Origin of the sequence: Pseudomonas sp. fls2-241-R2A-110, from assembly GCF_030209165.1 — a bacterium.
GTDB lineage: Bacteria > Pseudomonadota > Gammaproteobacteria > Pseudomonadales > Pseudomonadaceae > Aquipseudomonas.
This window is the reverse complement of the sequence record NZ_JARVSN010000021.1, coordinates 227,002-342,015: the sequence shown is the minus strand read 5'-3', so window position 1 is coordinate 342,015 and position 115,014 is coordinate 227,002. Positions and strand designations below refer to the sequence as shown.

The window sequence follows — 115,014 nt, the reverse complement described above, 5'->3', positions numbered from 1 at the left end:
GCCGCGCGCCGTTGAGGTCGATGGCGGTCAGTGCGCCGCCCTTGGCATGGTGGTAGTCGAGTTTGCTGCCGTCCGGCAGGCGCAGATGATTGAGCTGGCCGCAGGCGTCGTAGGCATAGCGCAGCGTGCCCCAGCCCTGATGTTCGGTGATCAACCGATCTTGTCGGTCGTACTCGAACTCGAGCGGATGGTCGTGGCCATCGTCGACGCTGACCAACCGGCCGAGGCTGTCATGGCGGTATTGGACCTTGACGCCATCGGGCAGATTTTTGACCAGCAAGCGACCGGCCGAATCCCGCTCGTACCCGGTGATCAGCGGCGAGCCGTCATCGCCAAACTCGGTTTTCTCCAGCAAATGGCCATTGAGGTCGTAGGCATATGCCGTGCGTCGACCATCGAAGCCAGTTTCCTGTCGGATCAAGCCGCCGGGGGTGTAGTCCAGCCGATACGTTTCGCCGGATTCGTTCTCGATTTCCGTGAGCAACAGCTGCGCGTTGTCGTAGCGATAACGCAGTTCCGTACCGTCAGGGTTAATCCGGCGGCTGACCAGGTGCAGATCGTCGAGGTATTCGTAGCGCGTGACGCGACCGAGTTCGTCGCGTTCGGCGGTGATCTTGCCGTAGGCGTTGTAGCTGTAGGCACGACTTGCGCCGGTAGGAAGAATCGTCTGGATCAGTCGGCCAACAGCATCCCATTGCGACTGGGTGACTGCGCCATGTTCGTCCTGACGCGTAATCTGCCGACCCAGTGCATCGTAGGAAAACCGCCGTACGCCACCATCGGGCAGTGTTTCCTCAACCAGTTGCCCCAAACCGTTCCAGACGAACACATGCCGGCTGGTATCCGGGTAGCGGATCGACAGCAACTGACCTTTTTCGTCGAAGTGGTAATGGGTGATCTGGCCGTCAGGATCGGTGGCCTCGGTGACGTCGCCCTGAGCGTTGCGCTGATATTTCCATACCGCTTCACCGCGATAACGGGCGTGCAGGAATCCGTTGCGGTACTCGTAGGACGTTGGCTGGTCTTCCGGTGGAATCAGCGCCACCAGCCGTCCGACTTCGTCGTAGCGGTATTCGTTCACCGCCCCGAGCGGGCCCTGCTCGGCAATCAACCGGCCCTGATCGTCGTAGGCCTTGAGGTGTTCGCCGCCGTCCAGGTCGATCCGACGCACCAGGCGCGCTCGGTCGTCGTGGACGTAAACCTCTTCGCTGCCATCGATGTTTTTAACCAACACCGCGCCGTCGTCATCCCAGACATAACGCGTATCCATCTGTGCAAACGAGGCCCAGTGGCGGACACATCGAGCCGCCTTGCCGGACCGTTCCCACTCCCAGAAGAAACTCGCCCCACCGGCCAGTTGCCGTTGCAAAATCACGTGGTGATCGTCGTAGTCGTAACGTTCGCTTTCGCCGGCGGCGTTGGTGGCTTCGATGAGTTGATCGCGCTCGTCGTAGCGATAACTGACCAGCGTCTGCTCGGTCTTCCAGGGGCCATCGAGCGTCTGGGCCGGGACAAACACCTGGTAGTCGACGGCGATCAGATGGCTGCGCTCATAGCGCAACAGCAAGGCGCGGCCGGCGCCGTTGTCGAGGCGTTTGATACGGCCCTGTCTGTCGCGGGTGAGGCGCAGACGGTTGTCGTATCCGTCGCTGATCGCTGTCAGAAAACCATTCTGAAAGTGGTAGAAACGGACTTCGTCACCGGCCTGGGTAAGGATCAGTTCTTCAGGCTGGTCACCCAGGAAAATCGCGGCGCGCGAGAGGCTGTTGTGAATTTCCGGGCGTGCAGCGTTCGGCAACGGAAAGGTGGTGCGACGGTTTTCGTGGTCGACCCAGATGACCGTGTCGCCGTCGATTTCCAGTCGATGGGATAACGAATGGCTCCAGCCGAAACCGAGGCCGCAGTCGATGTCGGCGGCGCTGGTGCGGTAGAGCCGGGTGAAGTCGAACGGCAGGATGCCGTCGAGCGAACCATCGGTGAGGGTCAGCAACTCTTCGCCGGTGACCATCGACACCGGGCATTTGTTGGTGGCGGTTTTGTCGGCGAAATCGGCGGGGGCGCCGTTGGGGTTTTTCGCTTGAACCGGGACGTTGTCGTGATGCTCGGTTTGCTTGAGTGTGGTGTTGCGCTTGGCATCCCAGCGTAGGAGCAGACGACCTTTATTTAGTCCCGCAGCAACACCGCGTACAGCGACTGTTTTGTAGCGGTCTACATACTCCATGAAGTTGTTGATGATCGTGACCATCGACTTCACGAAGCCCATTGCTGCCTGAAAGATCTGCGCGCTGTACTTGGCCAGTCGCACTGTCAGCCAGGCAATACCGACGCCGACCACGCTCAACACCAAGCCAATCAACAAGTCGATAACCAAGCCAACCACGACTTTGGAAATGGCCTCAGCCGAGGTCCCGGCCAATTGCGATGGCGGCAATGCTTCGAGCCATAGCATTGCGGTGCGCATCAGCAAACACAGCGCCGCCTCGTCGCTGGCCAGCAGCATGGCTTTTTCCATCATGTCTGGAGCGCTGGCTGCGAGCCCTGCGAGTTCTCCTGCACTTTCACCCAACTTCTCGGCAAAGGCGCCGGGGTCTTTCAGGATTTCGGAAATTTCACCAATGCCATCCCAAACCTCCTGAATCGCCGCCCAACCTCCTGCAAGCATTCCATTGCCCACGGCGGCCAACGATGCCGACGCCGATTGCTGCGACCACTGTGGTTTAAATCCCTCCCATTCCTTGCGCAGCCAGCTCTCCAGCTCCGTGGTCAGACCGTTGTAAGAAGTGAAAAGATCATCAATTTGAGCCGGCGTAACTTCACTCTGGACATGAACGCGATAGAACTTGCCGGGCGTGCCTTTGAACTGTCCTTTACCGTTTTCATCGAGCTTGACCGGTGTGCTCTCTCCGCCATCGCTGGCAACCACATCAACCGAAATATTCCCCAACGGAATGTCATAAACCGATTCGAACTTGCTCTCGATCTCCAGGATTCCACTTGCAGGACACCGCGCCAAACCCGAGAAAAAATCATCGTCGCGACTGCTCACCGCTGTCGTCGTATCGCCAAGCTTTATCAGCCGCTCCATGTCCAACAGCGAAGGCATGTCCATCGCGCGGCTGGCCTTGTCCGCATTCCGGCTCAAGAAGCTGCCAAGTTGCTGCCGATACAAAACCAAGGTGTCTTTAAAACCGTCGAGCTCCTGCTCGATCCATACGATCTGATCCATCAGTCCAGCTCCGTTATCAGGTAATCCACCAAGGCTGATTTCGGTGCTTGAGGCAGGTCCGGCGTATCTAGAAAAGTCGCGACTTTGTGGCGCAATACGCTCGGCGAAAACGCCTCAAAAAGATCAGGTCGGTCCTCGCTCAACCACATCAACAAGTTGTTAATACGGGTTGTTACGGACTCGTTGGCGAGGTGTTTGAGCAGCGATGCAGAAACTTCCCACCACGGAAAAACCCTGGAAGTTTTAAGCGCACTACCGCCGATATCGAGCGGCTGACCATTGATCAAACAACGGTCGATCACAGGCATTAACTGCGCGGCCTTAACCTCAGCAGACTGAAGAATCGGCAGCAAATAACGCCCATCCCAGAACCGAAAAAACACCGCATTACCGTTTGGTAAAAGCACTTGAGTGAGGCTGCGCAGATGCTCGACCAGCACGTCTTGAGATGCAGAAGAGACCGCCAGCCAACCCCAATCCCGAGACTCGGTGCTGGCAACCCACTCCAGAAACTCACCGCCCGCAGCGACGATTCCGACATAGGGCATGACCGGTTCCCACTCGGCGTAGGCGGTGTCGGCCCAGATCGGGCTCGGTGCCTCAGCAGAAATCGCGTACCGCCACGCTTTGAATGGCTCCGCTGCGCTGGCATTACTGAAGATCGCGAAGAGTTGTTCCGACGGTTTTAGCGGATGTCGTTCCAGCCATTCATGAGGCGACAGGCAATCAGGCTGCACAGACACCGTCCTTGCAGCGCTCGCATTCCTCACAGAACGGCGCGTCACTTTTCAGGCTCAGGATCTGCGCGGCGCTCAGCAATGCGGCCGGGGCGGCGGCGAGTTTCAATGGCATGTCGGGCGAGGCAGGTGCCGCCGCCATGGCCGGCATCAATGCGCCGCCCACCTGAATCGGTACGCTGCTGAAAATCCCGCCGGGGCCAATGTTGATCCACTGCCCGCCGGCCTGAATCGTCGCGCTCGCGCCGCCGTCGATGACCACTTGCTGGCCGGCGCTGACATGGAATCGCTGACTCGCATTCAGCGCCTGACTGGTCACACGAATGTGCCGGTCACCGACCACCACCAAGTGATCATCGAGCTTCACTTCGATCTGGCGCTGGCCATGAGTGATGCGCTGCTCGTCAGCCTTCAATTCATGGCGAGCCATGCCGGTGACGACGATGCTGCGGGCGTTATCGACCTGCACTTGTTGATCGTTCAACACGTGTTCAGTCCAGTTTCGCTGGGCGCGCAGGTAGATTTCTTCGGCGCCTTTGCGATCCTCGATGCGCAATTCGTTGTAACCGCCGCCACCGGGACTGCTCTGGCTGCGGAAAATGCTGCGGGTCTTGTCGGCGGGCAGGTCGAGTGGCACCGGCGTCGCCGCATTCGGCAGGCAACTCATCACCAGCGGTTTGTCGGCATCGGCGTCGATAAACCCGACCAGCACTTCCATGCCGACCCGTGGAATCAGCACACTGCCGTAACGGTCGTGGGCCCAGCCAGTGGCTACCCGCAGCCAGCAACTGGAATGCTCATTGAGTTGTCCGTCGCGGTCCCAGGCGAGCTGAACCTTGACCCGGCCGAACTCGTCGCAATGGATTTCGCTGTCGACCGGCCCGGTGACCACGGCCGGTTGATAGCCGAGCATGCGTGGTTTGTCCGGGCCCAGTGGCGGGCGAAAGGAAACGTCCCACGGCGTAGCCAGAAACGTATTGCGATAGCCCTGGAAATCATCCGGGTCGTCGCTGGTGGCTGACTCTTCCAGCACCTGCGGCTGTCGGCCACGGTGTTCGATTGCGGTGATCAGCCACAAGTCATTCCATGCCTGGTGCGGATGCTCGGCGAGGCGCAGGAAATGTCCGCAAACCAGCGCCGAATCGTCGCCTTTACCTTCAGCCTGACGGAAGTCTACGTTGTGGCGTTCGAGTGTGCGTTGGGTCAGTTGCTTGCCATGTTCGCGATCAATGAATTGGCCGGGGAAGTGGTAGTCCTCCAGCACCGGACGCTGTTCGCTGTCGAGACGGGATTCGAGTTGCAGACGTGGTTTTTGAAAGTCGTAATCGCGACGGGCGACTGCGGTGGTGCGGGTTTCCAAACGAACGTTGAAGCGTTTAATGGCCGGTGCCTGCGCCGCCATGCCGCTGCCCGGCAAGTACAGCGTCGGCTCGGGCAGACGAGGGAACACCGTCTGGTCATCGCCGAACACCAGCAGGTGCCCGTCAGGACTGTGCTGGAAGTGGTAGTGAATACCGATCTCGGCACACAGGCGCTGAATGAACGCGAGATCGCTTTCGGCGTATTGCACACAGTATTCGCGAGGCGAGTAGTCGCTGCCGAGACGAAACTCGAACGCATCGCGCTGGATGCCGTGGTCCTTGAAAACCTGCGCGATGATCGTTGGCACACTTTTGTGCTGGAAGATTCGCTGGTTGATGCGCTGACCCAGGTAAGCCAGTCGTGGTACGAGGCTGACCTGATAGCCCGTCAGACGCTTCCCGGAATCGCTTTGCCCGACCCGAAAAATCTGACCGTGAATGCCGGAACCTTCTGCATCAAAACTTAGAAACGCCTGACGATGCAGCAGGCTTTCAAGCTCGATGTCCGGTCGTTCGCTGACCAGCTCGAGGTCAAAACGGTAGGGTTGGCTAATGGCTTCCGTGCCCGTGAACTCAAGTACCTTGAGCTCATTCTGGACGCCGTCGATGGTCAACGTGAAACGCGGTTGATTGGCAGGAGCGAACATCCGATGTGTCTCTGCAGAATGAAGGCGGGCGATTCTGCATGAGCAACAAAGGGTGTTGAGGGAGGGACAGGAAAATCAGATTTGCCCTACTTTTTTAGAGATTTTTCCTTCAGAAATGAGTGTGTTTTGCTACAGACATCTCCCTCAATACCACCACCAACCCTGTGGGAGCGAGCTTGCTCGCGATGGCGTCAGGTCAGGCGACATTGATGTTGAATGATCTGCCGCTATCGCGAGCAAGCTCGCTCCCACAGGGGTATGCACAGAGATTCAAGATTTGTGCAGGCCAAAAAAAACGGCCCGCCTCCAAAAGGAAGCGGGCCGTTTTTATGCTCGGTGAATGGTCAGAGCTTCAGCTCATCGCGATCACTTGTTCAGGCGGTAATCAGCCTCGGCAGCAGCGAAGCGCTGCAGCATACCGGTCGTCGGCGTGCCCAGTTTGCTGACGATGTAGATCGCCAGGCTGGCGAAGATGAAGCCAGGGATAATTTCGTACAGACCCAAAAGCTCGAAGTGTTTCCACACGATCACGGTGATCGCGCCGACCAGGATGCCGGCCAGTGCGCCGTTGCGGGTCATGTCTTTCCAGATCACGGAGATCAGCACAACCGGACCAAACGCAGCACCGAAACCTGCCCATGCGTAGCTGACCAGACCCAGTACCCGGTTGCTCGGGTTAGCCGCCAGCGCGATAGCGATCAGGGCAACCAGCAGCACCATGGCGCGACCGACCCAGACCAGTTCAACCTGGGAAGCGCTCTTACGCAGGAAGGTTTTGTAGAAGTCTTCGGTCAGGGCACTCGAGCACACCAGCAACTGGCAGCTCAGGGTGCTCATGACGGCAGCCAGGATGGCCGACAGCAACACACCGGCAATCCAGGGATTGAACAGGATCTTGGCCAGTTCGATGAACACACGCTCGTGGTTTTCGCTCACAGGCATGGCCACGGCAGGGTTTGCCGAGAAGTAGGCAATACCGAAGAAGCCTACAGCGACGGTGCCGCCCAGGCACAGGATCATCCAGGTCATGGAAATGCGACGGGCATTAGCAATCGACTTGACCGAATCCGCCGCCATGAAACGCGCCAGGATATGCGGCTGACCGAAGTAGCCCAGCCCCCAGCCCATCAACGAAATGATGCCGATGAAGGTGGTGTTTTTCAGCATGTCGAAGTTGCTTGGGTCTTGCGCTTCGATGGCCAGGAAGGTGGTGTCGATACCACCGGTGGCCAGCAGCACGATGATCGGCGTCAGCAGCAGGGCGAAGATCATCAGCGTGGCTTGCACGGTATCTGTCCAGCTCACTGCCAGGAAACCACCGACGAAGGTGTAGGCAATCGTTGCAGCAGCACCGGCCCACAGCGCGGTCTCGTAGGACATGCCGAAGGTGCTTTCGAACAGACGGGCACCGGCGACGATGCCGGAGGCGCAGTAGATGGTGAAGAACACCAGGATCACGACCGCAGAGATGATCCGCAGCAGACCGCTTTTGTCTTCGAAACGGCTGGAAAAGTAATCCGGCAAGGTCAGCGCATCGCCGTTGTGCTCGGTCTGCACACGCAGACGGCCGGCGACGAACAGCCAGTTCAGGTAAGCACCGATGATCAGACCGATGGCGATCCAGCTTTCGGACAGACCGGACATGTAGATAGCGCCCGGCAGGCCCATCAACAACCAGCCGCTCATGTCGGAAGCACCGGCAGACAACGCGGTAACGACGCTGCCCAGGCTGCGACCACCCAGAATGTAGTCAGAAAGGTTGTTGGTGGAGCGATAGGCCATCAAGCCGATCAGCACCATTGCTGCGATGTAGATCACGAACGTGATCAGGGTTGGATTGCTTACGCTCATTCGAGTGATGCCCTGGCTTTGTTTTTATGTACGGCGAAGCGTGAAACGCCGACAGACGACAACGTCTGTTGAACCGATTTCCAGCCCCGCGCATTTATGACTGATGTTTCCCCAGGAAAGCCATCAGCCGGTGCACCTGTCTTTTTTGACCGGTTGCACCTTGGGCGCGAATGCTATTCAACAAAGCAAATAAGGTGCAACCAGTTTTATGAGAATAAGTTGCACCTAATACGATTTACCTGAAAAAGCCCTGTTTTTGCTCCCTTTTAGGGCAGTCCTGACGGTTTACTAGAAGTAAAAGCACCAAGCAGAAGCAGGACGTTCGTACCGGAATTTATTTCCTGACGAGCTGCTTATTATTCCGACAAAAAAAGGGTTGCACCCGGTTGCACCTCGACGGTTGCACGGCTAATCTTGCCGCCAGCTGATGCCACGCGGTCGTGGCAAACATGAGGATAAAAATATGGCTACCACCACCCTTGGGGTCAAACTAGATGACCCGACCCGCGAGCGCCTCAAAGCTGCCGCGACTTCGATTGATCGCACGCCGCATTGGCTGATCAAGCAGGCAATTTTCAATTACCTGGAAAAACTCGAGGGTGGTGCAACCCTGACCGAGCTGAGTGGTTTGACCAAGGATTCCGACGAATCCGTCGATGCGCCTCTGGATCACGCCCACCAGTGCTTCCTCGAATTCGCTGAAAGCATCCTTCCGCAATCGGTCCTGCGCGCCTCGATCACCGCTGCTTACCGTCGCCCTGAGCCGGAAGTGGTGCCGATGCTGATCGAACAGGCTCGCCTGCCGGTCGCCATGGCAGAAGCCACCAACAAACTCGCTGCTTCGATTGCCGAAAAACTGCGCAATCAGAAGAGCGCCGGCGGCCGTGCCGGGATTGTTCAGGGTTTGCTGCAGGAATTTTCCTTGTCGTCCCAGGAAGGCGTGGCACTGATGTGCCTGGCCGAAGCGCTGCTGCGTATCCCGGACAAAGGCACTCGTGACGCGCTGATTCGCGACAAAATCAGCACCGGCAATTGGCAGCCGCACTTGGGCAACAGCCCGTCGCTGTTCGTCAACGCCGCCACCTGGGGCTTGCTGCTGACCGGCAAACTGGTCGCCACCCATAACGAAACCGGCCTGACCTCATCCCTGAGCCGCATCATCGGCAAGAGTGGCGAGCCGATGATTCGCAAGGGCGTCGACATGGCCATGCGCCTTATGGGCGAGCAGTTCGTGACCGGCGAAACCATCGCTGAAGCCCTGGCCAATGCGAGCAAGTTCGAAGCCAAGGGTTTCCGCTATTCCTACGACATGCTCGGCGAAGCGGCACTCACCGAACACGACGCCCAGAAGTACCTGGCCTCGTACGAACAAGCCATCCACTCGATCGGCAAAGCGTCCCACGGTCGTGGGATTTATGAAGGCCCGGGCATTTCGATCAAGCTGTCCGCTTTGCACCCGCGTTACAGCCGCGCCCAATACGAGCGCGTGATGGACGAGCTGTACCCGCGCCTTCTGTCGCTGACCTTGCTGGCCAAGCAATACGACATCGGCTTGAACATCGACGCCGAAGAAGCCGACCGCCTCGAGCTGTCGCTGGATCTGCTGGAGCGCCTGTGCTTCGAGCCGCAACTGACCGGCTGGAACGGCATCGGTTTCGTGATCCAGGCTTATCAGAAGCGTTGCCCGTACGTCATCGACTACGTGATCGACCTTGCTCGCCGCAGCCGTCATCGCCTGATGATTCGCCTGGTGAAAGGCGCGTACTGGGACAGCGAAATCAAGCGCGCCCAGGTCGAAGGCCTGGAAGGCTATCCGGTCTACACCCGCAAGGTGTACACCGACGTTTCCTACATCGCCTGCGCGCGCAAACTGCTGTCGGTGCCGGAAGTCATCTACCCGCAATTCGCCACGCACAATGCCCACACCCTGTCGGCCATTTACCACATCGCCGGTCAGAACTATTACCCCGGCCAGTACGAGTTCCAGTGCCTGCACGGCATGGGTGAACCGCTGTACGAACAGGTTGTAGGCAAGGTTTCCGAAGGCAAGCTGAACCGTCCGTGCCGCGTGTACGCACCGGTCGGCACTCACGAAACACTGCTGGCGTACCTGGTACGTCGCCTGCTGGAAAACGGCGCGAACACCTCGTTCGTCAACCGCATCGCCGACCAGTCGATTTCGATTCAGGAGCTTGTGGCCGATCCAGTGGCCAGCATCGAGCAGATGGCGACGCTGGAAGGCGGCTTCGGCCTGCCGCACCCGCGTATCCCGCTGCCGCGTGATCTTTATGGTGCCGAGCGCGCCAACTCCAGCGGCATCGACATGGCCAACGAACATCGTCTGGCTTCGTTGTCCTGCGCCCTGCTGGCCACTGCTCACAACCACTGGAAAGCCGCGCCGATGCTCGGTTGCGCCTCCAGCACTGAAACCCCTGCGCCAGTCCTGAACCCGTCCGATCTGCGTGACGTGGTCGGCCACGTGCAGGAAGCCACCATTGAAGACGTCGACAACGCGATCCAGTGCGCCCTGAAGGCTGCACCGATCTGGCAGGCCACCCCGCCCGCCGAACGTGCCGCGATTCTTGAACGTGCCGCTGATTTGATGGAAGGCGAAATCCAGCCGCTGATGGGCCTGCTGGCTCGCGAAGCCGGCAAGACGTTCGCCAACGCCATCGCCGAAGTGCGTGAAGCCGTGGACTTCCTGCGTTATTACGCGGTGCAGGCACGTAACGATTTCACCAACGACGCCCACCGCCCGCTGGGTCCGGTGGTGTGCATCAGCCCGTGGAACTTCCCGCTCGCAATCTTCAGCGGCCAAGTAGCTGCTGCATTGGCTGCCGGCAACCCGGTATTGGCCAAGCCTGCGGAACAAACCCCGCTGGTAGCGGCTCAGGCCGTGCGCTTGCTGCTCGAAGCCGGGATTCCGGAAGGCGTGCTGCAACTGCTGCCGGGCCGTGGCGAAACCGTGGGGGCTCGCCTGGTCGGTGACGATCGGGTCAAAGGCGTGATGTTCACCGGTTCGACCGAAGTCGCTCGCTTGCTGCAACGTAACGTCGCCGGTCGTCTGGATGCACAAGGTCGCCCGATTCCACTGATCGCCGAAACCGGCGGCCAGAACGCAATGATCGTCGACTCCTCGGCATTGACCGAACAGGTTGTGATCGACGTGGTGTCGTCAGCTTTCGACAGCGCCGGCCAACGTTGCTCGGCTCTGCGTGTCTTGTGTCTGCAGGAAGATTCCGCTGATCGCGTCATCGAAATGCTCAAGGGCGCGATGGCTGAATGCCGTCTCGGCAACCCGGAACGCCTGTCCGTGGACATCGGCCCGGTGATCGACGCCGAAGCCAAGGCTGGCATCGAGAAGCACATCCAGGCCATGCGCGACAAAGGTCGCAACGTGTACCAGGTGGCCATCGCCAACAGCGAAGAAGTCAAACGCGGCACCTTCGTGATGCCGACCTTGATCGAACTGGAAAGCTTCGATGAGCTGCAACGGGAGATTTTCGGTCCGGTGCTGCACGTGGTTCGCTACAAGCGCAAAGACATCGATCAGCTGATCGGTCAGATCAACGCTTCGGGTTACGGCCTGACGCTGGGTGTTCACACCCGGATCGACGAAACCATCGCCAAGGTGATCGACAACGTCAACGCCGGTAACGTCTACGTGAACCGCAACATCGTCGGTGCCGTGGTGGGCGTGCAACCGTTCGGCGGCGAAGGTTTGTCGGGCACCGGTCCGAAGGCCGGCGGTCCGTTGTACCTGTACCGTCTGCTGTCGACGCGTCCTACCGATGCGATTGAACAGTCCTTCGCTCGCGGCGACGCCATCGCAGCACCGGATGTACGTCTGCGCGATGCCATGAGCAAACCGCTGACTTCACTGAAAGCCTGGGCCGACAGCAACAAGTTCAGCGACCTGAGCACCCTGTGCGGGCAGTTCGCGGCACAATCGCAGAGCGGCATCACCCGCGTTCTGGCAGGCCCGACCGGCGAGCGCAACAGCTACGCCATCCTGCCGCGCGAACACGTGCTGTGCCTGGCGGAAGTCGAAGGCGACCTGCTGACGCAACTGGCGGCGGTATTGGCGGTGGGCGGTTCGGCGGTTTGGCCGGACGCTGACTTGACCAAGGCTTTGTTCGCACGTCTGCCGAAGGACATTCAGGCGAAGATCAAGCTGGTGTCCGACTGGAACAAGGACGAAGTGGTGTTTGATGCGGTTCTGCATCATGGCCATTCCGATCAGCTGCGTGCGGTGTGCCAGCAAGTGGCCAAGCGTGCCGGGGCGATTGTCGGGGTTCATGGCTTGTCCCAAGGCGAGACCAACATTGCGCTGGAGCGCCTGGTGATCGAGCGGGCGTTGAGCGTTAACACGGCTGCTGCCGGTGGTAATGCGAGCTTGATGACGATCGGTTAAACCCTCCTTGTGATCGTTCCCACGCTCTGCGTGGGAATGCCTCCTGTGACGCTCTGCGTCACGCCGTTTTGGGGACGCAGAGCGTCCCGGGCTGCATTCCCACGCGGAGCGTGGGAACGATCATTTCAGCCCTCCTCTGCTTTATCCTTCCCTCTCGTTCTGTCTCTCCATCACGCTCATCAATCATCCTGTTCAGCCTTTATTCCCACGCCTAGACTCGGCCCATTCCAAAAAAAGGTAGGCCGCCATGTCCGAGACGTTGCTCAGTTCCCGCAATCTGGCTTTCGAGCTGTATGAAGTCCTCGATGCCGAGGGCCTGACTCAGCGTGAGCGTTTTGCCGAACACAATCGCGAAACCTTCGATGCGGCTATCGGCACCGCTCGCAACATTGCCGAGAAATTCTTCGCGCCGCATAACCGCAAGAACGACGAGAACGAGCCGCGCTACGAAAACGGTCAGGCGATTCTGATTCCGGAAGTGAAGCCGGCGGTGGATGCCTTCCTCGAAGCCGGTTTCCTCAACGCGGCGCGCAGCTTCGACGCCGGCGGCATGCAACTTCCTACGCTGCTGTCGCAGGCTTGCTTTGCGCATTTTCAATCAGCGAACGCGGCATCGACTTCCTATCCCTTCCTGACCATGGGCGCGGCCAACCTGATCGAAAGCTTCGGCACCGATGAACAGAAGCAGCGCTTCCTGCAACCGATGATCGACGGTCGCTTCTTCGGCACCATGGCGCTGACCGAGCCGCACGCCGGTTCTTCGCTGTCGGATATTCGTACACGCGCCGAGCCTGCGTCTGACGGCACCTATCGCCTCAAGGGCAACAAGATTTTCATCTCGGGCGGCGACCATCCGCTGTCGGAAAACATCGTGCACATGGTGCTGGCCAAATTGCCGGACGCCCCGGCCGGGGTGAAGGGTATTTCGCTGTTTATCGTGCCCAAGTTTCTGGTCAACGACGACGGCAGCCTCGGCAAGCGCAATGACGTGCTGCTGGCCGGGCTGTTCCACAAGATGGGCTGGCGCGGCACCACCTCCACCGCGCTGAACTTTGGCGATAACGGGGAGTGCGTCGGCTATCTGGTGGGCAAGCCGCACCACGGTTTGAGCTACATGTTCCAGATGATGAACGAGGCGCGGATCGGCGTCGGCATGGGCGCGGTGATGCTCGGTTACGCCGGTTATCTGTATTCGCTGGAGTACGCCCGTGAGCGTCCGCAGGGCCGGGTGCCGGACAGCAAGGACCCGAACACCGCCCCGGTGGCGATCATTCAGCACGCTGACGTCAAACGCATGTTGCTGACTCAGAAGGCCTACGTCGAAGGTTCGTTCGACCTTGGGTTGTATGCGGCGCGACTGTTTGATGACACCACGACGCTGGAGACTGAAGACCAGCGCAAGCAGGCCCACGAGCTATTGGATTTGCTGACGCCGATCGTCAAATCCTGGCCGTCGGAGTTTTGCCTGAAGGCCAACGAACTGGCGATCCAGATTCTGGGCGGCCACGGCTATACCCGCGAATACCCGGTTGAGCAGTATTACCGCGACAACCGCCTGAACCCGATTCATGAAGGCACCCACGGGATTCAGTCACTGGATTTGCTCGGGCGAAAACTGGCGCAGAACGGTGGTGCCGGGCTCAAGCAATTGATCCGGCTGATCGCCGACACCGCCGAGCGCGCTCAGGCATACGAATCGCTGACGGCAATGCGTGAACCGCTGGAAAAATTGGTGGCTCGCCTGCAAACGGTGACCATCGGTTTACTCACCGACCTTGCTCAGGGCAAGGTCAACAGCAGCCTGGCGAATTCGGCGTTGTACCTGAAAGTGTTTGGCCACACGGTGATTGGCTGGCGCTGGCTGGAGCAGGCGATTCGTGCCGAGGAAGGGTTGGCCAAAGGCAATGCGGCGGATGTGAGCTTCTATAAGGGCAAGCTGCAGGCGGCGCGGTATTTCCTGACGTGGGAAGTACCGGGTTGCCACCATGAGCTGGCGATTCTTGAGGCGCGCGATGATGTGTGCCTGACAATGCAAGATGAATGGTTCTGACACCGATCGTTCCCACGCTCTGCGTGGGAATGCCTCAACGGACGCTCCGCGTTCGGCTCTGGAAGGGAAGCGGAGCGTCCCGGGCTGCATTCCCACGCAGAGCGTGGGAACGATCGCTCAGCTCAACTTGAAACTGCTCATCTGCCGCGCCAGATCATCGGCCAACCGTTGCAACGTCTGGCAGTCCTCGCGGCAAGCCCTGACTTCGCCTGCCGTCGCCCGGGCCAGATCGGAAATCCCCTGGACGTTGCGGTTGATCTCTTCGGTCACCGCCGATTGCTCTTCCGTCGCCGTTGCCACCTGATGGTTCATGTCGCTGATGCGCTCGACCTGACCGGTGATTGCCGTCAATGAAGCGCCGGTGCGCTGGCTCGACTCAACGCCTGTGCCTGTCGCCGCTTGCCCGGAATGCATTGATGACACCGCATTCTCCGCGCCCTGCTTGAGACTGCCGATCATCTGTTGAATCTCATCGGTGGACGCCTGCGTCCGCCGCGCCAGCGTGCGTACTTCATCGGCCACCACCGCAAAACCACGCCCCATGTCCCCGGCTCGCGCGGCTTCGATGGCCGCATTCAGCGCCAGCAAATTGGTCTGCTCGGAAATCCCGCGAATCACCGCCAGCACCTGATCGATGGACGCCACCTGATTGGCCAACTCACCCACGGCGCCCGCCGCAATACCGATTTCATCCGACATGCTTTCAATATGCCGGATCGACCCGCCCACCACTTCCCGCGCCTGCATCGCTTCATCGCGAGCATTTTGCGAAGCTACGGCGGCATTACCCGCGTTCTGGGCGATTTCCTGCACGGTCAGGCCCATCTCGTGAACGGCGGTGGCGACCATGTCGGTCATTTCCTGCTGGCGACCAGAGCGCTCGGCAGTGTTGTCCACCACTCGCGCCACTTGGCCGACGGCCGTGCGCAAACGCTCACTGGTGGTCAGCACTTCGCCAATCATCTGGCGCTGACTGTCCAGGAACCGGTTGAAGCCTCGAGCCAGGTCGCCCAGTTCATCGGCGCGACTGGAATCTAACCGGTGAGTCAAATCTCCACCACCGCTACCGATGGCCACCAGCGCCGCTGTTACCTGACGAATCGGCCGCACCAACCCACGGGCCAGCAATACCACCAACAGCAGACACACCAGCGCCACCGCCAGACCGATACCGCTGCTCATCCACATGGCGCGACGGGCTTCGGCGTAGATCTGCGACTGCGGCACTTCGGCCACCAGGGTCCAGCCCAAGTCCCGCAACGGCAGGCTCAACGCCAGATAATCTTCGCCGTCGCGCACGAAGCTGCTGTTGGTGGCAACTGCTTTTGAGCCAGAGAGGTGACCCATCACCGCTTGTGCGGCAGGCGCGCCGATTTGCTCGGCCAGTGTGCGTTTACCGCTGAATTGCGCTTCGGGATGAACCTGGATCAAACCGTCGGAACGCACGAGATAGACCTTGCCGCGCGCGCCAAAACTGAAGTTGTGGATCAGCTCCGACAGCTCTTTCATGCTCAGGCCAAGTCCGGCAACGCCCACGGTTTTACCGGCCTGTTCGACTTTGAGGTCGATGAACAGCGCCAATTCTCCGGTCGCGGTGTCATTGTCGATATTGAGGGTGCGCGGCTGGTTGCTGTCCAGGAATGTGTAGAACCAGGCGTCTTTGGGGTTGGAACGGCTGAGGGTCCGGTCCAGGCCTTTTTCAGTGAAGTAGTGGTTTGAAGCGGTGCCGACGATCAGCGCGGTGAACGCCCTGTGCTCGGCGCGGAGGCCTTCCAGGTACTGGACGAATGCGTTTGTCTGGGCGCTGCTTTCACCCCCGGCCAACCAGTCGCGCACCATGCTGTTGCTGGCGATGTCCTTGGCGGCAGTGAGGGGTTGAACGAGGATACGCTCGATGTCGTTGCGCATCGCCTCGATGCTCGACGGCAGCGCTTGTTCGACCAGGTAGCTTTGGGCGAGACGATTGACCACCAGGGTATAAATGCCAACCACAATCAGAATGCTGACCAGCAGGGCGGTGCCCATACTCAGGATCAACTGCCATTGAATACTGCGTCGCCAAAACTGCATGGAGCACCCCCAAAGAATAAGAGGCTGAAACACTGCAACAGCCGTGCCGATTGTATACAACGCAACCGACAATTTATTCTTTGGTTGTGCGCAAAGCCGATCAGGCCTGATTGATCGTCTTGGAGATCACTTCAACCGTGGCGCTGACTTGCTCTTGGTAACGGTCGAGTTCCTGCTTGTGCTGCTTTTTCATTTCGATCTGCTGGGAACACAGATTCATCGCGGCTAGCACCAGCAGGCGGTCACCGATCAGCGTCGGGTACTTTCTTTTAGTGTCGGCCAGGGCAGCCTTCAACATCATCACGGCGTCCAGCAGGGTTTGCTCTTCCCCGGCCGGCGCCTTGATCGAATAGTCCTCCCCCAGGATCGAGACGACTTTTACCCCTGCGGCGCCGTGGTTCATGCGCTGACCGGGCCGGCGCTGACGCGCTCAACCAGGGCCTGGATGCGTGCGGCGGTGGCACCTTGTTTCTCTTCCTGTTCCATCAGGTTCAGTTGCAGGCTTTCGTTTTCATCCTTGGCCTGGGCCAGTTCTGCACTCAGGATTTGGTTGGTGGCGAGCAGGCTCTGGTTCTGTTGCACCAGGTCGCTGACCAGCTGTTCCAATTGGCTTAGGGATGCTTCCAACATTTTGATTTTCCAAGCATTTTCAAAGGGCGCGTACGATAAAGAAAAGTCACCACGGATGCCAGGGTTATTGCGGCGCAAGGCCTTGATTTTCCTGGCGGATGAGCTTCCTCGCGAACTTTAAAGACTGTGATTGGCGGATCTGGTTCCTGCACTTCGTCGCCGGGCGTCCCGTGCGACAAAACCGCACAGCCGCTCAAGACTTTAGTCGCATGACCGATAAGTCCCCCATACGTCAGTCTCAGCACCGCACGGGTGCGCTCATTTCGGTAAACACCATGTCCCTTCGTAATATGAACATCGCACCGCGAGCGTTCCTCGGTTTCGCCCTGATTGGGGGTTTGATGCTGGTTCTGGGGGTATTTGCCTTGAACCAGATGAGCAAGATTCGCGCAGCGGGCGTAGACATCGCCTCCTCAAGTGTCCCGAGCATCAAGAGCCTGGACGAATTTACCCAACTGACCCTGCGTCTGCGGGTGTTGTCCTACCGCTTGCTGGTCAACCGCGAACCTGAAGTGCAGCAGAAAACCTTCGAGCTGTTTGATTTGCGCAATCAGCAGATTCGTGATGCTCAGAAGATCTACGAACCGCTGATCGACGGCCCGCAAGAACGCGCGGCTTATGACCAATACGTGCAGTTGCTGGCGCAGTATCGCCAACTCGAAGACCGCATGAAGACGCTCTCGCGCAATAACCAGATCGATGAACTGCGCAAGATGCTCAACACCGAATTGCTCTCCAACTCCGAGGCTGTCAACTCGGCCCTCGCCAAGTTGCTTGAAATCAATACGCAACAGCTTGAGACCACCAACACCCACGCAGGTGACCAGTACTCGACGTCCTTTAACCTGGTCATCACGTTGCTGGTGATCGCCGGCGGCCTGACCTTGCTGTTCGCCTGGTTACTGACCAACAGCATCACCAAGCCCATCGCCAATGCCCTGAGCGCCGCCGAAGAAATTGCTGAAGGCAATCTGACTCGCCCGATCACCGTTGACGGCGAAGACGAAGCCGGTCGTTTGCTGTTGGCCATGTCGAAGATGCAGGACAAATTGCGCGACACCCTGCAACGGATTTCCGGCTCGGCCACACAGTTGGCATCCGCCGCAGAAGAGTTGAACAGCGTCACCGACGAAAGCGCCCGTGGCCTGACTCAGCAGAACAACGAAATCGAACAGGCTGCCACCGCAGTCAACGAAATGACCAGCGCCGTGGAAGAAGTCGCCCGAAACGCGGTGAGCACCTCCGAAGCCTCGAAAAACGCCACCACATCGGCCGGTGACGGGCGTGACCTGGTGCAGGAAACCGTCAGCGCCATCGAACGTATGAGCGCTGATGTGCAGAGCACGGCGACTTTGATCGGTGATCTGGCCAATGAGTCCCGCGACATCGGCAAGGTGCTGGACGTGATTCGCGGCCTGGCAGATCAAACCAACCTGCTGGCGTTGAACGCGGCGATTGAAGCGGCCCGTGCCGGTGAGGCCGGTCGTGGATTTGCGGTGGTGGCGGACGAGGTTCGTGCACTGGCCCACCGCACCCAGCAGTCGACCAGCGAAATCGAACGCATGATCGGCAGCATTCAGAGCGGCACCGAGCACGCGGTGAATTCGATGCGCAACAGCACCGAACGCGCCGAATCGACCTTGAACATTGCCCGTGGTGCCGGTTTGTCGCTGGACACGATCAACAGCGCCATCGTCGAGATCAATGAACGCAACCTGGTGATCGCCAGCGCGGCTGAAGAACAGGCACAAGTCGCCCGGGAAGTGGATCGTAACCTGGTGAACATCCGGGATCTGTCGGTGCAGTCGGCAACCGGGGCGAATCAAACGAGCGCGGCGAGTAACGAACTGTCGCGGTTGGCGCTGGACCTGAACAATATGGTTGGGCGGTTTAGCCTTTAACCCGTACAGGATCGTTCCCACGTCGAGGCGTCGAACCGTCTGCGTGGGACTCCGCGTCCCAAAATCGGACGCAGAGCATCGATTGAGGCATTCCCACGCAGAGCGTGGGAACGATCACGCCTCCTGATCTGCGATGCTGCAAAAGCTTTTTGACAGCATCACATTTCAACAGGTTAGAATCGCTGGCACGCAGACTGCATGGTCAGTTTGCGCCCGTCTTTCAGCTTTCTGGAGTACTGCCTTTGAATGCGACGACCATCAACAGCCTGTTCTTGATCGGCGCGTTGCTGGTAGGTGCAAGCATTCTGGTGAGCTCACTTTCGTCCCGCCTCGGCATCCCGATTCTGGTGATCATCCTGGCCGTGGGCATGGCGGCCGGCGTCGACGGCGGCGGCATTATCTTTGATAACTATCCAACGGCTTATCTGGTCGGCAACCTCGCATTGGCGGTGATCCTGCTCGACGGCGGATTACGCACCCGGGTCGCGAGTTTCCGCGTCGCACTGTGGCCTGCGCTGTCGCTGGCCACCGTCGGGGTGTTGATTACAACCGCACTGACCGGCCTGGTCGCAGCGTGGCTGTTCAACCTGAACATCATTCAGGGCTTGCTGATCGGCGCGATTGTCGGCTCCACGGACGCTGCGGCGGTGTTCTCGCTGCTGGGTGGCAAAGGCTTGAATGAACGGGTCACCGCCAGCCTCGAAATCGAGTCCGGCAGCAACGACCCGATGGCGGTGTTTCTCACCGTCACCCTGATTGACATGCTCGCCAGCGGCCAGACCGGCCTGCACTGGAGCCTGTTGGGGCATTTCGTGCGTGAGTTCGGCATAGGCGCCATCATCGGCCTGGGCGGCGGCTGGGTGATGCTGCAATTGGTCAACCGGATCAACCTGGCCAACGGCCTCTACCCGATTCTGGTGATTGCCGGCGGCCTGGCGGTGTTCGCCCTGACCAACGCCCTGCACGGCAGCGGCTTCCTTGCCGTCTATCTCTGTGGCCTGGTCATCGGCAACCGTCCGGTACGCAGCCGCCACGGCATCCTGCACATGCTCGACGGCATGGCCTGGCTGGCGCAGATCGGCATGTTCCTCGTGCTGGGTCTGCTGGTGACGCCGCATGACCTGTTGCCCATCGCCCTGCCCGCGCTCGGGCTGGCGCTGTGGATGATCCTGTTTGCGCGGCCATTGTCGGTGCTGGTCGGCCTGCTGCCGTTCAAAGCCTTCCACGGACGCGAGAAAGCATTCATCTCCTGGGTCGGATTGCGCGGCGCGGTCCCGATCATTCTGGCAGTGTTCCCGCTGATGGCCGGGCTGCCCCATGCACAGCTCTACTTCAACCTCGCCTTCTTTATTGTGCTGGTGTCCCTGCTGGTGCAAGGCACGAGCCTGCCGTGGGTGGCGAAACTGTTGAAAGTCACCGTCCCACCAGAGCCGGCGCCGATCTCCCGTTCCGCGCTGGAAGTGCATGTCACCAGCGAGTGGGAGCTGTTCGTTTATCGCCTCGGTGCCGAAAAATGGTGCATCGGTTCGCCCCTTCGCGAGCTGAAAATGCCGGAAGGCACTCGCATCGCTGCGCTATTTCGTGGCCAGCAACTGCTCCATCCGTCGGGTAGTACGGTACTTGAAGTCGATGATTTGCTCTGCGTTATCGGCCATGAACATAACCTTCCGGCCCTGGGAAAACTCTTCAGCCAGGCACCGCAGCGCGGGCTGGATTTGCGTTTCTTCGGCGACTTCGTGCTCGAAGGAGACGCCCAGCTGGCTGCGGTTGCGGCCCTGTACGGGTTGAAAGTCGAAGGCATCGATCCGGACATGTCCCTGGGCCGTTTCATCGCGCAGAAAGTCGGCGGCGCTCCCGTCGTCGGCGACCAGGTGGAGTGGAACAACACCATCTGGACCGTCGCGGTCATGGACGGGAACAAGATCGGCAAAGTGGGCGTCAGATTCCCCGAAGGAAGTCGCCCGGGTCCCGGCTTGTTCCTCTAAACTCCACTCTTCGTCTCGTTTTCGATCGGTCTCTATGTCAACCCTGCGCACCTTTTTCATCATGGCCCTGCTGGGCTTGAGTCTGTCTGTCGGAACCCTGCAAGCGGCCGAACCGCCGTCCAGCGAAGCCGTGCAGGCGAACCTGGACAAGATCGCCGACCGTAAACTGCCGGAAGCCGATCAGAAAGCCTTGCAATCGATCCTGCAAAACACGCTGACCCAGCTCAACAATCAGCGCGATTACGAGCAGAAGCTGGCGGCCCTCAAGCAACAGTTGGCCACCGCGCCCAAGCAGAACATCGAGAACCAGCGTGAGCTGGTCCGGCTCAAAGCCTCCAAAGTGCTGCCGGTGGCGCAACGCTACGCCAATCAGTCAATCCAGCAGCTTGAGCAAATGCTCACCGAGCGCTCGACCCAGCAAAGCGATTTGCAAAAAGCACTGGCCGAGGCCAACAGTCTGGTGATTACCGCCCAGACCCGTCCCGAGCGCGCCCAGGCTGAAATTTCCAGCAGCCAGACACGCATTCAACAGATCAACAACATTCTCAAGACCGGTAAAGACGCCGGCAAGACTTTGACCGGCGAACAGCGAGACCTGCTCAATGCCGAGCTCGCGGCCCTCAATGCACTGATTCCGCTACGTCGCCAGGAACTGGCCGGCAACAACCAGCTGCAAGATTTGGGTAACAGCCAGCACGACCTGCTGACAGAAAAGTCTGACCGCCTCGATCAGGAAATCCAGGAGCTGCAAACCCTGATCAACCAGAAGCGCCTGGCTCAGTCCCAAGAGACAGTGACGCAGCAGTCCATCGAAGCGCAGAAGTCCGGCGGCAGCAGCCTGCTGGCCACCGAAAGCGCAGCCAACCTGAAACTCTCGGACTACCTGCTCAAAAGTACCGACCGCCTCAATGAAGTCACCCAGCAAAACCTGCAGACCAAGCAACAGCTGGACAACGTGACACAGAGCGATTCGGCGCTGGACGAGCAAATCAACGTGCTCAAGGGCAGCCTGCTGCTCTCCAAGATTCTCTACAAACAGAAACAATCGCTGCCGCACCTCAAGCTTGATCGAGATTTGGCCGACCAGATTGCCGACATTCGCCTCTACCAGTTTGAAGTCAGCCAGCAACGGGAATTGCTTAGCAACCCGGCGACCTATGTCGACAACCTGCTGGCGTCCCAACCGCCGGAACAAGTCACTCCGCAACTGCGCAAGAGCCTGCTGGACTTGGCCACGACCCGGGCGGACCTGCTGGAGCGGCTGAACCGCGAACTGAGCGCGGTGCTCAACGAATCCATCACCCTGCAACTCAATCAGAAACAATTGCTCAGCACCGCGCAAAGCCTGCGGGCAACGCTCGATGAGCAGATGTTCTGGATTCCCAGCAACAAGCCACTGGATCTGGAATGGATGCGCGCCGTGCCGGAACGCCTGCAACGCCAGGTGACGACATTGCCGTGGGCCTCCAGCCTCAGTGAGCTGACCGATGGCCTGATTCAGCGACCGCTGCTGTTTCTGCCGCTGGTGCTGCTGATTGGCGCGTTGCTGTGGCGGCGCAAAAGCCTGTATGCCCGACTGAACAAGGTTCACCAGGACATCGGCCACTTCAAGCGCGACAGCCAGTGGCATACACCCCAGGCCATCCTGATCAATATTCTGCTGGCGATGCCGGTTTCCCTGGGCCTGGCCTTGTGCGGCCTGGCGTTGCAGATCGATGCCCGCGGACAGAATGCCAACATGGGCGCGGCACTGCTGCAAATGGCCCAGGCCTGGCTGGTGTTCTACACCGCTTACCGAATCCTTGCGCCGGGTGGCGTGGCCGAACTGCATTTCCGCTGGGAAAAACCCCAGGTCGAATTCCTGCAAGGCTGGGTCCGCAGGCTCGGGCTTGTGGTGATGGCATTGGTCGCGGTGGTGGCTGTCGCCGAACTGCAACCCGCGACACTGGCCGATGACGTGCTCGGTATGCCGGTGGTGTTGACGTGCTACGCCTTGATGGCCTGGCTGCTCAGCCGCCTGCTGGTCAGCAGCCCGACTCACCAGAACGCATCGCTGTTTCGCAAAGCAGTGGGGATCATGTTCACCGTCCTGCCCGTCGCGTTGTTCGTCGCGGTGTGCTTCGGCTACTACTACACGGCGCTGAAGCTGAGTGACCGGTTGATCAACACGCTCTATCTGCTGATGTTCTGGCTGGTGATCGAAGCCACTTTCGTTCGCGGCCTCAGCGTTGCGGCCCGGCGCCTGGCTTATCAGCGAGCGCTGGCCAAACGGCAGGCCGCAAAAGAAGCCGGCGAAGGCGAAGCGGTGATCGAAGAGCCGACGCTGGACATCGAAAAGGTCAACGAACAATCGCTGCGACTGATCCGTCTGGCCTTGCTGGGTGGTTTCATCGCCGCGCTGTATTGGGTCTGGTCCGATCTGATCTCGGTGTTCTCGTACCTGGACAACATCACCCTTTACGAATACACCAGCGGCACCGGCGCCAACTTGAGCATGGTGCCCCTCAGTATTGGCGACTTGCTCGGCGCCCTGATCATCATCGGCATCACCTTCGCCCTCGCGCGCAACTTGCCGGGACTGCTGGAAGTGCTCGTGCTGTCGAAGTTGAACCTGGCGCAAGGCAGCGCCTACGCCACGACCACGCTGCTCTCTTACGCGATTGCCGGCATCGGTTTCGTATCGACCCTGTCCACCCTCGGTGTGAGCTGGGACAAGTTGCAATGGCTGGTGGCAGCGCTATCGCTGGGTATAGGTTTCGGGATGCAGGAGATTTTCGCGAACTTCATCTCCGGCATCATGATTCTGTTCGAGCGCCCGGTGCGCATCGGCGACACAATCACCATCGGCAACCTGTCGGGCACGGTCAGCAAGATCCGTATCCGCGCAACCACCATCACCGACTTCGACCGCAAGGACATCATTGTCCCGAACAAGACGTTCATCACCGGGCAACTGATCAACTGGTCCCTGACCGACACCATTACCCGCGTGACTCTCAAGCTCGGCGTCGATTACGGCTCCGACCTGGATCTGGTGAAAGAACTGCTGCTCAAAGCTGCCCGGGATAACCCGCGTGTACTGAAGGATCCAGAACCGCATGTGTACTTCCTGAACTTCGGCGAAAGCACCCTCGACCACGAGTTGCGCATGCACGTGCGCGACCTCGGCGACCGTAACCCGGTGCTCGACGAGGTCAACCGCTTCATCAATCGCGAGTTCAAGAAGCAGCACATCAACATCTCGTTCCGCCAGATGGAGGTTTACCTCAAGAACCTCCAGGGTCAGGAATACAAAATGGTGCCGATCGAGCCGGAATCCAAAACCATCGTCCCCAAGCGAGATGACGAACCACAAGAGCCGCCGGCCGCCAAGCTCGACTAACCGGCTTATCCCTAGCAGAATGCTCGGACATTCTGCTGGAGATGGCCGTTGAAAGTCCTCGACGAACTGACCTTCGATAATCGCTTTGCCCGCTTGGGCGATACGTTTTCCGTTCATGTGTTGCCCGAGCCTATCGACAACCCGCGCCTTGTCGTTGCGAGTCCTGCCGCCATGGCGTTGCTCGATCTCGACCCGGCCGTGGCCGACACCCCGGAGTTCGCCGAGCTGTTCAGCGGCCATAAGCTCTGGGCCGATGCGGTCCCGCGGGCGATGGTCTATTCCGGCCATCAGTTCGGTTCCTACAACCCGCAGCTTGGCGATGGTCGCGGTTTGTTACTAGGCGAGGTCTACAACGAAGCCGGCGAGCACTGGGACTTGCACCTGAAGGGGGCGGGCCAGACACCTTTCTCAAGAATGGGCGATGGACGTGCCGTGCTGCGGTCTTCGATCCGCGAGTTTCTCGCCTCCGAAGCGCTGCATGCCCTGAACATCCCGACCACTCGCGCACTCTGCGTGATCGGCTCCGACACGCCGGTATGGCGCGAGAAACAGGAACGCGCGGCCATGGTCCTGCGCCTGGCACCGAGCCATGTGCGCTTCGGCCATTTCGAGTATTTCTACTACACCAAACGCCCCGAGAAACAGAAAGAACTCGGTGAGCATGTGCTGGCCATGCACTTTCCAGAATGCCTGGAACAGCCGGAACCGTATCTGGCGATGTTTCGCGAGATCGTCGAGCGCAATGCCGAGCTGATCGCCAAATGGCAGGCTTACGGTTTCTGCCACGGCGTAATGAACACCGACAACATGTCGATCCTGGGCATCACGTTCGACTTCGGCCCCTTCGCCTTCCTCGATGATTTCGACGCCCACTTCATCTGCAACCACTCGGATGATCAGGGTCGTTACTCCTTCAGCAATCAAGTGCCGATCGGGCAATGGAACCTCAGCGCCCTCGCCCAGGCCCTGACACCGTTCATCAGCGTCGAAGCCCTGCGCGAAACCCTCGGTTTGTACTTTCCGCTCTACCAGGCCCATTACCTGGACCTGATGCGCCGCCGACTTGGTTTGACCACCGCTGAAGAGGACGACCAGAAATTGCTGGAGCATCTGCTGCAGCTGATGCAGAACAGCGGCGTCGATTACAGCCTGTTCTTCCGCCGACTTGGCGATGAATCACCCGAGCTGGCTGTAGCCCGATTGCGCGATGACTTTGTCGACATCAAGGGTTTCGATGCCTGGGGCGAGCTTTACATCGCCCGGGTCTCCCGAGACGGCGCGCCGGATCAACAACAGCGCCGCGCACGGATGCACGCGGTCAATCCGTTGTACATCTTGCGCAACTACCTGGCGCAGAAAGCCATCGATGCGGCAGAGGGTGGTGACTATTCAGAGGTTCGCCGTTTGCACGCGGTGCTGAGCAATCCGTTCGAAGAACAACCGGGGATGGAGAGTTACGCCGAGCGGCCGCCGGAATGGGGCAAGCATCTGGAGATCAGTTGTTCGTCGTGAAACTGTTCATTCCAGGGGATCGATGGCACTGACGACTCGAGCGATGATGTCTGCCATCGTGATGTCATCCAGTCGCTCAATGAATTTGGCTGAGCCGTCGCGAACACGCTGCTCAATATCAAAACTGCGCACCTGATTACAAACCGCAACGCCATTCGTTTCGTGGCCAGAGACGATGACTGCCAAACCGGAGCTTCGACTGAAGCTCCCACCGCTGGTCACCGGCACCGTCATGCTGACACCCAAAGAGTTGATCTCCCTTGGGGTGATCACGACGAATCGATGCCGATCCATCATCTCCCGCCCAGCAACCGGGTTCGGATCAATCCAATAGACATCACCCCGCTGCGGGGCTTGCCGACGCACCATCAACCCAACTCCCGGCCAACTGGATCGCCTTCACGCGCAAACGCCGTCTGGGCATTCAGTTCTGCTATTTCTTCGGACCCTTCCAGCAACTCGGCAAGGCTGTAGCGCTTGCGAGAAGACTGGACAACCGGGCGGGCAATCAACTCACCGTCGACTACATTCAGTTCAAGCTGCGCCCCCACGTCCAAATGCAGGAGCTTCAGTAATGTGGGGGGGAGAGTAATCACCGCAGCGCCACCTTGACGGCGAATTTTGGAAGTCACGGACATGGGATAACTCCTATCCGACAATTGAGAGATATCGATTTCTCGATAAGTGCAACAAAAGTAGCACGACGCTAAAGGCAAAAGCGAACTCCTTATTAAGGTATCTAAACAGGTAAAGTTGCCACCAGCGTAGCCATCGATTGCAATCCGAAACTCTGGAATATGTGAGCATTTGCGACAGTCTGCGTCCTCGATCTAAAAATCTGTCTTGATAAACGCAGGTTGCGACTCCAGATCAGCTTTGGATTGCCCAACCTTTCAGAGCCCGCCCGATCATGACCGACCCACTCCTCATCCCCTGCCCCCACTGCAACGGCCTCAACCGCATCCCCGCCGAACGCCTCAATGACCATCCAAAATGCGGCCGCTGCAAAGCCGAGGTCTTGCTGAACAAACCATTCGAGTTGAAGCAAGGTGATTACGCCAGTCAGATCAAGGGCGATCTGCCGTTGCTGGTGGACGTCTGGGCAGACTGGTGCGGGCCATGCAAGTCGTTTGCGCCGGTGTTCGAGCAAGCGGCGGGGCAATTGGCGGGCAAGTGCAGGTTGGCCAAGCTGGACAGTGAGGCGAATCAGCAGTTGTCGGCGCAGCTGGGGATTCGTTCGATTCCCAGTTTGATTCTGTTCAAGAACGGCCGGGAAGTGGCGCGCCAGAGTGGGGCCTTCCCGTTACCGCAGTTGATGAGCTGGTTGCGTAGCCAGGGCATCTGAAACCACCACGAACCCAATTGTGGGAGCGAGCCTGCTCGCTACCACATGAGCCCCGTTCCACATCAACGAATCAGGCGTTTTCCAGCAAGTTGTGCAGTTCGACGAACTGCTGGGTCAGCTTGTGCCGTGGGTCAAGGTGGATCAGCGGCGTGTTGGCCTGGTGGGATTCCCGCATGCGCACCGAACTGCCCAGATAGACCGGGAGCACCGGCAACCCTTCGGCAATCAACTCGTCGAGAATCTGCTGAGGCAGACTTGCGCGAGCCTGGAACTGATTGACAACGATCCCCTCGACCTCCAGGCCTTCGTTGTGGTCTTCCTTCAACTCTTCGATTTCCGCCAAAAGGCCATACAGCGCCTGGCGCGAAAAACTATCGCAATCGAAAGGAATCAGCACGCGGTCAGCGGCGATCAGCGCCGATACCGCGTAGAAGTTCAGCGCCGGGGGCGTATCGAGGTAGATACGGTCGTATTCGCCGTCCAGTTCATCAAGCAACTTACGCAGCTTGTTGATCTTGTGCTTGGCCTCGAGCTTGGGCTGTAGATCAGCCAATTCAGCCGTGGCGGTGATGACGTGGAGGTTATCGAACGGTGTCTCGTAGATATCGACTTGGTTTTTCTTCGAAAACGGCCCGGATGACAGGGTCTGTTTGAAGAAGTCGGCGATGCCCATCGGAATGGCATCACCTGTGAGGCCTGTCAGGTATTGAGTGGAGTTAGCTTGGGAGTCGAGGTCCACCAACAACGTTCGATACCCCTCGCTGGCACTGACCGCTGCCAAGTTGCAGGCAATGCTTGACTTGCCCACACCACCTTTTTGATTGAACACCACGCGCCGCATGTCAAAACCTCCGTGTATCAAAGAATGACCGAGTGTAGTAGTCCACGGCGCTGCTTAGCTACCTCGTCGGCACAGGGACTACACAGTCAGCGGCAAACTCTTAATCAAAAATCCGCTATCTCTGCCACTGATCTCTGACTGAGCCGACAGACTTGATCACCACGATGTGGATAATGGCCAAACGATAGCGATGCGCGGACTAACCGGTACATTTCGTTGAGCAAAATGTAACCATCATTTGCTACGCGCCCGCCGCAACGGGATAATGTCCGACACTCGGCGCCCAGCGCCACGTAAGGTAGCTCACGCTTTTTTGCGACTCTCCGTGTCAAGAAAGCCCGCAGGGGCGGGAAGAATGTCTGTGATCAACTTCAACATCGCCCAATGGCGCGCGTGGGCCCCAGGGCTCGAAAGCGTGGACGATTGGCAGGCCTGGAGCCGACAACCGGTCGCGCTTCAGAACAGCGATGCCGCCCCCGACGTCTCTTTTCTCCCGGCGATGCAGCGTCGGCGACTCAGTCGTCTGGCGCGGATGGCATTCAGTGTCGGCTGGCCGTTGGCCGAGGGTCGCGATGAACTACCGTTGGTCTTTATTTCCCGTCACGGCGAAACCCCACGCACCTTTGAGATTCTCAGCGATCTGGCCGCCGATCAGCCGTTGTCGCCCACTCAATTCAGTTTGTCGGTTCACAATGCGGTGATTGGCCTGTGGTCGATCCTGCGGGGTGAAACCAGCGAAATGACCGCGCTCGCCGCTGCCGGTGACGGCCTTGAAAACGGCATGCTAGAGGCCGCGGCACTGCTCGCCGAAGGCGCGCCAGCCGTTTTGCTGATCGTCACCGAAGAACAACCACCCCAAGCCTACTCGGCCTGGATTGATGACGTACCGTTCCCTTATGCGGTCGGTCTGTTACTGACGCCGGGCACTGAGTGGCAGCTGTCCATGAACAGCCCTGCGGATCCGTTGTCAAAAGCCCAATGGCCACATGCCTTGAATCTATTGCGTACCCTGCTTGGCCAGCAGACCACCTGCCAACATGCCTGGAAAAATCGCGTATGGACCTGGCAACGCAACCTGTAACCGAAAAAAACCGCGACGCTTATTACTGGCGTCTGCTGGCCACTGCCGCGAGCTTCACCCTCTTCGGGCTGGGTGGACTGTGCCTGCGTCTGGTGGTTTTCCCGCTGTTGAGCTGTCTGCCCGGCGATGCCCAGGCACATCGACTGCGGGCGCGCATAACCGTGAGCCGCTGCTTCTGGTTTTTCGTGCGGTTCATGGCTCGCACCGGCGTGCTGACCTACGATATCCAGGGCGCGGAAAAACTCGGTCGTCCGGGTCAGATGATCATTGCCAATCACCCATCGCTGATCGATGTGGTGTTCCTGATCGGCCTGGTCAGCCACGCCAATTGCGTGGTCAAGCAAAGCCTCTGGACCAACCCCTTCACCCGTGGCCCTCTGCGCCGCACCGAATACATCAGCAACGACGGCAGCATGGACATGCTGGACACGGCAGCTGACGCACTGAAAAACGGCCAGACCCTGATCATTTTTCCCGAAGGCACCCGTACCCAGCCAGGCAAACCGCCGGCCTTTCATCGGGGGGGCGCGGCAATCGCCATGCGCGGTGCGAAAATCCTCACCCCGGTGATCATCAAGGTCAATCCGAGCACATTGACCAAGGCAGAACCCTGGTATCGCATCCCAAAACGCCGTGTGCACTTCAGTTTCCGTGTCGGGGCCGATATAGACCCACAAGCCTTCGCCGCGTGTGGCCCTGCGCCTCAGGCCTCGCGCAAGCTCAACGATTATTTGCATCACTACTTTATCAAGGAGCTCGCCGAAGATGAGCGATCTACAACGTGACATCAAACTGCTGATTATCGAAGCCCTGGGCCTGGAAGACATCAGCGTCGACGACATCGGCGACGACCAGACGCTATTTGGCGAAGGCCTGGGACTGGACTCGGTGGATGCCCTGGAACTGGGCCTGGCGATCCAGAAAAAGTACGGCATCAAAATCGATGCCGACGCCAAGGACACTCGTAATCATTTCAGCAACGTGGCGAGCCTTGCGGCGTTCGTCACCGCAAAACAGGCAGCTTGAGACCGGACCATGCAAACTCGAGACGACATTTTCAACACCCTGCGCGATGCCTTGGTCGAACTCTTCGAGCTGGATCCTGGCCGCGTCAGCCTCGAATCCAATTTGTATCAGGACCTGGAAATCGACAGCATCGACGCCGTCGACCTGATTGATCACATCAAGCGCCAGACCGGCAAGAAAATCGCCGCCGAAGAATTCAAATCGGTGCGCACCGTCGGCGACGTGGTCGAGGCGGTCTACCGTCTGGTTCAACCCGCCGCATGAGCCGACTGATCGGCCTGGGCCTGCTGCTGGCAGGCCTGTTGTACCCCTTTGCGGTGTATTTCGGCATGGAGCATTTTGCGCCGTGGCAGTTCGGCCTGTTGCTGGGCAGCTTGTGGCTGGCGCGTGCCGTGCTCGGTGCGCGTCGTCCCGGCAGCCTGTGGATGGCATTGACCGCTATCGGTTTCTGCCTGTTGCTGGCGCTGTTCGACAGTCCGTTGTTATTGCGCTGGTATCCCGTGCTGATCAACGCCTTCCTGCTTGGGCTTTTTGGCCTGAGCCTGAAAATCGGGCCGCCGATGGTCGAACGGCTGGCAAGGCTGCGTGAACCGCACTTGCCGGCCAGAGCCATTGTTTATACCCGTCAGGTGACGATCGTCTGGTGTGTATTTTTTCTCTTTAACGGTTTGCTCGCCGCCGCCCTGACGCTTTGGGCGCCGCTGAGTTGGTGGATGTTGTACACCGGCCTGATTTCCTACGGATTGATGGGCTTGCTGTTTGCCATTGAATGGCTCATACGACAACGGGTACGAGGCCACCCATGAATTGGATAAAACTTGAGCAGTTGCTGCTCAAGGCTCAACCGGAACGCGCCGTGACGGCCGAGCCGGCATTGAATCACGCACAGCTGTGCGAACAGGCGCTGAGCCTGGCGGCTGGCCTGCAATCCCAAGGCGTGCAACGCATCGCCGTGCACCTGGAAGATGCCGCCGACCTGGCGATTGCCCTGCTCGGTGCCTGGCGTGCCGGGGTCAGCGTGCTGCTGCCCGCCGATCTGCAACACCAGACTCGCCAGCGCTGGTCGACCGAAGTCGATCTGTGGCTGACCGATCAGGCAGATGACGCGCACCTGACCGATTACCGGCACGCACCACTGAGCGCCGCTGCGCTGGATCTGGATCGCTGCCAGTTAAGCCTGTGCACCTCAGGTTCCAGTGGCGAGCCCAAGCGCATCGACAAGAACCTGCGCCAATTGGCCAACGAAGTTCAGGCACTGGAGCAGTTGTGGGGAGCGGATCTGGGGCAGGCGTGCATCATCGGCAGCGTTGCTACCCAGCACATCTACGGACTGTTGTTTCGGGTGCTGTGGCCGCTGTGTGCCGGGCGCTCGTTCCTGCGAAAACAACTGGCCTTCCCGGAAGACCTGCAACGCGCCAGCCGCGAACACCCGGCGTTTGCCTGGGTCGCCAGCCCGGCGTTGCTCAAGCGCATGGGCGACAACCTCGACTGGCCGGCGCTGAGTGCCGTTCGCCGAGTGTTTTCATCCGGTGGCGCGCTACCGGCCGAGGCTGCGCAAAGCCTTTTCGAGCGGCTGCACCAATGGCCGACAGAAATCTTTGGCAGCTCGGAAACCGGCGGCATCGCCTGGCGCCGGGGTCACGAGCTCTGGCAACCCTTCGCTGATATCGAGTTGAGCCAGGACAGCGACGGCGCCCTCTTGATCGCGTCTCCCTACTTGCCCGCCGGCCACATCGAGCACACCGCCGATGCGGCCAGAATCGATGCCGACGGCCGCTTCGAACTGCTTGGACGGCTGGACCGGATCGTCAAGCTGGAAGAAAAGCGTATCTCGCTGCCGATGCTGGAAAAGGCGCTGACTGACCATGACTGGGTGGCCGAAGCGCGCCTCGGCGTGGTCCGGGAAAATCGCGCCTCACTGGGTGCGCTGCTGGTGCTGACAGACGCCGGCCTGCATGCGTTGCGCAATCAAGGTCGACGCACCCTCACCCAAGCGTTGCGTCAGCATCTGAGCCAGCATTGCGAAGCCCTGGCGCTGCCGCGGCGCTGGCGAATGTTGCGCCAGTTGCCGCTGAACGCTCAGGGAAAACTGCCCCAGGCCGACGTCGAAGCCTTGCTGCTGGCGCCTCGTCCCAAGGCGCCGCAAGTGTTGGAGCAAGTCGAACTCGAAGGTGAATGGAGTCTGCAACTGGCCGTGCCGCCGGACCTGGCCTATTTCAGCGGACACTTCCCGAAGACACCGGTGCTGCCTGGCGTGGTGCAGGTGGACTGGGCCTTGAGCCTGGGCCAGCAATTGATGAAGCTGCCAGCAAAATTTGCCGGCATGGAAGTGCTGAAATTCCAGCAACTGGTGCGCCCGGGCGATGAAGTCCAATTGCACCTGCGCTTTGACCCTGAACGCGGCAAGCTGTACTTCGCCTATCGCAATGAAACCGCGACCTGCTCCAGCGGGCGCATCTTGCTGGAGGCTGAGGGTGATGCATAACCCCTGCGCCGTGGTCCCGGTCTACAACCATGAAACCGCCATCACCACGGTGGTCGACGCGCTGATTGCCAGCGGCCTGCCGTGCATTCTGGTGGACGATGCCAGCGATCAGGCCTGCGCCAGAGTGCTCGACCAGCTCGCGCAGCGCGAAATGGTCAACCTGATCCGCCTCGCCGCCAATCAGGGCAAGGGCGGTGCAGTCATGACCGGTTTTCGCGAAGCCTCGCGCCTGGGTTTCAGCCACGCCTTGCAAGTGGACGCCGACGGCCAACACGACCTGCAGGATGTGGCGATCTTCATCGAAGAATCGCGCCGGCATCCCGACGCAGTGATCTGTGGTTATCCGCAATACGATGCCAGCGTGCCCAAAGGTCGTTTGTACGCCCGCTACCTGACCCACGTCATGGTCTGGATCAACACGCTTTCATTGCAGATTCGCGATTCCATGTGCGGTTTCCGCATCTATCCATTGCCAGCAACGCTGGCACTGATCGACTCGGCAAAAATCGGCAAACGCATGGATTTTGACTCGGACATTCTCGTGCGGCTGGCCTGGCGCAATCTGCCGATGCAGTGGTTGCCGGTGCGGGTTCATTACCCGCTGGACGGGGTCTCACATTTCCGCCTGTTCCACGACAACGTGCTGATTTCGAGCATGCACACACGGCTGTTCTTCGGCATGTTGCTGCGGGCGCCGCTGATACTCTGGCGACGGTGGCGGACATGAACATCAACGCAGACAAACAGCACTGGGCAGACCGTCAGGAACGCGGCAGTTTCTGGCTGATGAAGCTCACCGCGTTCGGCGCCAAGGTCCTCGGTCGTCGTCTGCTGAGCCCGCTGCTGTACGGCATCGTCCTGTACTTTTTCCTGTTCGGTCGCAGCGCCCGTCAAAGCGCCTGGCAATACCAACAGCGGCTCGCCGACTGGAGTGGTCGCCCCGAATTGCGCCCGACACACTGGCGAGTGTTCAGCCAGTTCATGGCCTTTGCCGATTCAATGCTCGACAAACTCGACGTGTGGAACGGCAAGCTGAGCATCGAGCAAATCGAAATCATCGACCCGGCACTGTTACGCAATCAGTTGCGCGGCACGCGCGGGCAGATGCTGGTGGGTGCGCACCTGGGCAACCTCGAAGTCTGCCGCGCGCTGGCGGAGATCGGCGAGAAAGTCACGATGAACGTGCTGGTGCACACCAAGCATGCCGAGCAATTCAACCGTCTGCTGGGTGAAGCCGGGGCGACCAACTTGCGGCTGATTCAGGTCAGCGAGCTGGACCCTTTGATCATGCTGCAACTGCATGAACGCCTGGAGCGCGGCGAGTGGCTGGCGATTGCCGGCGACCGTGTGCCGTTGCATGGCGGGCGTAGCGTGACGGTGGACTTCCTCGGTCATCAGGCCGCGTTCCCTCAGGGACCGTGGCTACTGGCCGGTCTGCTCAAGTGCCCAATCAATCTGCTGATGTGCCTGAAGAAACCGTCAGGCCAATACCGCGTGACCCTCGAGCCGTTTACCCATGCCGTGGTGTGGAAACGCAGCGACCGCGAACAGGTCATCCATCAGTGGGCGACCCGCTACGCCGAACGCCTGAGTCACTATTGCCTCGAAGCACCTCAACAATGGTTCAACTTTTACCCTTTCTGGAAGACCGATGACGACGCCAACGCTTGAGCCGGTAACCTTCGGCGAACTCCCTTTGCGCATTGAAGACGTACTGGCCCTGGCCAACCGTCAGGTACCGACGCAGTTGCAAAGTGATCCCGCGTACCGTGAGCGCATCGCCAAGGGCGCGCGATTCCTCGATTCCCTGCTGGACAAGGAAGGCGTGATCTACGGCGTGACCACCGGCTACGGCGACTCTTGCGTGGTCGCCGTGCCACTGCATCATGTCGAGGCCCTGCCCCGTCATCTGTACACCTTCCATGGCTGCGGACTGGGCAAACTGCTCGACGCCCAAGCCACGCGCGCGGTGCTCGCCGCGCGTTTGCAGTCGCTGTGCCACGGCGTGTCGGGTGTGCGCGTGGAACTGCTGGAGCGCCTGCACGCGTTCCTCGAACACGACATCCTGCCGCTGATCCCGGAAGAAGGTTCGGTGGGCGCCAGCGGCGATCTGACACCGTTGTCCTACGTCGCGGCGACCTTGTCCGGCGAGCGTGAGGTGATGTTCCGTGGCGAGCGCCGCCAAGCGGCCGACGTGCACCGCGAACTCGGCTGGCAGCCGCTGGTGCTGCGCCCGAAAGAAGCCCTGGCATTGATGAACGGCACTGCCGTGATGACCGGCCTCGCCTGCCTGGCCTATGCCCGAGCCGATTACCTGCTGCAATTGGCCACGCGCATTACCGCGCTGAACGTGGTCGCGCTGCAAGGCAACCCGGAACACTTCGACGAACGCCTGTTCGCCACCAAACCGCATCCGGGGCAGATGCAAGTGGCCGCGTGGCTGCGTAAAGACCTGGCGATCGACGCGCCGACCGCGCCGCTGCATCGCCTGCAAGACCGCTATTCCCTGCGCTGCGCGCCGCATGTCCTCGGCGTCCTGGCCGACAGCCTGAACTGGCTGCGCTCGTTCATCGAGATCGAGCTCAACAGCGCCAACGACAACCCGATCATCGACGCCGAAGCCGAACGCGTGCTGCACGGCGGGCATTTCTACGGCGGCCACATCGCGTTCGCCATGGACAGCCTGAAAAACCTGGTGGCCAACGTCGCCGACCTGCTCGACCGTCAACTCGCGCTGTTGGTGGACGAGCGTTACAACCATGGCTTGCCGAGCAATTTGTCAGGCGCCAGCGCTGACCGGGCGATGCTCAATCACGGCTTCAAGGCCGTGCAGATCGGCACCAGCGCCTGGACCGCCGAAGCCCTGAAAAACACCATGCCGGCCAGCGTCTTCTCGCGCTCCACCGAATGCCACAACCAGGACAAGGTGAGCATGGGCACCATCGCCGCCCGTGATGCGATCCGCGTGCTGGAGCTGACCGAACAGGTCGCCGCCGCCACCTTGCTCGCCGCCAACCAAGGCGTGTGGCTGCGCAGCAAGGCTGAAGATGCGCGGCCATTGCCGCCAGCCCTGGCCGCCATGCACGAAGAATTGGGCAAGGACTTCCCGCCGGTAATCGAAGACCGTGCACTGGAAGGTGAACTGCGTCTGTGCCTCAAACGGATTGCCGAGCAACACTGGAGGCTGCATGCGTAGCAAGGGAGTGCTTCATACCGATACGGAAATCCTTGTGCCGTTCTTTGACGTCGACACCATGAACGTCGTCTGGCACGGCCATTACGTCAAATACCTGGAAGTGGCCCGCTGTGCGCTGCTGGACAAGATCGGCCACAACTACACCGCGATGGTCGAATCGGGTTACGCCTGGCCGGTGATCGACCTGCAATTACGCTATGTGCGTGGCGCCGTGTTCGGCCAGAAGCTGAACGTGCGCGCCAATCTGGTCGAATGGGAGAACCGCCTGAAGATCAATTACCTGATCAGCGACCTGGACTCCGGCGAGCGCTTGACCCGCGCCAGCTCGGTACAGGTTGCCGTCGACATGACCAGCCGCGAGATGCAGCTGGCTTCACCGAAGATCTTCACTGACGCCGTTGAAAGGATGCTGGCATGAACCCGTTTTTTAAATGCCTCGGCGCGTTAGCACTGCTCGGTTTGTCATCGATCGCTCACGCCTTCGATCTGCAACAACTGAGCGATCAACTGGCCAAACCCGATGTGATCCACGGCAACTTCATCCAGGAAAAACACCTGCGTGCCCTGCCCCAGCCACTGACCAGCAAGGGCACTTTCGTCCTCGCCAAAAACCACGGTTTGCTCTGGCTGCTGAAAACGCCGCTGCAACAGGATTACCGCATCACCGACAAAGGCATTGCCCGACGCGACGCCAGCGGTTGGCAGATGCTGCCAGGCAAGAGTGCCGGCACCGAGCAGAACCGGTTGTTCCTCGCCGTGCTGCAAGGCGACAGCAGCGGCCTGCAACGGGATTTCGAGCTGTCGCTGAGCGGCGAGGCGCAAAACTGGAATCTGACGCTGACCCCGCGCTCAATGCTGCTCAAGCAAGTGTTCAACCAGATCAACATCACCGGCGGTGAGTTGGTGCACAGCATCGAGCTGCTGGAAACCCAGGGTGACAGCACCCTGTTGCGCATGCAGGACAGCACCAGCGCGCAACCGCTGAGCGACGCGGAGCAACATGACTTTGCCGAGTGAACGCAGGCTCCCGTGGCTGTTTCTGATCCTGCTGTTGGCGGTGCTCGCGCTCGCCGGCTGGCAATGGCGTAACGGCGCGCCGCTGTCGGCCAACCTGATGGAACTGGTGCCGGGCACGGCGCCGGACGCGCTGGAACTGCGCGCTGAACAACGCATGCAAGAACCGCTGAACCGCGAAATGCTGGTGCTGGTCGGCCATAAAGATCGCCCGCAAGCCATCGCCATGGCGCAGAAACTGGGTGAGCAGTGGCAAGCAAGCGGCTTGTTCGAGAAGGTCCAGTGGACCCTGCAAGCCGACTTGCCAGCGCTGCGCGCTCAATTGCTGCAAGGCCGATTGGCAATGTTGTCTCCCTCGGATCGTCAGCAACTGATCGAACACCCTGACGCCTTTATCCAACAGCGCGTGCAAGCGCTGTTCGACCCCTTCACCGGTTTCAGTCTGGTGCCGAGCCAGGAAGACTGGCTGGGGCTAACCGGACGCATCCAGAACAGCCAGCCACAACACGGCGCCGTGCAACTGGACATCGGCAGCGGCGCACTGGTGGCCGATGCCGACGGTAAAAGCTGGGTGATGCTGCGGGCAAAAACCACCGGCAACGCCTTTGACATGAGCCTGCCGCTGCAAGTGGCCGCCCTGCTCAAACACAGCCGCGAAGAAGCGGCACAGAGCGATGTTCAACTGCTCGCCGCCAGCGGCTTGCTCTACGCGGCCAATGGTCAACAACAAGCCACCCGCGAAATGACCTGGGTCGGAGGCGGCGCTACCGTCGGCATTTTGTTGCTGCTGTTGCTGGCCTTCCGGCGCTGGCGGGTCTTGCTGGCGTTCGTGCCGGTGCTGGTGGGCATGCTGTTTGGCGCCGTGGCCTGCGTGGCGCTGTTCGGTCACATGCATGTGATGACGCTGGTGCTGGGGTCGAGCCTGATTGGCGTTGCCGTCGATTACCCGCTGCATTACCTGTCGAAAAGCTGGAGCATGAGACCCTGGCACAGCTGGCCGGCGTTACGCCTGACCTTGCCAGGCCTGACGCTGAGCCTGATCACCAGTTGCATCGGCTACCTGGCGCTGGCGTGGACGCCATTCCCGGCGCTGACCCAGATCGCCGTATTCTCCGCCGCCGGTCTGCTGGGCGCCTACCTGTCAGCGGTGTGCCTGCTGCCGGCGCTGCTCAAGGGCGCGGACCTGCGACCGGCGCAATGGCCGCTACGCGTCAGTGAGTTTTTGCTGGAGCTACGCGAATCGTTGCTCAAAATTGCGCGTACGCCGGTGCTGCTGGCATTGCTGATTGCCTTTTGCGTCGGCGGCTTGTTGCAACTCGAGAGCAAGAACGACATCCGCCAGTGGATCGGCACGCCGCAGCAACTGACGGACGAGGCCAGAACCATCGCGCGCATTACCGGCTATCAACCCACCAGCCAGTTCTTCCTGGTGCGTGCGGCCAACCAGCAGGAACTGCTCGAGCGCCAAACCGCACTGAGCGAACGTCTCGATCAACTGGTCAAGATGGACAAACTCCAGGGTTATCTGTCGCTCAACCAACTCGTGAGCCAACCGAGCGAACAGCGCAAGGTACGCGAAGCGCTAAACAAATTGCCGCAATTCTGGCAACCGCTGCTCGACCTCGGCGTGCCGGCGCAAGCGCTGCAAGCGGAGCTTGTGCAGTTGCAGGCGTTGCCCACCGAAGACATCGACGCGGCGCTGACCGGTCCGTTGGCCGAGCCTTATCGCACCTTGTGGCTGGGGCCGACCGATGATGGTGTGGCGGCGATGGTCAGTCTGCAAGGCCTGAACAATCCTTCGCTGCTGCGCGCTCAGGCGCTGGACTTGCCGGGTGTCCAACTGGTCGACCGCCTCGGTGAACTGAACACTGTATTCGCGGCGACCCAGATCAGTGCCGCGGAGCTCAAACTCGCCTCCTGCGCGCTGATCGTGCTGGTGCTGATCGTGCCATTCGGCCTCGGTGGCGCGCTGCGCATCGTCTCGCTGCCCTTGTTGGCCGCGTTGTGCAGCCTGGCCAGTCTTGGCTGGCTGGGTCAGCCGCTGACACTTTTCAGCCTGTTCGGCCTGTTGCTGGTGACGGCGATCAGCGTCGATTACGCGATCCTCATGCGCGAACAGGTCGGCGGCGCCGCCGTGAGCCTGCTGGGCACCTTGCTGGCGGCGGTCACCACCTGGCTGTCGTTCGGTCTGCTGGCGGTGTCCAGCACGCCGGCGGTGAGCAACTTCGGCCTGTCGGTCAGCCTGGGCCTGGCTTTCAGCTTCATCCTTGCGCCGTGGGCCGGACGCCATGTCCACACCGCTGCCGTTACGGAGTCGGCCGCATGATGATCGCCGTGTTTTGGCTCATGGCCCTGGCAATGTTCGCCACGGCCACCCGAGTCGGTCGGCATTTTGGCCTGATCCCGATCGTCAGCCAGTTGCTGCTGGCGACCTTCGGCCTGCCGCTGCTGATGTACTTCTGGATCGAGCCGGGCTGGCAACTCAGCGGCACCGAACTCATCTCGCCGACGTGGCTGAAAAACCTCTACAGCCTGAGTTTTGCCTTGCTGCTCGGGCACATCCTCAGTGACGTGATCGACCTGCGACTGGATCGCCAGAGCCTGAAAATCGCCCTGCCAAGTTTCTGCATTCCGTTCGTCTGCGGACTCGCCACCGCCATTTGGTTGCTGCCGGCGCAATCCTGGATCAGCTCACTGGCCGTTGGCCTGGTGTTCGCCATCACCGCCATTCCGGTGTTGTATTTGTACCTGCGACACATCCATTACCCGCCCGAAGCCACCCGACGCCTGGTACAAACGGCGATTCTCATCGACCTGACGTGCTGGACGCTGTTCGGCTTCGCACAAGGCAGTTTGCACCTGAGCAGCCTCTTGCTACCGCTGGCCGGCGCTTGCCTGCCGCTACTGCTGCGCCTGCTCGGTGCGCGCCAACCGATACTGTACAGCGGCGGCTTCTTCGCGCTGCTGGTGGTCGCCGAACACTTCAAGCTCAACGCGCTGATTTTCGGCATCGGTTACTTGTTGTGCATGGCCGCGCTGAAAGTGCCACTGGTGCTGCCGTTGCCGGCGATCTGGATGAGCCGCTTGCAAACCTGGATCGCCATTCCGCTGATCCTGACGTTCGGTATCGTGCAGATCAACGTTCATGCTGCGATGGCCAGCCTCAGCTGGATCCAGCTGGCGGCGCTGCTGCTGTTGCCTATTGCCAGCAAACTGCTGGGCAACTGGCTGGGCCTCGGCTGGGCCGGCGCCTCGTTCGAGGGCGCCAGTCGCTGGCGCGAAAGCCTGCTGCTGAATATTCGCGGCTTGAGTGAGATCGTCTTTCTCAACCTGCTGCTGCAACAACAGCTCATCAGTCCGGCGCTGTATTTCGCGCTGATGCTGATGGGCCTGATCGCGACATTGCTGCCGGCACTCGCCGGCATGCACAGCCCCCCTTTGAATATCGCCGCCCCGGCAAGGAGCCCCCGTGCCAACAGTTGAAATGGAACATCGCCAGGTCGTCGTTATCGGTGCGGGCCCCTCGGGCGCCATCGCCGCCGCGCTGCTCAAGCGCAAAGGTCATGACGTGCTGATGATCGAACGCCAGCATTTCCCACGATTTTCCATCGGCGAAAGCCTGTTGTCGCACTGCCTGGACTTCGTCGAAGAGGCCGGCATGCTCGATGCAGTGAACGCCGCCGGATTCCAGATGAAAAATGGTGCGGCGTTTGCCTGGGGCGACCAATACAGCGCCTTTGATTTCGGCGACACGTTCAGCCACGGCAAGCCGACCACCTTCCAGGTTCAACGCGCCGATTTCGACAAGTTGCTGGCCGACCAGGCCGCGTTGCAAGGCGTGGAGATTCGCTACGGCGAGGCCATCGTCAGCGCCGATTTCACCCTGGCAAAACCGCAGCTCGATGTGCTGCGAGAAGATGGCAGCCGATACCGCGTCGAAGCTGATTTCGTGCTCGACGCCAGCGGTTACGGCCGGGTGCTGCCGCGCTTGCTGGACCTTGAAGCGCCGTCGAACTTCCCGGTGCGCCAGGCCGTGTTCACCCACATCGAAGACAAGATCGACAGCCCGACCTTCGAGCGGGAAAAAATCCTCATCACCACCCATCCGACCCATCGCGACATCTGGTTCTGGACCATCCCGTTCAGCAACGGCCGATGCTCGGTGGGCGTAGTAGCGGCAGCCGAGCACTTCGAAGGCCGCATGGACAACCTGGACGAGTGCCTGCGCGGTTTTATCGCTGAAACCCCAAGCCTGGCCGGCGTCCTGAACAACGCTGTGTGGGACACCCCCGCGCGCACCATCGGTGGCTACTCGGCCAACGTCAAAACCTTGCACGGCCCGGGCTTTGCGCTGCTGGGCAACGCCGCGGAATTCCTCGACCCGGTGTTCTCCTCCGGCGTGACCATCGCCATGCGCTCGGCGAGCATGGCCGCCGGCGTTCTGCACCGCCAACTGCAAGGTGAAAGCGTTGACTGGCAAACCGAGTTCGCCGCACCGCTCAAGCGCGGCGTCGACACATTCCGCTGCTACGTCGAAGGCTGGTACGCCGGGACCTTCCAGGATGTGATTTTCCATCCAGACGGTTCACCGGACATCCGCCGCATGATCAGCGCGATCCTCGCCGGTTATGCCTGGGACGAGCGCAATCCGTTCGTCAGTGAACCCAAACGTCGGCTGCGCATGCTGTCAGAACTCTGCGCCAGAGATGTCACATGAATAACGTGAACGCCTTTTTGTGGCGAACTTCTCTTGAAGGTGAGGTCTGATGATTCGTTTCCTGCTCCTGGCTTGCTGTCTGTTGCTGAGCGCTTGTGCCAGCCAGCCGCCGCTGCCCGAGCAAACCCCGAACCTGTCGTTGCCGCTGCAGTTGCACATCCAGCGCCTGGTCGCTGAGCAACGTCAGGACTGGGTGCTGGTGATCCAGCGTGAAGGCCCTGGCATCCGCTGGTCGATGATGGATTTGCTGGGCATTCCACAGGCTCGCCAGAAACTGATCGATGGCCAATGGAAAGCCGACGGCCTGTTGCCGCCGAACCCGGAAGCCCGGGAGCTGTTCGCGGCGTTGCTGTTTGCGCTGACCCCCAAGGATGAACTGTCGGGCAACTACCCCACGGCTTGGCAACATGGCAGTCAACGCTCCTTGCCCACGCACTGGGACGTCCGTTATTCACAACCGATGAGCTTCGAATTGAACCTGCCCAAAGGTCCCAAGTATCAAGTCACGCCCCTGAGCGGAGACGCGCCATGACCGCCTATCTGAACGCCCTTGGGGTTATCTGCGCCTTGGGGCGTGACAAAGCGCAAGTCGCGCGCAATCTGTTTGCCGGTGATTGCTCCGGCATGCGCAGCGAGGCTGGCTGGGTCCCGGAGCGCTCATTGCCGGTGGCGGCGGTGCGTGGCGAATTGGCCCCGATTCCACCGGAACTGGCTCAGCAAAGCAGCCGCAACAACCAGTTGCTGCTGGAAGCCGCGTTGCAAATCCGCGACGACATCGATCGTGCGATCCAGACCTACGGCCGTGACCGTATCGGTGTGGTGCTGGGCACCAGCACGTCGGGCATCCATGAGGCCAGCCGTGGCCTGGCCCATTACATTCGCGAGCATCATTTCCCTGCCGATTACGACTATCAGCAGCAGGAGCTCGGCGCACCGGCCAATTTCCTCGCCGACTGGCTGCAATTGAGCGGCCCGGCTTATGTGATCTCGACCGCCTGCACCTCCAGCGCCCGGGCGCTGATGAGCGCCCAACGCCTGCTGGATCTGGGCGTGTGCGACGCGGTGCTGTGCGGCGGCGTCGACAGTTTGTGCAAACTGACCCTCAACGGCTTCTCGGCGTTGGAAGCGGTGTCCGAGCAACGTTGCAATCCGTTTTCGGTCAACCGCAACGGCATCAATATCGGTGAAGCCGCCGCGCTGTTTCTGATGAGCAAAAGCGCCGGCGACGGCCAACCGATTGCGCTACTGGGCAGCGGCGCCAGTTCCGATGCGCACCACATTTCTGCGCCGGAACCGACAGGCCGTGGCGCCTTGCAAGCCATGCGCAAAGCCTTGAGCCGAGCAAATCTGCAACCCGCTCAAATCGGTTACCTGAACCTGCATGGCACCGCGACCCAACACAACGACGCCATGGAAAGCCTGGCCGTGGCGACCCTGTTCCCGCAAGGCGTACCGTGTTCTTCAACCAAGCCAATGACCGGCCACACCCTTGGCGCCGCCGGCGCCCTGGAAGCGGCGTTCTGCTGGTTGAGCCTGAGCACGAACAACCCTGAGCACGCCCTGGCGCCCCATGTCTGGGACGGACAACCTGATCCTGAACTGCCGGCCTTGAATTGGGTGACCCCGACCGATCGCCTGACGTCCATTGCACCTCGCTACTTGATGAGCAATTCCTTTGCTTTCGGTGGTAACAACGTCAGCCTGATAATCGGAGACGCCCCATGATTGACTGGCCGATCGCCGAACTGCTGCCGCACGCTGGCGACATGATCTTCATCGAACAGATTCTGGACTTCGATGACGACCAGATCCGCACACGCCTCACCGTCAGGCCTGGCGGCCTGTTCAGCCGTCCCGACGGCAGCATGCCGGCCTGGGTCGGCATCGAACTGATGGCCCAGAGTGTCGCCGCGTACGCCGGTTGCCACGCGCGCCAGCGGGGCGATGGCGTGGTGCTGGGTTTTCTGCTCGGTACGCGCAAATTCGAATGCAACGTGGAGCACTTCCCCGTTGGCACCGAGCTGACCATCCACGGGATGCGCTCGCTGGAAGACGATAACGGCATGGGCGTATTCGAATGCCACATCAACGCCCCAGGCATTCACGCCACCGCCCGTCTGAACGTGTTTCGCCCGCCTCAGGCCGCTCAATATCTTCATGAACCCGAAGGAGTCCAGTCATGACTGAATCCGTACTGGTCACTGGCTCCAGCCGTGGCATCGGCCGCGCAATCGCGCTGCGCCTGGCACAGGCCGGGCACGACATCATCCTGCATTGCCGCAGCGGTCTGGCGGACGCCGTGATCGTTCAAGGCGAAATCCAGGCGCTGGGGCGCCAGGCGCGCATCCTGCAATTCGACGTGTCCGACCGCGCCAGCTGCAAAGCCATTCTCGAAGCCGACGTTGAAGCCCATGGCGCCTACTACGGTGTCGTGCTAAACGCCGGCCTGACCCGCGACGGTGCTTTTCCAGCACTGAGCGAGGATGATTGGGATGTGGTGATGCGCACCAACCTCGACGGTTTCTACAACGTGCTGCACCCGGTGATGATGCCTATGATTCGTCGTCGTGCTGCCGGGCGGATTGTTTGCATTACCTCGGTTTCCGGGTTGATCGGCAACCGCGGCCAGGTCAACTACAGCGCTTCCAAGGCCGGTTTGATCGGCGCGGCGAAAGCGTTGGCGATCGAACTGGGCAAGCGCAAAATCACCGTTAACTGTGTCGCACCCGGCCTGATCGACACAGCGATGCTCGACGAAAACGTGCCGGTGGAAGAACTGATGAAAATGATTCCCGCACAACGCATGGGCACCCCGGAAGAGGTGGCCAGCGCGGTGAATTTCCTGATGTCGGCAGAAGCGTCGTACATCACCCGGCAGGTTCTGGCCGTCAACGGAGGCCTGTGCTGATGAAGCGCGTCGTCGTCACCGGCATGGCCGGCATCACCTCACTTGGCAGCGACTGGGCAACCATCGCCGCCAACTTCGCGGCCAACCGCAGTGGCATACGCCGGATGGACGAGTGGGATCGTTTTACCGAACTCAACACGCGCCTGGCCGGCCCCATCGACGACTTCAAAGTGCCCAGCCACTGGACCCGCAAACAACTGCGCAGCATGGGCCGGGTATCACGCCTGGCAGTCGGCGCGGCGGAACAGGCGCTGGCCGATGCCGGGCTGTTGGGTGACGAGTCGATCAAGGACGGGCGCATGGGCGTCTCCTGCGGCTCGTCCACGGGCAGCACCGACGAGATCAAGGCATTCGGCAACATGTTGCTCAACTCGGTGGCCGAGGGCCTGAACGCCAACTCCTACGTGCGGATGATGCCGCACACCACCGCGGCCAATATCAGCATTTTCTTTGGTCTCACCGGCCGACTGATCCCGACCTCCAGCGCCTGCACCAGCGGCAGCCAGGGCATCGGCTACGCCTATGAGTCGATCAAATTCGGCCGCCTGCCACTGATGCTCGCCGGCGGCGCCGAAGAACTGTGCCCGACCGAAGCCATGGTCTTTGACGCGCTCTACGCCACCAGCCTGAAAAACGACGCCCCACAGACCTCTCCGCGTCCCTACGACAGCGGCCGCGATGGCCTGGTGATTGGCGAAGGCGGCGGCATGCTGGTGCTTGAGGAACTCGAACACGCGCTAGCTCGCGGTGCACACATCCACGCCGAACTCGTCGGCTTCGGCAGCAACGCCGACGGCCAGCACGCCACCCGACCGGAGCAGGTCACCATGCGCCGGGCCATGGAACTGGCCCTGGAAGATGCCGGGCTGCAGCCGTCGGACATTGGCTACGTCAATGGTCACGGCACGGCGACTGAACAGGGCGACATCGCCGAAACACTGGCAACCAGTGCGCTGTTCGGCGAACACATGCCAATCAGCTCACAAAAGAGCTTCCTCGGTCATACCTTGGGTGCGTGCGGAGCATTGGAGTCCTGGTTCAGCATCGAAATGATGAACCGCGACCTGTATGTGCACACGTTCAACCTTGACGATGTCGATCCGCTCTGCGGCAAGCTCGACTACCTGCGCGGCGAGTTCCGGCAGATGAGTAACCAGTACGTGATGAACAACAATTTTGCATTTGGTGGCGTTAACACTTCGTTGATTTTTCGGCGCTGGTCTTAAGCAACGAAGACACAACAGGAAACCGGAGTACACGATTTCGGAAACGTCCCACAGCCAGAATTTGAGCTTCGCGCTAGGGTCAATGCCCCCGTGATACATCGGGGCATCCCAAGGAAGATCGAACCATGACTAAAAAGGCCGTTATCGTTTTCAGCGGTGGGCAGGACTCCACGACCTGCTTGATCCAGGCGTTGCCGCTCTACGACGAAATTCACTGCATTACCTTTGACTATGGCCAGCGTCACCGCGCGGAAATTGAAGTGGCGCAGCAGCTTTCGAAAGAGCTTGGCGTCACGGTGCACAAGGTGCTGGACTGTTCATTGTTGAATGAACTGGCCATCAGTAGTTTGACGCGCGATAACATTCCAGTGCCCAGCACAAACAGTTTCGGTGAAAGTCTGCCGAGCACTTTCGTACCCGGTAGAAACATTCTGTTTTTAACCTTGGCTTCTATTTATGCCTATCAAGTACAGGCCGAGACGTTAATCACGGGGGTCTGCGAAACAGATTTTTCCGGTTACCCGGATTGTCGAGATGAGTTTGTTAAAGCGCTGCATAAAGCCATCGAACTGGGCATGGACTATAAGCTGCGAATTGAAACGCCGCTCATGTGGTTGAACAAGGCCGAAACATGGGCCTTGGCCGAACATCATGGAAAACTTGATTTGATTCAGCAACACACACTGACTTGTTACAACGGCGTAAAAGGCAGCGGATGCGGCGACTGCGACGCGTGCAATCTTCGAGCAAAAGGGTTGAATGTGTTCCTTGAAAACAAACCCGCAGTGATGAAAAGCCTGAAAGAAAAATTAAAGTTTAAATAGCGTTTAGCTGTGCAGGGATTTTCATCTCACTGCCTTTTACGCAACCTGTTGGCGCGTGTATTAGCCACCTCATTGCGTGATGGCTGTGACTTGCTGGATGTCGTTGGCCGACGATTACAGATGCAGCTTTCGGCGTAAAAAAAGGTCGACCTCAGTGAGGTCGACCCGCGCTGACGAGTTCGGGCAAAATGCGCAACGAATACGCAATGAACAACAATTTCGCTCTTGGTGGCGTCACCGTCGCTGGCACTGATCCGCACAGGTTTGGAGTAAAGGGAATGACTCAGTTTCAGCGCATCGCCGCGCTGTTCGCCGTGGCCGTCGCGCTGGGCGGCTGCACCAGCAATCCGGTGTACACCGCCAAGGAAACCTTCCCCAGCAACCGGGGTTTGAACAACGACAGGATGAGCCGCGCCATCGTCACCGCGCTGATTGAACGCCAATGGGTCGTGCAATCGGCGCGTCCGGGCATGATCAAGGCTGCGATTACCGTGCGCGATAAACACCACGCCGAAATCGACATCCCTTACACCACGACCTCGTTTGAAATCGACTACCGCGACAGCCGCGGCCTGGGCTACAAGGACGGCCGCATCCACGGCACCTATAACCGCTGGATCAACTACCTGCGTGATGACGTGATCAAGCAACTGGCCTCCGACCCGGATGTCGATCAGGTCATCGCCTCGCACGGCGCCTATGAACCCACCTTCCAGGACCTCCAGGAAGGCGTGAAACGCGCCACCGACGTCGGCCTGCTGGACGGCAGCGTCAAGTTTTACCTGGCCGGAGAAACGCTGCCAGCGCAGGCACGCAAACTGACCGCAGTGAGCAGCAGCCGACGAACCGACAATGAAGACAAGTCTGATGAAGACGCCTGCTTCTGGGCCTTGCAATCGACCTTGGCGACCCTGCAAAGCAAAGCAAAAAAGGCCGGCGCCAACGCCGTGATCAATATTGCTGGCATCAACAAGCGCGACCTGAGCCAGGACACCGGGAAATACCAGTGCGCAACCGACGGGGCGACAATACCGGGGCTGGAGGCGCTTAAGCCTGCGGTGACCGGGGTGGGGTTGCGAGGGGAGTTGGTAAAGGTTGACTGAGGTGAGCACCTCGGAAACGACAAGGGGCGCCTTTCGGCGCCCCTTCACAAACAGGTCGGCTTGTCATCGCCCGGTACCTGTCTGGCTCTGCGATGGCTGGTTGCCCAGGATCCTCAGAGTCTCACAAGCCCCTTTCGGGAACGGCGCGAGTATTGCCTGAAAAAGGATCAAGGGCAACGACTGGCCATTCGCCTGACTGTGCCACCTCCGATGCCATCACACGCCAAGCGCTTTACGTACCGCGATTTTGATGGCAGAAAACTCATCTGTTTCAAGTTGTGAAATAACGTAAATACGCTTCCCCTGACGATCTCGAGTTTTGATCCTGTCCAGCCTTGAGAGGCTGACTGTCGCAACAATATCGCATTTCGCCCAACAGACAGGACTGGCACCCTGGAGATGACTTTGAAGTTCCAGATGGTGATCAAGTACGCGATCCGGAGCAGTGGTGCTCAGCGGCACAACTGTCACCAGTAAGCTGTTGGTCCTGTGTTTGCGTATCACAACAACGGGCCTGACCTTGATCATCTCTGGAACCTCATAGCCCCTGAAATCACAAATCAGTACGCTGCCTTCACTTGGTTGATATAGAAGTGGCATCCATGGCACTCATCGAAAAAAATCGATTCTGCTCAACAACCGGGTAAATCACTAAACCGGATCCGTTACTCGAAGTGTCCCGTGCTCAACTTCCCTCAACCTTCCTCGTCAACAACTCCACAAACGCCTTGGCCATCGGCGACTTCTGATCCTTGCGCTGCACCAGCCACACCGCCGACACCGCTTCCGGATCAAGCAGCGGTCGATACACCACGCCATCAATACGCATCCGCTGATAGGAGGCCGGCAGCACCGACACCCCCAGCCCCGCCGCCACCAGCCCGATAATCGTCATCGCTTCACCCGCCTCTTGCGCAAAGTGCGGGCTGAAACCGGCATCCCGCGCCAGGCTGAGCAATTGTGCGTACAGGCCACTGCCATAACTGCGTGGGAAAAATACGAAGGGTTCGAGGGCCAATGCCGACAGGAAGAGCCCCTCTTCGCTGTCAGTCACCAGCGGATGCTTGGAGCTGAGCACGGCCACCAGGGGTTCACGCATCAATTCCACCACGCTGAGGGAGTCCGGCAACCCCAGCGGTCGCATGATCCCGACCTCGATCGACTCATCCACCAGCGCATCGGCCACTTGGGTGCTGCTCATCTCCCGCAGGTTCAAATGCACGGCCGGGAACCGCTGGCGGAATGAAAAAATCGCTTGGGGAATGGTTGAGTTGAAGGGGGCCGACGAGGTGAAACCAATTTTCAGCTCACCCAACTCGCCAAGCTGCGCACGACGCGCCACATCAGCGGCTTTATCGACCTGCGCCAGCACCAATCGCGCTTCTTCCAGGAACAACCGACCCGCCTCGCTGAGCTCGACCCGACGATTGGTACGCTCGAACAGCCGTGCACCGACTTCCTGTTCCAGCGCCTGAATCTGCTGGCTCAATGGCGGCTGCGAGATGCCCAGCACCTGGGCGGCGCGGCCGAAATGCAGTTCTTCGGCGACGGCGATGAAGTAGCGCAGGTGACGCAATTCCATGAAAACTCCATTAGGTCGTTAAACCTATCAAACAGGTCGAACAATATATTGGATTGAATCATTAGCCAGCTATATGCTTTTTTCATTGCCTGACCGGCTGCGCCCTCCGAGGTCTGAAGTGAAAACTGCTGTCGCCCCCCTTGCTCATGAAGTTCCGCCCGCTGCGGTAGACGATGTTGTCGCCGAAATGAAGGAGATCTACATCGAAAAAGGCACGCCGATGTTCATGCGCACGGTGCTGGCGTTGTTCTGTGGCGGTTTCGCGACGTTCGCCTTGCTCTACTGCGTGCAGCCGATGATGCCGCTGCTGTCCCACGAATATTCGATCAATGCGGCGCAGAGCAGCCTGATCCTGTCGGTCGCCACCGGCATGCTGGCGATTGGTCTGCTGATCACCGGGCCGATCTCCGACCGTGTCGGACGCAAACCGGTCATGGTCGCGGCACTGTTCGCCGCCGCGCTGTGCACCATGGCCAGCGCGATGATGCCGAGCTGGCAAGGCGTCTTGGTGATGCGCGCGTTGATCGGGTTGTCATTGAGCGGTCTGGCGGCAGTTGCCATGACGTACCTGAGCGAAGAAATCCACCCGCAACACATCGGCTTGGCGATGGGACTGTACATCGGCGGCAACGCGATTGGCGGGATGAGCGGACGCTTGATCACCGGCGTGTTGATCGACTTCGTCAGCTGGCACACCGCGATGCTGGTGATCGGCAGCCTGGCGCTGATCGCGGCAGCGGTGTTCTGGAAAATCCTTCCCGAATCGCGCAACTTCCGCGCCCGTTCGCTGCACCCGCGCAGCCTGCTAGATGGCTTCACCATGCATTTTCGCGATGCCGGCCTGCCGCTGCTGTTCCTTGAAGCGTTTGTGTTGATGGGCGCGTTTGTCACGCTGTTCAACTACATCGGCTATCGCTTGCTGGCCGAGCCCTACCATATGGATCAGGTGTTTGTCGGGCTGCTGTCGGTGGTGTACCTGTCGGGTATCTACAGTTCGGCGAAAATCGGTTCGCTGGCTGACAAACTGGGCCGACGCAAAGTGCTCTGGGCAACGATTGTGCTGATGCTGGCCGGTCTTGCCCTGACGATGTTCACGCCATTGCCGCTGGTGATCATCGGCATGTTGATCTTCACGTTTGGCTTCTTTGGCGCGCATTCGGTGGCCAGCAGCTGGATCGGGCGCCGGGCGATTAAGGCCAAGGGGCAGGCATCGTCGCTTTACTTGTTCAGCTATTACGCCGGGTCGAGTATTGCGGGGACGGCGGGTGGGGTGTTCTGGCACATGGGTGGATGGAATGGGATTGGGTTGTTCATTGGCGGGTTGCTGGTGATTGCGCTGCTGGTGGCGTTGAAGCTGGCGAAGTTGCCGCCGTTGGGCGGCGTCAAAGCCTGACACCCATCCCTGTGGGAGTGAGCCTGCTCGCGATGACGGCGTAACAGACGACATTGATGTTGGATGTTATGGCCTCATCGCGAGCAGGCTCGCTCCCACAGGGACCGAGTGTTGCCCGAGATCTCCATACAAAAACGCCCGACATCTGCCGGGCGTTTTTTATTGGGCGACGATCACTCGTGATACTGCGCCGACAACTCGTGCACCGCGCGAAGGAACGCACCCGCGTGTTCCGGATCAACTTCCGGCGTGATGCCATGGCCGAGGTTGAACACGTGGCCGCTGCCTTTGCCGTAGCTGGCGAGGATCCGGCCGACTTCGGCACGAATGGCTTCTGGCTTGGCATAGAGCACGGTCGGGTCCATGTTGCCTTGCAGCGCGACTTTGTTGCCAACACGCTGGCGGGCTTCGCCGATGTCGCAGGTCCAGTCCAGGCCAAGGGCATCAGCGCCAACGTCGGCGATGCTTTCCAGCCACAGGCCGCCGTTCTTGGTGAACAGGATGACTGGAACCTTGCGGCCTTCGTGTTCGCGGATCAGGCCGCTGACGATTTTGCGCATGTAGGCCAGGGAGAATTCCTGGTACGCCGCCGCCGAAAGGTTGCCGCCCCAGGTATCGAAGATCTGCACCGCTTGCGCGCCGGCCATGATCTGGCCATTGAGGTAGCTGGTGACCGACTGCGCGAGCTTGTCCAGCAGCAGGTGCATGGCTTGCGGGTTGTCGTAGAGCATGGCCTTGGTCTTGCGGAAGTCTTTCGACGAACCGCCTTCGACCATGTAGGTGGCCAGCGTCCACGGGCTCCCGGAGAAACCGATCAGCGGCACGCGGCCGTTCAGTTCGCGACGGATAGTGCTGACCGCGTCCATGACGTAGCCGAGGTCTTTGTGCGGATCGGGAATCGGCAGGGCTTCGATGTCGGCCAGGGTGCTGACGACTTTCTTGAAGCGCGGACCTTCACCGGTTTCGAAGTACAGGCCTTGGCCCATCGCATCGGGGATGGTGAGGATGTCGGAGAACAGGATCGCCGCGTCCAGTTGCGGATAGCGGTCGAGCGGTTGCATCGTGACTTCGCAAGCGAACTCCGGGTTCATGCACAGGCTCATGAAGTCACCGGCCTTGGCACGGCTGGCGCGGTATTCCGGCAGGTAGCGACCGGCCTGACGCATCATCCACACAGGGGTGACGTCTACGGGTTGCTTGAGCAGGGCGCGAAGGAAACGGTCGTTCTTCAGGGCAGTCATGTCGGCATCCGGAAAAAAAGTGCGGGCATTTTCTCAGAGCGCGACGCAAAAGGCACGGTTGCAGGTCAGCCTTTTGTCTATCGGGTCAATTTGTCGCGGTGAAAACCCGTTATTCGTAACACCCGGAAACCAATGTGGGAGCGGGCTTGCTCGCTCCCACATTTTGATCCCATTTCAGGTCAGGATCGGGGTTTAGACGCCCAGGTAATCCAGGATCCCTTCAGCGGCATTACGCCCTTCGAAGATCGCCGTTACCACCAGGTCAGAACCGCGAACCATATCGCCACCGGCGAAGATTTTCGGGTTGCTGGTCTGGTGCTTGTACTTCCCTTGTTCCGGGGCCACGACGCGGCCCTGGCTGTCGGTCTGGATGCTGTGCTGTTCGAACCACGACGCCGGGCTTGGGCGGAAACCGAAGGCGATGACCACGGCGTCGGCCGGGATGATCTCTTCAGAACCCGGGATCGGCTCAGGGCTGCGACGGCCACGCGCGTCCGGTGCGCCGAGACGGGTCTCGACCACTTTCACGCCTTCGACACGGTCTTCACCAACGATGGCGATCGGCTGGCGGTTGTAGAGGAATTTCACGCCTTCTTCCTTGGCGTTCTTCACCTCTTTGCGCGAACCCGGCATGTTTGCTTCGTCGCGACGATAAGCACAGGTCACCGACTTGGCGCCCTGACGAATCGAAGTACGGTTGCAGTCCATCGCCGTATCGCCACCACCGAGCACCACGACCTTCTTGCCTTTCATGTCGACGAAATCTTCCGGCGACTTTTCAAAGCCCAGGTTGCGGTTGACGTTGGCGATCAGGAAGTCGAGCGCGTCATGCACGCCCGGCAGGTCCTCACCGGCAAAGCCGCCCTTCATGTAGGTGTAGGTGCCCATGCCCATGAACACGGCATCGTATTCTTCGAGCAGTTGCTCGACGGTCACATCCTTGCCCACTTCGGTGTTCAGACGGAACTGGATGCCCATGCCGGTGAAGACTTCGCGACGATTGCTCAGCACGGTCTTTTCCAGCTTGAACTCGGGGATGCCGAAGGTCAGCAGACCACCGATTTCCGGGTTCTTGTCGAACACCACCGGGGTCACACCGCCGCGTACCAGCACGTCGGCACAACCCAGGCCGGCCGGGCCAGCGCCGATGATTGCAACACGCTTGCCGGTCGGCTTGACCTTGGACATGTCCGGGCGCCAGCCCATGGCGAACGCGGTGTCGGTGATGTACTTCTCGACCGAACCGATGGTCACCGCGCCGAAACCGTCGTTAAGGGTGCAGGCACCCTCGCACAGACGGTCCTGCGGGCACACCCGGCCGCAAACTTCCGGCAGGGTGTTGGTCTGGTGCGACAGCTCGGCGGCCTGGAGGATGTTGCCCTCGGCCACCAGCTTCAGCCAGTTCGGAATGAAGTTGTGCACCGGGCACTTCCATTCGCAATACGGGTTACCGCAACCCAGGCAGCGGTGGGCCTGATCGGCCGAATGCTGGGGTTTGAAGGGTTCGTAGATCTCCACGAACTCTTTCTTGCGTTGACGCAACAGTTTCTTCTTCGGATCCTTGCGCCCGACATCGATGAACTGGAAGTCGTTATTCAGACGTTCAGCCATTGTTAAAACCTCATCAAACTCTTCAGGCGCATATCACTGCGGGTTGGCACGGGTGCTGGAAAGCAACGATTTCAGGTTGGCAGCCTTAGGCTTGACCAGCCAGAAACGACGCAGATAGTCATCGAGGTTTTCAGCGAGGTTACGACCCCACTCGCTGTCGGTTTCCTCGACGTATTCGTTCAGCACGCGCTGCAAATGGCTGCGGTAGGCTTCCATCGCCTCACCGCTGATCCGCTGGATTTCCACCAGTTCGTGGTTGACCCGGTCAACGAAGGTGTTGTCCTGGTCGAGCACGTAGGCGAAACCGCCGGTCATGCCTGAGCCGAAGTTGTAACCGGTCTTGCCCAGAACGCAGACGAAACCACCAGTCATGTACTCGCAGCAGTGATCGCCAGTGCCTTCCACAACCGTGTGGGCACCGGAGTTACGCACGGCAAAACGCTCGCCCGCGGTGCCGGCGGCGAACAGCTTGCCACCAGTGGCGCCGTACAGGCAGGTGTTGCCGATGATGGCACTGTCCTGAGTCTTGTAGACGCTGCCCTTCGGCGGAACGATGACCAGTTTGCCGCCGGTCATGCCTTTGCCGACGTAGTCGTTGGCGTCGCCTTCCAGGTACATGTTCAGGCCGCCGGCGTTCCACACACCGAAGCTCTGACCGGCCGTCCCTTTGAAGCGGAAGGTGATCGGCGCGTTCGCCATGCCTTGGTTGCCGTGCTTGCGCGCGATTTCACCGGAGATCCGTGCGCCGATCGAACGGTCGCAGTTGCAGATATCCAGGGCGAAATCGGCGCCGCTCATGTCGTTGATGGCCGAAGTGGCCATGTCGACCATTTTCTCGGCCAGCAGGCCTTTGTCGAACGGCGGGTTGCGGTCGACCTGGCAGAACTGAGGTTTGTCTGCCGGGATGTGATCGCTGCCCAGCAACGGGGTCAGGTCCAGGTGTTGCTGCTTGGCGGTCTGACCTTCGAGGATTTCCAGCAGATCGGTTCGACCGATCAGCTCTTCGAGGGAGCGCACGCCCAGCTTGGCCAGCCACTCACGGGTTTCTTCGGCGACGTAGGTGAAGAAATTCACCACCATGTCGACGGTGCCGATGTAGTGATCCTTGCGCAGCTTCTCGTTCTGGGTCGCGACGCCGGTGGCGCAGTTGTTCAGGTGGCAGATGCGCAGGTATTTGCAGCCCAGAGCAATCATCGGCGCGGTGCCGAAGCCGAAGCTTTCAGCGCCGAGGATGGCCGCCTTGATCACGTCGAGGCCGGTTTTCAGACCGCCGTCAGTCTGCACCCGGACTTTGCCGCGCAGGTCGTTGCCGCGCAGGGTCTGGTGGGTTTCGGCCAGGCCGAGCTCCCACGGAGCGCCCGCGTATTTGATCGAGGTCAGCGGCGATGCACCGGTACCACCGTCGTAGCCGGAAATGGTGATCAAGTCCGCGTAGGCCTTGGCCACACCGGCGGCGATGGTGCCGACGCCCGCTTCTGCTACCAGCTTCACCGAGACCAGGGCTTTCGGGTTGACTTGTTTCAAGTCGAAAATCAGCTGCGACAAGTCTTCGATCGAATAGATGTCATGGTGCGGCGGCGGCGAAATCAGGGTCACGCCTGGCACCGCGTAACGCAGCTTGGCGATCAGACCGTTGACCTTGCCGCCGGGCAGTTGACCACCTTCGCCAGGCTTGGCGCCCTGAGCGACTTTGATCTGCAGCACTTCAGCGTTGACCAGGTATTCCGGGGTCACCCCGAAACGGCCGGTCGCGACCTGCTTGATTTTCGAGCTCTTGATGGTGCCGTAGCGCGCAGGGTCTTCGCCGCCTTCGCCGGAGTTGGAACGCGCACCGAGGCGGTTCATGGCTTCGGCCAGGGCTTCGTGGGCTTCCGGCGACAAGGCGCCCAGGGAGATGCCTGCGGAGTCGAAGCGTTTGAGCACCGATTCCAGCGGTTCGATCTCACTGATGTCCAGCGGCGTGTCCAAAGTTTTCACCTTGAACATGTCGCGGATCATCGACACCGGACGGTTGTCCACCAGCGCCGTGTATTCCTTGAACTTGCCGTAGTCACCCTGCTGTACAGCGGCTTGCAGGGTGTTGACCACGTCCGGGTTGTAAGCGTGATATTCGCCACCGTGGACGAACTTCAGCAGACCACCTTGCTGGATTGGCTTGCGCGGGCTCCAGGCTTCGGCAGCGAGGGCTTTCTGTTCGGCTTCGATGTCGACGAAACGCGCGCCCTTGATGCGGCTTGGCACGCCACGGAAGCTCAGGTCACAAACTTCTTCGGACAGGCCGATGGCTTCGAACAGTTGCGCACCGCGATACGAGGTGATGGTGGAGATGCCCATCTTCGACAGGATCTTCAACAGGCCTTTAGTGATGCCTTTACGGTAGTTCTTGAACACCTCATAGAGGTCGCCCAGCACTTCACCGGTGCGGATCAGGTCGCCCAGCACTTCGTAGGCCAGGAACGGATAGACCGCCGAGGCGCCGAAACCGATCAATACCGCGAAGTGATGCGGGTCGCGAGCGGTAGCGGTTTCCACGAGGATGTTGGAGTCGCAACGCAGGCCTTTTTCGGTCAGGCGGTGATGCACCGCGCCGGTGGCGAGCGAAGCGTGGATCGGCAGCTTGCCCGGACCAATGTGACGGTCACTCAGCACAACCTGGGTACGACCGGAGCGTACGGCTTCTTCAGCCTGATCGGCGACGTTGCGGATGGCCGCTTCGAGGCCGACGCTTTCGTCGTAGTTGAGGTCGATGATCTGGCGTTCGAAACCCGGACGATCGAGGTTCATCAGCGAGCGCCACTTGGCCGGGGAAATGACCGGCGAACTGAGGATCACGCGCGAGGCGTGTTCCGGCGACTCCTGGAAAATGTTGCGCTCGGCACCGAGGCAGATTTCCAGCGACATGACGATGGCTTCACGCAGCGGGTCGATCGGCGGGTTGGTGACCTGCGCGAACTGCTGGCGGAAATAGTCGTACGGCGTGCGCACGCGCTGGGACAGCACGGCCATCGGCGTATCGTCGCCCATCGAGCCCACGGCTTCGTAGCCCTGCTCGCCAAGCGGACGCAGCACCTGATCGCGTTCTTCGAACGTGACCTGATACATCTTCATGTATTGCTTGAGTTGATCGACGTCGTAGAAAGCCGAACCGTGATCGTTGTCCTCCATGGTCGCCTGGATGCGCAGAGCGTTCTTGCGCAGCCATTGCTTGTACGGATGACGGGACTTCAAACGGTTGTCGATGGCGTCGGTGTCGAGGATCTGACCGGTTTCGGTGTCCACGGCAAAGATCTGGCCCGGGCCCACGCGCCCCTTGGCGATGACGTCTTCAGGCTGGTAGTTCCAGACACCGATTTCCGAGGCCAGGGTGATGAAACCGTTCTTGGTGGTGACCCAACGCGCCGGACGCAGACCGTTACGGTCGAGCAGGCACACCGCGTAGCGACCATCGGTCATTACCACGCCGGCCGGACCATCCCACGGTTCCATGTGCATCGAGTTGTATTCGTAGAACGCCCGCAGGTCCGGGTCCATGGTTTCGACGTTCTGCCACGCTGGCGGAATGATCATCCGCACGCCACGGAACAGGTCGATGCCACCGGTGACCATCAGCTCGAGCATGTTGTCCATGCTGGAGGAGTCGGAACCAACGCGGTTGACCAGCGGGCCGAGCTCTTCGAGATCGGGCATCAGGTCGTTGGCGAACTTGGTGCGACGGGCCACGGCCCAGTTGCGGTTGCCGGTGATGGTGTTGATCTCGCCGTTGTGCGCCAGGAAGCGGAACGGTTGAGCCAACGGCCATTTCGGCAGGGTGTTGGTGGAGAAGCGCTGGTGGAACACGCAGATCGCGGTTTGCAGGCGCTGATCGCTCAGGTCTGGATAGAAGGCGGTCAAGTCCGCCGGCATCATCAGGCCTTTATAAATGATGGTCTTGTGGGAAAAGCTGCAGATGTAGTGATCGACGTCGGCGGCGTTGGCCACGGACGAACGACGACGGGAACTGAACAGCTTGATCGCCATGTCCTGATCGCTCAGGCCTTCGCCACCGATGAACACTTGTTCGATCTGCGGCAGACGCTCGAGGGCCAGACGGCCGAGGACGCTGGTGTCGATCGGCACTTTGCGCCAGCCGACGAGGGTCAGACCGGCAGCCAGGATCTCGCGGTTCATGTTCTCGCGAGCGGCTTCGGCTTTGACCGGGTCCTGGTTGAAGAAGACCATGCCCACGGCATATTGCTTGGGCAGTTCGACGCCGAAGGTTTCCTGGGCGATGGCTCGCAGGAACACGTCCGGCTTTTGAATCAGCAGACCGCAACCGTCACCGGTCTTGCCGTCGGCGTTGATCCCACCGCGGTGGGTCATGCAGGTCAGGGCCTCGATGGCCGTTTGCAAAAGGGTATGACTGGGCTCGCCCTGCATATGGGCTATCAGGCCGAAACCGCAGTTATCCTTGAATTCATCTGGTTGGTACAGACCTGCTTTCATAGACACTTTCTCACCAGGCTGCCCCTTATCGAGGCAAATTTCTTTTCAATTCAACCACTTGCCATCCGCGCCGAACGTACGCCAGCTTTGCGGGGGCAAAAGGGAGGTCATTGTACACACCGACACTTGGGCTCACAAATTTGACGACGAACTGTCGCAAATCTATGTCGCATTTGTGAAAGGTTTAAAGCGATATGCTGTGCTAGTCAAAACTTTTTTAATTTTGACCGCAACGACTCAAAGACCACTATGACGCAGACACCACAAGGCACGCGGTCTGTAGAGACGGCATGCGCTTGCAGAAATTTTGAGGTGCTTGGAGAGGCGGCCTGGGTAAGGCCGCCGAATCTTCAGCGAGTTGTTGCCAGTTCCTGTTGGACGCTGGCGACAGTGCGAGGCCAAGGTTTACCAGCCTGAACCTTCGCTGGCAAGGCCTTGATGGCGGTAACGGCTGCATCGCGGTTGGCGAAGTTACCGTAAGTGATGACGTAAAGCGGCTTGCCGTTGAGGACTTTCTTGAAATAACGGTACTCGCCGCCCTGCTCTTTCACGAAGTTTTGCGCGGCCGATTCAGAGCTGGTACCGAGGATCTGCACCACGTAGTTGCTCGTCGGTTGCCCGGCGTACCAGGTGCCACCGGCGCCTTTCGCGGCGGCAGCGGGCTTCTCGGCCGGTTTCTCGGCAGGTTTGGCGGTAGCCACGGCAGCTGGCTTGGCAGGCGCTGGAGCCGGCTTCACGGCAGGCGTGGTCGGGGCCGGCTTGGCTGTCGCGACCTGAGTCGGCGCTGGAGCCGGTTTGGCGGCAGGCGTTGGCGCAGGGCCTGGCTGGATACCCGCAGGCGGCGCAATGGTGGTCACGGTAGGCGGTTTAGCGCTGGAACCTTCGACAGGCACGCCGTCGTCACCTTCAGTGATACCGCCAGCCGCTTCGGCCAACGGACCGCGCATGACCGGTTGCGAGTTGCCGACCAACGGCAACGGCATCGGTTGCGAATTACCGGCGAATTCGACGGATGGTGCACCGCCGCTATTAGGTTTTGGCGCGCCCTGGCCGAGCGGCAATTGCGCCTGCTCGTTGGCAGGAGCGCCAGTGGTCGGTGCTTTGCTGCGACCTGGCATCAACCAGGCGGCGGCTACCGCGACCACGACGACGGCGGATATCGCCAATACGTGTTTCTTCGGCATGTTGAACCCCATACTTGGACGCTTCACCGCTGAGCGGCTGGCAATCATGGCTTCGATCATTGCATCGCGGGCGACCTGGTTGATATTGCCAGGCCAACCGTCGGAGCTTTCGTGAATATCAGAGATCTGATCTGCGGTAAAAAGTTCGATACCCCGGCCGGCACCTTCAAGGCGCTGGGCCAGATATTCGCGTGTTTCTTCTTCGGTGTAGGGCTGCAATTCGATGACGTGGAAACGCTCTTCCTCAAGGCTGAGCGCGTCAAGCTGAGCAATCAGCGAGGACTCACCGAACAGGAACACGTGCGGCCGACCTTCAGGCGCGCCAGCGGCGAGCGCCAGCAAGGCTTCCAGCGCGGACTCGTCGAGTTGCTCGGCATCATCCACCAGCAGATAGACTTCCTGCCCCGTCAGCGCCAACTGCACCACTTGAGACAGGATCGCGCCGATTTCGGCCTGTTCGATATTCAGCGCCTGAGCCACCTGACGCAGCACGCCAGCCGAATCACCGGCGCCACGGGCGGAAACCACCACGCTCTGCACCGACTGTTTGTTGGTGCTGGCTACCAGCGCCTGACGCAACAGGGTCTTGCCACTGCCTTGCGGGCCGGTGACCACCAGCAGCAACTGGCTGTAGCGCGCCAGGTGGTGCAGTTGTCCCAGCACCGGTTTGCGCTGGGCCGGGAAGAATTTGAAACCAGGCACCCGTGGAGCAAAAGGGTCATGGCTTAACTGGTAATGGCCGAGGAAAGCCTCGTCGGCATGCAAACTAGTCATCGGGATCTTATTAACCTTTAAGCTGAGCCAGGGCGCGGTAATCCGCTCCCAGCGTGGCCTGTAAAACCTCTTTCGGATAATCGTCGGTCACCACCGCTTCGCCCATGTGGCGCAGCAGCACCAGGCGCAAACGACCGTCGATCACTTTCTTGTCAATTGCCATGTGTTCGAGAAAATCGGCTTCGGTCATCTCTTCAGGCGGGATGACCGGCAAACCGGCACGCTGGAACAGGCGAATACCGCGATCACGTTCCTGCTCGCTGATCCAGCCCAGGCGCGCAGACATTTCCAACGCCATTACGGTGCCAGCAGCCACGGCCTCGCCATGCAGCCAGACACCATAGCCCATATGAGTTTCGATAGCGTGGCCGAAGGTGTGCCCCAGGTTCAACGTGGCACGAACGCCGGTTTCCTTCTCGTCGGCACCGACCACTGCAGCCTTGGCCGCGCAAGAGCGCTCGATGGCATACGTCAGGGCCACCTGATCCAGGGCGCGCAGGCGATCGACGTTTTCTTCGAGCCAGGTCAGGAACGGCTCATCGCAGATCAGCCCGTACTTGATGACTTCCGCCAGCCCGGCAGAGAGTTCGCGGGGCGGCAGGGTATTGAGGGTGGCGGTATCGATCAGAACCACGTTCGGCTGATAAAACGCGCCGACCATGTTTTTGCCCAGCGGATGGTTGATCCCGGTCTTGCCGCCCACCGAGGAGTCGACTTGCGACAGCAACGTGGTCGGGACCTGGATGAAATCGACGCCGCGCTGATAACAGGCTGCGGCAAAACCGGCCATGTCACCAATAACACCACCACCGAGGGCGATCACCGTGGTGCGTCGATCGTGCCGTGCGGTCAGCAGGCCGTCGAAAATCAGTTGCAGGGTTTCCCAAGTCTTGAAGGCTTCGCCGTCGGGCAGCACCACGGAAATCACCGAGAATTGCGCGAGGCTGCGGGTCAGACGCTCCAGATAGAGCGGCGCAACGGTCTCGTTGGAGATGATCGCCACTTGCCGTCCGCGGATGTGCGGGGCCAGCAGCCCAGGCTGATCCAACAAACCTTCGCCAATATGAATCGGGTAGCTGCGCTCGCCTAAGTCGACCTTGAGTGTCTGCATGTGTCCCCACAGTGAAGATGAATCAGGCGTCCTGCCTTGAATTAACGAATGTCCATGATACCTGTTGGTGTGACGCCGTTTGGCAGCCATCCGCCACAACCTTGAGCGGTTGTGACAGGACGCCGAGGATAGCGCATTTCGCGCCGGGCATTAACGGGGAGGTAGCTGCTGCAAGCGTTCGAGAATGTCGAGCACCACCATTCGCGGCGGCCGCTCATCCGTTTCCACCACCAGGTCGGCGATTTCCCGATAAAGCGGATCGCGGATCGCCAGCAGGTCCCGAAGGGTCTTGGCCGGGTCGGCTGTACGCAACAGCGGCCGATTGCGATCGCGGGAAGTGCGGCCAACCTGCTGCTCGACGGAGGCATGCAGATAAACCACCCGACCACCGGCGCGCAGTGCCCGACGATTGGCTTCGCGCATTACCGCGCCACCACCGGTCGCCAGCACCACGCCGTCGCAGCCACACAGCTCGGCAATCATCGCCTGCTCGCGGTCACGGAAGCCCGGTTCGCCTTCTTTATCGAAAATCCACGGGATATTGGCGCCCGTGCGCAATTCAATTTCCTTATCGGAATCTTTGAACGGCAGGCGCAGCTCTTTGGCCAGCAACCGGCCGATGGTGCTTTTTCCAGCCCCCATCGGTCCAACAAGAATCAAATTTCGCACAGAATCAATGACTCACAGCAATCGCCTGGTTATTCATGATACGCGGAGTGAGAAATACCAGCAGCTCGGATTTTTTCTCCGAAACCACGTCACGCCGGAAAAGGCGGCCAAGATACGGCACATCACCGAGAAATGGCACCTTATCTACAACCTTGCTCTGAGTATTTGAGAAAACTCCACCAATCACGATGGTCTCGCCATCGTTGACCAGCACCTTGGCATTGACTTCGTTTTTCTTGATCGGCGGTACATCCTGGACTTTGTTCAGGTAGTCCGGCTCATCCTTGGTGACCTTGACCTCCATGATGATCCGGTTGTCCGGAGTGATCTGCGGCGTCACTTCAAGCGACAGCGAGGCTTCCTTGAAAGACACCGAAGTCGCGCCGCTGGAACTGGCTTCCTGATAGGGAATCTCGGTGCCCTTGAGGATTTTCGCGGTTTCCTTGTCGGACGTGACCACCTTCGGTTGCGAGACGATTTCGCCGTTGCCGGTCTTCTCCATCGCCGTCAGCTCCAGGTCCAGCAACACGTTGTCGGTGATGAAAGCGATGCCGATCCCCGAGGTATTGCCGGCAGCACCCAAGTCGACAAATGGCGAGTTGGTGCTGGTGCTGCCCGGTGTGCCGATGGTCGTCGAGGAGCCACTGACCCCGGACGTGTTCCAGTTACCCTTGTTCTGGGCCGAACCGCCCCAGCGCACACCGAGGCTTTTGTCATAGTCGACGTTGGCTTCGACGATTCGCGCCTCGATCATCACCTGGCGCACCGGGATATCCAGTTGCGCGACGATCCGACGAAGTTCGTCGAGGCGATCCTGGGTCTGGTAGGCGATGATGTTGTTGGTCCGCTCATCAACCGTGATGGAACCCCGCTCGTCGGCTTTCGCTTCGGCACTGGTCACCGAGGTGAACAATTTGGCGATGTCGGCAGCCTTGGCGTAGTTGACCTGCAGCAGTTCTCGGCGCAGCGGCGCGAGGTCGGAGATCTGCTTCAGCGATTCCAGCTCCTGGCGTTCGCGAGCAGCGATTTCATCGGCCGGCGCCACCAGTAGAACGTTGCCGATCTTGCGCTTGTCCAGGCCTTTGGTCTTCAGCACCAGGTCCAGCGCTTGATCCCACGGGACGTTTTGCAAACGCAAGGTAATGCCGCCCTGAACGGTGTCACTGGCGACCAGGTTGAGGTTGGTGAAATCGGCGATCAACTGCAGCACCGAGCGCACATCGATGTCCTGGAAATTCAGCGAGAGCTTTTCACCGGTATAGGCAAAACGCTCGGCGTTGCGCTTTTGCAGGTCGTCCACGGTCATCGGACGAATACTGACTGTCAGCTTGTTGTCGGTCTGGTAGGTCGAATAATCGAACGCGCCGCTGGGCTCGATGCTGATCGTGGCCCGATCACCCGTGGCACTGGCGTTGACGAATTGAACCGGCGTGGCGAAATCCTTGACGTCCAGGCGCACGCGCAACGGTTCAGGCAACTGAGTCCTGGCAAAACCGAGGATGATCTTGCCGTCGCGCTCCTGGATATCCGGGGCGATTGAAGGATCCGACAAGTCGATCACCACATTGCCTTCACCCTGGGTGCCGCGCTGGAAGTCCACGCCGCGGATGGCTTTGTTGGCGGGCACATAGGCTTTCACCGGGGCAGGCTTTGCCGTCGCGACGCGGGGGGCACTGGCCGGTGGCCGGGACACCTTTGAATTGGCCCCTTGCCCGACTACCACAATCAATTTGTTGCCTTCGACCCGGGCGTTGTACGGGGTCAACTGGGTCAGGTTGATGATCAGCCGCGTACGATCGTTGGCCTCCACAACCGTCGCGCTGCGCGCATTGCCGCCGCCCAGATCGCGGTTCTTGCTCGTCAGCTGATTGACCACGCCAGGCAGGTCCAGCGCGATTCGCGCTGGTGACTCGGTCGTGTATCCGTGGGGCTCTGGTGGCGGCCCATCGAAAGACAACTTCAACTCGACGCGATCACCCGGCAGCGCGGCGACATCCAGCGCCTTGAGGTTGGCCGCTTGGACCATCGGCGACAGCAACGCTATCCATAGCGAGATACCGACGGTTGAGAAAATCCTGTTCATTGTTCGAGTTCCACTATGAGTGCTCTTTCAAAGGGATGGTCCGCGGTCGTTCCAGCCAGGCACCTTGGCCGTCGGGCACGATTTCGACCACATCGACTTGTGAGCCGCTGATGGCGACGATCCGTCCATCGTTACGCCCCAGGTAGTCGCCGACCTTTAGCCTATGTACACCGCCCGCCCCGCGCAGCAGCGCAAAGGAGCCGGTCGCATTGGAGATCGTGCCGACCATTTCAAACTGCTCGATGTTGAAGCCTTCGAGGTACTGCTTGGTGCGGTTGGGGTCGGGCTTGACGTTGCGCGAGCCATGCTTCTGGCCTGCCAGATCAACCCTGACCTGTCGGGAAAACGGGCTGCGCAGGTTGGCAGCGTTGTAAGTGAATGTGGGGTAAGACTGGAATGTCGGCGCTGGTTCAATCTTGCCGGGCGGCCTGAGGCGCACTTCATTCATGTAGGCATCGAGGTCACTGACGTCATTGGCGTTGCCGCAGCCCGCCAGGCCAGCGAACAACATCGCCATCGAAAAACAACGAACCGGGCTCATTTCTGCAGCCCTTTGTCGTTGTAGCGATAGGTCTTGGCAAGAATGCTCATGCGCAGTTTCGGAGCGCCCTCGGGGTCGACCGGCGCGAGGTCGAAATCATGCAGCGTAACGATCCGCGGCAGCCCGGCCACGCCACTGACAAACGTCGCCAGGTCATGATAGGCACCGGTCACGGTGATCTGGATCGGCAACTCGATATAGAACTGCTGGGTGACCTCCGGCAGCAATTTGATCTCTTCGAACTCCAGCCCGCTGCCCAACCCCGTACGGGTAATGTCTTCCAGCAGACCAGGGACTTCGGTGTCGCTGGGCAATTGCCGCAACAATACGCCGAACGAGTTCTCCATCTCCTTCATCTGCTGGGTGTACAGCTCCAGGTTCGCCGCCATGCGGGCCTTGGTCGCAAATTGCTCCTTGAGGGTCGATTCCTCTTCGCGCTTGAGCCCCAATTGATCTTCCAGATCGCTGAGGTAAAAGGAGTAGCCCAGCGCCAGCACCAGAACCATCAACAGCCCACCTGCCAGCGCCTTGATCGCTGGTGGCCAGGAGCCCATGTTGTTGGTGTCCAGATCGTTGATATCGATCTTGCGCAGCCCTTCTAACCATCCAGAAGGGTTCATTTACCCACCTCCACAACGGCGGGCTGCGTCTGACGGACGGTCAACTGAAAAACATTGGCCTGATCCAGCTGACCGGCGGTGGTCGCCTTGACCTCCGTGAGGCTGGGCGCATCGAACCAGTCCGAGGCGTCCAGATTGCGCATAAGCTCCGACACTCGATTGTTGGACTCCGCCGCGCCGGTGATCGATAAGGTTTTTCCGACCATTTTCACTTCGGTGAAATACACCCCGTCCGGCAGTGTGCGCGCCAATTGGTCGAAAATTCGCCCGCTGATGGGGCGATTGCCTTGCAGGTCCTGGATGATGCGCATGCGCTCCACCAGCTGCTGGCGACGGGACTTCAGATCGCTGATCTGCTTGATCCGCTCGTCGACCACGGCAATCTGCTTGCCGATGTAATCGTTACGGGCCACTTGCCGGTCAATCGCACCGCTGATGATCTGGTCCGCAATAAGTACCGCACCCACGGAACCTGCCAACACACCGACCAGCGCCAGCAAAAAGCGTTTGCGGCGCGCATCGCGCAGCTCCTCGCGCCAGGGTAAAAGGTTGATCCGTGCCATCAGTCGAAACTCCTGAGGGCCAGTCCACAGGCGATCATCAAGGCCGGCGCATCGCTCGCCAGTGCACCCGCATTGACCTTGCTGCTCAGCGCCATGTTGGCGAACGGATTGGCCACCTGGGTCGGCGTACCGAGCCGTTGCTCGATCAACCGGTCAAGCCCCGGGACCGACGCGGTACCACCGGCCAACAGGATGTGATCGACCGCGCTGTATTGACCGGAGGCGAAGAAGAACTGCAATGAACGGGAAACCTGCTGCACCAACGCATCGCGAAAAGGCTGCAAGACTTCGCTGAGGTAGTCATCCGGCAATCCGCCCTGCTTCTTCGCAAGCCCTGCCTGCTCGAGGGTCAGGCCATAACGGCGCTGGATTTCTTCCGTGAGCTGGCGACCACCGAACAATTGTTCGCGGGTGTAGATGATCCGACCGTTATACAGGACGCTAAGAGTGGTCATGGTCGCGCCGATGTCGACCACCGCCACCGTCAAACGCTCCTGAGAGGCGGCCAGATGGGTTGCCAGCAATGCAAAGGAGCGCTCAAGCGCGTAGGCCTCGACGTCCACCACGCGAGCAGTCAGGCCGGCCAGGGCCAGGGCCGCTTCACGCACTTCGACGTTTTCCTTGCGACAGGCCGCCAACAGCACACTGACCCGCTCGGGGTTACGCACCGAAGCGCCCTGGACTTCAAAGTCGATGGCGACCTCATCCAACGGGTAAGGGATGTACTGATCCGCTTCGATCTTGAGTTGGTTTTCCATCTCGTCGTCGGAAAGACCGGCGTCCATCTCGATGGTCTTGGTGATGACGGCCGAGCCGGCAACGGCCACGGCAACGTTCCTGAGACTGGTCTTGGCCTTTGCGAGCACGCGCGCGAGTGCCTGACCCACGCCTTCGAGCTCGGCGATATTTTTTTCGACCACGGCGTTGGCGGGCAACGGTTCGACCGCATAGGCTTCAACCCGATAACGGTCGCCTTGGCGACTAAGCTCTAATAGCTTCACCGACGTGGAGCTGATGTCGATCCCCAGAAGCGTATTGGCCTTCTTGTTAAAGAGTCCTAGCACTACCAATTCCCTATGACTATCCGTGTCTTACGGACTCTGTAATATCCATTGCGTTCAAACCACCCGTCTTGACAGCAGCGCAAATGACGCTCTCGACGGAAAAATGCTTATAATGCCGAGCGATTTTTTCCGGTTTTTACTGCAAGCGCGGGTCGTTCCCTGTTTTCTGAACCCTGTTGCCCAATTCATTCTTTGCCCTGGATATCCCAAAGCCTTGATTCGTCTGCTGAAATTTTTCGGTTGGTCCATCGTCGCCGTTTTCTGCGGACTGCTCCTCGGTCTGAGCGGCGCTTTTCTTTACCTTAGTCCCGGATTGCCATCCGTGGAGGCTCTGAGAAGCATCCAGTTGCAGATTCCGTTGCGGGTTTACAGCAGCGACAACAAGTTGATCGCCGAATTTGGCGAAATGCGCCGTACGCCGATCCGTTTCGCCGACATTCCCCCCAATTTCATCAATGCGTTACTAAGTGCTGAAGACGACAATTTTGCCAACCACTATGGCGTCGATCCCAGCAGCCTGATGCGCGCAGCGACTCAATTGGTTAAAAGCGGACACATCCAGTCCGGCGGCAGTACCATCACTATGCAGGTCGCCAAGAACTTCTTCCTGACCAGTGAACGCAGCTTCTCACGTAAAACCACAGAAATCCTCCTGGCACTGCAAATCGAACGGCAGTTGACCAAGGACGAGATCCTCGAGCTGTACGTCAACAAGATCTATCTGGGTAACCGCGCCTACGGCATCGAAGCCGCTGCGCAGGTTTACTACGGCAAGTCGATTCGTGACGTCAGCCTGGCGCAAATGGCGATGATTGCCGGCCTGCCCAAAGCACCTTCGCGCTTCAACCCGCTGGCCAACCCGGCTCGCAGCAAAGAACGTCGCGACTGGATCCTTGGGCGCATGTACAAGCTCGGGAAAATCTCCGAAGCCGACTACACCACCGCGATCAATGAGCCGCTGAACGCTAGCTACCACGTACCGACCCCGGAAGTGAACGCACCCTACATCGCTGAAATGGCCCGCGCCGAAATGGTCGGCCGCTATGGCAGCGACGCATACACCGAAGGTTTCCGCGTCACCACGACGGTACCGAGCAATTTGCAGGAAATGGCCAACACGGCGGTCCACGAAGGCTTGATGACCTACGACCAGCGTCACGGCTACCGCGGCCCAGAGTCGCGCCTGCCGGGCAAGACTCGCGAAGCCTGGGCAGTCGAGCTGACCAAGCAGCGCACCATCAGCAGTCTCGAGCCTGCGATCGTCACTCAAGTCGACAAGAACGGCCTGCAAGTGATGACCCGCACCGGTGACGAACACGTCGGCTGGGACAGCATGAAGTGGGCGCGTCCGTTCTTGAACACCAACAGCATGGGCGCCAATCCGAAACAACCGTCGGATGTGGCTCAGGTCGGTGATCTGATCCGCGTTCAGCGCCAGCCGGACAACTCACTGAAATTCAGCCAGATCCCGCAAGCACAGGGTGCGCTGGTGTCTCTTGACCCGCAGAACGGCGCCATCCGCTCGCTGGTGGGTGGTTTTGCCTTCGAGCAGAGCAACTACAACCGTGCCATGCAGGCCAAGCGTCAACCGGGTTCGAGCTTCAAGCCATTCGTCTACAGCGCCGCGCTGGATAACGGCTACACCGCCGCCAGTCTGGTCAACGATGCGCCGATCGTGTTCGTCGACGAGTACCTGGACAAGGTCTGGCGTCCGAAGAATGACACCAACACCTTCCTCGGCCCGATTCGCCTGCGTGAAGGCCTGTACAAGTCGCGCAACCTGGTCTCGATCCGCCTGGTGCAGGCGCTGGGTGTTGATCGCACCATCGACTACATCAGCAAATTTGGCTTCAACAAGCAGGACCTGCCGCGCAACTTGTCGCTGGCGCTGGGCACCGCAACCCTGACGCCGATGGAAATCGCCACGGGCTGGAGCACTTTCGCCAACGGCGGTTACAAGGTCAGCCCGTACATCATCGATAAAATCGAAAGCCGCAACGGTGACACCCTGTTCGTTGCCAATCCGCCGAGCGTGCCTCAAGGCGCCGCGGCCACCAACGGTATCGCCGCACCGGTCGCCCAGACGTTTACGGTCGACCAGACCCCGGGCGAGGCTGCTGCCGCGCCAGGCACGACTCCACAAACGCCTGCGGTGGCTGAACGCATCATCGATGGCCGCACCACGTACATCCTCAACAGCATGCTGGAAGACGTAATCAAACTGGGTACCGGCCGACGCGCCCTGGCCTTGGGCCGTAGCGACATCGCGGGCAAGACCGGGACCACCAACGAATCCAAGGATGCATGGTTCTCGGGCTACAACGCCGACTACGTCACCACGGTCTGGACCGGGTTCGATCAACCGGAAAGCCTGGGCAAGCGCGAGTTCGGCGGCACTGTGGCGCTGCCGATCTGGATGAACTACATGGCGGCAGCCCTCAAAGACAAGCCACCTCATACGCAACCAGAGCCCGAAGGCATTCTCAGCCTGCGGGTCGATCCGGTCAGCGGCCGCGCGGCCAGCCCTGGCACGCCAGGGGCCTACTTCGAACTGTTCAAGGCCGAAGACACGCCGCCGTCGGTGAATGAGCTGGGTAACGGCACAGCACCGGGCAGCCCGCTGCCGGCGGATGAGTCGGCGCCGATCGATTTGTTCTGATCGCGTAGCGACACCAAAAAAGCCCCGCCTTCGAAAGAAGCGCGGGGCTTTTTACTGATCGTTCCCACGCTCTGCGTGGGAATGCCTCTACGGACGCTCCGCGCTCGGCTGCGGGAAGGGACGCGGAGCGTCCCGGGCTGCATTCCCACGCAGAGCGTGGGAACGATCAATGCAAAACTCTCAGATAAAAAAAAGCCCCGACTCAAAGTGAGCCGGGGCTTTCTGTTGAAGCGCTACAACGGCTTAGCCGTTGAACACGTCATCCACGCTTTTCAGCGGGTAGTTCTTTGGATACGGCAGGGTCGCCACGCCGGTCTCGATAGCGGCCTTGGCCACGGCATCGGAGATCACGGTGATCAGACGCGCATCCATTGGTTTCGGAATGATGTACTCACGACCGAATTCCAGCTTGATGCCGCCGTAGGCGTCGCACACTTCCTGAGGAACCGGCAGTTTGGCCAGTTCACGCAGGGCGTTGGCTGCTGCCACTTTCATTTCTTCGTTGATGCGCTTGGCGCGAACGTCCAGGGCACCGCGGAAGATGAACGGGAAGCCCAGTACGTTGTTGACCTGGTTCGGGTAGTCCGAACGGCCGGTGGCCATGATCACGTCGTCACGGGTGGCGTGAGCCAGTTCCGGGGAGATTTCCGGATCCGGGTTCGAGCATGCGAACACGATCGGGTTGGCCGCCATGGACTTCAGGCCTTCAGCGCTCAGCAGGTTCGGACCAGACAGGCCGACGAATACGTCAGCACCGGCGAGAGCGTCAGCCAGAGTGCGCTTGTCGGTCGCGTGAGCGAAGACAGCCTTGTACTGGTTCAAGTCGTCACGGCCGGAGTGGATCACGCCGGTACGGTCGACCATGAAGATGTTTTCGATGTTGGCGCCCATGCTTACCAGCAATTTCATGCAGGAGATGGCGGCCGCACCGGCACCCAGGCAGACGATCTTGGCGTCAGCCAGGGTTTTGCCAGCGATTTCCAGGGCGTTGATCATGCCGGCCGCAGTCACGATTGCGGTGCCGTGCTGGTCATCGTGGAACACTGGAATGTCGCACTGCTCGATCAGAGCGCGCTCGATCTCAAAGCACTCAGGCGCCTTGATGTCTTCCAGGTTGATGCCACCGAAGGTGATGGAGATGCGCTTGACGGTGTCGATGAAGGCTTGTGGGCTTTCGGAGTCGACTTCGATGTCGAACACGTCGATGCCGGCGAAGCGCTTGAACAACACGCCTTTACCTTCCATGACAGGCTTGGAAGCCAGTGGGCCGAGGTTACCCAGGCCAAGAATCGCGGTGCCATCGGAAATGACTGCAACCAGGTTGCCTTTGCCGGTGTATTTGTAGGCCAGCTCAGGATCACGAGCGATTTCGCGTACTGGTTCGGCTACGCCGGGGCTGTAGGCCAGCGACAAGTCGCGGGCGGTAGCGGTGGCCTTGGTGAGCTCGACACTCAGCTTACCTGGACGAGGATGGGCGTGATATTCGAGAGCGGCAGTTTTCAAATCAGACATGGGGGCATTCCGCTTTTACTGTTGGACAGACTGGTCAGCGAGGATACGCGCCTCGCAAAATCCCCACAAGACTGACCAGTCACCCCTGTCAAGCGCCCTGCCCTACGACTTTGGGCCGAGAGCCACGGAACACAAGGGATAGACTGTTCACAATCGACTTTGAAAATGTCTACAATTTATTTTTCAAGGCGCCGTTTGCAACATCGACGGATCGGTCAGCGGCAGTAGCCAGCGCGCCTGCCCGGATTTCAAACCACCGCGCCGCGACCGATCCACTACCCAGCCCCGCGCCTCGATTTGCTTGCCCTTCAGCCGTTCAAGGGACGCAACATCGAATTGGTCCAGCAAATTGGGTGCAACACGCAGTACAACCGAATCCTGCAACTCGATCCAAACCCCGCCGCGATTGCGCTGAACCTTGCTGACACGCCCACTGAGCACGGCGAAGCCGGACGCGCTGATCTGCTCCGCTTTCAGTACCGGGGATTGCCGCCACAGTCCAAGACCGGCCTGACGGGCACTGCGTTCGGCGGCTTGCTGGCAGCCGACCAAATCGACATTCGGCGCGACCGCAACCTGAAAACCGAGCCCTTCTGCAAGCATCTGCGCTTCGAGGTTGGCGCCATCAGCACCGTAGACATGAGCCAGCGTGCGACCGTAGTGATCCTTGCTCTCTTTACCTGGCAGCAAACCCACCCGCCCTTCGCTGGCGGCGATTAATGCTTCCAGGCGTTTGCGCGCGGCCACGGCGAACGGCTCGTCGGAGCGACCCTGCTTGCCCAGCTCAGGCGTATTCAGGCCGATCATGCGTACGCTGCGGCCATCGCTCAGTCGCAAAGTGTCGCCATCCACCACCCGCTGCACCGCAACCGATGTCAGTCCGCCGGGTGCCGGGCAGAAGGCCTGAGCACCGCAAAGCCAAATCGCGGACATAAAAAAGGCGCCCACAAGGGACGCCTTTTTCGTTAGCAAGGAAAAGCCCATGGGGCTTTCGAGCCTTACTCTGCTGCTGCAGCAGGTTTCTTGCCAAAAGCACCGAAACGGTCTGCGAAGCGCTGTACACGGCCGCCAGTATCCAGAGTCTTCTGCTTACCGGTGTAGAACGGGTGGCACTCGTTGCATACGTCGATCGCCAGAGGCTTGGCCAGGTTCGAACGAGTTTCGAACTTGTTGCCACAGCTGCAGGTAACTGCGGTGACTTCGTATGTTGGATGGATATCGGCTTTCATGGTGTATTCCTCGGGCTAGCGTGCCGCCACTCAACACTATTGTTGAATACCGCACGTAATTAGGCCGCGGATTCTACCAGACATCGCCAATCGCGCAAGCTGTCGCTTACACCAGTCGTCTGCTAGGCTCCCGGCCTTCTTCACCGCCCCATCATCGAGAAAACCATCGCGTGCCCGACGCCATTTTGCGCCTCGCCCTGCCTTCGCCCCTGCGCCGCCTGTTCGATTACCGCGCCCCGGCCGGGGTCCTGCGCGCCCAGTTGCAACCGGGCATGCGCCTGCGGGTGCCCTTCGGCCGACGGGAGATGATCGGGATTCTGGTGGAAGTCACCGACACCAGCGAAGTGCCGGTGGAAAAACTCAAACCGGCGCTGGCCCTGCTCGACGCCACCCCGCCGCTGCCACCGGCGCTGTTCAAGCTGTGCCTGTGGACGTCCCAGTATTACCAGCACAGTCTGGGCGACACGTTGAGCTGGGCACTGCCGGTATTGTTGCGTCAGGGCGAGTTGGCCGAAGCACGCCAGGAGCGCTTCTGGTCCGCCGCGCCCGGTGCCAGCCTCGATGACCCGCGAATCGCCCGCGCGCCCCGCCAGCGTGAAGCCCTGGCGACGCTTGCCCAACATCCTCACGGCGTAGCGCATCAATTGCTGAGCAAGCTGATGCTGAGCAAGGATAGCCTGGACCTACTGCTCGCCAAGGATCTGGTGCAGGTGGAAATCCGCAAGCACGCACCTGGCGCTCGCCACGAACACTGGCTCGCGCAGCCCGAACTACCGCTCAACCCCGAACAGCGCGCTGCTTATGAAGCCATTCGCGCCGGGTTCGACAGTTATCACGCCTTCCTCCTGGCCGGCGTCACGGGCAGCGGCAAGACTGAAGTGTATTTGCAGTTGATCCGCGAAACGCTTGAGGCCGGCAAGCAGGCGCTGGTACTGATCCCGGAGATCAACCTTGGCCCGCAAACCCTGGCGCGTTTCGAGCAGCGTTTCAATGCCCGCATCGCCCTGATCCACTCCGCAGTCAACGACCGCGAGCGCCTGGAAGCCTGGCTCGCCGCCCGGGACGGTGACGCCGACATTATTATCGGCACGCGCTCAGCGCTGTTCACTCCGATGAAAAATCCCGGCCTGATCATCATCGATGAGGAGCACGACAGCTCCTATAAACAGCAGGAAGGCCTGCGCTACCACGCCCGGGATCTGGCACTGGTTCGTGCACGGCAGGAAAACATTCCAATCGTGCTCGGCTCTGCCACGCCTTCGCTGGAAAGCCTGCACAACGCCTACACCGGCCGGTACGGCCTCCTGCGCCTGAATGAACGAGCGGGTGGCGCCAAGCAGCCGCGGTTCCTGCGTCTGGATGTGAAAAGCCGTCCGCTGGACAGCGGCATTTCCGGGCCGATGCAACAAGCCATCGGCCAGACATTGGCGGCCGGCCAGCAAGTGTTGGTGTTCCTGAATCGCCGAGGCTTTGCGCCGACGCTGCTGTGTCATGACTGTGGCTGGATGTCCGAATGCCAGCGCTGCGACGCCCGAATGACCGTGCATCAACGCTCCGGCGAACTGCGCTGTCACCATTGCGGCTACGTCGAACGCGTACCTCGGCACTGCCCGAAATGCGGCAAGGTCGATTTACGGCCCGTCGGCGCCGGCACCGAGCGCGCCGAGGAGCGCCTGGGAATTTTGTTTCCGGACGTCCCGGTGCTGCGCGTCGACCGCGACAGCACTTCGCGCAAGGACGCAATGAATCAGCTGTTCGCCACCATCCAGAAAGGCCATCCGTGCATCCTGGTCGGTACGCAAATGCTTGCCAAAGGGCACCATTTCCCACGGGTGACGCTGGTGTCGATTCTTGATGCCGACGGCGGGCTGTTCTCCGGCGACTTCCGCGCCAGCGAGCGCATGGCGCAGTTGATCGTCCAGGTCGCAGGCCGTGCGGGGCGGGCCGAAGAGCCTGGAAAGGTGATTATCCAGACGCACTTGGCCGACCACCCACTGCTGGTGCAGTTGACCGAGCAAGGCTATTTCGCCTTTGCCGAGCAGGCCTTGAGCGAACGTCGGTCTGCAGGTTTGCCACCGTTTGCGCATTTGGCGCTGCTGCGGGCCGAAGCGCATAAACCAGGGCAAGCCGAAGGTTTTCTCGATGAGGCGTGCAGTGAGGCCGAACGATTGCTGGCTGAGCAGAATTTGACCGGGATCGAGCTGCTTGGGCCGGTGCCGGCCCCGATGGAGCGACGTGCCGGGCGCTATCGTGCGCAATTGTTGTTGCAGGCCACCGCTCGGGCGCCGCTGCATCGATTGCTTGCCAGTTGGCTGCTGCTGCTGGAGCAGATGCCGAGCGGGCGTGCGGTGCGTTGGTCTCTCGATGTCGATCCCGTCGATTTGTATTGATATTAAGATCGCCATCGCGAGCAGGCTCGCTCCCACAGGTTTTTGGTAGTGGGCAAATAAAGTATCAACACCGCCGATCCACTGTGGGAGCGAGCCTGCTCGCGATGAGGCCCGAATAGTCACCACATATCCATAACCTGCCCGCTATAGTTGGCAAGCACGTCTGGGCCACGGATAATGCCCAGTTTTTCCACTAGCGCATCCAGGCGCCGCCGCGCTTGCGGTCGAAAGAGAACACCATGAAAGACACCATTCGCCAGCTGATCCAACAAGCCATCACCCAACTCGTCAACGAAGGTGTGTTGCCTGAAGGCCTGTCGCCGGCGATCCAGGTGGAAAACTCCCGTGACAAGAAGAACGGCGACTTCGCCAGCAACATCGCGATGATGCTGGCCAAGCCGGCCGGCATGAAGCCGCGCGACCTGGCTGAGAAAATCATCGCGGCGCTGCCGGCTGACGAAAACGTCACCAAGACCGAGATCGCCGGCCCGGGCTTCCTGAACTTCTTCCAGAATACCGATGCCCTGGCATCACGCCTGGACGCCGCGCTGGCCGACGAACATATTGGCGTGCGCAAGGCTGGCCCGGCGCAACGCACCGTGGTCGATCTGTCGGCGCCGAACCTGGCCAAAGAGATGCACGTCGGCCACTTGCGCTCGACCATCATCGGCGACGGCGTGGCGCGCGTTCTGGAGTTCCTCGGCGACGAGGTGATCCGTCAGAACCATGTTGGCGACTGGGGCACCCAGTTCGGCATGCTGATGGCGTACCTCCAGGAAAACCCGATCACCAGCGACGAACTGTCGGACCTGGAAAACTTCTACCGCGCCGCCAAGCAACGCTTCGATGAATCCGAAGAGTTCGCTGACCGTGCCCGTGGCCTGGTGGTCAAGTTGCAGGCCGGCGACCCTGACTGTCTGGCGCTATGGACCAAATTCAAAGACATCTCGCTGTCGCACTGCCAGAAAATCTACGAACTGCTGAACGTCAAACTGACCATGGCCGACGTGATGGGCGAAAGCGCCTACAACGACGACCTGATCAATGTGGTCAATGACCTCAAGGCCGCCGGCATGCTGGTCGAAAGCAACGGCGCGCAATGCGTGTTCCTCGACGAGTTCAAGAACGCCGACGGCGACCCGCTGCCGGTGATCATCGTCAAGGCTGACGGCGGCTACCTCTACGCCACCACCGACCTGGCGGCCGTGCGCTACCGCAGCGGCAAGCTCAAGGCTGATCGCGCGCTGTACTTCGTCGACCAGCGTCAGGCGCTGCACTTCCAGCAAGTGTTCGCGGTCGCCCGCAAGGCCGGCTTCGTGACGCACCCGATGGAAATGGAACACATGGGCTTCGGCACCATGAATGGTAAAGATGGCCGTCCGTTCAAGACCCGTGACGGCGGCACCGTGAAGCTGATCGACCTGCTGACCGAAGCCCAGGAGCGCGCCTACACCCTGGTGAAGGACAAGAACCCGGAGCTTGCCGATGACGAGTTGCGCAAAATCGCCAAGGTCGTGGGCATCGGTGCGGTGAAATATGCCGACCTGTCCAAACACCGCACCAGCGACTACAGCTTCAACTTCGATCTGATGTTGAACTTCGAAGGCAATACCGCGCCTTACCTGCTGTATGCCTACACCCGCGTGGCCGGTGTGTTCCGCAAACTGGGCAAGGACTTCAGCGAAGTCGAAGGCAAGATTGTCCTTGAAGCGGAGCACGAGCATGAACTGGCGGCCAAACTGGCGCAGTTCGGCGAAGTACTGAATAACGTTTGCGAAAAAGGCACACCGCACATCCTCTGCACCTACCTGTACGATGTCGCCGGTCTGTTCTCCAGCTTCTACGAGAACTGCCCGATCCTCAGCGCCGATACCCCGGCGCAAATGCAGAGCCGCCTGCGCCTCGCCGCGCTGACCGGTCGCACTCTCAAGCAAGGCCTGGAACTCTTGGGTCTGGAAACTCTGGAGCGTATGTAAGTTGGCTGCCAAGAAAAAACCTGCACCCAAGCGTGGCGCCAGCCGTTACCAAGCCCCTGCAAAGCAACCGATCCCGGGTTGGTTGTGGATGGCCATCGGCCTGACGGTCGGTGCGTTCGTTGTGTTCCTGATGAAGCTGGAACCGGGCAAGGGCAGCGAAAGCGTCAAGCGCGAGAAGATCGAGCAGCAGAAAGCGACGAAAATCGCCGAGGCCAACAAGACGCCGCCGAGCCCGACGCAACCGGTCAAGCCCAAGTACGACTTCTATACCCTGCTGCCGGAATCGGAAGTGATCGTGCCACCGGATGCCGTGCCGGAGAAAACCCTGCCGTCGCCGCAAGTGCCAGCCGTTCCGACCACGCCGGTCACACCGGAGCAGGCGGCGAAGATCGACACACAGCGCGCTCAGGCCGCACTGGCCGGGATCACGCCGCCGCCAGCACCACCGGTGTCGAAAGCGGCGCCAGTGACCAAGTTCTTCTTGCAGGCGGGTTCCTTCCGCAAGCAAGCCGACGCGGACAAGGTCCGGGCACAGATCATTCTGCTGGGCCAGGCGGTGGCGGTTGAATCCGGCACCGTTAAAGACGAAACCTGGTATCGGGTGCTGGTGGGACCGTTCAGCAACCGCGAGCAACTGACCACCGCGCAGAAACAACTGGCCGGCGCCGGCTTCAGCAACCTGTTGTTACAACAACGTCAGAACCGCTGACCCACCTCCGATCGTTCCCACGTTCCGCGTGGGAATGCAGCCCGTGACGCTCCGCGTCACTGGACGCAGAGCGTCCCAAGATTCATTCCCACGCAGAGCGTGGGAACGATCAACCGCTCGTCCCCTCTCCTGCCCCACAGTTGAAATACGCGCCACCACCCCCATATGAGTTTGCATAAGGCATTTTCGCCCCGCTGCGTGGAGACTCTCCCTTTGACCACCATCGTTTCAGTTCGCCGCCACGGCAAAGTCGTCATGGGCGGCGACGGCCAGGTTTCTCTTGGCAATACCGTGATGAAAGGCAACGCGAAGAAAGTTCGCCGCCTGTACCACGGCCAGGTTATCGCCGGTTTTGCCGGGGCCACCGCTGACGCCTTCACGCTCTTCGAGCGCTTCGAAGGCCAGCTTGAGAAACATCAAGGCCACTTGGTTCGCGCCGCTGTCGAACTCGCCAAAGAATGGCGCACTGACCGCTCCCTCAGCCGCCTCGAAGCCATGCTCGCGGTCGCCAACAAAGACGCGTCTCTGATCATCACCGGCAACGGCGACGTGGTTGAGCCCGAGCAAGGCTTGATCGCCATGGGTTCCGGTGGCGGTTACGCCCAGGCTGCCGCCAGCGCCTTGCTGAAGAAAACCGATCTGTCGGCCCGGGAAATCGTCGAAACCGCTCTCGGCATCGCCGGCGACATCTGCGTATTCACCAACCACACCTTTACCATTGAGGAGCAGGACCTCGCGGAGTAAGCCTGTTCCGGCCTTAGTGCCACGGCTCACTTTTGCTTGAGGACCGCCAATTACTATGTCCATGACTCCCCGTGAAATCGTCCACGAACTCAATCGCCATATCATCGGCCAGGACGATGCCAAGCGCGCCGTCGCCATCGCGCTGCGTAACCGCTGGCGCCGGATGCAGCTGCCGGAAGAGCTGCGCGTTGAAGTTACCCCCAAGAACATCCTGATGATCGGCCCGACCGGTGTCGGTAAAACCGAGATCGCCCGTCGCCTGGCCAAACTCGCCAACGCGCCGTTCATCAAAGTCGAAGCCACCAAGTTCACCGAAGTAGGCTACGTCGGTCGCGACGTCGAATCGATCATTCGTGACCTGGCCGATGCCGCCATCAAATTGCTGCGCGAACAGGAAATGACCAAGGTTCGCCACCGCGCCGAAGACGCCGCCGAAGACCGCATCCTCGACGCCCTGCTGCCACCGGCGCGCATGGGCTTCAGCAATGACGACGCGCCGTCTTCTTCCGATTCCAACACTCGCCAGCTGTTCCGCAAGCGCCTGCGTGAAGGCCAGCTGGATGACAAGGAGATCGAAATCGAAGTCGCCGAAATGGCCGGCGTCGACATCTCCGCGCCACCGGGCATGGAAGAAATGACCAATCAGTTGCAGAGCCTGTTTGCCAATATGGGCAAGGGCAAACGCAAGAGCCGCAAGATCAAGGTCAAGGAAGCGCTGAAACTGGTGCGTGACGAAGAAGCCAGCCGCCTGGTCAACGATGATGAGTTGAAGGCCAAGGCCCTGGAAGCGGTCGAACAGCACGGCATTGTGTTCATCGACGAAATCGACAAAGTCGCCAAGCGCGGTAACTCCGGCGGAGTCGACGTGTCCCGCGAAGGCGTGCAGCGCGACTTGCTGCCTTTGATCGAAGGCTGCACCGTCAACACCAAGCTGGGCATGGTCAAGACCGACCACATCCTGTTCATCGCTTCCGGCGCGTTCCACCTGAGCAAGCCGAGCGACCTGGTGCCTGAGCTGCAAGGTCGTCTGCCAATTCGTGTCGAATTGAAGGCGCTGACGCCTGAAGATTTCGAGCGCATTCTCAGCGAGCCGCACGCCTCGCTCACCGAGCAATATTGCGCCTTGCTGAAAACCGAAGGCCTGTCCATCGAGTTCCAGCCGGACGGCATCAAGCGCATCGCCGAGATCGCCTGGCAGGTCAACGAGAAGACCGAGAACATCGGTGCCCGCCGCCTGCACACCTTGCTCGAGCGTCTGCTCGAAGAGGTGTCGTTCAGCGCCGGCGACCTGGCCAGCGCCCACGACGACAAGGTGATCATGATCGACGCCGACTACGTCAACAGCCACTTGGGTGAATTGGCGCAAAACGAAGACCTGTCCCGTTATATCCTGTAAGCAACTCTTACAGTGATGGAGAACCTGTGGGAGCGAGCTTGCTCGCGATGAGGCCATCTCATTCGATATTGATGTTGAATGTGATACCGCAATCGCGAGCAAGCTCGCTCCCACAAGGATCTTCACAAAGCGGACATCCAGTCATGATTCCCACCGATATCAAGTTGCACAAAGCCTCCAAAACCCTGTCGCTGAAATACGCGTCCGGCGAGGAATATCACCTGCCCGCCGAGTTCCTGCGCGTGCACTCTCCTTCCGCCGAGGTCCAGGGCCACGGCAAACCTATCCTGCAATTTGGCAAGATCGGCGTAGGCCTGACCAAGGTAGAACCGGCCGGTCAGTACGCACTGAAATTGACCTTCGACGATGGCCACGACAGCGGCCTGTTCACTTGGGAATATCTGTACGAACTCGGGCGGCGCCAGGACGCACTTTGGGATGACTATCTTGCGGAACTCAAAGCCGCCGGAAAAACCCGCGACCCGAGCCAGTCCGTCGTCAAGCTGATGCTCTAAGTCAGGCCTCTTGCTCTTTAGAGGGCATTTTCTAATTCCATCTGTTTGAATGCTCCGCTCCTGGGTCACTGATTGGCCCGCTTGCGAAAAAAATTAAACTCGGGTAACCAATGGAGCTGGCAAGTTCCCTGCAGTGCTCTCTGCGATTGAAAAAAGCAGCGATGCAGAATTAACGGTCACCCGAGCAGTAGTACCTGGCCTTGGCTGTGTGCGACTACACAGCTGGACCCAGGTACTCGTCTCAGGACAATGGAGCGTCGTAGATGAGTAACAAGAATAACGATGACTTGAAGTATCAAGCCTCGGAAAACACCTTGGGGCTGAATCCTGTCGTTGGGCTGCGTGGAAAGGATCTTCTGGCGTCCGCTCGGATGGTGCTCAGGCAGGCCATCAAGCAACCGATTCACAGTGCAAAGCATGTCGCCCATTTCGGCCTTGAACTGAAGAACGTGTTATTCGGTAAATCCGAGCTTCAACCTACAAGCGATGACCGTCGTTTTGCCGATCCGGCCTGGAGCCAGAACCCGCTCTATAAGCGTTATTTGCAAACTTACCTGGCGTGGCGCAAGGAGCTCCACGCCTGGATCGACGAGAGCAACCTGCCGCCCAAAGACGTCAGTCGCGGGCATTTCGTGATCAACCTCATGACCGAAGCCATGGCCCCGACCAACAGTGCGGCCAACCCGGCGGCGGTCAAGCGCTTCTTTGAAACCGGCGGCAAGAGCCTGCTCGACGGCCTCTCGCACCTTGCCAAGGACCTGGTGCACAACGGCGGCATGCCGAGCCAGGTCAACATGGGTGCCTTCGAAGTCGGCAAGAGCCTGGGCGTGACCGAAGGTGCGGTGGTGTTCCGCAACGACGTACTGGAGCTGATCCAGTACCGCCCGATCACCGAGCAGGTGCATGAGCGTCCGCTACTGGTGGTGCCGCCGCAGATCAACAAGTTCTATGTATTCGACCTGAGCCCGGACAAGAGCCTGGCGCGTTTCTGCCTGCGCAACAATGTGCAGACCTTCATCGTCAGCTGGCGCAACCCGACCAAGGAACAGCGTGAGTGGGGTCTGTCGACCTACATCGAAGCGCTCAAGGAAGCGGTCGACGTGGTGATGGCGATCACCGGCAGCAAAGACGTGAACATGCTCGGTGCTTGCTCCGGCGGCATTACCTGCACCGCGCTGCTGGGCCACTACGCTGCGATCGGCGAGAAGAAGGTCAACGCCCTGACCTTGCTGGTCAGCGTGCTGGACACGACCCTGGACAGCGACGTAGCACTGTTCGTTGATGAACAAACCCTCGAAGCCGCCAAGCGCCATTCCTACCAGGCCGGCGTGCTGGAAGGCCGCGACATGGCGAAAGTCTTCGCCTGGATGCGCCCCAACGATTTGATCTGGAACTACTGGGTCAACAACTATCTGCTCGGCAACGAGCCGCCGGTGTTCGACATCCTGTTCTGGAACAACGACACCACCCGATTGCCCGCCGCATTCCACGGCGACCTGATCGAGATGTTCAAAAACAATCCACTGATCCGACCCAACGCACTGGAAGTGTGCGGCACGCCCATCGACCTGAAACAGGTCACCGCCGACATCTTTTCCCTGGCCGGCACCAACGACCACATCACCCCGTGGAAGTCCTGCTACAAGTCGGCGCAGCTGTTTGGCGGCAAGGTCGAGTTCGTGCTGTCAAGCAGCGGGCATATCCAGAGCATTCTGAACCCGCCGGGCAATCCGAAGTCACGTTATATGACCAGCTCCGAGATGCCGGTCAAAGCCGAGGACTGGCAAGAAAACTCCACCAAGCACACCGACTCCTGGTGGCTGCACTGGCAGGCGTGGCAAGCCGAGCGTTCGGGCAAATTGAAAAAAACCCCGGCAAGCCTTGGCAATAAAACCTACCCGGCAGGCGAGGCAGCGCCAGGCACTTACGTACACGAGCGGTAACCGACACACCTCGATCCCTGTGGGAGCGGGCTTGCCCGCGATGACGGCGGCAGCCTCAGCCAATGTGCTGACTGATACACCGCTATCGCGGGCGAGCCCGCTCCCACAAGGTTTCGGGGATGAATTAACCCACAGGGCTTGAAGCCATGCCGCAACCTTTCATATTCCGTACCGTCGACCTGGATGGCCAGACCCTCCGCACGGCAGTACGTCCCGGCAAGCCTCATTTGACGCCCTTGCTTATTTTCAACGGCATCGGCGCCAACCTGGAGCTGGTGTTTCCGTTTGTCGCGGCGCTGGACCCGGACCTGGAAGTCATCGCGTTCGACGTCCCCGGTGTCGGCGGATCATCCACACCCAATCGGCCATACCGCTTTCCGGGCCTGGCCAAACTCACGGCGCGGATGCTCGACTACCTCGACTACGGGCAAGTCAACGTCATCGGCGTTTCCTGGGGAGGCGCCCTCGCCCAGCAATTCGCCTATGACTATCCCGAACGCTGCAAGAAGCTCGTGCTCGCCGCCACTGCAGCCGGCGCCGTGATGGTACCGGGCAAACCGAAAGTGCTGTGGATGATGGCCAGCCCACGGCGCTATATCCAGCCATCCCATGTGATTCGTATTGCACCGATGATCTACGGCGGCTCGTTCCGGCGCGATCCGACGCTGGCCGCCAGCCATGCGGCGAAGGTCCGTTCGGCGGGCAAGCTCGGTTACTACTGGCAGCTGTTCGCCGGATTCGGCTGGACCAGCATTCACTGGCTGCACAAGATCAATCAGCCAACCCTGGTACTGGCCGGCGATGACGATCCACTGATCCCGCTGATCAACATGCGCATGCTGGCCTGGCGGATTCCCAATGCCCAGTTGCACATCATCGATGACGGGCATCTGTTCTTGATTACCCGCGCTGAAGCCGTGGCACCGATCATCATGAAATTTCTCGAGGAGGAGCGTCAGCGCGCCGTGATGCATCCGCATCCGGCGCCATCGGGCGGTTAACCGGCCCGTTGTCGGCCGGCAGGACGCCGCGCCGCGCAACAACCCGTTACAGCGTCTATGGTGTTCTGGTTCGTGTATTTGTTTTTGGCCTGAAGACGAAGGAGTGTTGATTCATGCGCGAAAGACCAGCTAGGGACCTTTTGCCCACGCCTGCCGCGTTCATCAACGCACAGAGTGCAATTACCGGCCTGCGTGGCCAGGATCTTTTATCGACCTTGCGCAGTGTGGCATCCCACGGTTTGCGCCACCCGGTGCACAGCGCCCGCCATGCCTTGAAGCTGGGCGGTCAGTTGGGTCGCGTACTGCTGGGTGAAACCCTGCACCCCATCAACCCGCAGGACAGTCGTTTTGCCGACCCGGCGTGGAGCCTCAACCCTTTTTATCGCCGCAGCTTGCAGGCCTACCTGAGCTGGCAGAAACAGGTCAAAAGCTGGATCGACGAAAGCGGCATGGCGCCCGACGACCTCGCCCGCGCGCACTTTGCCTTTGCCTTGCTCAACGACGCCGTAGCGCCGTCCAACACCTTGCTCAATCCACTGGCGATCAAGGAAATCTTTAATTCCGGCGGCAACAGCCTGGTGCGTGGCCTCGGCCATCTCGTCGACGACTTCCTGCACAACGATGGACTGCCCAGACAGGTTACCAAGCACTCTTTCGAGGTCGGAAAAACCGTCGCAACCACCACCGGCTCCGTGGTGTTTCGCAATGAACTGCTGGAGCTGATCCAGTACAAGCCGATGAGCGAAAAGCAATATTCCAAGCCGCTGCTGGTGGTGCCTCCGCAGATCAACAAGTACTACATTTTCGACCTGAGCCCACACAACAGCTTCGTCCAGTTCGCCCTGAAGAACGGCCTGCAGACCTTCATGATCAGCTGGCGCAACCCGGACGTTCGGCATCGCGAGTGGGGGCTGTCGTCCTACGTAGAAGCCGTTGAAGAAGCCATGAATGTCTGTCGCGCCATCACCGGTGCCCGCGAGGTCAACCTGATGGGCGCTTGCGCAGGCGGGCTGACCATCGCCGCCCTGCAAGGGCACTTGCAGGCCAAGCGGCAGCTGCGGCGGGTGTCCAGCGCGACGTATCTGGTCAGCCTCCTGGACAGTCAGATGGATTCTCCAGCGACACTGTTTGCCGACGAGCAGACGCTGGAAGCGGCCAAGCGTCGTTCTTATCAGAAAGGCGTGCTGGACGGCCGCGACATGGCCAAGGTGTTCGCCTGGATGCGCCCCAACGATTTGATCTGGAGTTATTTCGTCAACAACTACCTGCTGGGCAAGGAGCCGCCGGCGTTCGACATTCTCTACTGGAACAACGACAACACCCGCCTGCCAGCAGCCTTTCATGGCGACCTGCTGGATTTCTTCAAGCACAACCCGTTGAGTCATCCGGGCGGTCTTGAAGTGTGCGGCACACCGATCGACTTGCAGAAAGTCACCGTCGACAGTTTCAGCGTGGCCGGCATCAACGACCACATCACGCCGTGGGACGCGGTGTATCGCTCGACACTGTTGCTGGGCGGAGAGCGGCGCTTCGTTCTTTCAAACAGCGGCCACGTGCAGAGCATCCTCAACCCGCCGAGCAACCCCAAAGCCAACTTCGTCGAGAGCGCGAAACTGAGCAGCGACCCAAGGGCCTGGTATTACGACGCCAAACAAGTCGACGGCAGTTGGTGGACCCAATGGCTGGCCTGGATTCAGCAGCGCTCGGGCGCGCTGAAGGAAACCCACATGGCCCTGGGTAACCAGAACTATCCACCGATGGAGGCGGCACCCGGCACTTACGTGCGTGTGCGCTGACGGACCACTCACCACGGCACACGTCTGCCGTGGCATGACTCGACCATTAAGAAGACTGGATGAAAACCCGCGACCGGATCCTCGAATGTGCCCTGCAGTTGTTCAATCAGAAGGGCGAACCCAACGTCTCTACCATGGAAGTTGCCAATGAAATGGGGATCAGCCCAGGCAACCTCTACTACCACTTCCACGGCAAGGAACCGTTGATTCTCGGACTGTTCGAGCGCTTCCAGGCAGAGCTTGTGCCACTGCTTGATCCCCCGGCCGATGTGGAACTGGCCCCGGAGGATTACTGGCTGTTCCTGCACCTGATCGTTGAACGTCTGGCCCATTACCGGTTTTTGTTCCAGGACCTGTCGAACCTGGCCGGGCGCTTGCCAAAACTGGCCAAGGGCATCCGCAATCTGCTCAATGCACTCAAACGCACGCTGGCTTCATTGCTCGCGCGGCTCAAAGCTCAAGGGCAGTTGGTCAGCGACACGCAGGCGTTGGGGCAGTTGGTGGAACAGATCACCATGACGCTGCTGTTCTCGCTCGACTATCAGCGGATTCTGGATCGAGAGGGTGAGGTGAGGCTGGTGGTCTACCAGATCATGATGCTAGTGGCGCCGCACTTGCTGCCGCCGATCAAGGTCGCGACGGAGCAGTTGGCTTTGCAGTACCTCGAAGAACACGATTAACCCCTGAACACCGCCGCACCCTGTGGGAGCTAGCCTGCTAGCGATAGCGATTTATCCGCCGACATTGCTGTTGACTGATGAACCGCTATCGCTAGCAGGCTAGCTCCCACAGGAATTTACGGCGTACCGGGAAAAACATTCACAAACAAAAACGCCCGACCTTTGCAGGCCGGGCGTTTTCTTGAGCCCTGAAAAAATCAGGACTGACTGGTTGGCGTCGAAGGAGCTGGCGCGGCAGTCGGGGTGACAGCAGGGGTCGGTGCGGCAGCGGAGTTCGATGCGCTGACCGGAGCTGCCGGTTTGGCGGCAGCCACTGCTGGTTTCGGTGCAGCGGCTTTCGGCGCTGCCGGCTTTTTCACTGCCGGTTTCTTCGCTGCGGCAGGTTTTGCTGCTGGCTTGACTGCCGGCTTCGCGGCTGCGGTTTTTGCCGCAGGCTTGGCTGCAGGTTTTGCAGCTGTTTTCGCCGCAACCGGTTTGGCGGCTGCCTTGGCAGCAGGTTTGGCTGCAGCCGTTTTGGCCGCTGGCTTGGCAGCCGGTTTAGCGGCAACTTTTGCCAGCGGCTTGGCAGCGGTTTTCGCCGCAGGTTTGGCTGCCGCGGTTTTAGCCGCAACAGGCGCAACCTTGGCACCGGTGAGTTTTTCGATTTGCTTGGTCAGGGTATCGACCTTGCTGTGCAGCGCTTTCACTTCATTGCGGCTTGGTACACCCAGGCGCGAAATGGCGCTGTTCAGGCGCTTGTCGAACGCGCCTTCCAGCTCATCCCACTTGCCCAGTGCACGGTCTTTAACATCGCTGATACGCGACTTGGCCGACGAAGCGGTGTCCTTGGCGGCATCGACTTTCTTGCCAACAGCGCTTTTGGTGAGCTTCTCGGCTTTCTCGCCGTCTTTAACCAATGTATCGAAGAGCTTGCTGCCGTCAGTGTCGATCTTCGAGTACACGCCTAAACCAGCCAGCCAGATTTTGCGGGAGTAGTCTTCAACTTTCCCGATCCACGAGCTGCCTTCTTTTTCGGTGTTCTTTTTGCCAGCCATCCCGTTCTCCTTAAGATTTACGCGCGACGCGTTCGAGCAATGCCGTCAGCTCATCGAGCTTAGCAGAGAGTGTCTCAACGTCATGTTTAGACGGAATGCCGATACGATTCAAGGCACTTGCGACACGCGAGTCAAAAGCCTTCTCGACCTTGTCGAGTTGAAGCTCAACCTTGCCTTTGAAAGTACTCACTTCACTCTTGGCTTCTTCGATCTCTGAGTTAGCGGCTTCAAGCTTCTCGGCCACCACTTTTTTGCCTTTCTTTTCAACAGTTTGACCCGCTTTGATCAACTCTTGAAAGTATTCGCTGCCCTCGTGGCCGACCTTGGTGTAGGCACCCAGGCCTGCCAGCCAGATCTTGCGGGCATAGGATTTGACGTCGCTCAGAGCGGTTGTCGAAGCGTCGATTTTTTTCTTCAAAATAACTTTGGCCATGGTGCACCTCACGCGCAGAAGGTTTGAGGAACTGCCCGCGAAAGTGTCGGGCTCAGGCACAAAGTAGGGAGAAAAATTAGAAACGGCACCCTAACAACTGACATAAAACTTCGGGCACACCTTAAAACAAATGTGGGAGCCAGCCTGCTGGCGATAGCGATTTTTCCATCAACATCAATGCTGACTGATGACACCGCAATCGCCAGCAGGCTGGCTCCCACAGGGGATGTGGTTCAATTAGGAAATCAGGCCAGTGCTTTATCGAGGGCCTTTTCGATTTCCGATTTGATGGTGCCGCTCATGGCTGACATCAACAGACCCAACTCGACATCAACCTTGATCGAATCCTCACCCACATGCACCGCACCTTTAACACCGGAACGCTTGAGGTTCAGGGTGTCGCCGGACCACTGCGGCTCCAGGCCATATTGCTCGGACAGCTTCTGTGCCAGCTTCTCGGCCTTCTCTCGGGCAGCTTCCTTACCCAGGCCGTGGGCACGTTCAACACTAATACGGGCCATCAAATAACTCCTGCTTTATGAGTACTTTCCTGAAGCATCTTGACCGTCACTGCGGCAAAACGTCCCCGTGGTAGTCCATCTTACCTTCAGCCTTGCCAAGACAAAGCAGGCCACCGGGATTAGAATGTCCCGCATTCTCTTCTGGTGACAGCGATATGACTGATCAGCGCAAAGGCAGCGATGCCGAACCCACCACTCACTTCGGTTTCAAAAACGTTCCGGAAAGCCAAAAAGCGGAAAAAGTCGCCGAGGTTTTCCACTCGGTAGCCGCCAAATACGACTTGATGAACGACCTCCTGTCGGGTGGCATGCACCGTCTGTGGAAGCGTTTCGCGATCGAGTTGTCAGGTGTTCGCACCGGTAATCGCGTGCTCGACATCGCCGGCGGCACGGGCGACCTGACCAAGAAATTCTCGCACCTCGTGGGCCCGACCGGGCAAGTGGTGTTGGCCGACATCAACGAGTCCATGCTCAAGGTCGGTCGCGACCGCCTGCTGGATCTGGGTGTGGCCGGCAACGTCGAATTCGTTCAGGCCGATGCTGAAAAACTGCCGTTCCCGGACAACCATTTCGATTGCGTCACCATCGCCTTCGGCCTGCGTAACGTCACCCACAAAGAAGATGCCCTGCGCTCGATGTTGCGCGTGCTGAAACCGGGCGGCCGTCTGCTGGTGCTGGAATTCTCCAAACCGACCAACGCGTTGATGTCCAAAGCCTACGACGCCTATTCGTTCGCCTTCATGCCGTTGATGGGCAAGCTGATCACCAACGACTCGGAAAGCTATCGCTACCTGGCCGAATCGATCCGCATGCACCCGAACCAGGAAACCCTGAAGTCGATGATGGTCGAAGCCGGTTTCGACCGCGTGACCTACCACAACATGACCGCAGGCATCGTCGCCCTGCACCGCGGCATCAAACCCTGATGCTGCTGGCCGGCCTGCTCGCCAGCGTTGAACTCGGCCTGAACCGGGTGCTGCGTCTCGACAGCACGGCGCTGCCGCGACTGGCGCATTTGAGTGGCAGAGTGATTGCCGTCGATTGCCGCAGTCCGGCGCTGCAACTGTTCATCCTGCCCAGCGATGAAGGCTTGATGCTCGCCGCTCACTGGGAAACCGGCGCCGATTGCACCTTGCGTGCACCGGCCTCCAGCCTGTTGAAACTGGCGATGAGCAAGGACAAGACCTCGGTCCTGCATGGCCCTGAAGTCGAACTCGACGGCGACAGCGGCGTGCTGCTGGAACTGGCGGCGATCCTTCAGGACCTTGAGCTGGACTGGGAATACGAGCTCTCGCGCTGGCTGGGACCGGTCGCAACGCAACTGGTTGGCGGTCACCTTCGCAGTCGCGCTCGCTGGTATCAGCAGGGGTTCGCCAGCCTCAATCAGAACCTGGGCGAATACCTGGCTGAAGAATCGCGCACCCTCGTCGGTCAGCGCGAAGCCGAAGCCCGTTTCAGTGAACTGGACCAGATCAAACTCGATCTGGAACGTCTCGAGGCGCGTTTCGAGCGCCTTTCCCGATCCCTCGACCCAAGCGATAACGCATGAAGCTGCTTGCCGTCCGCCGTTTGTTGCGCATCCAGCGCGTTGTGATTCGCTACCGCCTCGATGACCTGCTGTTCGCCCTGCCACTGCCCTGGTTTCTGCTGGCGCTGCGCTACGTGTTGCCGTGGCGCTGGTTCCCGCGCAAGACGCTGGACCTCAGCCGTGGCGCGCGATTGCGCCTGGCGCTGCAGGACCTCGGGCCGATTTTCATCAAGTTCGGGCAGATCCTTTCGACGCGCCGCGACTTGCTGCCGGAAGACATCGCCGATGAACTGATGAAACTTCAGGACCGTGTGCCGCCATTCGACTCGCAGGTGTCGGTCAATCTGATCGAAGAACAGCTGGGCAAAAAGATCAGCGAAGTGTTCAGCCGCTTCGACGTCGAGCCGCTGGCCTCGGCCTCGGTGGCACAGGTGCATGCCGCGCAGCTGAAAACCGGTGAAGAAGTGGTGGTCAAGGTGATCCGCCCGGGCCTCAAACCGATCATCGCCCAGGACCTGGCGTGGCTGTTCATTCTCGCCCGCGCCGCCGAGAAACTTTCGGCCGACGCGCGTCTGCTGCACCCGGTGGACGTGGTCCAGGACTACGAAAAAACCATCTACGACGAACTCGACCTGCTGCGCGAAGCGGCGAACGCCAGCCAGCTGAAGCGCAACTTCGAAGGCTCGCCGCTGCTTTATGTGCCACAAGTCTATTGGGACTGGTGCCGGCCGAAAGTGCTGGTGATGGAGCGCATCTACGGGATTCAGGTCACTGACCTCGCGACCCTGGCCGACCAGCGCACCGACATGAAAATGCTCGCCGAACGTGGCGTGGAGATTTTCTTCACCCAGGTTTTCCGCGACAGTTTCTTTCACGCCGACATGCACCCGGGCAACATCTTTGTCAGCACCGTGAACCCGTGGAGCCCGCAGTACATTGCGATCGACTGCGGCATCGTCGGCAGCCTCACCCCGGAAGACCAGGATTACCTGGCGCGCAACCTGTTCGCCTTCTTCAAGCGCGATTACCGTCGTGTGGCGCAATTGCACATCGATTCGGGCTGGGTGCCGGCGGAAACCAAACTCAACGAGTTCGAAGCGGCGATCCGTACCGTGTGCGAACCGATCTTCGAAAAGCCGTTAAAAGATATTTCTTTCGGCCAGGTGCTGATGCGCCTGTTCCAGACCGCTCGACGCTTCAACATGGAAGTGCAGCCGCAGCTCGTTTTGCTGCAAAAAACCCTGTTGAACATCGAAGGCCTGGGCCGTCAGCTGTACCCGGAGCTGGACCTGTGGAACACCGCCCAGCCGTTCCTGGAACGCTGGATGCGCGAGCGGGTCAGCCCAAAGGCCTTGCTTGGCAACGTACAGAGCCAATTCGAGCAGCTCCCGCATTTGGCCAACATGGCCCGCGACCTGCTCGAACGGATGTCGCAGCCCCATGCCTATGACCCACCGCCACCGTGGCACAGGCGCCGGGATGATTGGTTCCTGCGATTGCTGGGCACCGCCCACCTGGCGGGTGGCGCGATACTCGCCATCGGTGGACCGCTGAACGAACTGGCTTACTGGCCGGCCGGAATCATGATGGCCGTCGGCTTGTATCTGGTCGTTCGCCGATAGCCAGTTGTGCCGCGCACTGGCACACTGTTTGAACGCTTGGGTTCTGCTCATGAAGTGTGGAACCCGCTGTCGGAGTCGAAGATGAAAAACTGGCTGGACGAGATCAAGTGGGATGCCGATGGCCTGGTGCCGGCGATCGCACAGGATCACAAAACCGGGCGCGTCCTGATGATGGCCTGGATGAACCGCGAAGCACTGGAATTGACCGCTGCCGAGAACCGCGCCATTTACTGGTCACGTTCGCGCGGCAAGCTGTGGCGCAAGGGCGAAGAGTCCGGCCATGTGCAGACGCTGCATGAGATGCGCCTGGACTGTGACGCCGACGTGATCATCCTGATGGTCGAGCAGATCGGTGACATCGCCTGCCATACCGGCCGCCAGAGTTGCTTCTACCGTGTCTTCGAGAACGGCGACTGGAAAACCGTCGACCCGGTGCTCAAAGACCCGCACGCCATCTATAGCGCAGGACACACCCATGAGTGACACGCTGACCCGTCTGGCCCAGGTACTGGAAGAGCGCAAAGGCGCCGCCGCCGACAGCTCGTATGTCGCCAGCCTGTACCACAAGGGCTTGAACAAGATTCTGGAAAAAGTCGGCGAAGAGTCGGTCGAAACCATCATTGCCGCCAAGGATGCCGCCATCAGCGGCGACTGCAGCGATGTGATCTACGAGACCGCCGATTTGTGGTTCCACAGCATGGTAATGCTCGCCCAACTGGGGCAGCATCCTCAGGCTGTACTCGATGAACTGGACCGTCGTTTCGGTCTGTCCGGACACGCCGAGAAAGCCTCGCGCCCGTCCGCCTGAACAATTATTAGAGAGGAGCAGCAACATGGGCATTTTTGACTGGAAACACTGGATCGTCATCCTGGTTGTTGTCGTGCTGGTGTTCGGCACCAAAAAACTGAAAAACCTCGGCACTGACGTGGGCGAGTCGATCAAGGGTTTCAAGAAAGCCATGAGCGACGAAGAAAAGCCGGTTGACCCGACGGTGAACCCGGCCCAACCGGTTCCACCGGTTCAGCCGCAGACCACGCAGTCCGTGAACCAGCCGCACACCATCGATGTGCAGGCGCAAAAAGTCGAAGAGCCAATCCGCAAAGACGTGTGAGCACTGACTAATGTTTGGTATCAGCTTCTCTGAACTGCTGCTCGTCGGCCTCGTTGCCCTGCTGGTGCTGGGCCCCGAGCGTTTGCCGGGTGCTGCGCGCACCGCCGGCCTGTGGGTCGGCCGCCTGAAGCGCAGCTTCAACGCGATCAAACAGGAAGTTGAACGTGAAATCGGTGCCGACGAGATCCGTCGGCAACTGCACAACGAGCACATTCTGTCGCTGGAACAGGAGGCGCGGAAGATTTTCACGCCGACTCAGCAGGACGCGACACCGGTCCCGCCGGTTGAGCCCGTGGCAGAGCAGACGATTCAGGCTCCAGCCGCTGCACCTGTTGCAGTGGCCGCCGAACCTGCGCCCGTTGTTGCAGCAACGCCGGTTGAACCCGTTACGCCTGCGGCTGCGCCTGTTGCGCCAGCCCCTCATGACCCAACACTGCCGCCGCGAGCCCCATGAGCGATCTCCCTGAAAACGACCAGCACATGCCGCTGGTTTCGCACCTCACCGAGCTGCGTACCCGTCTGCTGCGTTGCGTAGCGGCGATTTTCATCATCTTCGCCGGGCTGTTTGCGTTCACCCAGCAGATCTACACCTTCGTCTCCACGCCATTGCGTGCGTACCTGCCGGCCGGCGCGACGATGATCGCCACTGACGTGTCGTCGCCGTTCCTGACGCCACTGAAGCTGACGATGATGGTCTCGCTGTTCCTGGCGATCCCGGTAATCCTGCATCAGATCTGGGGCTTCATCGCGCCAGGCCTGTACAAGCATGAGAAGCGCATTGCGGTGCCATTGCTGATGTCCAGCATTGTGCTGTTCTACACCGGCATGGCGTTCGCCTATTACCTGGTGTTCCCGCTGATCTTCAAATTCTTCGCCGCTGCCACCCCGGCCGGCGTGGAAATGATGACCGACATCACCAGCTACCTCGATTTCGTCATGACGCTGTTCTTCGCCTTCGGCGTGGCGTTCGAGATTCCGGTGGCCGTGGTGCTGTTGGTGTGGATCGGCGTGGTCGACGTCAAATACCTGAAGAAAATCCGCCCGTATGTGGTCATCGGCTGCTTCGTGGTCGGCATGATCCTGACGCCGCCGGACATCTTCTCGCAGACCTTGCTGGCGGTGCCGATGTGGCTGTTGTTTGAAATCGGCGTGCTGTTCGGCGGTTTGATCAGCAAACGCGGCGAGCATCCGGACGACCAGCCGGCAGACGATCACAACGACCAGCCGCCAGCGACCCAGCCGTGAATCTGTTGCTCCTCGAAGAGGCCGACTTCATTGCGGCCGACCGAGCGATCCTGCGTGATCGCCGGTTGACGCACATGCAGGAAGTCCATCGCTGCGTCGTCGGTGACAGCATGCGGGTCGGGCGCATCGGCGGGCTGATGGGCTCCGCCGAAGTGCTGCGCCTGGAGGCCGATGAAGCCGAACTGCGCGTCACCCTCGACCAGCCGCCACCGGCCAAGCTGCCGCTGACACTGGTGTTGGCCCTGCCAAGGCCCAAAATGCTGCGCAGGGTGTTTCAGACCGTAGCGGCCATGGGTGTGCCACGAATCATCCTGGTGAACAGCTATCGCGTCGAGAAGAGCTTCTGGCAAACGCCGTTCCTTGAACCCGAGGCGATTCGCGAACAGTTGATCCTCGGCCTCGAACAGGCCCGGGACAGCGTGCTGCCGGACATCGTTATCGAGAAACGCTTCAAGCCGTTCGTCGAGGATCGCCTGCCCGCCATCAGCGAGGGCACCCTCGGCCTCGTCGGCCATCCCGGCAACTATCCGCCCTGCCCCCGCGGCCTGGATGAGCCGGTGACCCTGGCCATCGGCCCCGAAGGTGGCTGGATTCCTTACGAAATTGATCTGCTGGCCAAGTCTGGCCTGCAACCGGTGCAACTGGGTGAGCGCATCCTGCGCGTCGAAACCGCCGTCACAGCCCTGCTCGCACGTCTTTTCTAACTCGGGCTTAACGTTCGACACAGAACCTGTGGGAGCGAGCCTGCTCGCGATGGCGGACTGCCAGTTGACCTTCTGTTGACTGACCGTCCGCCATCGCGAGCAGGCTCACTCCCACAGGGAAATTCATCGTCCCAGCCAACGCATACGCCTACAGATTCGTGCTCACCTGCCGATATAGCCCTCATAAAACCAATGCGTGGTCCGAGGGAGTTGCAGCATGTACCGTTGGCTAGCCGAGAGTCTGGGAAATGTAAGCGTCAATCGCAAACTGGGGATCGGCTTCGGTCTGGTGCTGCTGCTAACGTTGCTGATCACCTTCACGGGCTGGACCGGCCTGACGGGCGTGATGAGCCGTGGCGACAAGCTCGGGTTCATCGCCAGCCTCAATGACCGAACCAAAGACCTGCGTCTGGCTCGCCTGGACTACGAAATGCGCCGAGGCGAACAAGGCCCGGGCGCCGTCAACGACTTGTTGGGCCAGCTCGATGCCGGTCTGCAAACCGCGCGCAAATTGATCGAACAGCCAGACGACGTGGCGATGATCGACCAGCAACTGGCCGCCGTCAGCCAGTACAAGCAAGCGTTCGGCACCATGGTCCAGGCCGGAGCGAATCGCGAAGATGCCCGCAGCAAACTCGGTGCAACCGCCGACAACGCCGTGGCCCGCGTCGCCGAAGTCGAAAAGTCCATGCTGCAAGGCAACAGTGTTGCCGACTTCAACAGCGTGATCGACCTGAGCAAGCTGATTCAGCAAGCGCGCTTCCAGGTTCGCGGCTATACCTACAGCGGCAAAACCGAGGCTGAGCAACCTGCGCTGGACGCCATCGACAACGCGCTGAAAAACCTCGAAAGCCTGCCGGCCAAACTGCCTGAGCAACATATCGCCAACCTGCAGCAGGCGACGGATTCGCTTAAAGCCTACCGCGCCGCCGTCAGCCAATTCCGCGACTCGCAGGTCACCAGCGCCGCCGCCCTCAAGCAAATGGCCGCGCAAGGGGACATCCTGCTCGATGTCAGCAAAAAACTGACCGTATCGCAAACCATCGTGCGTGACACCGACGCTGCGCACGCCAAAGACCTGCTGCTGATGGCGACCGTTCTGGCCTTGGCGTTTGGTTTGCTCGCTGCATGGGCCATCACTCGCCAGATCGTGATCCCGTTGAACCAGACCCTTAAAGTGGCCGAACGCGTCGCAGCGGGCGACCTGACGCAAAACCTCATCTCTGAACGCCGCGATGAACTGGGCCAGCTCCAGCGCGCCATGCAGAGCATGACTTTGGGTCTGCGCGAACTGATCGGCGGCATCAGTAATGGCGTCACGCAAATTGCCAGCGCCGCCGAAGAACTGTCCGCCGTGACCGAGCAGACCAGCGCCGGGGTCAACAGCCAGAAGGTCGAGACCGACCAGGTGGCGACCGCCATGAACGAAATGACCGCCACGGTTCAGGAGGTGGCGCGTAACGCCGAAGAAGCCTCTGAAGCCGCCGTCGCCGCCGACCAGCAGGCGCGTGAAGGTGACAAGGTCGTCGGCGAAGCCATCGCTCAGATCGAGCGCCTGGCCCTCGAAGTCGGCAACTCCACCGCCGCCATGAGCGATCTGAAACGCGAGAGCGACAAGATCGGCAGCGTGCTCGACGTGATCAAATCCGTCGCCCAACAGACCAACCTGCTGGCGCTCAACGCGGCCATCGAAGCCGCTCGGGCCGGTGAGGCCGGACGTGGTTTTGCGGTGGTCGCCGACGAAGTCCGTAGCCTCGCCCAGCGCACCCAGAAGTCCACCGAAGAAATCGAAGAACTGATCGTCGGCCTGCAAACCGGCACCCAGCAAGTCGCGACCATCATGGACAACAGCCGCAGCCTGACCGACAGCAGCGTCGAGCTGACGCGCCGTGCCGGCAGCTCGCTGGAAAGCATCACGCGTACCGTGTCGGCGATCCAGTCGATGAACCAGCAGATTGCCGCCGCTGCCGAGCAGCAAACCGCAGTGGCTGAAGAGATCAACCGCAGCGTGCTGAACGTGCGCGATGTGTCGGAACAGACCTCGGCAGCCAGTGAAGAGACCGCAGCCTCCAGCGTTGAGCTGGCGCGGCTGGGGACGCATTTGCAGATGCTGGTGGGCAGATTCAAGGTTTAAGGTGATGCGGATGCCTCGGTTCGCTTGGGACCGAGGTGATGCCATCGCGAGCAGGCTCGCTCCCACTTTGATCGGCGGCGTACACAAATTTTGTGTCTGGCGCCTAACCCTGTGGGAGTGAGCCTGCTCGCGATAGCGGTTTTTCAGCCGATGAAATTACAGAACCTGGCGCAAGAAGGCTTGGGCCCGCGGGTCCTTCGGTGCATCGAAGAACTCGGCCGGCGAAGCATCTTCCAGCAATTTGCCGTGATCGAAGAACAACACCCGATCCGCCACTTCCCGCGCAAAACCCATTTCGTGGGTGACACACACCATCGTCATGCCTTCCACGGCCAGGGTTTTCATGACGTCCAGCACTTCGCCGACCATCTCCGGGTCAAGCGCCGAGGTCGGTTCATCGAACAGCATCACCTTGGGCTCCATGGCCAACGCACGAGCAATCGCCACACGTTGCTGCTGACCGCCGGACAGCCGTGATGGAAACTCATTGGCCTTCTGCGCAATACCAACTTTTTCCAGCAACACCATGGCCTTGGCCTCGCGCTCTTTCTTGCCGCGCTTGCGCACGACTTTCTGGGCCAGGCAAAGGTTTTCCAGCACGGTCATGTGCGGGAACAGGTTGAAGTGCTGGAACACCATGCCGACTTCGCGGCGATAAGCGTTCACATCGGTTTTCGAATCGGCCAGTTGCAGCCCGTCGATGCTCACCGAGCCTGAATCGAATGCTTCCAGGCCGTTGAGGCAGCGCAGGAACGTCGATTTGCCGGAACCCGAAGGGCCGATGACCACCAGCACTTCGCCCTTGGCCACTTGCGTGGTGACGTCATCCACCGCGCGAACCACCTGGCCACGGGTGTCGAAGACTTTTACCAGATTGCGGACTTCAATCACTTTGCGCGAGCCTCCGCTCAAGCCGGCTGGCGACTTTCGACAGCGGCAGGTTGATCAACAGGTACAGCCCAGCCACACAGAACAGGATTTCGAAAGGTGAGAACGAGGTGGTGATGACTTCACGACCGCTTTTAAGCAGCTCGGTAATCGCGATCACCGACACCAGCGAGGTGTCCTTGACCAGGCTGATGAACTGCCCCGCCAGCGGCGGCAGCACGCGTTTCAACGCCTGCGGCAGCACCACGTGGCGCATCGACTGGCCTGCGCTCAAGCCCAGGGAGCGCGCGGCTTCGTTCTGGCCACGGGCGATGGACTGCACGCCGGAGCGGATGATCTCCGCCACATAGGCACCGGTGAACAACGACAGCGCGGCGATCCCGGCGAACTCCCGTGACAGGTTCATCACGGTGCCGATGAAGAAGTAGAAAATGAAGATCTGCACCAGCAACGGCGTGCCGCGCACCAGCTCAACGTAGATCGTCGAGAGATCGCGCAAGGTGGGGTTATTCGACAGACGACACAACCCCGTAGCGAGACCGATCAACAGACCCAGCACGCCGGACACCACTGATAACCATAAGGTGGTCCACAATCCCCACATCAGCGGTCCTGCGGCCCAATGACGGGTGACGCCGATCACATCGCCTTCAGCGACGTCATCGCCTTGGGCAACTTGAAGACTGTTGTCATCAACAGTCAGGTGCTGCTCATCGCCCGCGTCATTGCGCAGGGTGACTTCGGCTTTATCGCCCTTGCGCACCAGTTCGCTGACGGTAGAGATGTCGGCGGCGCGCTGGGACTCTTCGGCGTGGTACGCGAAGTATTGCGGCACGCGGTTCCAACGCCATTCGTAGGACATCAGCGAGGTGGCGTAATACAACGCGCCGGCCAGGCCGATCAGCAGCAGCACGGTTAATACGTGCCACGGCCATTGGGCTTTTTTCTGTTTCATGGGTTTAGCGAAATCCGAAAGTTATGTCGCCAGGGAAGCCGCCATCGCCAGCAGGCTGGCTCCCACATTGGATCTGCGGCGTACACAAATCTCCTGTGGGAGCCAGCCTGCTGGCGATGGCGGCGACGCGGTCTAGCTGACGGCCTTATTCCATGTCCTTGAGCCAAGCGGTGTCTTTGAACCACTTGTCATGGATTCGATCGTAGGTGCCGTCTTCGTGGATCTGGTGCAGGAAGTTGTTGATGAAGTTGATGCTGTCAAAGTCACCCTTCTTCAGACCGAAGGCCAGCGGCTCATAGGTGAACGGCTTGTCGAGGAATACCAGTTTTCCGGCACCGACCTTGTTCACCGCCACTACGTTGTACGGTGCGTCGTAGATGAACGCGTCCGCCTTGCCATTGACGACGTCGAGCACGGCTTCCTGTTCGTTGTCGTAACCGTGGTACTTGGCTTTGGCGATCAGTTTTTTCGCGACCATCTCGCCAGTGGTGCCCAGCTTGGAGGTGATGCGATAGTCAGCGGTGTTCAGGTCTTTATAGGACTTGATGGTGCCTTCGAGCTCGTTGCGGATCAGCAGGGTCTGGCCAACCACGATGAACGGTTCGCTGAAATTCAGGCGCAGGTTGCGCTCTTGAGTCAGGGTCATGCCGCTGCCGATCATGTCGAACTTGTCGGTCATCAGGGCCGGGATGATGCCGTCGTAGCCGGTGGACACCAGCTCCAGCTTGACGCCCATGGCCTTCGACATGGCTTTGAGGATGTCGACTTCGAAACCGATGATCTCGCCGCGCTTGTTAGTCATTTCGAACGGCATGTAGGTCGGGTCCATGCCGACTTTCAGCGTGCCACGCTTGACCGCGTCATCGATGGCACCGGCCTGCGCCGCGCCGACTGCAACCAATGCCGTGACGCCGACCAGCAGCATCGACAGATACTTCTTCATCATCAAGTCCCCAAAACCATTGCGTTGTGAGGCGCGCAAACAGCGGTTTTTCTTTAGAAAACCAGCAGATACGAACAGAAAACTGTCCGGGCGCACCAATTCGGGGACGGATGCTAACCCACTCGGCCATTTGCACAAGGGTTAGGAAACGATCAGGCAAAAAAAGCCCCGCTTTCGCGGGGCTTTTCATCAGGCCATCTGAGGTTGTGCGCTCAGAGGCTTGAGTGGCAGCAGCGGCGCATGGGGATCGGCTTTCACCGATTTGCGCCAGGCTTCCAGCCACTCAGGGTGACTTTCGTCCCAGACCTGTTCGTGCAAGCGAGCCAATGCCACCGGATCGCTCAGCAAGTACACACGCTCATTGTTGGTCAGCCCGTCGGGACCGACTTTCAATGCATGGCGAACCCGTTCGTTGCGCAGCCATTCGATCGGCTCGGCATGAGCATGACGCGAAGTCGCCAGCGAACACGCCAAGGCGTTCTGCTGTGGATCGACCACCGCGCGCACGAAGCCGTCATTCAGAGCATGCCAACGGTTTTCGTGGGTGTACTGATCCGTCGCCAGCAACGCCTGCGGCGGATTGTATTCCTCAGGGATCAGGAACAGGCTCGCGTCGCGAGACTTGAGGCCCAGGCCGACACGGCTGGAGATCACTGACACCGGGATCGACAGCATCAACGAACCGACGATAGGCACCAGCCACCACAGGAAACTCGGGTTCAGCCATACCACCAGCAATGCCCAGAAGAAGCCCAGCAGGGTTTGCGGACCGTGGCGTTTGACCGCCTCGCTCCATGGCGTGGAGTCGTCGTCACGTTGTGGCGAGTTCCAGGTCGCAGCCCAGCCGAGGAACGCGGCGAGCACGAAACGGGTGTGGAAAATCATCCGCACCGGCGCCAGGAGCATGGAGAACAGCATCTCCAGCAGCATCGAGAAGGTCACCTTGAACTTGCCACCGAACTCTTTCGCGCCCTTGGCCCAGATCAGGATGATGCTCAACAGTTTCGGCAGGAACAGCAGCACGATGGTCGTCGAGAACAGCGCCACGGCCTTGTCCGGGTGCCATTGTGGCCACAGCGGATACAGTTGACGCGGCTCCATGAAGTACTGCGGCTCCATCAACGTGTTGACCGCCAGCAGCGCCGTCGACAGCACAAGGAAGAAGAACCACAGCGGCGCCGAAAGGTAAGACATAACGCCGGTCAGGAACACCGCACGGTGTACCGGGTGCATGCCCTTGACCAGGAACAGGCGGAAGTTCATCAGGTTACCGTGGCACCAGCGACGGTCACGCTTGAGTTCGTCCAGCAGGTTCGGCGGCAGTTCTTCGTAGCTGCCCGGCAAGTCGTAAGCGATCCACACGCCCCAGCCGGCACGGCGCATCAGCGCTGCTTCAACAAAGTCGTGAGACAGGATTGCACCGGCAAAAGCACCTTTACCGGGCAATGGCGCCAAGGCGCAATGCTCGATGAACGGCTTCATGCGGATGATCGCGTTGTGACCCCAGTAGTGGGATTCACCCAACTGCCAGAAGTGCAGACCGGCGGTAAACAGCGGACCATAAACGCGAGTAGCAAACTGCTGCATGCGCGCATAAAGAGTGTCCATGCCCGACGCACGTGGCGCGGTCTGGATAATGCCCGCATCCGGGGTGGCTTCCATCAAGCGCACCAGGCTGGTCAGGCATTCACCGCTCATTACCGAGTCGGCGTCGAGCACGACCATGTACTTGTAGTCACCGCCCCAACGACGGCAGAAGTCGTCGAGGTTGCCGCTTTTACGTTTCACACGGCGACGACGGCGGCGATAGAAGATCTTGCCGAAGCCTTTGGCTTCACGGCAGACGTCCAGCCAGGCTTGCTGCTCGGCAACGCAAATGTCGGCTTCATTACTGTCGCTGAGGACAAAGAAGTCGAAGCGATCCAGGTCGCCCGTGGCCGCCACCGACTCGAAGGTCGCCCGCAAACCGGCAAACACCCGTGGCACGTCCTCGTTGCAGATCGGCATCACCAGTGCGGTGCGCGCGTCCTTGGCGATCGGCTCGTTGCCGGCACTTTTACCGGAGATGCGGTATTTATCGTGACCGGTGAGCAACTCGAGGAAGCCCATCAACGCAGTCCAGAAACCGGCTGACACCCAGCAGAACAGAATCCCGAACAGAATCAGAATGCTGGTTTGCAACGCGTATGGCAGTACTTGCGTGGCGGTTTGCAGCAGCGGTTGATGCAGCACTTCGTTCAGGTCGACGAACGACCAGCCCTGGTACGGCATGATGCCTTTCATGTACCAGCCGGCAACGATCGTCTGGCCCAGCATCAGCACCAGCAAAATGTAACGGCGGATCGAACCGACGGTGCGCCAGCGAGCCGCCGGCAACACGCGTTCATCCTTGGGCGGAGCCGGCGGATTGGTGCGACCGGTCAGACGACGCCAGCCACGCACCAGAATATTGGTGCGCCACGGCTCCGGCACGACTTTGGTCCGACGGATCGGCGGCGTCGCTTTGAGTACGACACGACCGCTGGCGTCGACCCCCAGCATTTCCGCCTCTTCCAGCTCTTCAGCAGAGTTCAGGAGCAGGCGCTTGCCCACCGAGGCTTGTGCAGCCTCGGTCGGCGCGTCGAATGTCGAAGATGACAGACGCTGATGCAACTCGCTGAAGGACTGGCAGCCCGCGAGTTCCGCGCGCTGCTGGTCGGTCATCGGTAAATGCGCCAGATACTCGGCAAGAGTCTCTGGCTGTACTTGAGAATTACTCATCGGCAGGCAACTGGTAGCTCCAGGTCTCGGTCAGGACTTCTTCAGTCGATGCCGATTCCGGTGTGGCTGGGGCCGCGTCCGCAGCGACAGGCTGCTTGGCGTCTTTGTTGTCCTTGTTCTTGGCATCCGCAACGGGCTTGGCATCAGCCTGTTTGGCGTCAGCTTGCTTGGCGTCCTTGGCTTCCTTGTCCGTCTTCTCTTGTTGCTTGGCGGCAACCTTGTCGGCCTTGGCAACAGAAGAATTGGAGGCTGGCAGCGATGTCTTGGTGAGGTCGGCAGGCACGATGTTCTCGACCAGTGCAGCACGCATCTCGGTAGGCTTGCCCGGATCCTTGATCTTCATCCGCAGGGTCAGGCGCCAGCCCTTGGTTTCAGGGTTGTAGCGCACGCTGTTCTCGACCAGCTCGGCATTATCGCCAACGCTGACCTGACTGCGAACGTCCGCTGTTTCCGGCAGGGCTGCGAGGGACGGACCTTCAAAGTCCACCAGATAAGCCACGGTGCCGTCCGGCTGACGGATCAGGTTGGACTGTTTCACGTCACCCGTGGAGCGCAGGGTCTGTTGAACCCAGGCACTGTCAGGTGCATGAAGCGCGGCTTCGTCGATGGTCCAGTGCAAACGATAGGCGACGTCCAGCGGCTGGCCAGGTTCAGGCAGTTTTTCCGGACTCCAGAAAGCAACGATATTGTCGTTGGTTTCGTCGGCAGTCGGAATCTCGACCAGATCAACGGAGCCCTTGCCCCAATCGCCTTTCGGTTCGATCCAGGCGCTTGGGCGCTTGTCGTAGCGGTCGTCGAGGTCTTCATAGTGGCTGAAGTCACGGCCACGTTGCAGCAAACCGAAACCGCGCGGGTTCTCGATCGAGAAGTTGCTCACGGCCAAGTGTTTTGGGTTGTTCAACGGGCGCCAGATCCACTCGCCGTTGCCGGCATGGATCGACAGACCGCTGGAGTCGTGCAGTTCGCGACGGTAGTTCAGGACTTTCGACGGCTGGTTGGCGCCGAACAGGAACATACTGGTCAACGGTGCAACGCCAAGCTTGGTGACCTTGTCACGCAGGAACATGCGGGCTTTGACGTCGACGATGGTGTCGCTGCCCGGACGCAGGATCAGGCGATAGGCACCCGTGGCGCGTGGCGAATCCAGCAGCGCGAAGATAACCAGGTGCTTGTCGCCCGGCTTTGGCTGTTGAATCCAGAATTCGGTGAAACGTGGAAATTCTTCGCCGGACGGCAAAGCGGTATCGATGGCCATGCCGCGAGCGGACAAGCCATAGGTGTGACCCTTGCCGACAACGCGGAAGTAGCTCGCGCCCAGCATGGTCATGATTTCGTCTTGCTTGTCGGCCTTGTTGATCGGGTAAAGCACACGAAAACCGGCATAACCCAGTTGTTCGGTGGCTTTAGGATCGAACTTGACATCGCCGAAATCGAAACGACTTGGGTCGTATTTGATCTCTTCGACGTTGTTAGCCGTGATTTCGTTGATTTTCACCGGCGTGTCGAAATGCATGCCCTGGTGATAGAACGAAAGCTTGAATGGGGTTTTCTGGTCGGCCCATTCGGCTTTTTCGGTGCGGAACCGAATCTTTTGGTAATCCGCGAATTTCATCTCACGAAATTCATTCGGCAGGTTACTGCGCGGGGCTTCGTATTTTTGCCCGGCCATCTCTTTTGCCTTGGCCGACACATCATCCAGATTGAACGCCCAAAGCTGGCCGGCGCTGAGCAGGCAAAGGAATGCCGAACCCGCTACAAGAGCGCTTCGTAACCGTTTGGCAGACAATTTTGGTGCATTACAGGGACTAACAATCACGAGCAACCCTCGCCGAAAACAGATCAAAAAACCAACGGCCAGTTAAAGGGCCTGTGAGGAATCCGGCATGAAAAAACCGACCTTACAGACCACTCTTGCCAAGTTGGCGAGCATTGTTCCGACTCCTATGGGGCTAAATGATTCCCCAACAGGTCCCGGACAAGTCTCTACCTAAGTTAAAACGGACCAACGAACGCCGATCCCCGTAGCGCGCGATTATCTAGTAGGCCGCGTTACAACGCATCAGGGCTAACAAAGTATTTATCGCGAAAAGCCCCTGTTTTCAGTCGAAAAGCCCTTAAAAAGGTGTTTCAAGCGCTTTCAGGTCTGTAACAGGAATGTTACCGGGCCATCGTTGACCAGGTGCACTTGCATATCCGCGCCGAATCTACCTGATGCCACAGTGCCATGCACCTGTTTCGCTTTGCTTAATAGATAGTCGAAAAGCTCCTCGCCCAGGGCCGGAGGGGCCGCAGTCGAAAAACTCGGGCGCAACCCGCTCTTGGTGTCGGCGGCCAGGGTGAACTGCGAGACCAGCAGCAACCCGCCACCCACCTCCGCCAAGGACAAGTTCATCTTGCCCTCGGCGTCACTGAACACCCGATAGTTAAGCAGCTTATGCAGAAGTTTGTCGGCGTTGGCACGAGTATCTTCCGGCTCGACAGCCACCAGCACCAGCAATCCCTGATCGACCGCACCGACCACCTCCCCCGCTACCTCGACTCGCGCGCCACGCACGCGTTGGAGCAGGCCCTTCATGCTTCTTCAGGTGGCAGGTCGAGCAGGCGGCGAGCCATCTGGCCGGCGGCGCGCACCAGCGCATCGGTGATACCCGGTTCGGAAGCCGCGTGGCCGGCGTCGCGGATCACCTGCAATTCGCTGTTCGGCCAGTTCTGATGCAGTTCCCAGGCGTTGTCCAGTGGGCAGATCACATCATAACGACCGTGGACGATCACGCCCGGCAAATGCGCGATCTTGCCCATGTCGCGAATCAGTTGGTTGGGTTCAAGGAACGCGTTGTTGGTGAAGTAGTGGCATTCGATGCGGGCGATGGACAAGGCGCGCTGAGGTTCGGAGAAGCGATCGACCACCAGCGGGTTCGGACGCAGGGTCGCGGTGCGGCCCTCCCAGGTCGACCAGGCCTTGGCTGCATGCATCTGCGCGATCTGATCGTTGCCGATCAGGCGTTTGTGGAAAGCGCTGAGCAAATCGTCGCGCTCGTCCAGTGGAATCGGTGCGACATAGTCCTGCCAGTAATCGGGGAACAGACGGCTGGCGCCACACTGGTAGAACCATTCGATTTCCTGCGGGCGGCAGAGAAAAATCCCGCGCAGGATCAGACCGTGCACGCGTTCCGGGTGGGTTTGCGCATAGGCCAGGGCCAGCGTCGAGCCCCAGGAACCGCCAAACAGCACCCATTTTTCGATGCCCAGGTGTTTGCGGATCCGCTCAAGGTCGGCAACCAGATCCCAGGTGGTGTTGTTCTCGAGGCTGGCGTGGGGTGTGGAGCGACCGCAACCGCGCTGGTCGAACGTCACAATGCGATACAGGTTCGGATCGAAGTACCGGCGGCTCTGGGCATCACACCCGGCGCCCGGGCCGCCATGGATAAACACGACAGGTAAACCTTCCGGTGAACCGCTTTCGTCGACATACAGGGTATGGGTTTCATCGACAGCCAGATCGTGCCGGGCGTGAGGTTTGATCTGCGGGTACAAAGTCTGCATTGCGCGCTCCGTAAGGGGTCGAGGTCATCCCTGGGGGGACTTCTATTATTCTGCCGTCCGGCATCATAAACCCGAATTACGTCAATGAGCATGCCCTTGCTGAGTCAGAGTTTCGCCGCCAGAAAACCGAGCAGGGTTTCATAGAGCGCGTCGACCTCGGCGACCTGGCCGCGCCCCCGCAAACAGCCGTGGACCAGTCCCTCGCCGTAATACAGCGTGGCGGCGACGCCCGCCGCATTCAGTCGCTCGGCGTAGCAGACACCGTCGTCACGCAGCGGGTCGAATTGCGCCACGGCGATCAGCGCCGCAGGCAAACCGGCCAAATCTGCGGCGAGCAACGGCATCGCATAAGCACCCGGCTTTCGCGAGCCGCGCAAGTACAAGGCGTGATAGCAATCTACATCGCTGCTGCTGAGCAAGGGTGCGTCAATGCATTCAGTGCGCGACGGCAGCTGATGATCGCCACCCAACCCCGGATAGATCAGGACTTGCGCCGCCGGCAATGGCTCGTTCGCATCCCGCAGCGCCAGGCAGAGTGCGGCGGCAAGGTTGCCGCCAGCGCTGTCCCCCGCCACCAGCGTTCGCGCGGGGTCAAGCCGGAACGGGCCGCTGCGCAGCGCGCGCCAGACACCCAGGCAATCATTGAACCCGGCCGGATATGGATGTTCTGGCGCCAGACGATAATCGACAGCAATCACCAATACGCCGAGCGTTGACGCCAGTTCGGTGCATATGAAGTCGTGAGAGTCCAGATCCCCCACCACCCAGCCGCCACCGTGCAGATACACAATGCAAGGGCAACCGCTGGCGGCTGATGTCAGCGACGGTTGAGACGGTTGATAGGACCGCACCGGCACGCCGGCCAATTCGAAATCGACCACATAAAGCCCGGCGGGACGTGGCGGGGTGAACGCCCGACACATCTCGCTGTAGGCCTGACGCAAGCCGGGGAGGCTGGCGTCAGTGCTGTTGAAGCTGACGGTTTTCTCGACGAACGCCGTCATCTGCGCGGATAAAGGATAAGCCGTCATCAGGGTTTCAAACTGGCCTGAACGGTGGCGACGCCATCCTTGCCATCGAGACTGGTGACACCTGACAGCCAGCGCGAAAGATCTTGCGGATGATCGCGTAGCCACTGCTTTGCAACGTCCTGAGGCGTCTTGCGCTCCATGATCGGCACCATCAACTGGCTTTCCTGGGCGGCGGTGAAGGTCAGGTTTTCCAACAGTCGATACACGTTCGGGCAGCGTTGGGCATAGTCCGGCGCGGTCACGGTGGAGACAGTCGCGGCGCCTTCATTCGGGCCATAGACGTCTTCGCTGCCGGTCAGGTAAGTGATCTTCATGTTGATGTTCATCGGGTGCGGGGTCCAGCCGACGAACACCACGAATTCCTTGCGGTTGACCGCCCGTTGCACGGCGGCAAGCATGCCGGCCTCACCGGACTCGATCAGTTTGAAATCCTTCAAGCCGAAGTGATTGGTCTCGATCATGGTCTTGATCGTGGTGTTGGCGCCGCTACCCGGTTCGATGCCGTAGATCTTGCCGCCAAGCTTGTCTTTGAATTTGGCGATGTCGGCAAAGGTTTTCAGCCCCGCTGCCGCGACGTAATCCGGCACCGCGAGCGTTGCCTGGGCGTCGGCCAGGCTCGGTTTGTCCATGACCTTCAACTGATTGGCGGCCACGAACGGGGCGATGTTCTTGTCCATCGCCGGTTTCCAGTAGCCCAGAAAGATATCCAGGCGCTTGTCGCGGATGCCGGCGAAGATGATTTGCTGCACGGCACTGGTTTGTTTGCTTTCGTAGCCCAGTCCGTTCAGCAGCACATCGGCCATGCCACTGGTCGCGATGACATCGGTCCAGTTGACCACGCCCATGCGCACAGCCTTGCAGGAGGCGTCGTCGCTGGCCAGGACGCTGGTGCTCAGCAGAGCGGTGCCGCAGAGGATTGAGAGACAGCGGGTGAACAGTCTTTTCATCGGTAGGATCTCGTGCGGCAGATTATTGTGAGGTCGGTGTCTTCATGCACCGTGCCCAGAACATTACGCAGCGTCGAGAGGAGAAAAGCGAACTGTGGCGACCGAGATTTGCACGGTGGCGACTGTTCCATGTGGGAGCGAGCCTGCTCGCGATAGCGGTGGGTCAGACAACACTTGCGTCGACTGACACCCCGCCATCGCGAGCAGGCTCGCTCCCACAGGGGTTATGCGTTGTAGTGCTTCTGGCCCCAGGCTAGCAGACCTTGCAGCAATTCCTTGAGCACCACTTGCGTGGGCTCAGCCAGATCCGGGCGATAACGGAACGGCTCGAATTCTTCCATGTACGTGCACTGACCCAGTTCCAGCTGCACCGCGTGGATGTTTTCAGCCGGGTTGCCGTAATGCCGGGTGATGTGGCCGCCCTTGAAGCGACCATTGAGCACGTGGCTGTAATCGGTGTGCCTGGCGCAAATCGCTTCCAGTTGAGTGGCCAGCTGAGGATCGCAACTGGCACCGTTGAAGGTGCCCAGGTTGAAGTCCGGCAGCTTGCCGTCGAACAGGTGCGGGATGATCGAACGGATCGAGTGCGCATCAAACAGCAGCACGTAGCCAAATTCGGCTTTCAGTCGCGCCAACTCGTTCTGCAGAGTGCTGTGATACGGCGTCCAGACCTGCTCCAGATAGGTCGCACGCTCAGCCGCCGACGGCTCCATGCCCTCGCGGAACAACGGAATGCCGTCGAACAGCGTCGCCGGGTACAGGCCCGTCGTCGCGCCGACATACAAAGGCTTGTCGTCGGACGGCCGGTTCAGGTCGATGACAAACCGTGAGTATTCGGCAGCCAGCGTGCTGGCGCCGAGTTCGGCCGCAAATTCGTAAAGCTTCGGGATGTGCCAGTCAGTGTCCGGCAGGCTTTTCGCGTCCGGGATCAACCCGGCTTCGACCGCAGGAGTCAGACGCAGCCCCGCGTGCGGCATGCTGATCAGCAGAGGCACGCGGCCTTGTTTGAAGTTCAGAACCTTATCCACAACTGTTCTCCTAAACGCTCGTTTCGACGCCGTGACGCACGACGCGTTTTTCCAGGTCGCCGCCCAGCCAGTACGACAGGTCGGCGGGACGATCGATTTGCCAGGCGACGAAATCCGCGACCTTGCCGACTTCCAGCGAACCGTGAGTGTCGGCCATGCCCAGCGCGGTGGCGGCATGAATGGTTGCACCGGCCAGCGCTTCTTCCGGGGTCATGCGAAAACAGGTGCAAGCCATGTTGAGCATCAAGCGCAACGACAGCGCCGGCGAGGTGCCGGGATTGAGGTCGCTGGCGATGGCGATTTTCACGCCGTGCTTGCGCAGGGCCTCCATCGGCGGCAATTGCGTTTCACGCAGGAAATAGAATGCACCGGGCAACAACACCGCAACGGTGCCGGACTCGGCCATGGCGATGGCGTCGTCTTCGGTCATGAATTCCAGGTGGTCGGCCGACAAGGCGTGATAGCGCGCCGCCAGACTCGAACCGTGCAGCGACGACAGTTGCTCGGCATGCAGCTTCACCGGCAAACCGAGTTCCTGCGCAGTGATAAACAGTCGCTCGACCTGCGCCGGCGAAAACGCCAGGTATTCACAGAACGCGTCCACAGCGTCCACCAACCCTTCGGCGGCGAGGGCCGGGAGCATTTCAGCGCAGATGTGTTCGATGTAGGCGTCGGCGCGATCCGCGTATTCCGGCGGCAAGGCGTGAGCGGCCAGGCAGGTGCTGCGCACGCTGACCGGCAGCTCGGCACCGAGACGACGAGCGACCCGCAGCATTTTGCGTTCGTTGGCCAGGTCCAGGCCGTAACCGGACTTGATCTCGACCGTGGTAACGCCGTCGCGCATCAAGCTTTTCAGGCGTTTGGCGGCGCTGGCGAACAGTTCATCTTCGCTGGCCGCGCGAGTGGCGCGCACTGTGCTGGCAATGCCACCACCAGCGGCGGCGATTTCTGCGTAGCTGACACCTTGCAGGCGCTGTTCGAATTCACCGCTGCGGTTACCGCCGAACACCGTGTGGGTGTGGCAGTCGATCAGGCCCGGAGTGACCCAGGCCCCTTTCAAATCGTTGACGGCCGGGTATTCGCCCGCCGGCAATTTATCGCGCGGGCCGACCCACTCAATGTGCGCACCGGACGTCACGATGGCCGCGTCCTCGATGATCGAGTAGACGCCTTGCGCCATGGTTGCGACGTGGCAGTGTTGCCAGAGAGTTTTCATCCCGAATTCCTCGTCTTTGATCGTTCCCACGCTCCGCGTGGGAATGCCTCTAGGGACGCTCTGCGTCCAGTGACGCGGAGCGTCACGGGCTGCATTCCCACGCAGAGCGTGGGAACGATCGGTGTGGTGGGGTTTAGAGGCTAGGCAGCAACTTCGCCGTGACCAACTCGCTCAGGCAGCGCGTAGCCAGCAACTCGGTCGCCGCATTGATGTCCGGCGCAAAGAACCGGTCCTTCTCATAGAACGGCACTTCATTACGCAAGATCGCCCGGGCCTTTTCCAGTTTCGCCGAGGTCTTCAGGCCTTCGCGCAGGTCCAGCCCTTGTGCTGCAGCCAACCACTCCACCGCGAGAACGCCGCGAGTGTTTTCGGCCATTTCCCACAAACGCTTGCCGGCGGCCGGCGCCATCGACACGTGGTCTTCCTGGTTTGCCGACGTCGGCAAGCTGTCCACCGAATGCGGATGGGACAGCGCCTTGTTCTCGCTGGCCAATGCAGCCGCCGTCACCTGGGCAATCATGAAGCCGGAGTTCACGCCGCCATTGGCCACCAGGAACGGCGGCAGTTGCGACATGTGCTTGTCCATCATCAGCGAAATGCGGCGCTCGCTGAGGGAACCGATTTCAGCGATGGCCAGTGCCATGTTGTCAGCGGCCATGGCCACGGGCTCGGCGTGGAAGTTGCCGCCGGAGATCACGTCGCCTTCAGCGGCGAAGACCAGCGGGTTATCGGAAACGGCGTTGGCTTCCACCGCCAGCACTTCGGCGGCCTGGCGGAACTGGGTCAGGCAGGCGCCCATGACTTGCGGCTGGCAGCGCAGGGAGTACGGGTCCTGGACCTTTTCGCAGTTCTGGTGCGAATCGGACACTTCACTGCGCTCGCCCAGCAAATCGCGATAAGCAGCAGCGGAGTCGATCTGGCCTTTCTGGCCACGGGCGGCGTGGATGCGCGCGTCGAACGGGGAGCGCGAGCCCAGTACCGCTTCGACCGTCAGGGCACCAATCGCTACAGCACCAGCGAACAGGTCTTCGCCTTCGAACAAGCCACGCAACGCGTAAGCGGTCGACACTTGTGTGCCGTTGAGCAGCGCCAGGCCTTCTTTCGCGGCCAGGGTCAGAGGTGTCAGGCCGGCGATTTTCAGCGCTTCGGTCGCTTCCATCCATTCGCCCTTGTAGCGAGCCTTGCCTTCGCCCAGCAGCACCAGCGACATGTGCGCCAAAGGCGCCAGGTCACCGGATGCACCGACCGAACCTTTCAAGGGGATGTGCGGGTAAACCTCGGCATTGATCAGCGCGATCAGCGCGTCGATCACGACGCGACGGATGCCGGAGAAACCACGGCTCAGGCTGTTGACCTTGAGCACCATGACCAGGCGCACCAGGGCGTCACTGATCGGCTCGCCGACACCGGCGGCGTGGGACAGCACCAGCGAGCGCTGCAGGTTTTCCAGGTCTTCGCTGGCAATGCGGGTCGAGGCCAGCAGGCCGAAACCGGTGTTGATGCCGTAGGCGGTGCGGTTTTCGGCGAGGATCTGTTCCACGCAGGCAACGCTGGCTTCGATCTGGGCCGAGGCGCTGTTGTCGAGGGTGATTTTGACCGGGTGCTGATAAACATCACGCAGTTGGGCAAGGCTCAGTTGGCCGGGAATCAAATTAAGCGCAGTCACATCATTCTCCTTTTGAGAGTTTTTATTAACTAACCAGACGCTCCGGAGATTTCCGTTGTCCGTCGCTTCCCGACTTTTTGAGAGGGGCTGGCGCCTTGGCACGCTGGTGTTGTGGATTTCAGTTCAGGTTCGGTAACGCTTTGTGCAACAAAATCGGGTCTTTCAACACGCCGGCCGCAGCGGCGATATCGGGCGCCAACCAGCGGTCCTGGTCGTAGGCCGGAACACGCTCGCGCAGCAGACGCCACGCCGCATCGGTGCCAGCGCCGAAGCGTTGCTCTTTCAAGAATTCAAACGCCTGGGCCGCCAGCAGGTACTCGATGGCGAGGATCTGCGTGCAGTTTTCCAGCGCGCGATGCAGCTTCAGCGCGGCGTTGGTGCCCAGGCTCAAGTGATCTTCTTGCAGGCCCGAGGTGACGTAGTTGTCGAGCACGGCCGGTTGCGCCAACTGGCGGTTTTCCGCGCACAGAGAAGCGGCCACATACTGGACGATCATCATCCCGGAGTTAACCCCCGGATTGGCCACCAGGAATGCCGGCAAACCGCTGACGTGAGGGTTGATCAAACGGTCGAGGCGGCGTTCGGCGATGGAGCCGATTTCCGCCATGGCGATCGCCAGCAAGTCCGCCGCCAGCGCGACCGATTGGCCGTGCGGGTTGGCCTGGGACATCACGCGGAAGTTGTCCGGCGTGCCCAGCAGCAAAGGGTTGTCGGTGCAGCTGTTGAGTTCGGTTTCGATCTGTTGGGTCGCGTGCGCAAGCTGATCGCGAGCAGCGCCGTGAACCTGCGGGATCGAACGAATGCTCAACGCATCCTGCGTGCGGATGCCTTTGCTCGTCGCAATCACTTCACTGCCATCGAGCAGCGCGCGCAAATTGATCCCGACTTGCTGCATGCCCGGATGCGGCTTGAGCGCAATGATTTCGGCATCGAACGCCGCGATCTGACCGCGCTGGGCTTCGAAACTCATGGCGCCAATCACGTCGGCCCACTGCACCAGGCGCGTGGCGTCGGCCAGTGCCAGGCAGCTCAGGCCGGTCATGCACGGTGTGCCGTTGACCAGGCACAGGCCATCTTTGGCGCCGAGCTGAACCGGTTGCAGGCCTTCTTCAGCCAAGGCTTGTTGCGCAGAAACGATCTGCCCGCGATAGCTCACATTGCCGACACCCAGCAAGGCGATGCTGATGTGAGCCATGTGGGTCAGGTAACCCACCGAGCCCTGAGACGGCACTTGCGGGGTGATGCCGCGGTTGAGCAACGCCAACAGGGCTTCAACCACCCGACGATGAATGCCGGATTTGCCGTGACTGTAATTGCGGATCGCCGCACACATGATCGCGCGGGTCTGCTCATCGGCCAGTGGAGCACCGACGCCACAGGCGTGACTGAGCAGGGTATTGCGCGACAGTTGGCTGAGTTGTTCGTCCTTGAGCGAGACGTTGCACAAGGCACCGAGGCCGGTGTTGACGCCATAGGCACGCTCGCCGCTGACGACGATGCGCTGGACAATGGCCTGCGCATTGTCGATCCGCGCCCAAGTCTGGGTCGACAGCTCAAGCTGTGCGCCATGACGGGCGACGGCCACCACATCCTGCCAACGCAACGGGGCGTCGGCGATAACGATTTTTTCAGCCTGGGACATCATTGACCTCTTGAAGTTGATCGTTCCCACGCTCTGCGTGGGAATGCCGCCTGGGACGCTCCGCGTCCCGTTGTCAGCGCAAGGCTCAAGCCCTGCGCATGGGTGACGCGGAGCGTCACGGGATGCATTCCCACGCAGAGCGTGGGAACGATCGACTGTTAAACCACCGCAGCCCGACGCTGCACGAACCGATCGACATACTCATCCGCTGGCGAATGCAGAATCTCTCGTGGGGTGCCGACCTGGATCAGGCGCCCGTCCTTGAGGATCGCAATGCGATTGCCGATGCGCACGGCCTCATCGAGGTCGTGGGTGATGAAGACGATGGTCTTGTGCAGGGTCTTTTGCAGCTCCAGCAACTGGTCCTGCATCTCGGCGCGAATCAGCGGGTCGAGGGCGCTGAACGCTTCGTCCATCAGGATGATGTCGGTGTCCGCTGCCAGGGCGCGGGCCAGGCCCACACGCTGACGCATGCCGCCCGAGAGCTGATGCGGGTATTTGTTTTCGTAGCCTTTGAGGCCCACGGTGTTGATCCAGTGCAGCGCGCGCTCCGAGCACATTTGCTTGCTCTCGCCACGCACTTTCAAGCCATAGGCAACGTTATCCACCACGGTCTTGTGTGGCAGCAGGCCGAAGCTCTGGAACACCATGCTGATCTTGTGCCGGCGAAATTCGCGCAGGGCTTCCATGTCGTATTGCAGGATGTCCACGCCATCCACCAGGATCGCGCCGCTGGTCGGGTCGATCAGGCGATTGAAGTGGCGCACCAGGGTCGATTTACCGGAACCGGACAGGCCCATGATCACGAAGATCTCACCGGTACCGATGCTCAGCGACAGGTCGTTCACGCCGACCACGCAGCCGGTTTCGGCCAGCACCTGATCCTTGGTCTTGCCCTGGCCAATCATGCCCAGCGCTTCCTTGGAACGGTTACCGAAAATCTTGAAGACGTTTTTGACTTCGATTTTGCTGATGGCTTCGTTGTTCATTTGCTCACCTCATGCCGTGGCCGACCATACGCCTGAGTAATGCGGTCGATCACCACTGCCAGAATCACGATCGCCAGACCGGCTTCAAGGCCACGTCCGACGTTGAGGGTCTGAATCCCCACCAGTACGTCTTCGCCCAGGCCACGGGCACCGATCATCGAGGCAATGACTACCATCGACAGGGCCATCATGGTGGTCTGGTTGATCCCGGCCATGATGCTCGGCAGGGCCAGCGGCAATTGCACGCCGAACAGTTGCTGCCAGCGGTTGGCACCGAAGGCGTTGATGGCTTCCATCACTTCACCGTCAACCTGGCGAATACCCAGGTCGGTCAGGCGAATCAGCGGTGGAGCCGCGTAGATCACCGTGGCGAAAATCGCCGGCACCTTGCCCAGGCCGAACAGCATCAGCACCGGGATCAGGTACACGAAGCTCGGCATGGTCTGCATGATGTCCAGCAACGGCATCAGCACCGAACGCAGGCGATTGCTGCGCGCCGAGAGGATGCCTAGCGGAATGCCGATCAGCACCGAAATGACCGTCGCCACCATCATCAGCGCCAGGGTCTGCATGAGCTTGTCCCAGAGGCCGACCGCACCCACCAAAAACAGCAGGCCGACGATTACGGCGGTGGTCACGACTTTGCGGGTCGCGTGCCAGGCGACGCCGGCCACGATTGCCAGCATCAGCCACCAGGGCGCTGCGCGCAGCAAACCTTCAAGATTGACGATGGCCCACAACAGGGTGTCGGAGATGTGCCGGAACACATCGCCATAGTTGGTGACCAGCGAATCGACCCAACCGTTGACCCAGTCGGCGATAGAAAAGGTAAAGCTTTCGGGAAACATAAGAGACTCTCAATCAAGGGGTTGCGATTCAGCGTGCGACTGCCACTGACGGCAGTCGCAGAGGCTCAACCTACAAGGCCGCGTCGATTTTCTTGGCTGCGTCTTCGCTCACCCATGCGTGCCAGACTTCAGGATGTTCCTTCAAGAAGATCTTGGCCAGTTTTGGCGACTCGATCCGCTCTTTGGTCATGCGCCCAAGGTTCTGGTTCAGCAAGTCGATCGGCAGGTTGACCTTTTCCAGCACCGCCACCAGTTCCGGGGCTTGCTCGTGGAAGACCTTGGACAGGCCGACCTTGATGGTCACGGTCTTGTCCACGCCTGGTTTCTCTTCGAGTTTGACGGCGTCGATCTGACCCATCAGCGGAGTTGGCGACCAGTAGTAGAACAGGATCGGCTCGCCACGCTTGTAGCTCGACAGCACGGCCGCATCCAGCGCCGGACCGGTACCTGGGCGGAAGTTGGTGTAAGTGCTTTCCAGACCATAGCTTTTCAGCATTTCGCTGTTGTCCAGCTCACAGGTCCAGCCGGCCGGGCAGTTGTAGAAACGGCCCTTGGATGGCTCTTCCTGATCCTTGAACAAGGCGGAGTATTTAGCCAGGTCGGCAATGTTTTTCAGGTCCGGCGCCTTCGCTTCCAGCTTGCGCTTGGCGTCGCCTTCAATCACGTAGCGCGGCACGTACCAGCCTTCGACTGCGCCAACAACTGGAGCACCAACGCCGACGACTTTGCCGGCCTTCTCGGCCTTGTTCCAGACTTCGCTGCGCCCGACCCACTCTTCGGCAAACACTTGAATGTCATTGCTGCTCAGGGCGTTTTCCATGGTGATGGAGTTGCCCGGCAGGCTGTCGGTCTTGCAGTCGTAGCCTTTCTCCAGCACGACTTGCAGCACGTCGGTCAGCAGCATGGCGCTTTCCCAGTTCAGACCGGCAAATTTCACCGGTTTGCCCGACTCGCACCAACCGGCAGCCTGAGTGGCGCCGGCACTGGCCAACAGGCCCATGGAAAGCAGTGTGGTCAGCAGGGTCTTGTTCGATTTCATTGTTGTGACGCTCCTAATCATGAATTGGCTTACGGCAGTCAAGAGGCATCCAGCCCTGTCCACGTCCAATCAGGCCTGCGCAGCAGTTGCGCGGCCAGCCCCACTTGTTTTTGGTGCTGTGACGCTGTCCTGCTCGATTGGCAGAATCAAGCGATCGGGTACGGCGCTGTGCCATTTTTTTGCGCA

Annotated in this window: 96 protein-coding genes and 3 pseudogenes (1 of these 99 only partly in view); 52 read left to right on the top strand and 47 right to left on the bottom strand. The window is 60.0% G+C overall.

What is annotated here, in order from left to right; all coding sequences use genetic code 11:
• The 4 genes from QRN31_RS18520 to putP all read right to left on the bottom strand — a co-directional run.
• On the bottom strand, positions 1-3,226 hold a 3,226-nt coding region (locus tag QRN31_RS18520; protein ID WP_285433641.1), incomplete at its 3' end, for a DUF6531 domain-containing protein.
• Complete coding sequence (locus QRN31_RS18515; RefSeq protein WP_285433640.1) at positions 3,226-3,963, bottom strand: DUF4123 domain-containing protein; 738 nt, start codon at positions 3,961-3,963, stop codon at positions 3,226-3,228. The genes QRN31_RS18520 and QRN31_RS18515, both read right to left, overlap by 1 nt.
• Positions 3,953-5,971: a type VI secretion system Vgr family protein gene (locus QRN31_RS18510; protein ID WP_285433638.1), complete on the bottom strand. Its 2,019-nt coding sequence runs from the start codon at positions 5,969-5,971 to the stop codon at positions 3,953-3,955. The genes QRN31_RS18515 and QRN31_RS18510 overlap by 11 nt, the downstream gene beginning before the upstream one ends.
• Positions 5,972-6,337: 366 nt before the next feature.
• Positions 6,338-7,822: a sodium/proline symporter PutP gene (putP, locus tag QRN31_RS18505; RefSeq protein ID WP_259155680.1), complete on the bottom strand. Its 1,485-nt coding sequence runs from the start codon at positions 7,820-7,822 to the stop codon at positions 6,338-6,340.
• A 463-nt stretch (positions 7,823-8,285) separates the two neighbouring features.
• Here putP and putA point away from each other — a divergent pair, with 463 nt between their 5' ends.
• Positions 8,286-12,236 (top strand): trifunctional transcriptional regulator/proline dehydrogenase/L-glutamate gamma-semialdehyde dehydrogenase, encoded by a 3,951-nt coding sequence (gene putA, locus QRN31_RS18500; protein WP_285433636.1) that lies wholly within the window; start codon positions 8,286-8,288, stop codon positions 12,234-12,236.
• A gap of 247 nt (positions 12,237-12,483) precedes the next feature.
• Positions 12,484-14,286: an acyl-CoA dehydrogenase gene (locus QRN31_RS18495; protein WP_285433634.1), complete on the top strand. Its 1,803-nt coding sequence runs from the start codon at positions 12,484-12,486 to the stop codon at positions 14,284-14,286.
• A gap of 117 nt (positions 14,287-14,403) precedes the next feature.
• On the opposite strand, the gene QRN31_RS31640 is transcribed toward QRN31_RS18495, so the two are convergent.
• The 4 genes and pseudogenes from QRN31_RS31640 to QRN31_RS18480 all read right to left on the bottom strand — a co-directional run bounded on the left by QRN31_RS31640 (position 14,404) and on the right by QRN31_RS18480 (position 16,986).
• Complete coding sequence (locus tag QRN31_RS31640; RefSeq protein WP_502942505.1) at positions 14,404-15,135, bottom strand: methyl-accepting chemotaxis protein; 732 nt, start codon at positions 15,133-15,135, stop codon at positions 14,404-14,406.
• Positions 15,136-15,267: 132 nt separating this feature from the next.
• Positions 15,268-16,311, bottom strand: a pseudogene (locus QRN31_RS31635) (HAMP domain-containing protein); the annotation flags it as partial.
• 145 nt (positions 16,312-16,456) lie between these two features.
• Entirely contained in the window at positions 16,457-16,759 is a 303-nt protein-coding gene (locus tag QRN31_RS18485; RefSeq protein WP_090176477.1) for a cell division protein ZapA, read from the bottom strand.
• Positions 16,756-16,986 (bottom strand): hypothetical protein, encoded by a 231-nt coding sequence (locus QRN31_RS18480; protein WP_285433629.1) that lies wholly within the window; start codon positions 16,984-16,986, stop codon positions 16,756-16,758. The genes QRN31_RS18485 and QRN31_RS18480 overlap by 4 nt, the downstream gene beginning before the upstream one ends.
• Positions 16,987-17,084: 98 nt before the next feature.
• Between QRN31_RS18480 and QRN31_RS31630 the strand changes: the two are divergent.
• The 5 genes and pseudogenes from QRN31_RS31630 to selO all read left to right on the top strand — a co-directional run.
• Positions 17,085-18,032: pseudogene (locus QRN31_RS31630) on the top strand (MCP four helix bundle domain-containing protein); the annotation flags it as partial.
• On the top strand, positions 18,015-18,887 hold the full coding sequence (locus QRN31_RS31625; RefSeq protein WP_502942503.1) for a methyl-accepting chemotaxis protein: 873 nt from the start codon (positions 18,015-18,017) through the stop codon (positions 18,885-18,887). The pseudogene QRN31_RS31630 and the gene QRN31_RS31625, both read left to right, overlap by 18 nt.
• Before the next feature lie 242 nt (positions 18,888-19,129).
• Positions 19,130-20,872 (top strand): potassium/proton antiporter, encoded by a 1,743-nt coding sequence (locus QRN31_RS18470; protein ID WP_285433626.1) that lies wholly within the window; start codon positions 19,130-19,132, stop codon positions 20,870-20,872.
• 34 nt (positions 20,873-20,906) lie between these two features.
• Positions 20,907-24,254, top strand: a complete 3,348-nt coding sequence (mscK, locus tag QRN31_RS18465; protein ID WP_285433625.1) for a mechanosensitive channel MscK — start codon at positions 20,907-20,909, stop codon at positions 24,252-24,254.
• Between the two features lie 48 nt (positions 24,255-24,302).
• Positions 24,303-25,766 (top strand): protein adenylyltransferase SelO, encoded by a 1,464-nt coding sequence (gene selO / locus QRN31_RS18460; RefSeq protein WP_285433623.1) that lies wholly within the window; start codon positions 24,303-24,305, stop codon positions 25,764-25,766.
• A gap of 6 nt (positions 25,767-25,772) precedes the next feature.
• Here selO and mazF read toward each other — a convergent pair whose 3' ends face one another.
• A complete protein-coding gene (mazF, locus tag QRN31_RS18455; protein WP_222589465.1) occupies positions 25,773-26,135 on the bottom strand; it encodes a type II toxin-antitoxin system toxin MazF in 363 nt (120 codons plus the stop codon).
• Positions 26,135-26,404: a type II toxin-antitoxin system antitoxin MazE gene (gene mazE, locus QRN31_RS18450; RefSeq protein WP_090176492.1), complete on the bottom strand. Its 270-nt coding sequence runs from the start codon at positions 26,402-26,404 to the stop codon at positions 26,135-26,137. The genes mazF and mazE overlap by 1 nt, the downstream gene beginning before the upstream one ends.
• Positions 26,405-26,676: 272 nt before the next feature.
• Between mazE and trxC the strand changes: the two genes are divergently transcribed.
• Positions 26,677-27,111 carry a thioredoxin TrxC gene (gene trxC, locus QRN31_RS18445; RefSeq protein WP_030129872.1) on the top strand — a complete coding sequence of 145 codons (435 nt, stop codon included), beginning with the start codon at positions 26,677-26,679 and terminating at the stop codon, positions 27,109-27,111.
• Positions 27,112-27,181: 70 nt separating this feature from the next.
• On the opposite strand, the gene QRN31_RS18440 is transcribed toward trxC, so the two are convergent.
• Positions 27,182-27,952, bottom strand: coding sequence for a ParA family protein (locus QRN31_RS18440; protein WP_285433620.1), 771 nt, complete (start codon positions 27,950-27,952; stop codon positions 27,182-27,184).
• A gap of 355 nt (positions 27,953-28,307) precedes the next feature.
• Between QRN31_RS18440 and QRN31_RS18435 the strand changes: the two genes are divergently transcribed.
• The 21 genes from QRN31_RS18435 to QRN31_RS18335 all read left to right on the top strand — a co-directional run bounded on the left by QRN31_RS18435 (position 28,308) and on the right by QRN31_RS18335 (position 47,532).
• Positions 28,308-29,033, top strand: a complete 726-nt coding sequence (locus tag QRN31_RS18435; protein WP_259155691.1) for a beta-ketoacyl synthase chain length factor — start codon at positions 28,308-28,310, stop codon at positions 29,031-29,033.
• Positions 29,009-29,818 carry a lysophospholipid acyltransferase family protein gene (locus QRN31_RS18430; protein WP_285433618.1) on the top strand — a complete coding sequence of 270 codons (810 nt, stop codon included), beginning with the start codon at positions 29,009-29,011 and terminating at the stop codon, positions 29,816-29,818. Before QRN31_RS18435 ends, QRN31_RS18430 begins: the two co-directional genes overlap by 25 nt.
• Positions 29,799-30,059: a phosphopantetheine-binding protein gene (locus QRN31_RS18425; RefSeq protein ID WP_285433617.1), complete on the top strand. Its 261-nt coding sequence runs from the start codon at positions 29,799-29,801 to the stop codon at positions 30,057-30,059. The genes QRN31_RS18430 and QRN31_RS18425 overlap by 20 nt, the downstream gene beginning before the upstream one ends.
• Before the next feature lie 9 nt (positions 30,060-30,068).
• Positions 30,069-30,323: an acyl carrier protein gene (locus tag QRN31_RS18420; RefSeq protein WP_222589460.1), complete on the top strand. Its 255-nt coding sequence runs from the start codon at positions 30,069-30,071 to the stop codon at positions 30,321-30,323.
• Positions 30,320-30,865: a COG4648 family protein gene (locus QRN31_RS18415; protein ID WP_090176512.1), complete on the top strand. Its 546-nt coding sequence runs from the start codon at positions 30,320-30,322 to the stop codon at positions 30,863-30,865. Before QRN31_RS18420 ends, QRN31_RS18415 begins: the two co-directional genes overlap by 4 nt.
• Positions 30,862-32,544: an acyl-CoA synthetase family protein gene (locus tag QRN31_RS18410; protein ID WP_285433614.1), complete on the top strand. Its 1,683-nt coding sequence runs from the start codon at positions 30,862-30,864 to the stop codon at positions 32,542-32,544. Before QRN31_RS18415 ends, QRN31_RS18410 begins: the two co-directional genes overlap by 4 nt.
• A complete protein-coding gene (locus QRN31_RS18405) occupies positions 32,537-33,271 on the top strand; it encodes a glycosyltransferase family 2 protein (RefSeq protein ID WP_285433612.1) in 735 nt (244 codons plus the stop codon). Before QRN31_RS18410 ends, QRN31_RS18405 begins: the two co-directional genes overlap by 8 nt.
• Entirely contained in the window at positions 33,268-34,215 is a 948-nt protein-coding gene (locus tag QRN31_RS18400; RefSeq protein WP_285433611.1) for a lysophospholipid acyltransferase family protein, read from the top strand. The genes QRN31_RS18405 and QRN31_RS18400 overlap by 4 nt, the downstream gene beginning before the upstream one ends.
• Positions 34,196-35,740, top strand: coding sequence for an HAL/PAL/TAL family ammonia-lyase (locus tag QRN31_RS18395; protein WP_222589456.1), 1,545 nt, complete (start codon positions 34,196-34,198; stop codon positions 35,738-35,740). Before QRN31_RS18400 ends, QRN31_RS18395 begins: the two co-directional genes overlap by 20 nt.
• Positions 35,733-36,158, top strand: coding sequence for an acyl-CoA thioesterase (locus QRN31_RS18390; RefSeq protein ID WP_285433609.1), 426 nt, complete (start codon positions 35,733-35,735; stop codon positions 36,156-36,158). The genes QRN31_RS18395 and QRN31_RS18390 overlap by 8 nt, the downstream gene beginning before the upstream one ends.
• The gene (locus QRN31_RS18385; RefSeq protein WP_285433607.1) at positions 36,155-36,757 is read left to right on the top strand and encodes an outer membrane lipoprotein carrier protein LolA; all 603 of its coding nucleotides are present in this window, start codon (positions 36,155-36,157) and stop codon (positions 36,755-36,757) included. The genes QRN31_RS18390 and QRN31_RS18385 overlap by 4 nt, the downstream gene beginning before the upstream one ends.
• The gene (locus tag QRN31_RS18380) at positions 36,741-39,080 is read left to right on the top strand and encodes an MMPL family transporter (RefSeq protein WP_285433605.1); all 2,340 of its coding nucleotides are present in this window, start codon (positions 36,741-36,743) and stop codon (positions 39,078-39,080) included. The genes QRN31_RS18385 and QRN31_RS18380 overlap by 17 nt, the downstream gene beginning before the upstream one ends.
• Positions 39,077-40,237 (top strand): cation:proton antiporter, encoded by a 1,161-nt coding sequence (locus QRN31_RS18375; protein WP_285433604.1) that lies wholly within the window; start codon positions 39,077-39,079, stop codon positions 40,235-40,237. Before QRN31_RS18380 ends, QRN31_RS18375 begins: the two co-directional genes overlap by 4 nt.
• Positions 40,224-41,471 (top strand): NAD(P)/FAD-dependent oxidoreductase, encoded by a 1,248-nt coding sequence (locus QRN31_RS18370; RefSeq protein WP_285433603.1) that lies wholly within the window; start codon positions 40,224-40,226, stop codon positions 41,469-41,471. Before QRN31_RS18375 ends, QRN31_RS18370 begins: the two co-directional genes overlap by 14 nt.
• Positions 41,472-41,520: 49 nt before the next feature.
• Positions 41,521-42,003, top strand: a complete 483-nt coding sequence (locus tag QRN31_RS18365) for a hypothetical protein (RefSeq protein ID WP_285433602.1) — start codon at positions 41,521-41,523, stop codon at positions 42,001-42,003.
• Positions 42,000-43,196 (top strand): beta-ketoacyl-[acyl-carrier-protein] synthase family protein, encoded by a 1,197-nt coding sequence (locus QRN31_RS18360; protein WP_285433601.1) that lies wholly within the window; start codon positions 42,000-42,002, stop codon positions 43,194-43,196. The genes QRN31_RS18365 and QRN31_RS18360 overlap by 4 nt, the downstream gene beginning before the upstream one ends.
• The gene (locus QRN31_RS18355) at positions 43,193-43,654 is read left to right on the top strand and encodes a hotdog family protein (RefSeq protein ID WP_285433599.1); all 462 of its coding nucleotides are present in this window, start codon (positions 43,193-43,195) and stop codon (positions 43,652-43,654) included. Before QRN31_RS18360 ends, QRN31_RS18355 begins: the two co-directional genes overlap by 4 nt.
• Positions 43,651-44,379, top strand: coding sequence for a 3-oxoacyl-ACP reductase FabG (gene fabG / locus QRN31_RS18350; protein ID WP_285433598.1), 729 nt, complete (start codon positions 43,651-43,653; stop codon positions 44,377-44,379). Before QRN31_RS18355 ends, fabG begins: the two co-directional genes overlap by 4 nt.
• Positions 44,379-45,605: a beta-ketoacyl-ACP synthase gene (locus QRN31_RS18345; protein WP_285433597.1), complete on the top strand. Its 1,227-nt coding sequence runs from the start codon at positions 44,379-44,381 to the stop codon at positions 45,603-45,605. The genes fabG and QRN31_RS18345 overlap by 1 nt, the downstream gene beginning before the upstream one ends.
• A gap of 125 nt (positions 45,606-45,730) precedes the next feature.
• On the top strand, positions 45,731-46,429 hold the full coding sequence (queC, locus tag QRN31_RS18340; protein WP_285433595.1) for a 7-cyano-7-deazaguanine synthase QueC: 699 nt from the start codon (positions 45,731-45,733) through the stop codon (positions 46,427-46,429).
• Positions 46,430-46,707: 278 nt separating this feature from the next.
• Positions 46,708-47,532, top strand: a complete 825-nt coding sequence (locus QRN31_RS18335) for a hypothetical protein (protein WP_285433594.1) — start codon at positions 46,708-46,710, stop codon at positions 47,530-47,532.
• 216 nt (positions 47,533-47,748) lie between these two features.
• On the opposite strand, the gene QRN31_RS18330 is transcribed toward QRN31_RS18335, so the two are convergent.
• Together QRN31_RS18330 and QRN31_RS18325 are read right to left on the bottom strand one after the other, a co-directional pair.
• Complete coding sequence (locus tag QRN31_RS18330; RefSeq protein ID WP_285433593.1) at positions 47,749-48,132, bottom strand: type II toxin-antitoxin system PemK/MazF family toxin; 384 nt, start codon at positions 48,130-48,132, stop codon at positions 47,749-47,751.
• A gap of 85 nt (positions 48,133-48,217) precedes the next feature.
• Positions 48,218-49,114 carry a LysR family transcriptional regulator gene (locus QRN31_RS18325; RefSeq protein WP_285433592.1) on the bottom strand — a complete coding sequence of 299 codons (897 nt, stop codon included), beginning with the start codon at positions 49,112-49,114 and terminating at the stop codon, positions 48,218-48,220.
• Between the two features lie 118 nt (positions 49,115-49,232).
• Here QRN31_RS18325 and QRN31_RS18320 point away from each other — a divergent pair, with 118 nt between their 5' ends.
• On the top strand, positions 49,233-50,507 hold the full coding sequence (locus tag QRN31_RS18320) for an MFS transporter (RefSeq protein WP_285433591.1): 1,275 nt from the start codon (positions 49,233-49,235) through the stop codon (positions 50,505-50,507).
• A 173-nt stretch (positions 50,508-50,680) separates the two neighbouring features.
• Here QRN31_RS18320 and hemE read toward each other — a convergent pair whose 3' ends face one another.
• From hemE to QRN31_RS18265, 11 genes are all read right to left on the bottom strand, one after another.
• Positions 50,681-51,748, bottom strand: coding sequence for a uroporphyrinogen decarboxylase (gene hemE / locus QRN31_RS18315; RefSeq protein ID WP_285433590.1), 1,068 nt, complete (start codon positions 51,746-51,748; stop codon positions 50,681-50,683).
• Between the two features lie 192 nt (positions 51,749-51,940).
• Positions 51,941-53,359 (bottom strand): glutamate synthase small subunit GltD family protein, encoded by a 1,419-nt coding sequence (locus QRN31_RS18310; protein ID WP_285433589.1) that lies wholly within the window; start codon positions 53,357-53,359, stop codon positions 51,941-51,943.
• A gap of 33 nt (positions 53,360-53,392) precedes the next feature.
• Positions 53,393-57,841 (bottom strand): glutamate synthase large subunit, encoded by a 4,449-nt coding sequence (gltB, locus tag QRN31_RS18305; RefSeq protein ID WP_285433587.1) that lies wholly within the window; start codon positions 57,839-57,841, stop codon positions 53,393-53,395.
• A gap of 350 nt (positions 57,842-58,191) precedes the next feature.
• Positions 58,192-59,799 carry an AAA family ATPase gene (locus tag QRN31_RS18300; protein WP_285433586.1) on the bottom strand — a complete coding sequence of 536 codons (1,608 nt, stop codon included), beginning with the start codon at positions 59,797-59,799 and terminating at the stop codon, positions 58,192-58,194.
• A 10-nt stretch (positions 59,800-59,809) separates the two neighbouring features.
• Positions 59,810-60,910: a 3-dehydroquinate synthase gene (gene aroB, locus QRN31_RS18295; protein WP_285433584.1), complete on the bottom strand. Its 1,101-nt coding sequence runs from the start codon at positions 60,908-60,910 to the stop codon at positions 59,810-59,812.
• Between the two features lie 150 nt (positions 60,911-61,060).
• Entirely contained in the window at positions 61,061-61,579 is a 519-nt protein-coding gene (gene aroK, locus QRN31_RS18290; RefSeq protein WP_222589435.1) for a shikimate kinase AroK, read from the bottom strand.
• Between the two features lie 4 nt (positions 61,580-61,583).
• The gene (locus QRN31_RS18285) at positions 61,584-63,662 is read right to left on the bottom strand and encodes a type IV pilus secretin PilQ (RefSeq protein ID WP_285433583.1); all 2,079 of its coding nucleotides are present in this window, start codon (positions 63,660-63,662) and stop codon (positions 61,584-61,586) included.
• Positions 63,663-63,675: 13 nt separating this feature from the next.
• The gene (locus tag QRN31_RS18280; RefSeq protein WP_285433582.1) at positions 63,676-64,203 is read right to left on the bottom strand and encodes a pilus assembly protein PilP; all 528 of its coding nucleotides are present in this window, start codon (positions 64,201-64,203) and stop codon (positions 63,676-63,678) included.
• A complete protein-coding gene (gene pilO / locus QRN31_RS18275) occupies positions 64,200-64,823 on the bottom strand; it encodes a type 4a pilus biogenesis protein PilO (RefSeq protein ID WP_285433580.1) in 624 nt (207 codons plus the stop codon). The genes QRN31_RS18280 and pilO overlap by 4 nt, the downstream gene beginning before the upstream one ends.
• Complete coding sequence (locus QRN31_RS18270; protein ID WP_285433579.1) at positions 64,820-65,386, bottom strand: PilN domain-containing protein; 567 nt, start codon at positions 65,384-65,386, stop codon at positions 64,820-64,822. Before QRN31_RS18270 ends, pilO begins: the two co-directional genes overlap by 4 nt.
• Positions 65,386-66,450 (bottom strand): pilus assembly protein PilM, encoded by a 1,065-nt coding sequence (locus QRN31_RS18265; protein WP_285433577.1) that lies wholly within the window; start codon positions 66,448-66,450, stop codon positions 65,386-65,388. The genes QRN31_RS18270 and QRN31_RS18265 overlap by 1 nt, the downstream gene beginning before the upstream one ends.
• 217 nt (positions 66,451-66,667) lie before the next feature.
• Between QRN31_RS18265 and QRN31_RS18260 the strand changes: the two genes are divergently transcribed.
• Positions 66,668-69,109 (top strand): penicillin-binding protein 1A, encoded by a 2,442-nt coding sequence (locus QRN31_RS18260; RefSeq protein ID WP_502942502.1) that lies wholly within the window; start codon positions 66,668-66,670, stop codon positions 69,107-69,109.
• Between the two features lie 243 nt (positions 69,110-69,352).
• On the opposite strand, the gene QRN31_RS18255 is transcribed toward QRN31_RS18260, so the two are convergent.
• From QRN31_RS18255 to rpmE, 3 genes are all read right to left on the bottom strand, one after another.
• Positions 69,353-70,621, bottom strand: coding sequence for a malic enzyme-like NAD(P)-binding protein (locus QRN31_RS18255; protein ID WP_253435232.1), 1,269 nt, complete (start codon positions 70,619-70,621; stop codon positions 69,353-69,355).
• A gap of 183 nt (positions 70,622-70,804) precedes the next feature.
• Positions 70,805-71,605, bottom strand: coding sequence for a thermonuclease family protein (locus tag QRN31_RS18250; RefSeq protein WP_285433571.1), 801 nt, complete (start codon positions 71,603-71,605; stop codon positions 70,805-70,807).
• Between the two features lie 14 nt (positions 71,606-71,619).
• Positions 71,620-71,850 carry a 50S ribosomal protein L31 gene (rpmE, locus tag QRN31_RS18245; RefSeq protein ID WP_054054615.1) on the bottom strand — a complete coding sequence of 77 codons (231 nt, stop codon included), beginning with the start codon at positions 71,848-71,850 and terminating at the stop codon, positions 71,620-71,622.
• Between the two features lie 170 nt (positions 71,851-72,020).
• On the opposite strand from rpmE, the gene QRN31_RS18240 reads away from it, so the two are divergent.
• The 10 genes from QRN31_RS18240 (at position 72,021) to QRN31_RS18195 (ending at position 85,000) form a co-directional block, all read left to right on the top strand.
• A complete protein-coding gene (locus tag QRN31_RS18240) occupies positions 72,021-74,240 on the top strand; it encodes a primosomal protein N' (RefSeq protein WP_285433568.1) in 2,220 nt (739 codons plus the stop codon).
• Between the two features lie 239 nt (positions 74,241-74,479).
• Positions 74,480-76,216: an arginine--tRNA ligase gene (gene argS, locus QRN31_RS18235; protein ID WP_285433566.1), complete on the top strand. Its 1,737-nt coding sequence runs from the start codon at positions 74,480-74,482 to the stop codon at positions 76,214-76,216.
• 1 nt (position 76,217) lies between these two features.
• On the top strand, positions 76,218-76,925 hold the full coding sequence (locus QRN31_RS18230; RefSeq protein ID WP_222589425.1) for an SPOR domain-containing protein: 708 nt from the start codon (positions 76,218-76,220) through the stop codon (positions 76,923-76,925).
• 213 nt (positions 76,926-77,138) lie between these two features.
• Positions 77,139-77,669 (top strand): ATP-dependent protease subunit HslV, encoded by a 531-nt coding sequence (hslV, locus tag QRN31_RS18225; protein WP_090176604.1) that lies wholly within the window; start codon positions 77,139-77,141, stop codon positions 77,667-77,669.
• Positions 77,670-77,724: 55 nt separating this feature from the next.
• The gene (gene hslU / locus QRN31_RS18220) at positions 77,725-79,065 is read left to right on the top strand and encodes an ATP-dependent protease ATPase subunit HslU (protein WP_208670444.1); all 1,341 of its coding nucleotides are present in this window, start codon (positions 77,725-77,727) and stop codon (positions 79,063-79,065) included.
• Positions 79,066-79,208: 143 nt separating this feature from the next.
• Positions 79,209-79,580, top strand: a complete 372-nt coding sequence (locus QRN31_RS18215) for a gamma-butyrobetaine hydroxylase family protein (protein WP_285433563.1) — start codon at positions 79,209-79,211, stop codon at positions 79,578-79,580.
• A 263-nt stretch (positions 79,581-79,843) separates the two neighbouring features.
• Positions 79,844-81,523: a class II poly(R)-hydroxyalkanoic acid synthase gene (gene phaC, locus QRN31_RS18210; protein ID WP_285433561.1), complete on the top strand. Its 1,680-nt coding sequence runs from the start codon at positions 79,844-79,846 to the stop codon at positions 81,521-81,523.
• Positions 81,524-81,669: 146 nt separating this feature from the next.
• Positions 81,670-82,524, top strand: a complete 855-nt coding sequence (gene phaZ / locus QRN31_RS18205; protein WP_285433559.1) for a poly(3-hydroxyalkanoate) depolymerase — start codon at positions 81,670-81,672, stop codon at positions 82,522-82,524.
• A 113-nt stretch (positions 82,525-82,637) separates the two neighbouring features.
• Positions 82,638-84,320 carry a class II poly(R)-hydroxyalkanoic acid synthase gene (phaC, locus tag QRN31_RS18200; RefSeq protein ID WP_285433558.1) on the top strand — a complete coding sequence of 561 codons (1,683 nt, stop codon included), beginning with the start codon at positions 82,638-82,640 and terminating at the stop codon, positions 84,318-84,320.
• A 59-nt stretch (positions 84,321-84,379) separates the two neighbouring features.
• Positions 84,380-85,000, top strand: coding sequence for a TetR/AcrR family transcriptional regulator (locus QRN31_RS18195; protein WP_285433557.1), 621 nt, complete (start codon positions 84,380-84,382; stop codon positions 84,998-85,000).
• A gap of 197 nt (positions 85,001-85,197) precedes the next feature.
• Here the strand turns inward: QRN31_RS18195 and QRN31_RS18190 are convergent, their stop codons facing one another.
• From QRN31_RS18190 to QRN31_RS18180, 3 genes are all read right to left on the bottom strand, one after another.
• Positions 85,198-86,034, bottom strand: coding sequence for a phasin family protein (locus QRN31_RS18190; RefSeq protein WP_285433555.1), 837 nt, complete (start codon positions 86,032-86,034; stop codon positions 85,198-85,200).
• Between the two features lie 10 nt (positions 86,035-86,044).
• The gene (locus QRN31_RS18185; RefSeq protein ID WP_090176620.1) at positions 86,045-86,467 is read right to left on the bottom strand and encodes a phasin family protein; all 423 of its coding nucleotides are present in this window, start codon (positions 86,465-86,467) and stop codon (positions 86,045-86,047) included.
• 245 nt (positions 86,468-86,712) lie between these two features.
• A complete protein-coding gene (locus QRN31_RS18180) occupies positions 86,713-86,988 on the bottom strand; it encodes a polyhydroxyalkanoic acid system family protein (RefSeq protein WP_090176623.1) in 276 nt (91 codons plus the stop codon).
• Positions 86,989-87,143: 155 nt separating this feature from the next.
• On the opposite strand from QRN31_RS18180, the gene ubiE reads away from it, so the two are divergent.
• The 11 genes and pseudogenes from ubiE (at position 87,144) to QRN31_RS31615 (ending at position 95,333) form a co-directional block, all read left to right on the top strand.
• Positions 87,144-87,914 (top strand): bifunctional demethylmenaquinone methyltransferase/2-methoxy-6-polyprenyl-1,4-benzoquinol methylase UbiE, encoded by a 771-nt coding sequence (gene ubiE / locus QRN31_RS18175; RefSeq protein WP_007948968.1) that lies wholly within the window; start codon positions 87,144-87,146, stop codon positions 87,912-87,914.
• A complete protein-coding gene (locus tag QRN31_RS18170; protein WP_222589417.1) occupies positions 87,914-88,537 on the top strand; it encodes a ubiquinone biosynthesis accessory factor UbiJ in 624 nt (207 codons plus the stop codon). Before ubiE ends, QRN31_RS18170 begins: the two co-directional genes overlap by 1 nt.
• Positions 88,534-90,138 (top strand): ubiquinone biosynthesis regulatory protein kinase UbiB, encoded by a 1,605-nt coding sequence (gene ubiB / locus QRN31_RS18165; protein WP_285433549.1) that lies wholly within the window; start codon positions 88,534-88,536, stop codon positions 90,136-90,138. Before QRN31_RS18170 ends, ubiB begins: the two co-directional genes overlap by 4 nt.
• 81 nt (positions 90,139-90,219) lie before the next feature.
• Positions 90,220-90,621: a phosphoribosyl-AMP cyclohydrolase gene (gene hisI, locus QRN31_RS18160; protein WP_007899278.1), complete on the top strand. Its 402-nt coding sequence runs from the start codon at positions 90,220-90,222 to the stop codon at positions 90,619-90,621.
• Entirely contained in the window at positions 90,614-90,946 is a 333-nt protein-coding gene (locus QRN31_RS18155) for a phosphoribosyl-ATP diphosphatase (RefSeq protein WP_007899279.1), read from the top strand. Before hisI ends, QRN31_RS18155 begins: the two co-directional genes overlap by 8 nt.
• Before the next feature lie 25 nt (positions 90,947-90,971).
• Entirely contained in the window at positions 90,972-91,250 is a 279-nt protein-coding gene (locus QRN31_RS18150; protein WP_285433544.1) for a twin-arginine translocase TatA/TatE family subunit, read from the top strand.
• 10 nt (positions 91,251-91,260) lie between these two features.
• Positions 91,261-91,704: a Sec-independent protein translocase protein TatB gene (gene tatB, locus QRN31_RS18145; RefSeq protein WP_285433543.1), complete on the top strand. Its 444-nt coding sequence runs from the start codon at positions 91,261-91,263 to the stop codon at positions 91,702-91,704.
• Positions 91,701-92,495 (top strand): twin-arginine translocase subunit TatC, encoded by a 795-nt coding sequence (gene tatC, locus QRN31_RS18140; RefSeq protein ID WP_090176639.1) that lies wholly within the window; start codon positions 91,701-91,703, stop codon positions 92,493-92,495. Before tatB ends, tatC begins: the two co-directional genes overlap by 4 nt.
• Complete coding sequence (locus QRN31_RS18135; RefSeq protein WP_285433542.1) at positions 92,492-93,199, top strand: 16S rRNA (uracil(1498)-N(3))-methyltransferase; 708 nt, start codon at positions 92,492-92,494, stop codon at positions 93,197-93,199. The genes tatC and QRN31_RS18135 overlap by 4 nt, the downstream gene beginning before the upstream one ends.
• 217 nt (positions 93,200-93,416) lie before the next feature.
• Positions 93,417-94,475: pseudogene (locus tag QRN31_RS31620) on the top strand (methyl-accepting chemotaxis protein); the annotation flags it as partial.
• A complete protein-coding gene (locus tag QRN31_RS31615) occupies positions 94,461-95,333 on the top strand; it encodes a methyl-accepting chemotaxis protein (RefSeq protein ID WP_502942501.1) in 873 nt (290 codons plus the stop codon). The pseudogene QRN31_RS31620 and the gene QRN31_RS31615, both read left to right, overlap by 15 nt.
• A gap of 156 nt (positions 95,334-95,489) precedes the next feature.
• On the opposite strand, the gene QRN31_RS18125 is transcribed toward QRN31_RS31615, so the two are convergent.
• The 17 genes from QRN31_RS18125 to QRN31_RS18045 form a co-directional block, all read right to left on the bottom strand.
• Positions 95,490-96,224 carry an amino acid ABC transporter ATP-binding protein gene (locus QRN31_RS18125; RefSeq protein WP_285433539.1) on the bottom strand — a complete coding sequence of 245 codons (735 nt, stop codon included), beginning with the start codon at positions 96,222-96,224 and terminating at the stop codon, positions 95,490-95,492.
• The gene (locus tag QRN31_RS18120) at positions 96,217-97,176 is read right to left on the bottom strand and encodes an amino acid ABC transporter permease (protein WP_285433538.1); all 960 of its coding nucleotides are present in this window, start codon (positions 97,174-97,176) and stop codon (positions 96,217-96,219) included. Before QRN31_RS18120 ends, QRN31_RS18125 begins: the two co-directional genes overlap by 8 nt.
• Before the next feature lie 145 nt (positions 97,177-97,321).
• Positions 97,322-98,119, bottom strand: a complete 798-nt coding sequence (locus QRN31_RS18115; RefSeq protein ID WP_285433536.1) for a transporter substrate-binding domain-containing protein — start codon at positions 98,117-98,119, stop codon at positions 97,322-97,324.
• A 189-nt stretch (positions 98,120-98,308) separates the two neighbouring features.
• A complete protein-coding gene (mdoH, locus tag QRN31_RS18110; protein ID WP_285433535.1) occupies positions 98,309-100,879 on the bottom strand; it encodes a glucans biosynthesis glucosyltransferase MdoH in 2,571 nt (856 codons plus the stop codon).
• On the bottom strand, positions 100,872-102,695 hold the full coding sequence (locus tag QRN31_RS18105; RefSeq protein WP_285433534.1) for a glucan biosynthesis protein: 1,824 nt from the start codon (positions 102,693-102,695) through the stop codon (positions 100,872-100,874). Before QRN31_RS18105 ends, mdoH begins: the two co-directional genes overlap by 8 nt.
• Positions 102,696-103,016: 321 nt before the next feature.
• Positions 103,017-103,454, bottom strand: coding sequence for a D-aminoacyl-tRNA deacylase (dtd, locus tag QRN31_RS18100; protein WP_285433532.1), 438 nt, complete (start codon positions 103,452-103,454; stop codon positions 103,017-103,019).
• Positions 103,451-104,422, bottom strand: a complete 972-nt coding sequence (pip, locus tag QRN31_RS18095) for a prolyl aminopeptidase (RefSeq protein ID WP_208670458.1) — start codon at positions 104,420-104,422, stop codon at positions 103,451-103,453. The genes dtd and pip overlap by 4 nt, the downstream gene beginning before the upstream one ends.
• A gap of 104 nt (positions 104,423-104,526) precedes the next feature.
• Positions 104,527-105,453 (bottom strand): alpha/beta hydrolase, encoded by a 927-nt coding sequence (locus tag QRN31_RS18090; RefSeq protein ID WP_285433529.1) that lies wholly within the window; start codon positions 105,451-105,453, stop codon positions 104,527-104,529.
• Positions 105,453-106,400 (bottom strand): choline ABC transporter substrate-binding protein, encoded by a 948-nt coding sequence (locus QRN31_RS18085; RefSeq protein WP_285433527.1) that lies wholly within the window; start codon positions 106,398-106,400, stop codon positions 105,453-105,455. Before QRN31_RS18085 ends, QRN31_RS18090 begins: the two co-directional genes overlap by 1 nt.
• Before the next feature lie 224 nt (positions 106,401-106,624).
• Entirely contained in the window at positions 106,625-107,428 is an 804-nt protein-coding gene (hutG, locus tag QRN31_RS18080) for an N-formylglutamate deformylase (RefSeq protein ID WP_285433526.1), read from the bottom strand.
• A 10-nt stretch (positions 107,429-107,438) separates the two neighbouring features.
• Positions 107,439-108,644 carry an imidazolonepropionase gene (gene hutI / locus QRN31_RS18075; protein ID WP_285433524.1) on the bottom strand — a complete coding sequence of 402 codons (1,206 nt, stop codon included), beginning with the start codon at positions 108,642-108,644 and terminating at the stop codon, positions 107,439-107,441.
• 133 nt (positions 108,645-108,777) lie between these two features.
• A complete protein-coding gene (gene hutH / locus QRN31_RS18070) occupies positions 108,778-110,310 on the bottom strand; it encodes a histidine ammonia-lyase (protein ID WP_285433522.1) in 1,533 nt (510 codons plus the stop codon).
• 118 nt (positions 110,311-110,428) lie between these two features.
• The gene (gene hutH / locus QRN31_RS18065) at positions 110,429-111,952 is read right to left on the bottom strand and encodes a histidine ammonia-lyase (RefSeq protein ID WP_285433520.1); all 1,524 of its coding nucleotides are present in this window, start codon (positions 111,950-111,952) and stop codon (positions 110,429-110,431) included.
• Positions 111,953-112,110: 158 nt separating this feature from the next.
• Positions 112,111-112,941 carry a quaternary amine ABC transporter ATP-binding protein gene (locus tag QRN31_RS18060; RefSeq protein WP_109627517.1) on the bottom strand — a complete coding sequence of 277 codons (831 nt, stop codon included), beginning with the start codon at positions 112,939-112,941 and terminating at the stop codon, positions 112,111-112,113.
• Entirely contained in the window at positions 112,938-113,789 is an 852-nt protein-coding gene (locus QRN31_RS18055) for an ABC transporter permease (protein ID WP_010464518.1), read from the bottom strand. The genes QRN31_RS18060 and QRN31_RS18055 overlap by 4 nt, the downstream gene beginning before the upstream one ends.
• Before the next feature lie 70 nt (positions 113,790-113,859).
• Positions 113,860-114,828, bottom strand: coding sequence for an ABC transporter substrate-binding protein (locus QRN31_RS18050; RefSeq protein ID WP_285433516.1), 969 nt, complete (start codon positions 114,826-114,828; stop codon positions 113,860-113,862).
• Positions 114,829-114,897: 69 nt separating this feature from the next.
• Positions 114,898-115,014: the 3' end of a purine-cytosine permease family protein gene (locus QRN31_RS18045; RefSeq protein ID WP_285433515.1), read on the bottom strand. 1,359 nt of this gene lie beyond the right edge of the window; the window shows 117 of its 1,476 coding nt (coding positions 1,360-1,476); its start codon lies off the right edge, out of view — the gene reads right to left on this strand; the stop codon is at positions 114,898-114,900.

What these genes read in the sequence shown, in the direction of transcription:
- QRN31_RS18085 (WP_285433527.1), bottom strand. Translation starts at nt 106,400, where the DNA reads ATGAAAAGACTGTTCACCCGCTGTCTCTCAATCCTCTGCGGCACCGCT.
- QRN31_RS18485 (WP_090176477.1), bottom strand. Translation starts at nt 16,759, where the DNA reads ATGAACCACGGCGCCGCAGGGGTAAAAGTCGTCTCGATCCTGGGGGAG.
- QRN31_RS18385 (WP_285433607.1), top strand. Translation starts at nt 36,155, where the DNA reads ATGAACCCGTTTTTTAAATGCCTCGGCGCGTTAGCACTGCTCGGTTTG.
- QRN31_RS18355 (WP_285433599.1), top strand. Translation starts at nt 43,193, where the DNA reads ATGATTGACTGGCCGATCGCCGAACTGCTGCCGCACGCTGGCGACATG.
- dtd (WP_285433532.1), bottom strand. Translation starts at nt 103,454, where the DNA reads ATGAAGGGCCTGCTCCAACGCGTGCGTGGCGCGCGAGTCGAGGTAGCG.
- QRN31_RS18480 (WP_285433629.1), bottom strand. Translation starts at nt 16,986, where the DNA reads ATGTTGGAAGCATCCCTAAGCCAATTGGAACAGCTGGTCAGCGACCTG.
- QRN31_RS18335 (WP_285433594.1), top strand. Translation starts at nt 46,708, where the DNA reads ATGACTCAGTTTCAGCGCATCGCCGCGCTGTTCGCCGTGGCCGTCGCG.
- QRN31_RS18195 (WP_285433557.1), top strand. Translation starts at nt 84,380, where the DNA reads ATGAAAACCCGCGACCGGATCCTCGAATGTGCCCTGCAGTTGTTCAAT.
- QRN31_RS18330 (WP_285433593.1), bottom strand. Translation starts at nt 48,132, where the DNA reads ATGCCACTTCTATATCAACCAAGTGAAGGCAGCGTACTGATTTGTGAT.
- QRN31_RS18430 (WP_285433618.1), top strand. Translation starts at nt 29,009, where the DNA reads ATGGACCTGGCAACGCAACCTGTAACCGAAAAAAACCGCGACGCTTAT.
- QRN31_RS31615 (WP_502942501.1), top strand. Translation starts at nt 94,461, where the DNA reads ATGCAGAGCATGACTTTGGGTCTGCGCGAACTGATCGGCGGCATCAGT.
- mazF (WP_222589465.1), bottom strand. Translation starts at nt 26,135, where the DNA reads ATGGTGCGTCGGCAAGCCCCGCAGCGGGGTGATGTCTATTGGATTGAT.
- QRN31_RS18395 (WP_222589456.1), top strand. Translation starts at nt 34,196, where the DNA reads ATGACGACGCCAACGCTTGAGCCGGTAACCTTCGGCGAACTCCCTTTG.
- QRN31_RS18410 (WP_285433614.1), top strand. Translation starts at nt 30,862, where the DNA reads ATGAATTGGATAAAACTTGAGCAGTTGCTGCTCAAGGCTCAACCGGAA.
- QRN31_RS18190 (WP_285433555.1), bottom strand. Translation starts at nt 86,034, where the DNA reads ATGGCTGGCAAAAAGAACACCGAAAAAGAAGGCAGCTCGTGGATCGGG.
- QRN31_RS18280 (WP_285433582.1), bottom strand. Translation starts at nt 64,203, where the DNA reads ATGAGCCCGGTTCGTTGTTTTTCGATGGCGATGTTGTTCGCTGGCCTG.
- QRN31_RS18090 (WP_285433529.1), bottom strand. Translation starts at nt 105,453, where the DNA reads ATGACGGCTTATCCTTTATCCGCGCAGATGACGGCGTTCGTCGAGAAA.
- QRN31_RS18255 (WP_253435232.1), bottom strand. Translation starts at nt 70,621, where the DNA reads ATGTCTGATTTGAAAACTGCCGCTCTCGAATATCACGCCCATCCTCGT.
- QRN31_RS18300 (WP_285433586.1), bottom strand. Translation starts at nt 59,799, where the DNA reads ATGACTAGTTTGCATGCCGACGAGGCTTTCCTCGGCCATTACCAGTTA.
- QRN31_RS18155 (WP_007899279.1), top strand. Translation starts at nt 90,614, where the DNA reads ATGAGTGACACGCTGACCCGTCTGGCCCAGGTACTGGAAGAGCGCAAA.
- QRN31_RS18375 (WP_285433604.1), top strand. Translation starts at nt 39,077, where the DNA reads ATGATGATCGCCGTGTTTTGGCTCATGGCCCTGGCAATGTTCGCCACG.
- QRN31_RS18425 (WP_285433617.1), top strand. Translation starts at nt 29,799, where the DNA reads ATGAGCGATCTACAACGTGACATCAAACTGCTGATTATCGAAGCCCTG.
- putA (WP_285433636.1), top strand. Translation starts at nt 8,286, where the DNA reads ATGGCTACCACCACCCTTGGGGTCAAACTAGATGACCCGACCCGCGAG.
- ubiB (WP_285433549.1), top strand. Translation starts at nt 88,534, where the DNA reads ATGAAGCTGCTTGCCGTCCGCCGTTTGTTGCGCATCCAGCGCGTTGTG.
- ubiE (WP_007948968.1), top strand. Translation starts at nt 87,144, where the DNA reads ATGACTGATCAGCGCAAAGGCAGCGATGCCGAACCCACCACTCACTTC.
- phaC (WP_285433561.1), top strand. Translation starts at nt 79,844, where the DNA reads ATGAGTAACAAGAATAACGATGACTTGAAGTATCAAGCCTCGGAAAAC.
- QRN31_RS18150 (WP_285433544.1), top strand. Translation starts at nt 90,972, where the DNA reads ATGGGCATTTTTGACTGGAAACACTGGATCGTCATCCTGGTTGTTGTC.
- tatB (WP_285433543.1), top strand. Translation starts at nt 91,261, where the DNA reads ATGTTTGGTATCAGCTTCTCTGAACTGCTGCTCGTCGGCCTCGTTGCC.
- gltB (WP_285433587.1), bottom strand. Translation starts at nt 57,841, where the DNA reads ATGAAAGCAGGTCTGTACCAACCAGATGAATTCAAGGATAACTGCGGT.
- pilO (WP_285433580.1), bottom strand. Translation starts at nt 64,823, where the DNA reads ATGAACCCTTCTGGATGGTTAGAAGGGCTGCGCAAGATCGATATCAAC.
- QRN31_RS18310 (WP_285433589.1), bottom strand. Translation starts at nt 53,359, where the DNA reads ATGGCTGAACGTCTGAATAACGACTTCCAGTTCATCGATGTCGGGCGC.
- hutI (WP_285433524.1), bottom strand. Translation starts at nt 108,644, where the DNA reads ATGAAAACTCTCTGGCAACACTGCCACGTCGCAACCATGGCGCAAGGC.
- QRN31_RS18215 (WP_285433563.1), top strand. Translation starts at nt 79,209, where the DNA reads ATGATTCCCACCGATATCAAGTTGCACAAAGCCTCCAAAACCCTGTCG.
- hemE (WP_285433590.1), bottom strand. Translation starts at nt 51,748, where the DNA reads ATGACTGCCCTGAAGAACGACCGTTTCCTTCGCGCCCTGCTCAAGCAA.
- QRN31_RS18400 (WP_285433611.1), top strand. Translation starts at nt 33,268, where the DNA reads ATGAACATCAACGCAGACAAACAGCACTGGGCAGACCGTCAGGAACGC.
- QRN31_RS18270 (WP_285433579.1), bottom strand. Translation starts at nt 65,386, where the DNA reads ATGGCACGGATCAACCTTTTACCCTGGCGCGAGGAGCTGCGCGATGCG.
- fabG (WP_285433598.1), top strand. Translation starts at nt 43,651, where the DNA reads ATGACTGAATCCGTACTGGTCACTGGCTCCAGCCGTGGCATCGGCCGC.
- QRN31_RS18415 (WP_090176512.1), top strand. Translation starts at nt 30,320, where the DNA reads ATGAGCCGACTGATCGGCCTGGGCCTGCTGCTGGCAGGCCTGTTGTAC.
- QRN31_RS18440 (WP_285433620.1), bottom strand. Translation starts at nt 27,952, where the DNA reads ATGCGGCGCGTGGTGTTCAATCAAAAAGGTGGTGTGGGCAAGTCAAGC.
- QRN31_RS18365 (WP_285433602.1), top strand. Translation starts at nt 41,521, where the DNA reads ATGATTCGTTTCCTGCTCCTGGCTTGCTGTCTGTTGCTGAGCGCTTGT.
- QRN31_RS18285 (WP_285433583.1), bottom strand. Translation starts at nt 63,662, where the DNA reads ATGAACAGGATTTTCTCAACCGTCGGTATCTCGCTATGGATAGCGTTG.
- tatC (WP_090176639.1), top strand. Translation starts at nt 91,701, where the DNA reads ATGAGCGATCTCCCTGAAAACGACCAGCACATGCCGCTGGTTTCGCAC.
- QRN31_RS18380 (WP_285433605.1), top strand. Translation starts at nt 36,741, where the DNA reads ATGACTTTGCCGAGTGAACGCAGGCTCCCGTGGCTGTTTCTGATCCTG.
- QRN31_RS18405 (WP_285433612.1), top strand. Translation starts at nt 32,537, where the DNA reads ATGCATAACCCCTGCGCCGTGGTCCCGGTCTACAACCATGAAACCGCC.
- QRN31_RS31625 (WP_502942503.1), top strand. Translation starts at nt 18,015, where the DNA reads ATGTCGAAGATGCAGGACAAATTGCGCGACACCCTGCAACGGATTTCC.
- aroB (WP_285433584.1), bottom strand. Translation starts at nt 60,910, where the DNA reads ATGCAGACACTCAAGGTCGACTTAGGCGAGCGCAGCTACCCGATTCAT.
- hutH (WP_285433520.1), bottom strand. Translation starts at nt 111,952, where the DNA reads ATGTCCCAGGCTGAAAAAATCGTTATCGCCGACGCCCCGTTGCGTTGG.
- QRN31_RS18115 (WP_285433536.1), bottom strand. Translation starts at nt 98,119, where the DNA reads ATGAAGAAGTATCTGTCGATGCTGCTGGTCGGCGTCACGGCATTGGTT.
- QRN31_RS18345 (WP_285433597.1), top strand. Translation starts at nt 44,379, where the DNA reads ATGAAGCGCGTCGTCGTCACCGGCATGGCCGGCATCACCTCACTTGGC.
- trxC (WP_030129872.1), top strand. Translation starts at nt 26,677, where the DNA reads ATGACCGACCCACTCCTCATCCCCTGCCCCCACTGCAACGGCCTCAAC.
- QRN31_RS18390 (WP_285433609.1), top strand. Translation starts at nt 35,733, where the DNA reads ATGCGTAGCAAGGGAGTGCTTCATACCGATACGGAAATCCTTGTGCCG.
- QRN31_RS18420 (WP_222589460.1), top strand. Translation starts at nt 30,069, where the DNA reads ATGCAAACTCGAGACGACATTTTCAACACCCTGCGCGATGCCTTGGTC.
- mdoH (WP_285433535.1), bottom strand. Translation starts at nt 100,879, where the DNA reads ATGAGTAATTCTCAAGTACAGCCAGAGACTCTTGCCGAGTATCTGGCG.
- QRN31_RS31640 (WP_502942505.1), bottom strand. Translation starts at nt 15,135, where the DNA reads ATGGTCGCCACCGCCGTTCACGAGATGGGCCTGACCGTGCAGGAAATC.
- QRN31_RS18495 (WP_285433634.1), top strand. Translation starts at nt 12,484, where the DNA reads ATGTCCGAGACGTTGCTCAGTTCCCGCAATCTGGCTTTCGAGCTGTAT.
- pip (WP_208670458.1), bottom strand. Translation starts at nt 104,422, where the DNA reads ATGCAGACTTTGTACCCGCAGATCAAACCTCACGCCCGGCACGATCTG.
- QRN31_RS18180 (WP_090176623.1), bottom strand. Translation starts at nt 86,988, where the DNA reads ATGGCCCGTATTAGTGTTGAACGTGCCCACGGCCTGGGTAAGGAAGCT.
- mscK (WP_285433625.1), top strand. Translation starts at nt 20,907, where the DNA reads ATGTCAACCCTGCGCACCTTTTTCATCATGGCCCTGCTGGGCTTGAGT.
- QRN31_RS18510 (WP_285433638.1), bottom strand. Translation starts at nt 5,971, where the DNA reads ATGTTCGCTCCTGCCAATCAACCGCGTTTCACGTTGACCATCGACGGC.
- QRN31_RS18185 (WP_090176620.1), bottom strand. Translation starts at nt 86,467, where the DNA reads ATGGCCAAAGTTATTTTGAAGAAAAAAATCGACGCTTCGACAACCGCT.
- QRN31_RS18435 (WP_259155691.1), top strand. Translation starts at nt 28,308, where the DNA reads ATGTCTGTGATCAACTTCAACATCGCCCAATGGCGCGCGTGGGCCCCA.
- mazE (WP_090176492.1), bottom strand. Translation starts at nt 26,404, where the DNA reads ATGTCCGTGACTTCCAAAATTCGCCGTCAAGGTGGCGCTGCGGTGATT.
- argS (WP_285433566.1), top strand. Translation starts at nt 74,480, where the DNA reads ATGAAAGACACCATTCGCCAGCTGATCCAACAAGCCATCACCCAACTC.
- QRN31_RS18050 (WP_285433516.1), bottom strand. Translation starts at nt 114,828, where the DNA reads ATGAAATCGAACAAGACCCTGCTGACCACACTGCTTTCCATGGGCCTG.
- putP (WP_259155680.1), bottom strand. Translation starts at nt 7,822, where the DNA reads ATGAGCGTAAGCAATCCAACCCTGATCACGTTCGTGATCTACATCGCA.
- QRN31_RS18120 (WP_285433538.1), bottom strand. Translation starts at nt 97,176, where the DNA reads ATGAAACAGAAAAAAGCCCAATGGCCGTGGCACGTATTAACCGTGCTG.
- QRN31_RS18325 (WP_285433592.1), bottom strand. Translation starts at nt 49,114, where the DNA reads ATGGAATTGCGTCACCTGCGCTACTTCATCGCCGTCGCCGAAGAACTG.
- queC (WP_285433595.1), top strand. Translation starts at nt 45,731, where the DNA reads ATGACTAAAAAGGCCGTTATCGTTTTCAGCGGTGGGCAGGACTCCACG.
- rpmE (WP_054054615.1), bottom strand. Translation starts at nt 71,850, where the DNA reads ATGAAAGCCGATATCCATCCAACATACGAAGTCACCGCAGTTACCTGC.
- QRN31_RS18250 (WP_285433571.1), bottom strand. Translation starts at nt 71,605, where the DNA reads ATGGGCTTTTCCTTGCTAACGAAAAAGGCGTCCCTTGTGGGCGCCTTT.
- hisI (WP_007899278.1), top strand. Translation starts at nt 90,220, where the DNA reads ATGAAAAACTGGCTGGACGAGATCAAGTGGGATGCCGATGGCCTGGTG.
- QRN31_RS18055 (WP_010464518.1), bottom strand. Translation starts at nt 113,789, where the DNA reads ATGTTTCCCGAAAGCTTTACCTTTTCTATCGCCGACTGGGTCAACGGT.
- QRN31_RS18170 (WP_222589417.1), top strand. Translation starts at nt 87,914, where the DNA reads ATGCTGCTGGCCGGCCTGCTCGCCAGCGTTGAACTCGGCCTGAACCGG.
- QRN31_RS18060 (WP_109627517.1), bottom strand. Translation starts at nt 112,941, where the DNA reads ATGAACAACGAAGCCATCAGCAAAATCGAAGTCAAAAACGTCTTCAAG.
- QRN31_RS18360 (WP_285433601.1), top strand. Translation starts at nt 42,000, where the DNA reads ATGACCGCCTATCTGAACGCCCTTGGGGTTATCTGCGCCTTGGGGCGT.
- hslU (WP_208670444.1), top strand. Translation starts at nt 77,725, where the DNA reads ATGTCCATGACTCCCCGTGAAATCGTCCACGAACTCAATCGCCATATC.
- phaZ (WP_285433559.1), top strand. Translation starts at nt 81,670, where the DNA reads ATGCCGCAACCTTTCATATTCCGTACCGTCGACCTGGATGGCCAGACC.
- phaC (WP_285433558.1), top strand. Translation starts at nt 82,638, where the DNA reads ATGCGCGAAAGACCAGCTAGGGACCTTTTGCCCACGCCTGCCGCGTTC.